At 70.7% G+C, this 114,364-nt stretch carries 99 protein-coding genes (2 of these 99 cut by a window edge); 44 read left to right on the top strand and 55 right to left on the bottom strand.

Annotated features, from left to right (window positions below):
- On the top strand, nt 1–513 hold the 3' portion of the coding sequence (locus INQ48_31505) for a tripartite tricarboxylate transporter substrate binding protein (GenBank protein QRF62089.1). 477 nt of this gene lie to the left of the window's left edge; the window shows 513 of its 990 coding nt (coding positions 478–990); its start codon lies off the left edge, out of view; it ends in the stop codon at nt 511–513.
- A gap of 53 nt (nt 514–566) precedes the next feature.
- On the opposite strand, the gene INQ48_31510 is transcribed toward INQ48_31505, so the two are convergent.
- From INQ48_31510 to INQ48_31525, 4 genes are all read right to left on the bottom strand, one after another.
- A complete protein-coding gene (locus INQ48_31510) occupies nt 567–1,928 on the bottom strand; it encodes a hypothetical protein (protein ID QRF62090.1) in 1,362 nt (453 codons plus the stop codon).
- A 111-nt stretch (nt 1,929–2,039) separates the two neighbouring features.
- Nucleotides 2,040–3,812 carry a hybrid sensor histidine kinase/response regulator gene (locus INQ48_31515; GenBank protein QRF63032.1) on the bottom strand — a complete coding sequence of 591 codons (1,773 nt, stop codon included), beginning with the start codon at nt 3,810–3,812 and terminating at the stop codon, nt 2,040–2,042.
- A 47-nt stretch (nt 3,813–3,859) separates the two neighbouring features.
- Entirely contained in the window at nt 3,860–4,543 is a 684-nt protein-coding gene (locus tag INQ48_31520) for a response regulator transcription factor (protein ID QRF62091.1), read from the bottom strand.
- Nucleotides 4,544–4,834: 291 nt separating this feature from the next.
- Entirely contained in the window at nt 4,835–5,155 is a 321-nt protein-coding gene (locus INQ48_31525) for a hypothetical protein (GenBank protein QRF62092.1), read from the bottom strand.
- A gap of 173 nt (nt 5,156–5,328) precedes the next feature.
- On the opposite strand from INQ48_31525, the gene INQ48_31530 reads away from it, so the two are divergent.
- Together INQ48_31530 and INQ48_31535 are read left to right on the top strand one after the other, a co-directional pair.
- On the top strand, nt 5,329–5,577 hold the full coding sequence (locus INQ48_31530) for a hypothetical protein (protein QRF62093.1): 249 nt from the start codon (nt 5,329–5,331) through the stop codon (nt 5,575–5,577).
- 270 nt (nt 5,578–5,847) lie between these two features.
- Nucleotides 5,848–6,135, top strand: a complete 288-nt coding sequence (locus INQ48_31535) for a hypothetical protein (protein QRF62094.1) — start codon at nt 5,848–5,850, stop codon at nt 6,133–6,135.
- Nucleotides 6,136–6,155: 20 nt separating this feature from the next.
- On the opposite strand, the gene INQ48_31540 is transcribed toward INQ48_31535, so the two are convergent.
- Genes INQ48_31540 through INQ48_31565 form a run of 6 tightly spaced genes read right to left on the bottom strand, consistent with a single transcriptional unit; the run spans nt 6,156 to nt 12,417 of the window.
- Nucleotides 6,156–7,043 carry a VOC family protein gene (locus INQ48_31540; protein QRF62095.1) on the bottom strand — a complete coding sequence of 296 codons (888 nt, stop codon included), beginning with the start codon at nt 7,041–7,043 and terminating at the stop codon, nt 6,156–6,158.
- A 34-nt stretch (nt 7,044–7,077) separates the two neighbouring features.
- Entirely contained in the window at nt 7,078–7,923 is an 846-nt protein-coding gene (locus INQ48_31545) for an ABC transporter ATP-binding protein (GenBank protein QRF62096.1), read from the bottom strand.
- A complete protein-coding gene (locus INQ48_31550; protein QRF62097.1) occupies nt 7,920–8,768 on the bottom strand; it encodes an ABC transporter ATP-binding protein in 849 nt (282 codons plus the stop codon). The genes INQ48_31545 and INQ48_31550 overlap by 4 nt, the downstream gene beginning before the upstream one ends.
- The gene (locus tag INQ48_31555; protein ID QRF62098.1) at nt 8,752–9,330 is read right to left on the bottom strand and encodes an OsmC family protein; all 579 of its coding nucleotides are present in this window, start codon (nt 9,328–9,330) and stop codon (nt 8,752–8,754) included. Before INQ48_31555 ends, INQ48_31550 begins: the two co-directional genes overlap by 17 nt.
- Before the next feature lie 17 nt (nt 9,331–9,347).
- Entirely contained in the window at nt 9,348–11,177 is a 1,830-nt protein-coding gene (locus tag INQ48_31560) for an ABC transporter permease (protein QRF62099.1), read from the bottom strand.
- Nucleotides 11,178–11,226: 49 nt separating this feature from the next.
- Nucleotides 11,227–12,417: an ABC transporter substrate-binding protein gene (locus INQ48_31565; GenBank protein QRF62100.1), complete on the bottom strand. Its 1,191-nt coding sequence runs from the start codon at nt 12,415–12,417 to the stop codon at nt 11,227–11,229.
- 226 nt (nt 12,418–12,643) lie between these two features.
- Between INQ48_31565 and INQ48_31570 the strand changes: the two genes are divergently transcribed.
- Nucleotides 12,644–13,663 carry an ABC transporter substrate-binding protein gene (locus INQ48_31570; GenBank protein QRF62101.1) on the top strand — a complete coding sequence of 340 codons (1,020 nt, stop codon included), beginning with the start codon at nt 12,644–12,646 and terminating at the stop codon, nt 13,661–13,663.
- Between the two features lie 4 nt (nt 13,664–13,667).
- On the opposite strand, the gene INQ48_31575 is transcribed toward INQ48_31570, so the two are convergent.
- Nucleotides 13,668–14,327, bottom strand: coding sequence for a nucleotidyl transferase AbiEii/AbiGii toxin family protein (locus tag INQ48_31575; protein ID QRF62102.1), 660 nt, complete (start codon nt 14,325–14,327; stop codon nt 13,668–13,670).
- Complete coding sequence (locus tag INQ48_31580; GenBank protein ID QRF62103.1) at nt 14,324–14,815, bottom strand: helix-turn-helix domain-containing protein; 492 nt, start codon at nt 14,813–14,815, stop codon at nt 14,324–14,326. The genes INQ48_31575 and INQ48_31580 overlap by 4 nt, the downstream gene beginning before the upstream one ends.
- A gap of 210 nt (nt 14,816–15,025) precedes the next feature.
- On the opposite strand from INQ48_31580, the gene INQ48_31585 reads away from it, so the two are divergent.
- From INQ48_31585 to INQ48_31635, 11 genes are all read left to right on the top strand, one after another.
- Nucleotides 15,026–15,313: a DUF1778 domain-containing protein gene (locus tag INQ48_31585; GenBank protein QRF62104.1), complete on the top strand. Its 288-nt coding sequence runs from the start codon at nt 15,026–15,028 to the stop codon at nt 15,311–15,313.
- Nucleotides 15,310–15,810, top strand: coding sequence for a GNAT family N-acetyltransferase (locus INQ48_31590; protein ID QRF62105.1), 501 nt, complete (start codon nt 15,310–15,312; stop codon nt 15,808–15,810). The genes INQ48_31585 and INQ48_31590 overlap by 4 nt, the downstream gene beginning before the upstream one ends.
- Nucleotides 15,811–15,984: 174 nt before the next feature.
- Nucleotides 15,985–16,896, top strand: a complete 912-nt coding sequence (locus tag INQ48_31595) for a TauD/TfdA family dioxygenase (protein ID QRF62106.1) — start codon at nt 15,985–15,987, stop codon at nt 16,894–16,896.
- A gap of 76 nt (nt 16,897–16,972) precedes the next feature.
- Nucleotides 16,973–18,355: an LLM class flavin-dependent oxidoreductase gene (locus tag INQ48_31600; protein ID QRF62107.1), complete on the top strand. Its 1,383-nt coding sequence runs from the start codon at nt 16,973–16,975 to the stop codon at nt 18,353–18,355.
- A complete protein-coding gene (locus INQ48_31605; GenBank protein ID QRF62108.1) occupies nt 18,352–19,560 on the top strand; it encodes an SfnB family sulfur acquisition oxidoreductase in 1,209 nt (402 codons plus the stop codon). The genes INQ48_31600 and INQ48_31605 overlap by 4 nt, the downstream gene beginning before the upstream one ends.
- Before the next feature lie 30 nt (nt 19,561–19,590).
- A complete protein-coding gene (locus INQ48_31610; protein ID QRF62109.1) occupies nt 19,591–21,201 on the top strand; it encodes an ABC transporter substrate-binding protein in 1,611 nt (536 codons plus the stop codon).
- Complete coding sequence (locus INQ48_31615) at nt 21,198–22,217, top strand: ABC transporter permease (protein QRF62110.1); 1,020 nt, start codon at nt 21,198–21,200, stop codon at nt 22,215–22,217. The genes INQ48_31610 and INQ48_31615 overlap by 4 nt, the downstream gene beginning before the upstream one ends.
- Entirely contained in the window at nt 22,214–23,086 is an 873-nt protein-coding gene (locus tag INQ48_31620) for an ABC transporter permease (protein ID QRF62111.1), read from the top strand. The genes INQ48_31615 and INQ48_31620 overlap by 4 nt, the downstream gene beginning before the upstream one ends.
- On the top strand, nt 23,083–24,126 hold the full coding sequence (locus tag INQ48_31625; GenBank protein QRF62112.1) for an ABC transporter ATP-binding protein: 1,044 nt from the start codon (nt 23,083–23,085) through the stop codon (nt 24,124–24,126). Before INQ48_31620 ends, INQ48_31625 begins: the two co-directional genes overlap by 4 nt.
- Nucleotides 24,123–24,962 (top strand): NADPH-dependent oxidoreductase, encoded by an 840-nt coding sequence (locus INQ48_31630; protein ID QRF62113.1) that lies wholly within the window; start codon nt 24,123–24,125, stop codon nt 24,960–24,962. The genes INQ48_31625 and INQ48_31630 overlap by 4 nt, the downstream gene beginning before the upstream one ends.
- A gap of 4 nt (nt 24,963–24,966) precedes the next feature.
- Entirely contained in the window at nt 24,967–25,791 is an 825-nt protein-coding gene (locus tag INQ48_31635; protein QRF62114.1) for an ABC transporter ATP-binding protein, read from the top strand.
- A 99-nt stretch (nt 25,792–25,890) separates the two neighbouring features.
- On the opposite strand, the gene INQ48_31640 is transcribed toward INQ48_31635, so the two are convergent.
- From INQ48_31640 to INQ48_31665, 6 genes are all read right to left on the bottom strand, one after another.
- Entirely contained in the window at nt 25,891–27,423 is a 1,533-nt protein-coding gene (locus tag INQ48_31640) for an ABC transporter substrate-binding protein (GenBank protein QRF63033.1), read from the bottom strand.
- Between the two features lie 145 nt (nt 27,424–27,568).
- Entirely contained in the window at nt 27,569–28,375 is an 807-nt protein-coding gene (locus tag INQ48_31645) for a MetQ/NlpA family ABC transporter substrate-binding protein (GenBank protein ID QRF62115.1), read from the bottom strand.
- Between the two features lie 169 nt (nt 28,376–28,544).
- Nucleotides 28,545–29,510 (bottom strand): aliphatic sulfonate ABC transporter substrate-binding protein, encoded by a 966-nt coding sequence (locus INQ48_31650; GenBank protein QRF62116.1) that lies wholly within the window; start codon nt 29,508–29,510, stop codon nt 28,545–28,547.
- A 33-nt stretch (nt 29,511–29,543) separates the two neighbouring features.
- Nucleotides 29,544–30,782, bottom strand: a complete 1,239-nt coding sequence (locus INQ48_31655) for an SfnB family sulfur acquisition oxidoreductase (protein ID QRF62117.1) — start codon at nt 30,780–30,782, stop codon at nt 29,544–29,546.
- A complete protein-coding gene (locus INQ48_31660) occupies nt 30,779–31,813 on the bottom strand; it encodes an aldo/keto reductase (GenBank protein QRF62118.1) in 1,035 nt (344 codons plus the stop codon). Before INQ48_31660 ends, INQ48_31655 begins: the two co-directional genes overlap by 4 nt.
- 52 nt (nt 31,814–31,865) lie before the next feature.
- Nucleotides 31,866–33,050, bottom strand: coding sequence for an LLM class flavin-dependent oxidoreductase (locus INQ48_31665; GenBank protein ID QRF62119.1), 1,185 nt, complete (start codon nt 33,048–33,050; stop codon nt 31,866–31,868).
- Nucleotides 33,051–33,247: 197 nt separating this feature from the next.
- Here INQ48_31665 and arr point away from each other — a divergent pair, with 197 nt between their 5' ends.
- Entirely contained in the window at nt 33,248–33,658 is a 411-nt protein-coding gene (arr, locus tag INQ48_31670; protein QRF62120.1) for an NAD(+)--rifampin ADP-ribosyltransferase, read from the top strand.
- Nucleotides 33,659–33,672: 14 nt separating this feature from the next.
- On the opposite strand, the gene INQ48_31675 is transcribed toward arr, so the two are convergent.
- The gene (locus tag INQ48_31675) at nt 33,673–34,908 is read right to left on the bottom strand and encodes an acyl-CoA dehydrogenase family protein (GenBank protein ID QRF62121.1); all 1,236 of its coding nucleotides are present in this window, start codon (nt 34,906–34,908) and stop codon (nt 33,673–33,675) included.
- A 220-nt stretch (nt 34,909–35,128) separates the two neighbouring features.
- Between INQ48_31675 and INQ48_31680 the strand changes: the two genes are divergently transcribed.
- The 17 genes from INQ48_31680 to INQ48_31760 all read left to right on the top strand — a co-directional run bounded on the left by INQ48_31680 (nt 35,129) and on the right by INQ48_31760 (nt 58,113).
- Complete coding sequence (locus INQ48_31680) at nt 35,129–36,733, top strand: ABC transporter substrate-binding protein (GenBank protein ID QRF62122.1); 1,605 nt, start codon at nt 35,129–35,131, stop codon at nt 36,731–36,733.
- 30 nt (nt 36,734–36,763) lie between these two features.
- Nucleotides 36,764–38,317: an amidase gene (locus INQ48_31685; protein ID QRF62123.1), complete on the top strand. Its 1,554-nt coding sequence runs from the start codon at nt 36,764–36,766 to the stop codon at nt 38,315–38,317.
- Nucleotides 38,314–39,948, top strand: coding sequence for an ABC transporter substrate-binding protein (locus INQ48_31690; GenBank protein QRF62124.1), 1,635 nt, complete (start codon nt 38,314–38,316; stop codon nt 39,946–39,948). The genes INQ48_31685 and INQ48_31690 overlap by 4 nt, the downstream gene beginning before the upstream one ends.
- Nucleotides 39,949–39,965: 17 nt before the next feature.
- Entirely contained in the window at nt 39,966–41,582 is a 1,617-nt protein-coding gene (locus INQ48_31695) for an ABC transporter substrate-binding protein (protein QRF63034.1), read from the top strand.
- Nucleotides 41,583–41,606: 24 nt separating this feature from the next.
- The gene (locus tag INQ48_31700; protein QRF62125.1) at nt 41,607–42,683 is read left to right on the top strand and encodes an ABC transporter substrate-binding protein; all 1,077 of its coding nucleotides are present in this window, start codon (nt 41,607–41,609) and stop codon (nt 42,681–42,683) included.
- Nucleotides 42,680–43,588, top strand: coding sequence for an SDR family NAD(P)-dependent oxidoreductase (locus INQ48_31705; protein ID QRF62126.1), 909 nt, complete (start codon nt 42,680–42,682; stop codon nt 43,586–43,588). The genes INQ48_31700 and INQ48_31705 overlap by 4 nt, the downstream gene beginning before the upstream one ends.
- Before the next feature lie 84 nt (nt 43,589–43,672).
- Complete coding sequence (locus INQ48_31710; protein QRF62127.1) at nt 43,673–45,388, top strand: sulfurtransferase; 1,716 nt, start codon at nt 43,673–43,675, stop codon at nt 45,386–45,388.
- Nucleotides 45,389–45,458: 70 nt separating this feature from the next.
- Nucleotides 45,459–46,313: a transporter substrate-binding domain-containing protein gene (locus INQ48_31715; GenBank protein ID QRF62128.1), complete on the top strand. Its 855-nt coding sequence runs from the start codon at nt 45,459–45,461 to the stop codon at nt 46,311–46,313.
- A gap of 151 nt (nt 46,314–46,464) precedes the next feature.
- Entirely contained in the window at nt 46,465–47,211 is a 747-nt protein-coding gene (locus INQ48_31720) for an amino acid ABC transporter permease (protein ID QRF62129.1), read from the top strand.
- Nucleotides 47,201–48,037 (top strand): amino acid ABC transporter permease, encoded by an 837-nt coding sequence (locus INQ48_31725; GenBank protein QRF62130.1) that lies wholly within the window; start codon nt 47,201–47,203, stop codon nt 48,035–48,037. Before INQ48_31720 ends, INQ48_31725 begins: the two co-directional genes overlap by 11 nt.
- The gene (locus INQ48_31730) at nt 48,024–48,893 is read left to right on the top strand and encodes an amino acid ABC transporter ATP-binding protein (GenBank protein QRF62131.1); all 870 of its coding nucleotides are present in this window, start codon (nt 48,024–48,026) and stop codon (nt 48,891–48,893) included. The genes INQ48_31725 and INQ48_31730 overlap by 14 nt, the downstream gene beginning before the upstream one ends.
- 16 nt (nt 48,894–48,909) lie before the next feature.
- Nucleotides 48,910–49,545, top strand: a complete 636-nt coding sequence (locus tag INQ48_31735) for a cysteine dioxygenase family protein (protein QRF62132.1) — start codon at nt 48,910–48,912, stop codon at nt 49,543–49,545.
- On the top strand, nt 49,542–50,816 hold the full coding sequence (gene metC, locus INQ48_31740) for a cystathionine beta-lyase (GenBank protein QRF62133.1): 1,275 nt from the start codon (nt 49,542–49,544) through the stop codon (nt 50,814–50,816). Before INQ48_31735 ends, metC begins: the two co-directional genes overlap by 4 nt.
- 47 nt (nt 50,817–50,863) lie before the next feature.
- Nucleotides 50,864–53,023, top strand: a complete 2,160-nt coding sequence (locus INQ48_31745) for a hydantoinase/oxoprolinase family protein (GenBank protein ID QRF62134.1) — start codon at nt 50,864–50,866, stop codon at nt 53,021–53,023.
- A complete protein-coding gene (locus INQ48_31750; GenBank protein QRF62135.1) occupies nt 53,020–54,747 on the top strand; it encodes a hydantoinase B/oxoprolinase family protein in 1,728 nt (575 codons plus the stop codon). The genes INQ48_31745 and INQ48_31750 overlap by 4 nt, the downstream gene beginning before the upstream one ends.
- Nucleotides 54,744–56,462, top strand: a complete 1,719-nt coding sequence (locus tag INQ48_31755; protein QRF62136.1) for a hydantoinase B/oxoprolinase family protein — start codon at nt 54,744–54,746, stop codon at nt 56,460–56,462. The genes INQ48_31750 and INQ48_31755 overlap by 4 nt, the downstream gene beginning before the upstream one ends.
- A gap of 43 nt (nt 56,463–56,505) precedes the next feature.
- On the top strand, nt 56,506–58,113 hold the full coding sequence (locus INQ48_31760; GenBank protein QRF62137.1) for an ABC transporter substrate-binding protein: 1,608 nt from the start codon (nt 56,506–56,508) through the stop codon (nt 58,111–58,113).
- 800 nt (nt 58,114–58,913) lie between these two features.
- Here the strand turns inward: INQ48_31760 and INQ48_31765 are convergent.
- The 6 genes from INQ48_31765 to INQ48_31790 all read right to left on the bottom strand — a co-directional run bounded on the left by INQ48_31765 (nt 58,914) and on the right by INQ48_31790 (nt 65,407).
- A complete protein-coding gene (locus INQ48_31765) occupies nt 58,914–59,291 on the bottom strand; it encodes a transcriptional regulator (GenBank protein QRF62138.1) in 378 nt (125 codons plus the stop codon).
- 11 nt (nt 59,292–59,302) lie between these two features.
- On the bottom strand, nt 59,303–59,386 hold the full coding sequence (locus INQ48_31770) for a type II toxin-antitoxin system HigB family toxin (GenBank protein ID QRF63035.1): 84 nt from the start codon (nt 59,384–59,386) through the stop codon (nt 59,303–59,305).
- A gap of 36 nt (nt 59,387–59,422) precedes the next feature.
- On the bottom strand, nt 59,423–61,153 hold the full coding sequence (locus INQ48_31775) for an ABC transporter ATP-binding protein (GenBank protein QRF62139.1): 1,731 nt from the start codon (nt 61,151–61,153) through the stop codon (nt 59,423–59,425).
- A gap of 1 nt (nt 61,154) precedes the next feature.
- Nucleotides 61,155–61,976 (bottom strand): ABC transporter permease, encoded by an 822-nt coding sequence (locus INQ48_31780; protein QRF63036.1) that lies wholly within the window; start codon nt 61,974–61,976, stop codon nt 61,155–61,157.
- 198 nt (nt 61,977–62,174) lie between these two features.
- Nucleotides 62,175–63,158 (bottom strand): ABC transporter permease, encoded by a 984-nt coding sequence (locus INQ48_31785; GenBank protein ID QRF62140.1) that lies wholly within the window; start codon nt 63,156–63,158, stop codon nt 62,175–62,177.
- Nucleotides 63,155–65,407: a sulfurtransferase gene (locus tag INQ48_31790; GenBank protein QRF62141.1), complete on the bottom strand. Its 2,253-nt coding sequence runs from the start codon at nt 65,405–65,407 to the stop codon at nt 63,155–63,157. Before INQ48_31790 ends, INQ48_31785 begins: the two co-directional genes overlap by 4 nt.
- Before the next feature lie 179 nt (nt 65,408–65,586).
- Here INQ48_31790 and INQ48_31795 point away from each other — a divergent pair, with 179 nt between their 5' ends.
- Nucleotides 65,587–66,606 (top strand): tripartite tricarboxylate transporter substrate binding protein, encoded by a 1,020-nt coding sequence (locus INQ48_31795; protein ID QRF62142.1) that lies wholly within the window; start codon nt 65,587–65,589, stop codon nt 66,604–66,606.
- Between the two features lie 152 nt (nt 66,607–66,758).
- Here INQ48_31795 and INQ48_31800 read toward each other — a convergent pair whose 3' ends face one another.
- Nucleotides 66,759–68,237 (bottom strand): NAD(P)/FAD-dependent oxidoreductase, encoded by a 1,479-nt coding sequence (locus INQ48_31800; GenBank protein ID QRF62143.1) that lies wholly within the window; start codon nt 68,235–68,237, stop codon nt 66,759–66,761.
- A 286-nt stretch (nt 68,238–68,523) separates the two neighbouring features.
- On the opposite strand from INQ48_31800, the gene INQ48_31805 reads away from it, so the two are divergent.
- On the top strand, nt 68,524–69,465 hold the full coding sequence (locus INQ48_31805) for a CysB family HTH-type transcriptional regulator (GenBank protein ID QRF62144.1): 942 nt from the start codon (nt 68,524–68,526) through the stop codon (nt 69,463–69,465).
- A 3-nt stretch (nt 69,466–69,468) separates the two neighbouring features.
- Here INQ48_31805 and INQ48_31810 read toward each other — a convergent pair whose 3' ends face one another.
- Genes INQ48_31810 through INQ48_31820 form a run of 3 tightly spaced genes read right to left on the bottom strand, consistent with a single transcriptional unit; the run spans nt 69,469 to nt 71,803 of the window.
- A complete protein-coding gene (locus INQ48_31810; GenBank protein ID QRF62145.1) occupies nt 69,469–70,071 on the bottom strand; it encodes an alkylhydroperoxidase domain protein in 603 nt (200 codons plus the stop codon).
- Between the two features lie 5 nt (nt 70,072–70,076).
- Nucleotides 70,077–70,709 carry a CMD domain protein gene (locus INQ48_31815; protein ID QRF62146.1) on the bottom strand — a complete coding sequence of 211 codons (633 nt, stop codon included), beginning with the start codon at nt 70,707–70,709 and terminating at the stop codon, nt 70,077–70,079.
- Nucleotides 70,706–71,803 (bottom strand): putative FMN-dependent luciferase-like monooxygenase, encoded by a 1,098-nt coding sequence (locus INQ48_31820; protein ID QRF62147.1) that lies wholly within the window; start codon nt 71,801–71,803, stop codon nt 70,706–70,708. Before INQ48_31820 ends, INQ48_31815 begins: the two co-directional genes overlap by 4 nt.
- 207 nt (nt 71,804–72,010) lie before the next feature.
- On the opposite strand from INQ48_31820, the gene INQ48_31825 reads away from it, so the two are divergent.
- Nucleotides 72,011–73,366, top strand: a complete 1,356-nt coding sequence (locus tag INQ48_31825) for an LLM class flavin-dependent oxidoreductase (protein QRF62148.1) — start codon at nt 72,011–72,013, stop codon at nt 73,364–73,366.
- Nucleotides 73,367–73,384: 18 nt separating this feature from the next.
- Here the strand turns inward: INQ48_31825 and INQ48_31830 are convergent, their stop codons facing one another.
- The gene (locus INQ48_31830) at nt 73,385–74,008 is read right to left on the bottom strand and encodes an FMN-binding negative transcriptional regulator (GenBank protein QRF62149.1); all 624 of its coding nucleotides are present in this window, start codon (nt 74,006–74,008) and stop codon (nt 73,385–73,387) included.
- A gap of 84 nt (nt 74,009–74,092) precedes the next feature.
- On the opposite strand from INQ48_31830, the gene INQ48_31835 reads away from it, so the two are divergent.
- Nucleotides 74,093–75,547, top strand: a complete 1,455-nt coding sequence (locus INQ48_31835; protein QRF62150.1) for a PLP-dependent aminotransferase family protein — start codon at nt 74,093–74,095, stop codon at nt 75,545–75,547.
- On the opposite strand, the gene INQ48_31840 is transcribed toward INQ48_31835, so the two are convergent.
- The 6 genes from INQ48_31840 to INQ48_31865 form a co-directional block, all read right to left on the bottom strand.
- A complete protein-coding gene (locus INQ48_31840) occupies nt 75,538–76,398 on the bottom strand; it encodes an isocitrate lyase/PEP mutase family protein (protein QRF62151.1) in 861 nt (286 codons plus the stop codon). The genes INQ48_31835 and INQ48_31840 overlap by 10 nt on opposite strands.
- Before the next feature lie 16 nt (nt 76,399–76,414).
- The gene (gene prpF / locus INQ48_31845) at nt 76,415–77,608 is read right to left on the bottom strand and encodes a 2-methylaconitate cis-trans isomerase PrpF (protein ID QRF62152.1); all 1,194 of its coding nucleotides are present in this window, start codon (nt 77,606–77,608) and stop codon (nt 76,415–76,417) included.
- 13 nt (nt 77,609–77,621) lie between these two features.
- Nucleotides 77,622–80,246, bottom strand: coding sequence for a Fe/S-dependent 2-methylisocitrate dehydratase AcnD (acnD, locus tag INQ48_31850; protein QRF62153.1), 2,625 nt, complete (start codon nt 80,244–80,246; stop codon nt 77,622–77,624).
- 56 nt (nt 80,247–80,302) lie between these two features.
- Nucleotides 80,303–81,283: a tripartite tricarboxylate transporter substrate binding protein gene (locus INQ48_31855; protein QRF62154.1), complete on the bottom strand. Its 981-nt coding sequence runs from the start codon at nt 81,281–81,283 to the stop codon at nt 80,303–80,305.
- Nucleotides 81,284–81,403: 120 nt separating this feature from the next.
- A complete protein-coding gene (gene prpC, locus INQ48_31860) occupies nt 81,404–82,561 on the bottom strand; it encodes a 2-methylcitrate synthase (GenBank protein QRF62155.1) in 1,158 nt (385 codons plus the stop codon).
- Nucleotides 82,562–82,575: 14 nt separating this feature from the next.
- Nucleotides 82,576–82,971, bottom strand: a complete 396-nt coding sequence (locus INQ48_31865) for an acyl-CoA thioesterase (protein QRF62156.1) — start codon at nt 82,969–82,971, stop codon at nt 82,576–82,578.
- Between the two features lie 123 nt (nt 82,972–83,094).
- On the opposite strand from INQ48_31865, the gene INQ48_31870 reads away from it, so the two are divergent.
- Complete coding sequence (locus INQ48_31870) at nt 83,095–84,534, top strand: DUF2083 domain-containing protein (GenBank protein QRF62157.1); 1,440 nt, start codon at nt 83,095–83,097, stop codon at nt 84,532–84,534.
- A gap of 457 nt (nt 84,535–84,991) precedes the next feature.
- Entirely contained in the window at nt 84,992–89,425 is a 4,434-nt protein-coding gene (locus tag INQ48_31875) for a hypothetical protein (GenBank protein ID QRF63037.1), read from the top strand.
- An 84-nt stretch (nt 89,426–89,509) separates the two neighbouring features.
- On the opposite strand, the gene INQ48_31880 is transcribed toward INQ48_31875, so the two are convergent.
- Nucleotides 89,510–90,163 carry a TetR family transcriptional regulator gene (locus INQ48_31880; protein ID QRF62158.1) on the bottom strand — a complete coding sequence of 218 codons (654 nt, stop codon included), beginning with the start codon at nt 90,161–90,163 and terminating at the stop codon, nt 89,510–89,512.
- A 136-nt stretch (nt 90,164–90,299) separates the two neighbouring features.
- On the opposite strand from INQ48_31880, the gene fahA reads away from it, so the two are divergent.
- Genes fahA through INQ48_31895 form a run of 3 tightly spaced genes read left to right on the top strand, consistent with a single transcriptional unit; the run spans nt 90,300 to nt 93,173 of the window.
- The gene (fahA, locus tag INQ48_31885) at nt 90,300–91,613 is read left to right on the top strand and encodes a fumarylacetoacetase (protein QRF62159.1); all 1,314 of its coding nucleotides are present in this window, start codon (nt 90,300–90,302) and stop codon (nt 91,611–91,613) included.
- Nucleotides 91,614–91,658: 45 nt separating this feature from the next.
- Nucleotides 91,659–92,618, top strand: coding sequence for a tripartite tricarboxylate transporter substrate binding protein (locus tag INQ48_31890; protein ID QRF62160.1), 960 nt, complete (start codon nt 91,659–91,661; stop codon nt 92,616–92,618).
- 6 nt (nt 92,619–92,624) lie between these two features.
- A complete protein-coding gene (locus tag INQ48_31895; protein ID QRF62161.1) occupies nt 92,625–93,173 on the top strand; it encodes a cupin domain-containing protein in 549 nt (182 codons plus the stop codon).
- A gap of 12 nt (nt 93,174–93,185) precedes the next feature.
- On the opposite strand, the gene INQ48_31900 is transcribed toward INQ48_31895, so the two are convergent.
- From INQ48_31900 to INQ48_31985, 18 genes are all read right to left on the bottom strand, one after another.
- Nucleotides 93,186–94,232: a LacI family DNA-binding transcriptional regulator gene (locus INQ48_31900; protein QRF62162.1), complete on the bottom strand. Its 1,047-nt coding sequence runs from the start codon at nt 94,230–94,232 to the stop codon at nt 93,186–93,188.
- A gap of 46 nt (nt 94,233–94,278) precedes the next feature.
- Complete coding sequence (locus INQ48_31905) at nt 94,279–95,475, bottom strand: fumarylacetoacetate hydrolase family protein (GenBank protein ID QRF62163.1); 1,197 nt, start codon at nt 95,473–95,475, stop codon at nt 94,279–94,281.
- Nucleotide 95,476: 1 nt separating this feature from the next.
- Nucleotides 95,477–96,244 carry an enoyl-CoA hydratase/isomerase family protein gene (locus INQ48_31910; GenBank protein ID QRF62164.1) on the bottom strand — a complete coding sequence of 256 codons (768 nt, stop codon included), beginning with the start codon at nt 96,242–96,244 and terminating at the stop codon, nt 95,477–95,479.
- Between the two features lie 32 nt (nt 96,245–96,276).
- Nucleotides 96,277–97,419 carry a carbohydrate ABC transporter substrate-binding protein gene (locus tag INQ48_31915; protein ID QRF62165.1) on the bottom strand — a complete coding sequence of 381 codons (1,143 nt, stop codon included), beginning with the start codon at nt 97,417–97,419 and terminating at the stop codon, nt 96,277–96,279.
- Complete coding sequence (locus tag INQ48_31920; protein ID QRF62166.1) at nt 97,416–98,621, bottom strand: CoA transferase; 1,206 nt, start codon at nt 98,619–98,621, stop codon at nt 97,416–97,418. The genes INQ48_31915 and INQ48_31920 overlap by 4 nt, the downstream gene beginning before the upstream one ends.
- Nucleotides 98,622–98,653: 32 nt before the next feature.
- Nucleotides 98,654–99,835 (bottom strand): ATP-binding cassette domain-containing protein, encoded by a 1,182-nt coding sequence (locus tag INQ48_31925; protein QRF62167.1) that lies wholly within the window; start codon nt 99,833–99,835, stop codon nt 98,654–98,656.
- Nucleotides 99,836–99,864: 29 nt separating this feature from the next.
- Nucleotides 99,865–100,683, bottom strand: coding sequence for a carbohydrate ABC transporter permease (locus tag INQ48_31930; protein ID QRF63038.1), 819 nt, complete (start codon nt 100,681–100,683; stop codon nt 99,865–99,867).
- A gap of 11 nt (nt 100,684–100,694) precedes the next feature.
- The gene (locus INQ48_31935; protein QRF62168.1) at nt 100,695–101,645 is read right to left on the bottom strand and encodes a sugar ABC transporter permease; all 951 of its coding nucleotides are present in this window, start codon (nt 101,643–101,645) and stop codon (nt 100,695–100,697) included.
- 22 nt (nt 101,646–101,667) lie between these two features.
- Nucleotides 101,668–102,924 (bottom strand): sugar ABC transporter substrate-binding protein, encoded by a 1,257-nt coding sequence (locus INQ48_31940; protein QRF62169.1) that lies wholly within the window; start codon nt 102,922–102,924, stop codon nt 101,668–101,670.
- 204 nt (nt 102,925–103,128) lie between these two features.
- Nucleotides 103,129–103,884, bottom strand: a complete 756-nt coding sequence (locus tag INQ48_31945; protein QRF63039.1) for an SDR family oxidoreductase — start codon at nt 103,882–103,884, stop codon at nt 103,129–103,131.
- Nucleotides 103,885–103,932: 48 nt separating this feature from the next.
- Nucleotides 103,933–104,994 carry a LacI family DNA-binding transcriptional regulator gene (locus INQ48_31950; GenBank protein ID QRF62170.1) on the bottom strand — a complete coding sequence of 354 codons (1,062 nt, stop codon included), beginning with the start codon at nt 104,992–104,994 and terminating at the stop codon, nt 103,933–103,935.
- A 72-nt stretch (nt 104,995–105,066) separates the two neighbouring features.
- Nucleotides 105,067–106,239 (bottom strand): aldose 1-epimerase family protein, encoded by a 1,173-nt coding sequence (locus tag INQ48_31955; protein QRF62171.1) that lies wholly within the window; start codon nt 106,237–106,239, stop codon nt 105,067–105,069.
- Nucleotides 106,236–107,147 carry a sugar phosphate isomerase/epimerase gene (locus tag INQ48_31960; protein QRF62172.1) on the bottom strand — a complete coding sequence of 304 codons (912 nt, stop codon included), beginning with the start codon at nt 107,145–107,147 and terminating at the stop codon, nt 106,236–106,238. Before INQ48_31960 ends, INQ48_31955 begins: the two co-directional genes overlap by 4 nt.
- 49 nt (nt 107,148–107,196) lie before the next feature.
- Complete coding sequence (locus tag INQ48_31965) at nt 107,197–108,324, bottom strand: Gfo/Idh/MocA family oxidoreductase (protein QRF62173.1); 1,128 nt, start codon at nt 108,322–108,324, stop codon at nt 107,197–107,199.
- A gap of 136 nt (nt 108,325–108,460) precedes the next feature.
- Entirely contained in the window at nt 108,461–109,105 is a 645-nt protein-coding gene (locus INQ48_31970; GenBank protein QRF62174.1) for a glutathione S-transferase family protein, read from the bottom strand.
- A 9-nt stretch (nt 109,106–109,114) separates the two neighbouring features.
- Entirely contained in the window at nt 109,115–110,929 is a 1,815-nt protein-coding gene (locus tag INQ48_31975; GenBank protein QRF62175.1) for a 2Fe-2S iron-sulfur cluster binding domain-containing protein, read from the bottom strand.
- Nucleotides 110,922–111,608 carry a Rieske (2Fe-2S) protein gene (locus tag INQ48_31980; GenBank protein ID QRF62176.1) on the bottom strand — a complete coding sequence of 229 codons (687 nt, stop codon included), beginning with the start codon at nt 111,606–111,608 and terminating at the stop codon, nt 110,922–110,924. The genes INQ48_31975 and INQ48_31980 overlap by 8 nt, the downstream gene beginning before the upstream one ends.
- Before the next feature lie 9 nt (nt 111,609–111,617).
- Complete coding sequence (locus tag INQ48_31985) at nt 111,618–112,691, bottom strand: BMP family ABC transporter substrate-binding protein (protein ID QRF62177.1); 1,074 nt, start codon at nt 112,689–112,691, stop codon at nt 111,618–111,620.
- Between the two features lie 92 nt (nt 112,692–112,783).
- On the opposite strand from INQ48_31985, the gene INQ48_31990 reads away from it, so the two are divergent.
- Nucleotides 112,784–113,467 (top strand): GntR family transcriptional regulator, encoded by a 684-nt coding sequence (locus INQ48_31990; protein ID QRF62178.1) that lies wholly within the window; start codon nt 112,784–112,786, stop codon nt 113,465–113,467.
- A 599-nt stretch (nt 113,468–114,066) separates the two neighbouring features.
- On the top strand, nt 114,067–114,364 hold the 5' portion of the coding sequence (locus tag INQ48_31995; protein QRF62179.1) for a hypothetical protein. Its footprint extends 59 nt past the window's final position; 298 of the gene's 357 nt are visible here — the first part of the coding sequence; it begins with the start codon at nt 114,067–114,069; the stop codon falls past the right edge of the window.

Consider the following 114,364-nt stretch of genomic DNA (forward strand, 5'->3'; position numbering starts at 1 on the left):
GGCACGCCGGGCGCGCTCACCACCTTGCACCTGACGATGGAAGCGATCGCGATCCAGGCCGGCGTGGAGTTCAATCACGTGCCCTACAAGGGCAACTCCGAATCGCTGCAGGCGGTGCTCGGCGGCCATGTGATGTCGGTGGCCGACACGCCGGGCTGGGGCCCGTACGTCGACCAGGGCAAGCTGCGGCTGCTGTCGACCTGGGGCGAGACTCGTTCGAAGAAATACCCGAACGCGCCCACGCTCAAGGAGTCGGGCATCGACATGGTGCAGGCCTCGCCCTTCGGCCTGGTGCTGCCCAAGGGCGCGAACCCGAAGGTGGTCGCGATCCTGCACGACGCCTTCAAGAAGGCGATGGAGATGCCCAACTACCAGGAGTCGCTCGCCAAGTTCGACATGGAGACCTTCTACATGGACAGCGCGGCCTACAAGCAGTACGCGGTGCGCACCATGAAGACCGAGAAGGCCGTGATCGACAAGCTGGGGCTGGGCACGGCGGGCGCCGCCAAGTAGGCGACCGCCACGCCGCGCACCGGCGATGGCGCCGGAGAACGCCTCCTGCGCCCTCAGGGCGCCAGCGTGAGCTTGAGGATCTGGTTGCCGTGGTTCGCGCCCACGTAGACGGTGCCGTCGGCGGCCACCGCCACGCCGATCGGGAAGTTGAAGGCGATCGGCACGCCGCTGCCGTCCTGCAGGGTGCTGATCTCGCCCGCGGGCGTGACCACGCGCGCCACGCCGTCCCAGGCATGGGTCAGGAACACGTTGTCGTGCGCATCCACCGCCACGCCGTACGAATAGCCGAGCTTGGCCGGCGTTGCCGCCGTTCCGTCGACCACGCCCGCGCCCGCGTTGCCGTTGGCGCAATCGCCCAGCAGCGTGCTCACGGTGGCGCTGGCCACGTCGATCTTGCGCAGGCAGGGGCTGTCGGTGTCGGTGTCGTAGAGCGTCTTGCCGTCGCGACTGAGCGCGAGGCCCTGCGGCCTCGCCAGTTGCGCGGCCGTGCCGACGCCGTCGAGATAGGCCTGCGTGCCGTCGCCCGCGAGCGTGCTCGTGGTGCCGTCGGCGGCGACCTTGCGCACGCGCTTGTTCTCCGTGTCCGCCACGAAGAGGTTGCCCGCGCCGTCGAGCGCGATGCCGACGGGATTGCTGAACATCACGGGGGCCGGACTGTCGGCGAATCCGCTGCTGCCGCCGCCGACCCAGGTGCTGGCGGTGGTGGCGCCGGGCGCGATCTTGCTGATGCGATGCTGGTCGCTCACGTAGAGCGTGCCGTCGGCCGCCAGTGCCAGGCCCGCCGGCGCATTCATCGTCGCGCCCGGCGTCACCTCGGCACCGCTGCCGCTGGCGGTGTCGATCCGGTAGACCGAGCCATTGCCGCCCATGGCCACGTAGAGCTTCGCGCCGCTCGCATCGAGCGCGAGCTGGTAGGGGCTGCTGTAGCTCACGCCCGTCGTCGCCAGCACGGTGGCGACCCAGGGCTTGACCGTCAACGTGGCGGCCCGGCTGGTCACGCTGCCGCTGGCGCCCGTCACCCGCACGCGCAGTTGCTGGCCGCTGTCGGCCAACTGGCTGGCGGCCGTGCTGAAGCTGTCGGCGGTGGCACCGGCCACATCGCTCCAGTGCGCGCCGCCGTCGGTGCTGCGCTGCCATTGGTAGGCCGTGGCATGCGCGGCCTGCACCTTCAGCGTGGCGGGAACGCCCTGGCCCACGGTGGTGTTCGATGGCTGCGTCGTGATCGAGGCCGCGGCCGGAGCGGGTGCCGGCGGGGGTGTCTGCGCGGCAGGCGCGGGTGCGGGTGCGGGAGCGACCGGGAAGCCGGCGAAGCCGCCGCCACCGCCGCCACCTCCGCAGGCCGCCAGCACGAGGTTCATGGTCAGCAGCGCGACCGGGGTGCGCACGGCACGGCAAACGGCAAGACGGGTGTTCATGAGAGGCCTTCCTTCTTTCAAGCGAGTGGATGAGAAGGCCTCCACGGTAGGGATCGCGACCCCTGCGATCTAGTGTCGAAGGTCATCGACCTTCGGCACGAAAAAAGACGTTCAGCCGTGCGCGCGATCGGTGGTCGGTTCGTGCCGCGCGGGTGCCGCAAGGGCCTGCAGCAGCCTGTCGGCGGCCACCGGCTTGAGCAGCACCTGCAGGCCGGCGTCGTGCATCTGCCGTTGCCGCCGCGGCGCGGTCTCGCCGGTGATCAGCAGCACGCGCAGGCCGGGGCCGAAGCGCGCGCGCAGCCGCTGCGCCGCGGCCAGTCCGTCGGCGCCATCGGCCAGCCGCACGTCGCACAGCAGCACGTCGACCGGCGAGCCGCCCTGCGCGGCCTGCGCCAGCACGGCCTCGGCTTCGGCCTCGCTGGCCACCGCGTCGATGGCCACGCGATGGGCCTGCAGCAGCCCGGTCACGGCCTGGCGGATCGGCGCTTCGTCGTCGATCAACAGCACGCGCCGCGGCAGCAGCAACACGGCATCCGCGCGTGCGATGGCGGGCGCGACACCCGAGGCCGACACCGCCGGCAACACCATGCGGAAGCGGCTGCCGCGCCCCGGTCGCGAATGCACCTGCAGCGGATGCGCCAGCAGGCGCGAGAGCCGCTGCACGATCGACAGGCCGATGCCCAGCCCCTGCGCGCGATCGCGCCCCGGATTACCGACCTGGTAGAACTCGTCGAAGATGCGGCCCAGGTGCTCGGGCGCGATGCCGATGCCGGTGTCGCGCACGTCGATCCACACCAGCGGCCCGCGCGCGCGCGCGGCCACCACCACGCCGCCGCGCGGTGTGTACTTGAGCGCGTTGTCCACCAGATTGGAGAGCAGCCGCTGCAACAGCTGCGGGTCGCTCAGCACCCAGCACGGCGTGGCGCGCAATCGCAGCTGCAGGTCCTTGCCGGCCGCCCGCGCCGCGAACACGTTGTTGAGCGCGAGGAACAGCGGATTGAGCTCGACCGGCCGTATCCGCGGCGCCACCTCGCCGGCATCGAGCCGCGAGATGTCGAGCAGCGTGTCGAGCGAATCGCCGAGCGTTCCGACCGCATCCATCAGCCGCACCGCGTGGTCCCATTCCTCGCTGCCCTGCAGCTTCTTCTCGATCACGGCGCCGAACAGCGCGATCGCATGCAGCGGCTGGCGCAGGTCGTGGCTCGCCGCGGCGAGAAAGCGCGTCTTCTCCTCGCTGGCGCGCTGGGTCGCGGCAATCTGGTGGCTCAGCTGCTCGGCCAGCGCCTCCTTCTCGAAGCGCATGGTCAGCGAGGCCGTCAGCAGCCGGTGGTGCTGCAGCGCGAAGGTGATCATCACGCACATGTAGAGCAGGCAGCCGGTGGCCAGGAACAGGTGCACGGTGTCGCCGCGCCAGGCCAGCGCAAGGGTCAGGCTCGCCATGCTGGGCACGATGAAGCGCGGGATGTTGCGCTTGAGCACCGCCAGCGACAGCGCACCGCCGGCGCAGCCGCCCATCATCATGACGATGACCATCACCCAGAGCCCGAGATTGCGCCCCGGCGGCACGCACAGCCAAGGCGCGAGGCCCCAGACGCAGGAGCGCAGCAGCACGTTGCGCGCATTGAAGCGCGCCCAGTACTCTGGATGCTCGGCCGCGTCGGGACTGCGCCGGTAGCGCCTGTAGGCGCGTCGCAGCGTCAACGCCAGGTGCAGCGCCATCCACAACAGTACCTGCCAGCGCCAGGTGGCCACGAACAGGCCGATGCCCAGCGCCTGCGCCGTGAGCAGGTCCGCGAGATAGGCGGCCGGCGCGTTCGCATGCACCGCCGCCACCTGTTCGCGCAACACCCGCCGGGCCAGTTCTGGTGGAGGCGCTTCGGTCATCGCGACCATGCGGGCATCTCCATCGAAGGCCGCATGGCGCGAAGAGCTTATCGAAGGCTGCTGATGAGCTGGGCCCGCGAGCGCATGCCGAACAGCAGCAGCAAGGTGGACACATGGTTCTTGACCGTGCCCTCGGTCAGGTGCGACAGCTGCGCGATCTCCTTGTTCGACTTGCCCGCCAGCAGCCAGTCGAGGATCTCGACCTGGCGCGCATTGAGCTGCGGCTGCGATTCGGCGCGCGCCGTCGTCGTGGGCGCGCTGCTCGAGGTCGTCGACGGCCGGGCCGGCAGGCCGATCAGGTCGTTGTCCCTCACGTAGCGCAGCACCTCGCCCAGGTGGCCGGTCTTGGGCAGGAAGGCCTGCGCCCCGAGCGCCATCGCGCCGTGCATCAGCGCATGGCTGTCCTTGCCCGAGAGCACGATCACGGGCGAGGAAGGGAAGGCACGCCGGAAGCGCACCAGCGTGTCCAGCCCCTGCGAATCGGGCAGGTCGAGATCGAGCAGCACCAGAGGGTGCGAGGCCGCATGAAGCGCATAGAGGTGCAGGGCATCGGCGAGGCAGCGCGCCTCGTACACCGGCACGCTGCCCGTCTCAGCCAGCAGCAGCGCGCGCAGACCCAGGCGTACCAGCTCATGGTCGTCGACCACCAGGATGCCGCGCGCCGGAAGCGGCATCGAGGCTTCGACGAGCAAGGGCGCGGCATGCGGCGACAGGGGTGCGGCGTGGGCCATGGGCGGGCATCTTAGTGCCGCCTCTAGCGAAAAACGAAATGACGAAAGTCATGAAGACCGCTGCCGCGCGGCCAACGATCGGCGCTGTCGGCAAGAGACTCGCCCTTTGGAATATTGCGCGATGCTCGCTGGTGTCGTCGCCAGTCTTGCCGTACGTCGAAAAGGAGCGACCGAATCGAGGATCCCGGCACTCCGCGGGCTCATTCGCCACGCGAACGCGATCATCTACGCAAGAAGAGATAGCGCTTCTGGACAGCTCGGCGCACGAGTGCCGCGCAATGCGGCCCGCGCTCAGATCGCGATCGAAGGCAGCGCCTGCGCCTGCGCGGCGCGTGGTGCCACCACGATGCGCTGGGGCCGTTCCACGCGCGGCAACGGCTCTGGCAAGGCCTCTTCGGACATGGCCACGGCAGCAGTCGCGCCGAGCACGCCCCACACCGCGGCGAAGCGCACGTCGGCTTCCTTGCGCAGGCGCGCGATCTGCTCGATCTCCTGGGGCGCGACCTTCGTACGGCCGCCGCGCGTTCGCTGGTGCAGCACGTGAATGGCCGCCTGGGCCGCGTCCTCGGCGCCCACCCATGCCGCAAAGGCGGCGTCCCGGTTGTCTTGCATGCTTGTTCCCCAGCGAAGAAATTGGCGCAGTCATCCACGCCTTGATACACCGTATCGATCGGACCGTGCGTCTTCTGTAGGCCATTGCCGACTCGCCCTGCCGGTGGAGGACTGCCCGCCGTCCGCGCCGGGGGCCGATCATTCCCCCGACCAAGACCTCGAGGAAAAAAACCATGTCCCAGCTCAGCGTCGATCTCTACCAAAGCGTCACCGATCCCGAGAAATTCATGGCCGTGCCGTCCGGCACCGACCCCGCCGAGCTGACCGGGCCGATGGTGTTCGACCGCGACTACGGGCAGGTGGTGCGCTACCGCGAGGGCTTCGAGTTCGACCCGACGCAGGACTACGCGGGCGCCAACGCCGCCAAGATCGCCGCCGACATCCTCACGGTGCGGTGGGCGCTCTATCGCCGCGACGCCTGAGACCCCGCGAGCGGCTCAGGACGTTCCGATCCGGCGCGCCTGCGCCTCGATCACGAGGCGATCGATGCGCTCGTCGGGCCGTCGGCCGTGGATGGCCAGGATTCATGACGTGACGCGAGGCCGCGCGTGGCGGCCCGGTTTGTTGCGGACCCGGGCATTGACGCCGCTGCCGATGACGCACGCATGACACCCCCGCGCCGGCGTATGTAGTGCCGGCGTCACCTTCGCTGCGCACGATGGCGTCTTTCTCCACCTCACTGAAAGCACCGCATGTCCACCGACGCCAAGCTCATCGCCGCCGCCGAACTCGCCGACCACTACATCGAGATCATCCTGTCGGAAGAACCGGCCCTGCTGGTCGAGAAGATCGCCGACCAGGGCGCGAAGGACATCGCCAAGTCGGCCAAGGCACTGGCCGAGTTCCGCCTGCAGCTGGCGAAGGCGCTGGCCGAGCAGCCGATCCCCGAGTACTTCGAGGAATCGGAAGAGGAAGAAGAAGAGGAGTCGGAGGAAGAGTCGGTCGAGGACGGCGAAGAAGCCAAGGACGCCGACAAGTAAGCGGCCCTCCCCCGCGCCGCTCAGCCGCCCACGAGGCTGTCGAGCGCCGATGCGCGCCGTGCGACGCCTTCGCGCGCGGCCGGCGCGAATTCGATCAGCGCGCCATGCGTTTTCGCGAGGTCCGGCGCCTCGGGCGACGGCGTGGCCGCGGTGTGCAGCACCAGCGCGTACGGCCCCTCGCCGCGCGCGCTGAGCCGCTGCTCCACCGCGCGGCCGATCGGCGTGGCGGCATCGGTCCTGGCGCTCGCGCGCGGCGACGAGAACACCAGCGCGCTGCCGCCGAGCGCGATCACGGCCAGTCGAACGCCGCTGCCCGGCAGCGCCACGGCTTCGCCGATATGCACCGCCACCTCGCCATGCCCGTCGCCGAGCAGCGCGCGGTAGCGCTCGAGCGTGGCATCGAGATCGTGCACCGCGAGCGCGAGGCTCGCGACGCCGAGCGCGCCATTGGGATGCGTGCGCGCATCGCCTTCGGGCACGCGCAACGCGCGCGGCGTGAGGTCGCCGCACAGAAAAGGCAGGTCGGCCGTCGCGGGCCGCGCGGTCTGCCAGCGCAGGCGTTCGCCGTCGGGGCGCAGGCGGCCGCCGTCGAGCGGTCCGTCGAGCGCGAGCCCGCGCGCCTTGGCTTCCTCGACGGTGATCGCGGTGCTGCGCGGCAGCAGCGCGAAGTCGACGATGCCTTCGCCGTGGCGCTGCAGCAGCTGCCACCAGCGCTCCTCGGGCGAGGGCGCGCGCCAGGCGATCAGCTCGAAGTAGCTGCCGTCCTGGAACACCACCAGCGCGTTGTGCGTGGTGCGGCCCGGATGGTCGCCGCCGCGCAGCACCTGGAAGCCGAGCGCCGTGTAGTCGGCGATGGCGCTCTCGAGGTCATGCACCGCGATGACGATGTGGTCGAGTTTCAATGACATGGTCGTGTGTTCTCCCGTGGGGGGCGTGTGAAGTTCAGGAGGCGGTGCGCGCTGCGCCGTCGCCGCCCAGGTAGGCATCGCGGATGCGCGGGTCGTCGAGCAGCGCGGCGGCCGGGCCCGAGAGCACGATGCGCCCGGTCTGCAGCACGTAGCCGTGGTGCGCGATCTGCAGCGCGAGGCTGGCGTTCTGCTCGACCATGAAGACCGAGACGCCCTGGGCATTGATGCGCGCGATGAGCTCGAGCACCTTGTCCACGTACAGCGGCGACAGACCCATGGTCGGCTCGTCCATGCAGATGAGCTGCGGGCGGCCCATGAGCGCGCGCGCCATCGCCACCATCTGCTGCTCGCCGCCCGAGAGCGTGCCGGCCTGGAAGTCGATGCGCTCGGCCACGCGCGGGAACAGCTCGAGCATGCGCTCGAGGTCCTCGGCCACCGCGCGGCGGTCGTTGCGCGCATAGGCGCCCATCAGCAGGTTCTCGCGCACGGTCATCGCCGGGAACAGCCGGCGCGCCTCGGGCACCGAGCCGATGCCCTTGCGGATGATCTGCGGCGTGCTCAGGCCCAGCGTCGAGACGCCGTCGAACAGCACCTCGCCCGAACGCGGCTTGAGCAGCCCCAGCACGATCTTCATGGTGGTCGACTTGCCGCTGGCATTGCCGCCGAGCAGGCTCACGATCTGGCCCTTGCGCACCTCGATGTCGAGGTCGAAATGGGCCTGCACCGGGCCGTAGAAGCTGTTGACCTTGCGCAGCTGCAGCAGCGGATGGACGGCGGTGCGGACCGCGGGACCAGCGGCCGGCGCGGCATGGTCCTCGTCGCGGCCGTCTCCCCACAAGGGCGACGGCGGCAGTCCCGTGCGGGCGACGGTGGCGATCATGCGGGCACCGCCTCGGGCTTTGTCTGCCCCACCTGCCGGTGGCCGAGGTAGGCCTCGATCACCGCGGGGTCGTTGCGCACGTCGTCGGGCCGGCCCTCGGCGATCTTGCGGCCGTCGTCGAGCACGGCCACGCGGTCCGACAGCTGCATCACGAGGTCGAGCTTGTGCTCGATCAGGAGGATGGTCTGGCCGCGCGCCTTCAAGCCGCGGATGATCTCGAGCATCTCGGCGGTCTCGCTCTCGTTCATGCCGGCCGTGGGCTCGTCGAGCAGCAGCAGACGAGGCTTGAGCGCGAGCGCGCGCGCGATCTCCACGCGGCGGCGGTTGGCGTACGAGAGGCTGTAGGCCGGGTGGTCGATGCGCGGCGCCAGCCGTTCGCCGAACAGCGCGATGATCTCGAGCGCTTCCTGGCGCAGCGTCGCCTCCTCGCGCCGCACGGCGGCGGGCTGCACCAGCGCCAGCGCCAGCTCGGCCAGCGCGCCCAGGCCCGGCACGCCGCCCACGCGCGGCTTCACGGCGCGCAGCCGGGTGTGCGCGCCGACCAGCACGTTGTCGAGCACCGAGAGGTTGGCGAACACGCGCCCATGCTGGAAGGTGCGCGCCAGGCCGCGCGCGGCGAGCTGCTGCGCGGGCAGGCCCGTGATGTCCTGCCCCTCGAACAGCACCTGCCCTTGGTCGGGCCGGTCCAGGCCGGTCACGAGGTTGAAGAGCGTGGTCTTGCCGGCCCCGTTGGGCCCGATCACGCTGAACAGTTCGCCCTCGGCCACGTGCAGGTCGACCGCGTTCACGGCCGTGAGGCCGCCGAAGCGGCGCACCAGGCCGCGGATCTCAAGCAGCGATGGCATCGCCCGCTTCCTGCGGCGCGGTGGCGGCCTGCGCCTTCGAGTTCACGAGCTTGACCTCGGCGCGGATGGTCTGCGGGTTGCGCAGGAGGTTGAGGATCGGGCAGTTGCGCTCCACTGCCTCGAACAGCGCATCGATCTCGGCTTGGCTCGCGGGCGAATCGATGTGCACCGTGTAGCCGATCTGGTGCGGCCAGATCGGCGTGCTCTCGTGGCCCGGCTTGCCGCCGCGCGGATCGATGATGCCGGTGACCTCGACCTCGAGGCTCTCCAGCGGCACCTGCCGCTCGGCCGCCTGGATCAGGAAGATGTACGTGACGCAGGTGCCCAGCACGCCGAGCTGCAGCTCGGGCGAGCTCGGGCCGAGGTCGTAGCCGGCGAAGTTCGGCGGGCTGTCGCTGATGACCTGGTGGTCGCGGATGCGCAGCCGGCGCACGCCGCTGCGGCCCTCGGCCTTGACGCTGGCCTTCAGTTGCAGCGGCTGCGCGCTGCCCGCGTCGACGGCGGCATTGCGCGCCAGCACGGCGGCGCGCTTCTCGGCGAGGTAGTCGTTGAGGTGGCTCATGGTGTGTGGTTCCTTCTTCAGACGGTGCCCAGCAGGCCTTGCGGGCGGAAACGGATCAGCAGCAGCAGCGCGACGCCGTAGATCAGCATGCGGTACTCGGCGGTGACGCGGAACAGTTCGGGCAGGCTCACGAGCGCGACCGCGCCGAGCAACGCGCCGCTGATGTTCCCGAGCCCACCGAGGATCACCATGGTGAGCGCCAGGATCGATATCTGCGAGCCGAAGGTCTCGTGGTTGATGTACGAGTACATGTGGGCCGTGAAGGCGCCGCTCACGCCGGCCGCGAAGCCGCCGAAGCCGAAGGCCAGCGCCTTGTAGCGGTCGGGGCTCACGCCGTAGGCGCGCGCGGCCACCTCGTCCTCGCGCACCGCGCGGAAGGTGCGGCCCAGGTGCGAGTTCAGCAGCCGCCACTGCAGCAGCGCGAGCAGCACCATGGCACCGAACGAGGCCCAGTAGATCGCGCCGTTCGACGAGGCATCGCGCCCGAACAGCGACAGCGGTGGAATGCCCGAGACGCCGATCGGCCCGCGCGTGAGGCTCTCCCAGTTGAGGATGGTGAGCGCCACGATCTCGCCGATGCCCAGCGTGGCGATCGACACGTAGTGGCCGCGCAGACGGAAGGCCGGGAAGATCAGCGCGGTGCCGATCAGCGAGGTGAGGATGCCCGCCAGCACGATGCCCGTGCCCACCGGCAGGTGCAGGTCGAGCACCAGCAGCGAGGAGGCATAGGCGCCGATGGCCAGCAGCCCCGCATGGCCGAGCGATATCTGGCCGACGGTGCCCGCCACCAGCGTGAGGCTCAGCGCCAGCGCCGCATAGAGCCAGGCGTTGGTGAGCGTCTGCAGCAGATAGGGCGAGGGATCGAAAAGCGGCAGCAGCACCGCGGCAGCGAACAGCGCCACGAGCAATCGGCGCGGCACGTGCCAGGGTTTGCTCGGTGCGATGAAGGTGCCGGTCAGCGGCTCGGGCGGCAGCGCGCGCTTGCGGCCGAACAGGCCGTTGGGCTTCCACACCAGGATCGCCAGCAGCAGCGCGAAGGCGAACAGGTTGCGGTAGGGCGTGCCCAGCAGCGCCACGCCATAGCTCTCGATCAGCCCCAGCAACAGGCTGCCGACGATGGCACCCGGCACGTTGCCCACGCCACCGACCACGGTGGCGACCACGCCCTTGAGCGTGGCCTGGAAGCTCATCGCGGGGCTGATGTTGTTGTAGTACATGCCCACCAGCAGGCCCGACAGCCCGCCGAGCGCGGCCGCGATCGCGAACACGGTCTGGTTCACGCGGTCCACGTCCACGCCCATCTGCTGCGCCGCATCGCGGTCCTGCGCGGTGGCGCGCACCGCCCAGCCCAGCCTGGTGAAGCGCAGGAAGCCGAACAGCACGGCCGCGCTCGCGAGGCCGATGCCCGCGATCAGCAGGTCGAGCGCACCGATGGTGCCGCTGCCGACCTGCAGCCGCCAGTCGGGCAAGGCCGTGGGCAGCGCGCGCGGGTCGGGGCTGAAGACCAGCTGCACCAGGATGTCGAGCACGAAGCTGATGCCGATGGTGGCCAAAAGCGGCGCGATGCGTGCCGCGCCCTGCAGCGGGCGCAGGCCCACGCGCTCGATCAGCATGCCGAGCGCGCCCGAGCCCAGCACCACCAGCGCGATCGTCACCGGCAGCGGCGTGTGCAGGTAGGTGATGGAGGCCCAGCCGATGTAGGCGCCGACGGTGTAGACCGAGCCGTGCGCGAAGTTGATCAGGTGCGAGACGCCGAAGATCAGCGCCAGCCCGACCGCCAGCAACGCATAGATGTTGCCGATGATCAGGCCGTTGACCGTGTAGTCGAAGAAGGAGCCGAAGTTCATCGAAGGACCGCCCTCTCCTCACGGAAAGGCGCGCTGTGCGCGAGCACGCTCATTTGGTCGAGGCCAGCGCCGCCTTCTCGTCGAGCTGCGCCCACTTGCCGTCCTTCACCACCAGGTTCACGCTCTTCACGCCGATCACGCGGCGCGTCTGCGGATCGAAGCTGGCCTTGCCGAAGATCACGCTGGGCACGTCCTTGATCTTGTAGAAGGCGTCGCGCACCGCCTTGCGGTCGGCATTGGGGCCGGCCTGGCGCAGCGCGGCGGCCGCGTACACCACGGCGTCGTAGGCATAGGCGTTGAAGGCGTCGGGTTCCTTGTCGTACTTGGCGCGGAAGCTCTTCACGAAGTCGCGCACCTCGGCGCGCGGCTCCTCGGGGAAGAAGGCGGTGTTGGTGTGGATGCCGTTGACCGCGGCGCCGCCGAGCTCGATGAACTTGGGCGAATAGACCGAGCCCACGGCCGCGATCGGCTGCTTCAGGCCCACGCTGCGCACCTGGCCCGCGATGAGCGCGCCGTCGGGGTAGTAGGAGATCAGCACCAGGCCGTCGGGGTTGGCGTCGCGCACGCGCACGAGCGTGGAGCGGAAGTCCTTCTCGTCGGGCTGGTAGCCCTCGGCGATGGCGAGCTGCGCGCCGCGTTCCTGCGCGGCCTTCACCAGCACGTCCTTGCTGGTGCGGCCCCAGTCGGTGTTGAGATAGAGCACCGCGATGCGCTTGAAGCCCAGTGTCTTGACCGCGAGATCGGCCAGCAGCGGCTGCGCGTCGGCCTGGCTGATCGACGGGCTCCAGATGTAGTCGCCGCCCTTGGTGAAGTCGGGGTGCGAGTTGGTGAAACCCAGTTGCACCAGGCCCGCGCGCTGGTAGATCGGCGAGGCCGCCATCGAGGCCGGGCTCGAGAAGTCGCCGAGCTCGATCAGCACGCGCTTGTCGTTCACGAGCTTCTGCGCGATCGCGACCGACTGGCGCGGATCGCTCTGGCTGTCCTCGAAGTTGTAGGCCAGCGGCCGGCCATGGATGCCGCCCTGCGCATTGATGTGCTCGAGCGCGAGGTCGAAGCCCGCCTTCCACTGCGCGCCGTACTGTGCGTTCTGGCCGGTCAGCGGGCCGCTGACGCCGAACCAGACGGGCTCGCCGCTGGCCGGCGCGGCCAGGACGGGTGCGGACAGAGCGAAGGCGGCGCCGGCCAGCGACAGCGCGGCGATCCGGTGCAGGAAGCGTTGGCGGGAGATCGGTGTTGGCATGGTGTTGGGGTCCCGGGGCATGAAGATCAGGCCGGCCATTCTTCGCGTTGCCCGGGGCCGCTGGAACGAAAAAAAGCGCTGCGCGATATGCGTTTTCCGAGCAAGCCATGTCGCGCTCTTCGCGCTCTTGCAGGCCGGACATATGCATGACTGAAAACATTCGTTGGATAGGCATCGGCCGCGCTCGGACACTCGCCGCTTCGAATATTCCGGTGGAGAAGCCCTGATGACCGACTCTCTTTCCTTGCGCCTGCCGCCTTCGCGCCGCAGCGTCCTTCAAGCCGGCGCCGCCGCCGCCGTCGTGGGCTCCGCGGCCCTGCTCGGCGCCTCGGCCTGGTCGCAACCGCGCAAGCTGACCTTTGCCTGGAGCCAGGCCGGCTTCTGCCTCGCGCCCGTGCCGGTCGCGCTCGAGCGCGGCTTCTTCGAGAAGAACGGGCTCGACGTCGAGCTGCTGAACTGGGCCGGATCGTCAGACCAGATGCTCGAGGCACTGGCCACCGGCAAGGCCGACGTCGGCGTGGGCCTGATCCACCGCTGGGTCAAGCCGCTGGAAGCCGGCTTCGACGTGAAGGTGGTCGGCAGCGTGCACGGCGGCTGCCTGCGGCTGGTGGGCGCCAAGGCCGCCGGCGTGACCACCGAGCTCGCGAGCCTCAAGGGCAAGACCATCGGCGTGTCGGACCAGAACAGCCCGGCGCGGCAGTTCTATGCGATCCATCTCGCCAAGAAGGGCATCGACATCGAGAAGGACGTCGACTGGCGCGTCTATCCGGCCGACCTGCTCGACATCGCCGTGAAGAAGGGCGAGATCCAGGCCATTGCCGACGGCGACCCGAACGTCTACCTGATCGAGAAGCGCAACCCCGGCGTCTTCACCGAGATCGCCAACAGCGCCAAGGGCGAGTACGCCGAGCGCCTGTGCTGCATCGTCGGTGCGCGCGGCGAGTTCGCGCGCAACGACAAGCCGCGCGCCGCCGCCACCGTGCGCGCGCTGGCGCAGGCCTCCGACTACGTGGCCGAGAACCCGAACGAGTCGGCCCGCATCTACGCCAAGTACGCGCCCAAGGTGGCGGTGGAGGACCTGCAGAAGCTGTTCACCGAGCTGACCTACAAGCACCATCCGGCGGGCAAGGCGCTGCGCAACGAGGTGGAGGCATTTGCGACGGACTTCCGGAATGCGGGGATCCTGAAGAAGAGCACGGACGTGGTTCGGTTCGCGAACCACGTGTCGCTGGACGTGCTGGCTTGAGGGGCTACAGGGCGGTCAGGAATTCTTCGGCCGTGGTCGCACAGTGCTCGAAGCCCGGCGCGTAGTCCAGCGTCGCGATGGCATCGAACGCGGCGCGCAAGCCGGCATGCGGTTGCCGGATCTGGCCGAGAAAGGCATCCCGGTGGCGCAGCAGGAACGGCGTTGCCGGCAGAAGCTCTCGAGGCTCGCGTTCGATCACGAGCGCGAGGTCGAACAGGTCGCGCGCCGTGACCCGGTCGCCGCGGTGGTACATCTTCTTGGCGATGATCTCGGCGGCCGTCTCCACCTTCACCGGTCGGCCGCCGATGTTCCAGATCTCCCAGGCCTTGTCCGGCAGCAGGTTGGGAGCGGCCACGAAGTCGACCTCGCCCTCCTCGAACTGCAACTTGACGAAGGCGCCCGGCTGCTCGGTGTAGTCCTGCGTCAAGTCCGCCGCCGTGTCGCTCAACCGAGGCGTGACATAGCCGAGGTATTGCGGATCGGGCACGAAGATATCGATGTCCTTGCTCAGCCGATGGCGGTAGCGGAACATCAGCACAGTCCCGCCGCCGAGGGTCCAGAACGGATCGGCGATGCCGCCGTGGCGGCCGATGTCGTCGAGCAGCGTCAGCGCCCGCGGGAACAACGCCTCCCAGGGGCCGGTGGGCAATGGCCTCTGCTTCATGCCCACAGCGCCCGCCGATGCACGGACAACGATTCGGCGAGCTTCGCGACGTTGCGCCAGACCTGCCGTGGCGGCAGGTGCGCGCGCGAGGCGGTTTCCTCAACGGCCATCACAACGACGGGAACGGGCGCTTCATCGAGCAGATGGGTCAAGTGCGCGGTGAATGGCGGCGGCACGTCGCCGCTCGCCAGGACCTTCTCCAGGGCTTCGGGACCGAGTTCGCGCGCGTAGCTGACGCTGGCCGTCTTGGCCGCCATCCACAGGCCTCGCTTCTTGCGCCGTGCCAGCGTATCCGGCGCGGGGCTGTCCAGCCCCAGCACCGCCATCACCTGGCCCACGCGGTTGACGCCCAGGTCGCTCAGCGCACCGTTCTCCAGGCCGACCAGGGTTTGACGCGACAGGCCGCTCAGGTGCGCCAGCTGAGACTGGGACAGGCCCAGCTCGGTGCGCCTGGCGCGTACCGCGCGGCCGATGTCGATCAGGTTCATGGCGAGACTCGGGATCCGGATGATGTCAAAAATATTAGACATTTTATTCGCCTCGAGGACAGCCAACAAGAGCCACGCGAGCGCCGGTCGGATTCTTCGCATACCGCTGAATGTCACACCGTGCGCATGGGGGGCGTGAGGACCAAAGAGAAAATCACTCTTGACAATGTACGGTTTATCGCCGTACATTTTTCGAAGGAGATTCTTGCCATGCCCACCAGCCCACCCCGAACCGAACGCGTCGAAGCCCGCATTGCGCCGGAGGTGCTGGAGATCGTCCGCCGCGCGGCCGAGATCGAAGGCCGCAGCGTCAGCGACTTCCTCGTCGGCGCCGCGCAGGAAGCGGCGCGCCGCACCATCGAGCAGATGCAGATCATCCGCCTGTCAATGGAGGAACAGCAGCGCTTCGCCGCCCTCCTGCTGACGCCGCCCGATCTGCCTCCCGCGATGGCACGCGCCGCCAAGGCCCACAGGAAACTGATCGCCCCTTCGCAGTGACCGGGCGATTCCGCATCGAGGTGCTCGGGGCCGAGCACGACCGTGCCGGCTTTGCATGCGGCAGCGATCCGCTCGATCGGTATGTGCGAGAGCAGGCGACGCAGGACCAGCGCCGCCGCACGAGCGTGTGCTACGTCGCCGTCGATGAGCAGTCGGGTGCCATCGCCGGGTACTACACGCTCGCCGCCAGCAGCGTCCCCCTCACGGACCTCGACGCGCCGATGGCCAGGAAGCTGCCGCGCTATCCCTCGGTCCCGGTGGCGCGGGTCGGCCGTCTTGCGGTGGGCCTGGCTTTCCAGGGACGGCAACTCGGCGCCGCGCTGCTCTGGGATGCGGGGCAGCGCGCGATGCAATCGGGCATGGGTGTCTTTGCGCTGGTCGTCGATGCCAAGGACGAGGTCGCGGCCCGGTTCTACAGGCATCACGGATTCATTCCCTTCAGCAGCAACCCGCTGAGCTTCGTTCTTCCCATCGCCACGCTCGCCAAGAAAAGCTGATTGCGCGGGCCGAAGCTTTGCGATGTATTCCGGCCTCCTCCGAGGGTGAGCGCGGTCACCCTTCCCTCTCTTTTTCGCATATCCACATGCGCAAAGAGCGCATGCAACCCATGCGAACTTTCCTAGCATCGGGCGCAGCATCCATTCCACCCAGCGCGCCCGCGCTCCCACGCCATGTCCTCCGTGCTTGCCGCCGAACGGCCGACCGTTGCCGAACCTTCTTCCGTTGTCCCGTTCAGGATCGCCGCGATCGACGCGTCGCTCGGCGCCGAGGTCACCGGCCTCGATGCCACGCGTCCGGTGCCGGCCGCGCAGGTGCGTGCGCTCAAGGAGGCGCTGCTCGAGCGGCATGTGCTGGTGCTCAAGCAGCAGCGGCTCGACGACGCGCAGTTCGAGCGCCTGGCCAGCTACTTCGGCGCCGTGTTCCGTCCGCCGTCGAACGTGCCGGTGCTGGGCTCCGATCCCTATGGCGGCAACACGCCCGACATCGTGCGGGTGTCGAACGTCGATGGCGGCGTGCTCGGCCATGACGAGCTCGCGGCGCATGCCGACCACCACTGGACGCCGGTGCCGTCGTCGGGCTCGCTGCTCTATGGCATCGAGGTGCCCTCGGAGGGCGGCGACACCACCTGGTACAACCTCGCGGCCGCCTGGGACGAGCTCGATGCCGGCACCCAGCGCGAGATCGAGCAGCTGCGGCTCATCACCTACAACCCCTTCCTGCGCAAGCTCAAGCCGCTCACCACCGGCTTTCCGCTCTACCGCACGCCCGACATCACGCCGCTCGAACCCTTCGAGGTGCATCCGCTGGTGCGCACCCATCCCGACAGCGGCCGCCGCGTGCTCTACCTGGGCGCGCGCACCGAGGTCGAGATCGTCGGCGTCGATCCGCAGTACGGCGCCGCGCTGATCGCGCGCCTGCGCCAGCACCTGCTGCAACCACGCTTCGCCTACACGCACCGCTGGAGCGTGGGCGACATCGTCTACTGGGACAACCAGGCCACGCTGCATGCGCGCAGCGCCTTCGACAACGGCGAGCGCCGCGTGCTCAAGCGCATCAGCCTCTCGGGCAGCCGCCCGTACTGACACCGCCGCCGGCGCTTCCCACCCGCAGCGCGATGCGCGCCACCGCCCCGCGCGGCGGCGTGCGCGCGAGCCAGCCATGCCCCTCCCCCGCTGTCCCATCCTGCTGAACGCGTTCGACATGAACACGCCCAGCCACCTGACCCACGGCCTGTGGCGGCATCCGCGCGACCGCGCCACCGACTACAAGCGGCTGCCCTACTGGCTCGACCTCGCGCGCACGCTCGAGCGCGGGCTGTTCGACGGCCTGTTCCTCGCCGACGTGACCGGCGTCTACGACGTCTGGGGCGGCAGCCCCGAGGCCGCGCTGCGCCACGGCATCCAGGTGCCGATCAACGACCCGGCCGTGCTCGTGAGCGCGATGGCCAGCGTCACGCGCCACCTGGGCTTCGGCATCACGGCCTCCATCGCGGCCGAGGCGCCGCATGCCTTCGCGCGCCGCATGTCCACGCTCGACCACCTGAGCGAGGGCCGCATCGGCTGGAACATCGTGACCGGCTTCCTCGACAGCTCGGCGCGCGCGCAGGGCGCGGCCGCCGCCACCGGCCACGACCGGCGCTACGACCTGGCCGACGAGTTCATGACGCTGGTCTACCGGCTCTGGGAAGAGAGCTGGGACGACGACGCGGTGATCGCCGACCGCGAGCGCGGCATCTATGCCGACCCCGCGCGCGTGCGCGCCATCCGCCATGCGGGCGAAGGCTGGCGTCTCGATGCGGTGCATCCCTGCGAGCCTTCGCCGCAGCGCACGCCGCTGCTGTTCCAGGCCGGCGCCTCGGCGCGCGGCACGGCCTTCGCGGCGCGTCATGCCGAGGTGGTGTTCGTGCCCAACCAGGGCCTGGCCGCCACCGCGGCCGTGGTGCGCAAGCTGCGCGCGGCGCTCGCCGAGGCCGGGCGCGATGCCGACGCGGTGCGTTTCGTGACCACGCTGCTGGTCGTGACCGCTCCGACCGAGGCCGAGGCCCGCGCGCGCTACGAGGAGTACCGCCGCTATGCGCAGCCCGAGGCCGGCCTGGTGCAGTTCAGCAGCGCGATCGGCCACGACCTCTCGCGCCATGGCCTCGACGACGCCATCGGCGGCGGCAGCGCCGATGCGATCCAGAGCTCGGTCGCCTCGCTCAAGGGGCCCGGCGGCGCGCCGCTGACCCCGCGCGCGCTGCTCGCGCAAATGCCGCTGGGCGCGCGCCATGCGCCCGTGGTCGGTACGCCCGCACAGATCGCCGACACCATCGAGGCCTGGGTCACCGAGGCCGGCATCGACGGCTTCAACCTCGTGCGCACCGTGAGCCCCGAGGGCCTCGAGCATTTCGTCGACCTCGTGGTGCCCGAGCTGCAGCGCCGCGGCCTGCACAAGCGCGCCTATGCCGAAGGCAGCTGGCGCGAAAAGATCTTCGGCCCGGGCCGCGCCCGGCTGCCGTCCTCCCACACCGGGGTGCGGCGGCGCACCTCCGCATCGCCATGACAGCTCCCTCCTCCGTCTCCACCGGCCCGGTCCACGTCGTGCGCGACGATGCGGAGGCCCTCGCCATCGCGCGCCGCCTCGCGGCCGACTTCGCCACCGGCGCTTCCGAACGCGACCGGCAGCGCCGCCTGCCCTTCGAGGAGGTCGAGCGCTTCTCGGCCAGCGGCCTGTGGGGCATCACGGTGCCACGCGCCTTCGGCGGCGCCGCGGTCTCGCATGCCACACTGGCCGAGGTCACGGCGCTGATCTCCGAAGCCGATCCCGCGCTCGGCCAGATCCCGCAGAACCACTACTGCCTGGTCGATGCGGTGCGGCTGATCGGCGATGCGCAGCAGCAGAAGTTCTTCTTCCGCGAAGCGATCGAGGGCCGGCGCTTCGGCAACGCGGTGTCGGAAAGCGGCACCGCCAACGCCAAGGTCGTGACCGCGCGGCTGCGCGCCACGCCCGAGGGCCTGCGGCTCGACGGCCGCAAGTTCTACTGCACCGGCGCGCTGTTCGCGCACTGGGTGCCGGTCGCGGCCAAGGACGAGCAGGACAAGCAGGTGCTGGTCTATGTCGCGCGCGAGGCGCCGGGCCTCGAGGTCGTCGACGACTGGAGCGGCTTCGGCCAGCGCACCACCGCGAGCGGCACCGTCACGGCCGACAACGTGGCGGTCGGCGCGCTGCAGGTGCTGCCGCGCGCGCAACTGTTCGAGCCGCCGACCATCCACGGCCCGTTCGCGCAGGTGCTGCACGCCGCCATCGACCTCGGCATCGGCCGCGCCGCCATGGCCGACCTGCACCACTGGTTGCGCGAGCGCGCGCGGCCCTGGCCCGACAGCGGCGTGGCGCGCGCGGCCGACGATCCGCTCACGCTCGCGCGCGTCGGCCGCCTGGTGATCCAGCAGCATGCGGCCGAGGCGCTGCTCGAACGCTCGGGCCGCGCGCTCGACCGTGCGCGCGACGAGCCCGGTGCCGAACACGTGACCGAGGCCTCGATCGCGGTCGCCGAAGCCAAGGTGCTGAGCACCGAGTTCGCGCTCGAGGCCGCCACCGCGCTGATCGAGCTCGCGGGCACCCAGTCCACGCTGGCCGAGCACAACCTCGACCGCCACTGGCGCAATGCGCGCACCCACACCGTGCACGACCCGGTGCGCTGGAAGCCGCATGCGGTCGGCAACCACTGGCTCAACGGTGCCAGCCCGCAACGCCACGCCTCGATCTGATCCTTCCTCGTCTTTCCGAAAGCCATCACCATGGACCGTCGCCGTTTCATCCAACAAGGCAGCGCCGCCTTCTCGCTCGGCACCGTCGCCGGCACCAGCCTGCCGCTGTCGGCCTGGGCCCAGGCGCGCAAGGACACGCTGCGCGTGCTCTCCGAAGGCGCGCCCAATTCGCAGGACCCGCACGGCGAGGGCGTGAGCCGCGAATCGCTGGGCCTGTTCTTCAATGTCTACGACCGGCTCGTCAACTTCGACCGCGCCCAACTCTCGCCGGGCGTCTTCAAGTACGACTACGGACGCTTCCGCGGCGAGCTGGCCGAGCGCTTCGAAACCAGCGCCGACGGCCGCACGCTGACCTTCTTCCTGCGCCGCGACGCCACCTTCCACGATGGCAAGCCGGTGACGGCCGCCGACGTGAAGTGGTCGCTCGACCGCGCGGTCTCGCTGCCGGCCAGCAAGCGGCAGCTCGCGACCGGCTCGCTCGAGAATCCCTCGCAGTTCACCGTGGTGGATGCGCACACCTTCCGCATCGCGCTGCCGCGCGCCGACCGCTACACGCTGCCGAACCTCGCGCTGAGCTTCGCCTCGGTCCTCAACAGCGAGCTCGCGAAGTCGCATGCCACCGCGGCCGATCCCTGGGCCACCGAGTGGGTCAAGGCGCACGAGGCCGGCGGCGGCGCCTTCCGCATCGAGAGCTTCACGCCGGGCCAGCAGGTGGTCTACACCCGCTTCGACGGCTGGAAGGGCGGCAGCGCGCCGCAGCTGCGCCGCGCCGTGTTCCAGGTCGTGCCCTCGGCCTCCAACCGCGTCGCCGCCTTGCTCAAGGGCGATGCCGACGTGGCGCTGCAGCTGCCGCCCAAGGACCTCGATGCGCTGACCGACACCACGCGCGCCAAGGTCGTGTCGGTGCCGGTCACGACCAGCTTCCGCTTCGTCGCCTTCAACACCCAGGCCAAGCCCTTCGACGACGTGCGCGTGCGCCAGGCCATCGCCTACGCCCTGCCCTACACCACCCTGCTGCGCGGCGCCAACCTGGGCCGCGGCGAGGCGCTGTATGGCGCCCGGCCCGGCAAGCCCGCGAGCAGCCGCTTTCCGCAGCCCTATCCCTACGACACCCAGTTGCTCAAGGCGAAGGAGCTGCTGGCGCAGGCCGGCTATCCGCAGGGCTTCAAGATCAGCTTCAGCTACAACGTCGGCGACGCCACGCTGGCCGAGCCCGCGGCGCTGCTGATCCAGGAGGCGCTGGCGAAGATCGGCATCGCGCTGAGCATCGAGAAAGTGCCGAGCGCCCAGTGGGGCACGCTGCAGACCGAGAAGAAGCTGCCCTTCTTCATCGACAGCTCCTCGGCCTGGTTCAACGACCCCGACTACTTCTTCCGCATCTTCTTCCAGGGCGACTGGCGCTGGAACTTCGGTTCGTTCAAGAACGACGAACTCGCCAAGCTGCTCGAGCAGGCGCGCTGGGAGACCGACCGCGCGAAATACGACCTCGCGATCCAGCGCGCGATCGAGATCGCCTTCGAGCAGGTGCCGCTGGTGCCGCTGTGGCTGCCCACCTTCGAGGCGGCGCTGCAGCCCGACCTGCAGGGCTTCACCTACTACATCCATGGCCAGGTGGACTTCCGGCCGCTGACGCGTTCATGAGCTTTGCCCGGCGCGTCGTCTCGCGGCTCGCGGCCACCGTGCCGGTGCTCGCGGGCACGGCCGTCTTCACCTTCGTGCTCACGCACGTGCTGCCGGGCGACCCCGCGGCCTTCCTCGCCTCGGGGCCGAACGCCGGGCCCGAGGAGATCGCGCAGATCCGCGCACGCATGGGCCTGGACCTGCCGCTGCCCACGCAGCTGTGGCACTACCTGCAGGCGCTGGCGCACGGCGACTGGGGCCAGTCGCACACGACGGGGCAGCCGGTGCTGACCGACCTGTGGCAGCGCCTGCCGGCCTCGCTCGAGCTCACACTCGCGGCCTTCGTGCTCACGCTGCTGGTGGCGCTGCCGCTGGGCACGGCAGCCGCGCTGCGCCCGCGCTCGCTCTGGGACCGCGCCTGCACCGTGCTCACCGTGGGCGGCAGCTGCGTGCCGAGCTTCGTGATCGCGCTGCTGCTGGTCTACGTCTTCTATTTCCTGCTCGGCTGGGCGCCCGAACCCACCGGCCGCATCGACGCGATGATCGAGCCGCCACCGGTGCGCAGCGGCTTCATGCTGCTCGATGCCGCGCTCGCGCTGCGCTGGGATGCCTTCGCTTCCGCGGCCGGGCGGCTGCTGCTGCCGAGCGTGGCGATGGCGGCCTTCTCGCTGGCGCCGGTGGCGCGGCTCACGCGCGCGTCGCTGCTGGGCGTGCTGCGCAGCGACCCCGTGCGCACCGCGCGCGCGCTCGGCCTGCCGCCACGCGCCGTGCTGGCCGGCGCGCTGCACCTGGCGCTGCTGCCGGTGGTCACCAGTGCCGGCATGGTGTTCTCGTACATGCTGAGCGCCAACGTGGTGATCGAGAAGGTGTTCGCCTGGCCCGGCATCGGCAGCTATGCGCTCGATGCGCTGATGGCGGCCGACCATGCGCCGCTGCAGGGCTTCGTGCTGCTGGTCGCGCTGATGTTCGTGCTGGTCAATTTCGCGATCGACCTGCTGCACGAGCGCATCGATCCGCGCGTGGGGAGCGTGGCATGAGCGCGGTGCCGGGCAAGTTCGAAGCGGATGCGCGGCCGCGCTGGCGCCCGCGCGGCAACGAGGCGCTGGGCCTGCTGCTGTTCGCGCTGCTGCTGTTCGCCGCCATCGCAGGCCCCGCGCTCGCGCCCTTCGATCCGCTGGCCACCGACGTGCCCGCGCGGCTGCAGCCGCCGAGCGCGCTGCACTGGTTCGGCACCGACGCGCTGGGCCGCGACCTGTTCTCGCGCGTGCTGGTGGCCACGCGGCTCGATCTCTCGATGGCCGCGGGCGCGGTGCTGCTGTCATTGGCGGCGGGCAGCGCCATCGGTGCGCTGTGCGGCTTCGTCGGCGGCCGGCTCGACCGCTGGGTCGGCCGGCTGGTCGACGTGCTGATGGCCTTCCCGCTGTTCGTGGTGGCGATGGCGCTGGTCGCGGCCTGGGGCAACACGGTGATCAACATCGTCTATGCGACGGCGCTGATCAACCTGCCCTTCTACATCCGGCTCGCGCGCAGCGAGGTCGGCGTGCGGCGCGGCGCCGGCTACGTGCTGGCCGCGCGGCTCGGCGGCCAGGGCCCGGCGCGGCTGCTGTTCGGCGTGCTGCTGCCGCACGTGCTGCCCATGCTCGCGGTGCAGGGCTCGATCAACCTGGGCTGGGCGCTGCTCAACGGCGCGGGCCTGTCCTTCATCGGCCTCGGCGTGAAGCCGCCGACGCCCGAATGGGGCGTGCTGGTGAGCGAGGGCGCGCCCTACATCATCACCGGCCAGTGGTGGCTCGCGGGCTTCCCGGGCCTGGCGCTGTTCATGGCCGTGGGCTGCTTCACGCTGCTGGGCGACGCGCTGCGCGACCGGCTCGATCCGCGCGGCGCCGCCGACCGGAGCGGCCCATGAGCGCGCCGCTGCTCGAGGTCGATGCGCTGAGCCTGCGCTTCCACGGCGCGCAGGGCGCGGTCCATGTGCTCGACCGCGTGAGCCTCGAGCTCGCGGCCGGCGAAACCCTGGGCCTGGTCGGCGAGAGCGGATCGGGCAAGTCGGTGACCGCGCTGGCGCTCGCGGGCCTGCTCGATGCGCAGGCCGACGCGGCCGCGCGGCGGCTGCGCTTCCAGGGCCTCGACCTGCTCGACAGCGGCGGCCGCCCGGCGCGCGCGGCCTGGGATGCGCTGCGCGGCCGGCGCATCGGCTTCGTGTTCCAGAGTCCGCGCCGCGCGCTGCATCCGCTGCGCACCATCGGCGACCAGCTGCAGCAGGTGCTGCGGCTGCACCGCGGCCTGTCGGCGCGCGCCGCGCGCCAGGCCGCGCTCGAATGGATCGAGCGCGTGGGCCTGCCCGAGCCCGAGCGCCGGCTGCGCGCCTATGCGCACCAGCTCTCGGGCGGCCAGTGCCAGCGCGCGATGATCGCGCTGGCCTTGGCCGGCGAGCCCGAGCTGCTGATCGCCGACGAGCCGACCACCGGCCTCGACGTGGTCACGCAGGCGCGCGTGCTCGACCTGCTGGCCGGCCTCGCGCGCGAGCGCGGGCTGGCGACCCTGCTGATCACCCACGACCTCGCGCTGGCCGCGCAGCGCTGCGACCGCATCGCCGTGATGCATGCGGGCCAGGTGGTCGAGACCCTGCCCTCGCGCCACCTGCGCGAAGGCGCGGCCCATCCCTACACGCGCCAGTTGCTGCGCGCCACACCGCAATCGGCCAACACGCTCGATGCGTTGCGCGGCGTCGATGGACGCCTGCCCGATCTCGCGCGCGCCGACCTGCCGGCCTGCCGTTTCGCCGAGCGCTGCCCGCAGGCCGAGGCGCGCTGCCGGATGCAGCCACCGGTCGCGCAGCGGCAAGGCACCGCGCACCGCGTGCATTGCTGGCTGCCGCTGGCGCCGGCCGCGGGGTCCGGCGCCGAACATCCCGTCGACCAGACAACCGAAGCAATCGCCGCATGACACAGCCCACGTCCGACACCCTGACCTCGCTCTTTCGCAGCCGCTACGGCGGCGAATCGCCGCGGTCCGCGCCGCCCTCGGCCAACCCCGTGCTCGAAACCCTGCTGGCCCACCGCTCGGTGCGCGCCTTCGATGCCGAGCGCGCGCTGCCGCCGGGCACGCTCGAATGGCTGATCGCCGCGGCGCAGTCGGCGCCCAGTTCGTCGAACCTGCAGACCTGGAGCGTGGTGGCCGTGGAAGACCCCGAAAGCAAGGCGCGCATCGCCGAGTACGCGGGCCGGCAGGCCCAGGTGCGCGAGGCGCCGCTGCTGCTGGTGTGGCTGGCCGACGTCGCGCGCCTGCGCACGCTGGCCGACGACGCTGCGGTGCCGATCGAGGGCGCCGACTTCCTCGACACCTCGCTGATGGCCGTGATCGATGCCGCGATGGCCGCGCAGAACGCCGTGACCGCGGCCGAATCGCTGGGGCTGGGCACCGTCTACCTCGGCGCGATCCGCAACCGGCCCGAGGAGGTGGCGGCCGAACTGGGCCTGCCGCCCGGCGTGTTCGCCGTCGTCGGCCTGTGCATCGGCTGGCCCGATCCGGCGCGGCCGGCGGCCGTCAAGCCGCGGCTGCCGCAGCGTGCGGTGCTCTCGCACGAACGCCATGCGGCCAGCGATACGGTCGGCCATGTGAAGCACTACGACGCGACCATGCAGTCCTTCTATGCCTCACAGGGCATGCCGGCGGTGCGCTGGAGCGACCATTCGCTGGCACGGCTGCGCGATCCCGCGCAACTGCGCGGCCGCCACCGGCTGGTGGAGGCGCTGGCCGCGCAGCGCATCGGCCTGCGCTGATCCCATGAGCGAGTCGCAAGCGCTGCTGCGCGTCGAAGACCTGCACGCACGCCATGCGCTGCCCGCGGTGCCGGCCTGGGGCGGCCTGGTGCATCGCCGCCGCTGGCTGCCGGCGGTGGATGGCGTGAGCTTCGCGCTGGCGCGCGGCGAGGCGCTGGGCCTCATCGGCGAATCGGGCTGCGGCAAGTCGACCCTGGCATCCGTGCTCGCGCGGCTGGCCGATCCGCTGTCGGGCCGGCTGCTGTTCGACGGCATCGATCTGGCCAGCGTGCGTGCCAGCCAGGCGGCCGAGGCGCCCTGGCGCCATCGCATCCAGATGGTGTTCCAGGACCCTTACGAGAGCCTGGACCCGCGCCGCAGCGCCTTCGACGCGATCGCCGATCCGCTGCGCCGGCTCGCGGCGCTCGACGGCGCCGCGCTGCGCGAACGGGTGCTGCGGACCGCGCGACGCGTGCAGCTCGGCGACGAGCTGCTGGCGCGCCGGCCGCACCAGCTCTCGGGTGGCCAGGCCGCGCGCGTGGGCATCGCGCGCGCGCTGGCGCCCGCGCCCGAGCTGCTGATCCTCGACGAGCCCACCGCGGCGCTCGACGTCTCGGTGCAGGCCGGCCTGCTCGCGCTGCTGTCGGGGCTGCGCCGCGAACTCGGCCTCGCGATCCTGTTCATCTCGCACGACCTCGGCGTGGTGCGGCTGCTGTGCGAGCGCGTGCTGGTGATGCGCGCGGGGCGCATCGTCGACGAAGGTGCGCCGCAGGCGCTGTTCGAGCGCCCGCGGCATCCCTACACCGCCGAGCTTGCCGCGGCGGTGCCGCGCTTTCCGGCGACCGCCTGAGCCTCAAAAGCCGTTCGGGCTGAGCTTGTCGAAGCCTCGCGCGGTGCTTCGGCCCTTCGACAGGCTCAGGACAGGCCAAGCTCGGCATGAACGGTCTCCTCAGGGCTGGAAGTACAGATCCGCGAAGCTCCCCCGAATGTGCTCGCCCGTCGGCCCGTAGTCACGCACCTTCTTTGCCAGCACCGTGATCGCCGGATTCGCACCCAGCTCGATCGAAGGCACGTCGCGGTGCACGATCTGCTGGAAGTCGACGAACAGCTGGCGCCGCTTGGTCTCGTCCACTTCCACCGCCGCCGCTTCCAGCAGCCGGTCGACCTCGGGATTGACGTAGTGCGCCGCATTCGAGAACGGCAGCCCGACCTTGAAGTTCTTCGACCAGAACACGCGCTGCACGCCCACCGTGGGATCGAACAGGTTGGTGAGGCTCTCGAGCGTGATGTCGAAGGCGCGCTCGGTGTAGGCCTTGGTCACGTAGGTCGCGAAGTCGTAGCTCTCGACCGCGGCGTCGATGCCGATGCGACCCAGCGACTGGCGCACGAAATCGGCCGCGCGCCGTTCCTGGAACGGGTTGTAGAGCACGCGCAGCTTGAGCCGCGTGCCGCCCGCGCCGCGCTTGAAGCCGGCCGCGTCGAGCGCCGCCTCGGCCGCCTTCGGGTCGTAGGGATAGGGCTGGATGCTCGCATCGTGGTAGCGCGAGATCCCCTTGCCGATCGGCGAGGCCGAGGGCGTGCCCAGGCCGTACCAGACCGTCTTGGCGAAGGCATTCACGTCGATCGCCTGCGCGATCGCGCGCCGCACCTCCACCTTCTGCAGCGCCGGCGTGTCGAGGTTGAAGTAGATCTGCTGGTGGCTGCCGAGGTACGGCGAGATGCGCGTGTCGATCTCCACGCCGGGCAGCTTGCGAAAGCGCTCCACATCCGACAGCGGGATGCCGCCGGTGCCGTTGGCCAGGTCGGCCGCGCCCGACTCGAGCGCCGCGGCGCGCGCGGCGGCATCGAGCACGAAGCGCACCACCACCCGGTCGAGGTAGGGCTTGGGCTTGTCCCAGTAGTTCGGGTTGCGCTCGAGGATGATGTGGCTGCCCTGCACCCACTCCTTGAACACGAAGGGGCCGGTGCCGATCGGCTGGCTGTTGTACTTGCTCGCCGCGATGTCCGTGCCTTCGTACAGGTGCTTGGGCACGATCGGCGATTCGGTCGCCGCCAGGGCCGTCAGCAGGAAGGGCGCGGGCTTGCTCAACACCACCACGGCCGTGTGGGGATCGGGCGTGCGCACTTCCACCACGTTGGCGAAGGTGCCGCGGCCGCGCGGATGCACCTGCTTGAGCGTGAGGATCGAGAAGGCCACGTCGGCCGACGTGAAGTCCTTGCCGTCGTGCCACTTCACGCCCTTGCGCAAGGTGAAGGTGTATTGCAGGCCGTCCGCGCTCAGCGACCAGGCCGTGGCCAGCAGCGGCTTGGGCTTGAGGTCGTAGTCGTAGGTCAAGAGGCCTTCGACGATCTTCGGGCCGATCTCGGCGTTGCCGCCGGCCGTGGTCGTCAGCGGCACGATGGAAGCCGGCACGGGATTGACCAGCCAGTTCAGCGTGCCGCCCTGCCGGGGCTGGGCCCAGGCGGCGGGCGCGGCCAGCAGCGCGAGCGCCGAGAGCGCGGCGGCGCCGGCGGCCAGCACGCGGCGGCGCGGCGCGCCGATGTTCTTGTTGCGGGAGGGAGATGTCATGTTCGGGTGCGGGTGCGGGTGCGTGTGCGTGTGCGTGTGCGTCGCCGGTGAAGTTCGCTCAGAACGCCGGAATGACCGCGCCCTTGTACTTGTCCTGGATGAACTTGCGCACCTCGGGCGTGTGCAGCGTTTTCACCAGCTTGGCAATGGCCGGCGACTGCAGGTTGTCCTTGCGCGCCGCGATGAAGTTCGCGTAGGGCGAGTTGCGGCCGTCCTCGATGAACAGCGCGTCACGGCCCGGATCGAGCTTGGCCTCGAGCGCGTAGTTGGTGTTGATCAGCGCGAGGTCCACGTCGGGCAGCGCGCGCGGCAGCTGCGCCGATTCGATCTCGCGGATCACCAGCTTCTTCGGATTCGAGACGATGTCGCGCGCCGTCGACTTGATGTTGCTGGGGTCCTTGAGCTTGAGCAGGCCCTGCTTGGCCAGCAGCGCCAGCGCGCGGCCCGAGTTCGACGGATCGTTGGGGATCGCCACCACCGCGCCCTCGCGCAGGTCGGCCGCCTTCTTGATCTTCTGCGAATAGGCGCCGAAGGGCTCGATGTGCACGTCGCTGTTCGGCACCTCGACGATGTCGGTCTTGCGGTCCTTGTTGAAGGACTCGAGGTAGGGCCGGTTCTGGAAGAAGTTCGCGTCGAGCTGCTTGTCGCCGACCGCGAGGTTGGGCTGCACGTAATCGCTGAACACCTTGACCTCGAGGTCCACGCCCTGCGCCTTGAGCTGCGGGCGGATGAACTCGAGGATCTCGGCATGCGGCACCGGCGAGGCCGCCACGCGCAGCGTCTCCTGCGCCTGCGCGGACATCGCGCCCAGACCGGCCACCGACAGCACCATCACCGAGAAGGCGCGCTGAAACGAAAACGTCATGGTTGGAATTCCCTCATCGTCAGAAATGAAAAACGCCGGATCGCCCTGTCCTCGCAGGAACGTCCGGCGCTGCGCAGGTTAGCGGCGCGATGCCGCCCTCCCAAGCGATGAATCGGCGCTTGCTTATGTGAATTGCGAGCAAGCCGCGGCGGCTTGCATCGCGGCGTGACTAGCCGCGATCCGCGTCGTCCCAGACCGCCTCGCGCACCGCGACCGCCTTGGGCAGCACGCCGAGCTTGAACAGCCTGTCGGCCGTGCGCTGCTGCGAAGCGAGGATCGCGTTCGACAGCGGCACCACGTCGAAGCCCGCATTGGCGTTGACCTCGGTCACCACATCCAGCTGCATGCCGGTGGCGGCCGCGACCGACTTCGCGACCTCGGCGGGATTGGCCCTGGCCCAGCGGCCGGCCTCGGTCGAACCCTCGATCAGCGCCTTCACATGGGCGGGCCAGGCCTTGGCGAAGCCGGTGTTGGCGAGCAGGAACGAGGCGCTGTCCTCGAGCACGTCGCCCTGCCAGGCGATCACGCGGGTCCTGTTGCGGCGGCGCGCGATGGTGAAGTACGGGTCCCAGATGGCCCAGGCATCGATGTCGCCGCCATCGAAGGCGAAGGCCGCGTCGGCCGCGCCCAGGCCGATGCTGGTCACGGCCTTGATGTCCAGGCCCTGGCGCTCGAGCGCGGCCGCCACCAGGTTGTGCGAACTCGATCCCTTGGCATAGCCGATGCGGCGGCCCCGCAGGTCGGCGATGCTTCGGATCGGCGAATCCTCCTTCACGAGGATGCCTTCGGAGCGCGGCGTCGAAGGCTGCGCCGCCACATAGGCCACGCGCCCGCCCGAGGCCTGCAGGAAGATGCAGCCCACGTTGCCAGCATTGCCGAAGGCGACGTCGCCGGTGTCCATGGCCTGCAGCAGGTTGAGACCCGAGGTGAACTCGGCCCATTCGATGCGGATGCCCAGCGGCTCGAAGCGCTTCTCGAACACCTTGAGCTGCCGCGCCACCAGCGGAATGCCGGTCTTCTGGTAGCCCAGCGTCAGGGTCGATCCCTTGAGGCCGGTGGCGGCGCTCCAGGCGGAAGGGGCGGCGGCCAGCGAGGCGGCGCCCGCTGCGAGGGTGAATTGGCGGCGGGTCAGCATGGCGTGGGTCGATTCAGCGAAAGGGGGCCAGGGTCACAGCGCACCCGCGCTCTCGGGCAGGATGCCGTTGAGCAGGTGATCGCCGACCACGGTGAACTTGTGGCGCACCGGGTCGTGCAGCGTGTGCACGCGCGCGTTGCGCCAGTGGCGGTCGAAGGCATGCGGCGCCTGCGCCGCGCGCGTGCCGCAGAGTTCGAACAGCTTGCTCGAGGCATGCAGCGCGATCTCCGAGGTCAGCACCTTGGCCTCGGCCACCGCGAGCGAGGCCGCGGCGCGGCGTTCGCGGTCGGGCCGGGCGATGGCCTCGTCGAGCGCGAGGCCCGCGCGCTGCGTCATCGCCTCGGCCGCATGCAGGCGGATCTGAATCTCGCCGACCTGCGCGATCACCAGCGCATCGACGATCGCGCGCGGCGCGCCGGCCGGCTGCGCGATCGATGCATGCTCGCGCAAAAAGCGCACCGTGTCGTCGAGCGCGGCCTGAGCGATGCCGAGATCGATGCCCACGTGGCTGATCTGCGAGACCGCGCCCATCGGCTGTTCGCTGTAGGCGCGGTGGATCGGCAGCACGCAGAGATCGGGCAGCAGCACGTCGTCGAGGTGCACGCGGCCGCTCGCGGTGGTGCGCTGGCCGAAGCTCTGCCAGTCGTCCTCGATGCTCAGGCCCGGCGTGCCCGCCGGAATGATCGCCACCGTCTTCTCGCCGGCCGCGTTCAGGCCGATGGCCGACACATAGTGCGCGAACAGCGCGCCGGTGGCGTAGATCTTCTCGCCGCGCAGCAGCCAGCCTCGCGGCGTGCGCTCGATCCGCAACGGCTGCACGGCGCCATCGCGCGGCGCATCGACGTTGGCATTGCCGAAGCGGCAGCCGCGCAGGATCTCGCCGAGGAAGAAGGTCTTCTGCGCCTCGCTGCCGATGGTCGAGAGCCAGAACACGGCGCTGTTGTGGTTCTGCTGGACCTGGCCGATCGAGGCATCGGCCGCCGACAGGATCGCGAACACCCGCGCCACGGTGGCGTACGACACGGCCGCTCCACCATGCGCGCGCGGCAGGTTCATGGCCCACAGGCCGGCGCCCGAGACCTGGTCGAGCTCGCGCTCGGGCAACAGGCGTTGGCTGTCGCGTGCGGCCGCGCCTTCGGCCAGTGATTTGGCCACGCGCCGCGCGGCTTCGAGCACCTCGGCGTCGGAGCGCAGCCGCTGCGCCGGCTCGACGCGGCGCGCGGTCCGCGGCAATTCCGCCTGGGCCTCGATCGATGCGGCCAGCGCGCTCATGGCGCCGCGCGATGCCGCGGCTTGCGGCCGAAGAACGGGTGGCTGGGATCGTTGAAGCCCGGGCGCGACGAATGGCCGGTGGTCACGAGGCCATCGACCAGCGCCTCGTCCGCGTCGGTGAAGCGGTACTGCAGCGCGGGCACGTAGTCCTCCCACTGCTCGAGCGTGCGCGGCCCGGCGATGGCCGAGGTCACGAGCCGGTTGTTGAGCACCCAGGCCAGCGCGAACTGGCCCGGCGTGATGCCGCGCCCCTCCACGTGTTCCTTCACGCGCTGCGCGATCTCCAGCGATTCGGGGCGCCATTCGGTCTGCAGGATGCGCTTGTCGTCGCGGCCGGCGCGCGTGCCGGGCGGCGGCGCCTCGCCGGGCCGGTACTTGGCCGTGAGCACGCCGCGCGCGAGCGGGCTGTACGACACCACGCCCAGGCCGTAGTACTCGGCCGCGGGCAGGTGTTCGGCCTCGATCTGGCGGTTCGCGAGGTTGTAGAGCGGCTGCGTCGCCACCGGCCGGTCTACATTGAGCGCATCGGCGGTACGCGCGAACTCGGCGATCTTCCAGGCGCTGTGGTTCGACAGGCCCCAGCTGCGCAGCTTGCCCGCGCGAATCAGGTCGCCGAGCGCACGCACGGTTTCTTCCACCGGCGTCTGGCGGTCCTCGCGGTGCAGGTACAGCAGATCGATGTGGTCGGTGCCCAGGCGCTTCAGGCTGGCCTCGACCGAGCGCACGATGCCGTGGCGGCCGGTGCTGCGGTTGTTCGGTCCTTCGATGTCGGGATCTGCATTGGCGAACTTGGTCGCCAGCACCCAGTGCTGCCGGTGCGGCGCGACCAGCTCGCCGACCACCGTCTCCGACTGGCCCTGGTTGTAGGCATTGGCGGTGTCGATGAAGTTCACGCCCTGCTCGCGCGCGCGGTCGGCGATGCGTTGCGAGGTCGCGCGGTCGGTCTGGCCGCCGAACATCATGGTGCCGAGGGTCAGCGGCGAGACGAGGATGCCGCTGCGGCCGAGCGGCCGGTAGTCGATGGTGCTCATGGGAGAAGGAAGAAGAGAGGTGGGAAGAGACGGCGCGCGTGACGCGCCGGAATCAGAAGCGCAGCCCGGCCTGCTTCATCAGCGGCAGGATGCGGTCGCCGAAGAATTCGAGATCGGGCTTGAAGTCGTAGAAGCTCAATTGCAGGCCGTCGACACCCGCGCGCTTGAGCTGCACGAACTGCTCGACCACCTGCTCGGGCGTGCCGATCACTTCGATGTTGCCGCCGATGGCGCGCCGCTTGGCGGCGTCGTTGCCGACCCGTCCGCGCCAGGCATGGGCGTCGCTGTCGAAGCGGTTGAAACTGGCCTGCGGATCGACGTCGGCATGCGCCACGATCGCATCGTGGTAAGCCCAGGTCTCCTTCTCGGTCGCGCGGCTGATGACCATGGGATTGAGCAGCGTGCGCACCTCGCGGCCCACGTTGCGCGCGGCCTGCTTCACGCGCGCCGTGTGCGCCGGCAGCGCCTCGATCGCGCTCGGAAAGCTCGAACCGGCCGGGCTCGTGATGAAGACGATGTCGGAATAGCGCGCCGCGAACTCGATGCCGGCGTCGGAGCCGGTCGCGTTCACCAGCACGGGCCGTCCGAAGCGCGGCTTGGGCGACACGAAGGCACCGTCGAGCTTCCACGGTGACTCGCCCTTGAACGACCAGTTCTCGGTGTCGGCCCACAGCCGCTGCACCGCCTCGAGGAACTCGGCCGCGAGCTCGTAGCGCCGGTCGTGCTCGATGCGCTGCGAGCCGAACATCTCGTGCTCGACCGCGCGATGCCCGGTCACCACGTTGATGCCCCAGCGCCCGCCCGAGATGTGGTCGAGCGTGGCCGCGTACTTGGCCAGGTGCAACGGATGCAGCGGCCCGTAGAGCACGTGGATGGTCGAGATCAGCAGGATGCGCTGCGTCACCGCGGTGAGCGCGGCCGTCGTCATGAAGGAATCGAGCGCGTTGCCGTTGAAGACCCCGCCGTAGCCGCCCTTGGGCAGCCATTGCGAGAGCGCGAACACCAGGTCGAAACCGAGCCGTTCGGCCTGCAGCACCAGGTCGCGGTTGTAGTCGAAGCGCCAGTCGGTGGTGCGCGGCAAGGTCGACGCGCTCCAGCCGCCGGCCTGGATCGGCAGGAACAGGCCCAGCAGCACCGGCTGCTCGAAGGCGCGGGAGATCGGGCTGGCGGCGAATTCGGTCGGTGCGACGAAGCGCTCCCATCCGGCGATGGCACCGGGTCGGTGTGACAGGGACATTGGAGGATTGCTTTCTGCTGGCGCGGATTCTGGCCAGCAGGGGCGGGAATGGCACGCCCGTAATTCGCATATCGACATGCGGGGAGGCGCAATGGCGAAGGTGACGACGTTGGAGGACCACGAGAAAGCGTAGGAGCGTGGGCACGGAACTCCGCTAACCTCCTTCGGCTCGACTTTTCCCGGAGGTACATCCGCACATGTCAGCCACCCCCACCCCACCGCCCTACTACCACGGCACCAAGGCCGACCTGAGCATCGGCGACCTGATCGAGGCCGGCTACAGCTCCAACTATGGCCAGCGCAGGAAGGCCGTGTATGTCTACCTGAGCGCCACGCTCGAGGCCGCGACCTGGGGCGCCGAGCTGGCCGTCGGCGAGGGCCGCGGCCGGATCTACGTGGTGGAACCGACCGGGCCGATCGAGGACGACCCCAACCTGACCGACAAGAAATTCCCCGGCAACCCGACCAGGTCCTACCGCACGCGGCAGCCGCTGCGGATCACGGGCGAGGTGACGGATTGGCAGGGCCATGCGCCCGAGCAGCTGCAGGCCATGCGCGAGCGCCTGGAGGAGCTCAGGCGCGCGGGCGTCGAGGCGATCGAGGACTGAACGCCCACACCTTGTCAGAACACCTTGCCCTCTTCGAGGTGCGTGGTCGTGCCGTTGAGATGGTGGTCGCCGATCACGCGTGCCTTCTGCTGCAGCGGGTTGTGATTGAAGATGGTGCGCAGGTTGCGCCAGTGACGGTCGAAGTTGTGGCGGCGCGAGGTGGCGGATGCGCCGCCGGCCTCGAAGAGCCGCTCGGCCGCCTGCAGCGCGATGCGGCTCACCGCGAGCTGGGTCTTCGCGGTGGCGAGCGCGCCTTCGAGCACGAGCTGGCGCGTGCGTTCGCTCTCCTGGTCCGTTGCGGCATCGTGCCGCAGCGCCTGCGCCGAGCGATCGAGGCGCCGCGCGTTGTCCGCGACCAGCGCATCGACCGCATGCGTGGCGGTCGCGAGGTCGCCGACCACCCATTGCGTGAAGTGGTCCTGCGCCGCGCTGTCGGCCGGGCTGTGCGCGGCCGGCCGTGCATGGTGGCGCACGTAGTCGAGCGCATCGGCAAAGATGTTGCGCACGATGCCCGCGGCCACTGCGACCAGGTAGAGCTGGCGCAGTGACGATGCATGGCGGCGCTGCAGGGTCTTGGGGCTGCCGTACACGAGCTCGTCGGCATGCACCTCGAGGCCCTCGAACTCCAGGCTGCCGCTCGCGGTCAGGCGCTGGCCCATGCCGTCCCAGTCGTCCTTCACGTGCAGGCCTTCGCGCTGGGTGGGCACGACGATGGCGACGTCGCGGCCCTCGGGATCGCGCACCGCGATGCTCGCGTAGTCCGAGAAGGCGGTGCCGGTGGCGTAGTACTTGCGGCCGTTGAGCACCAGACGATCGCCGTCGCGCTCGAGCGCGGTGGTCACGGTGCCCGACTTGGGCGTGCCGAGCTCGGTGAAGGCGCCGCCGAACAGCGCACCCTCGCGCACACGCGCCAGCTGCAGCTCGCTGTTCGCATCGGGTGGCGCGGTGGTCCAGAGCTCGATCGCGTTGTAGTGGATGCGCAGCGCATGCGCGACGTTCGAGTCGGCCGCCGCGAGTGTCGCGACCACCTCGATCAGGTCCTCGACCGAGCCGCCGGGACCGCCGCGCTCGGGCGGCACGCGCAGCGCGCCGAGGCCCGAGGCGCGGAACAGCGCGAAGGCCTCGAAGGGCAGCACGCGGTCGCGCTCGCGCTGCGAGGCGTCTCGTGCGATGGCGGCTGCCAGCGCGGGCAGGCGATCGAGCAGGGTCTGGAGGTCGAGCGCCAGCGCGGCGCGGTCGGGTGCGTTCATCGGTGAGGGTGCGGGCAGCGAGCGGTCGAGGATGAACGCAGTATGGGCGCGCGGCATGGCCGTTTCCCGCATAAGAAAACTCGCATTCCTGCAATGGCGAACGGGCACGGATCGCGTGGAGCACGGCGCATTTCCAAACGCGAAAAGATGCTAAGCGCGCGCTTGGATTTCGCGGGGATATCCCAGACCATCGGCGGCCCAACCGCTAACCAGTCAGAGAATGAAATTCGATCGATGGGCACTGCGCGTCGCCCTCGCCGCGGCAGTGGCCGCCGCGCTCCCGGGCGCCTTCGCGCAGGGCACCGCACCCTCCCCCCAACCCATCGACGGCGGCACGCTGACGCTCGCGGTGTCGCAGGAGCCGACCTCGCTGGTGTCCTTCCTCGACACCAAGACCGACAACCGCAACATCAGTGCGAAGATCACCGAGGGCCTGCTGCGCTACGACGCGCAGTTCCGCGCGCAGCCGCTGCTCGCCACGTCGTGGCAGGTCAGCGCCGATGGCCTGAAGTACACCTTCAAGCTTCGCCCCGGCGTGAAGTGGCACGACGGCCGCGACTTCGGCGCGGAGGACGTGCGCTATTCGATCCTCACGCAGAAGAAGCAGGGACCGCGCGGGCGCATCACGCTCGCGAACGTGGAACGCGTCGACGCGCCCGATCCGCTGACCGCGGTGATCGTGCTGTCGAAGCCCGCGCCCTTTCTGCTGAAGTCGCTGTCTTCGGCCGAACTGCCGATCGTGCCCTCGCACCGCTACGCCGACGGCGAGCCGCTGGGCAATCCCAACGTCACGGCGCCCGTGGGCACCGGTCCCTTCGTGTTCGACCAGTGGGTGCGCGGCAGCCACCTGGTGCTCAGGAAGAATCCGAACTACTGGCGCAAGGGCTATCCGCACCTCGACCGCGTGATCGTGAAGTTCGTGCGCGATCCGGCCGCGATCTCGACCGCGGTCGAGACCGGCGAGGTCGACGCGGCGCTCGGCGTGGGCCTGGCCGACCTCGAACGGCTCGAGAAGAACCCGAAGCTCAAGGTCGACGCCACCTACGACGCCTTCCTCAACAACGCCTCGTTCCTCGAGTTCAACCTCGAGAACCCGGTGCTCGCGAACCCGAAGGTGCGGCATGCGATCGCGCAGGCGATCGACCGCCACTTCATCCGCGACACCATCTACTACAAGCGCGTGGAGGTGGTGAACTCGCCGATTCCGCGCGTGCTGGCCGACTACTACGACGACAGCACCTTCCGCTATCCCTTCGACGTGACCGCGGCCAACCGCCTGCTCGACGAGGCCGGCCAGCCTCGCGGCGCGGGCGGCACGCGCTTCTCGCTGCGGCTGAGCTACATCCCGGGCGCGGAATTCAAGCGCACCAGCGACTACCTGCGCGCGGCCTTCTCGCGCATCGGCGTCAAGGTCGAGATCGTCGACGGCGACCTGCCCACCTTCCTCAAGCGCGTCTACAGCACGCGCGACTTCGACATCAACCTCAACGGCCTGGGCCGGCTGTTCGACCCGACGGTGGGCGTGCAGCGCATCTACTGGGGCGACGGAGTGCGCAATCCGCTGATCTGGATCAATGCCTCGCACTACGACAACCCGCAGGTCGACGAGCTGTTCCGCCAGGCCGCGGTCGAGCTCGACGGCGCGAAGCGCGCCACCCAGTTCCGCCAGATCCAGCAGATCGTGGGCCGCGAGCTGCCGGTGGTGCCGCTGGTCACGGTGCATTCGGCGCTGCAGGTCTACAGCACCCGCGTGCACGCACTCAACAACAGCATCGACCTCACGGCCGGCGACTTCGCCGATGCCTGGATCGAACCCCGCAAGTAAGACAGAAAAGACAGAGACGGACGGAACGCCATGAGCCTCCAGGACATCACGAACGACCAACTGCACGCGCTGAGCTTCGCGAGCGCCGGCGAACAGGCCCGCGCGCTGGCAGAGGGCCGGGTCAGCGCGGTGGCGCTGCTCGAGCACCTGCTCGCGCGCATCGACCGCTTCGACGGCACGCTCAACGCGGTGCCCGTGCGCGACGACGAGCGCGCACGCGCCGCGGCACGCGAGGCCGACGCGGCGCTCGCACGCGGCGAGCGCCGGCCGCTGCTGGGCGTGCCGGTCACGGTGAAGGAATCCTTCGACGTGGCGGGCCTGGTCACGAGCAGCGGCAATCCGGCCTTCGCCGACAACGTCGCGCGCGAGGACTCGCTCGCGGTGGCCGCGCTGCGCGAAGCCGGCGCGGTGATCGTCGGCAAGAGCAACGTGCCGCTGGGCCTGGCCGACCTGCAGAGCTACAACGCGGTCTACGGCATCAGCAACAACCCCTGGGACCCGGCGCGCACGCCGGGCGGATCCTCGGGCGGCTCGGCCGCGGCGCTGGCCGCGGGCTACGTGGCGCTGGAGATCGGCACCGACATCGGCGGCTCGATCCGCATTCCCGCGCATTTCAACGGCGTGTACGGCCACAAGCCGACCGCGGGCCTGGTGGCGCTGCGCGGCACCGGCGTGCCCTCGGGCCGCCATGCCGAGCGCGACCTGGTGGTGGCCGGGCCGCTCGCGCGCACGGCGTCCGATCTCGAGCTCGCGCTCGGCCTGCTGATCAACCGCGATCCGCTGCTGGCCAAGGGCTGGAAGGCGAGCCTGCCACCGGCGCGCCATGCGCGGCTGTCCGAATTCCGCGTGCTGGTGATCGACCAGTGGCCCGGCAACGAGCGCAGCGTGCACGAGCGCCAGGTGAGCGAGCGCGTGGTCGACCGGCTTCGCACGCAAGGCGTGCAGGTGAGCCGGCCCGCCGACCTGCCGCCGGGGCTGCTGCCCGACCTGGTGCGCTCGCACCGCGTCTATCGCAGCCTGCTGGGCTCGTCGCTGGCCGCGCCGCCCGCGCTCAGCGAGGCCGCGCAGCAGCGGCTCGAGGCACTCTCGCCCGAGGACGACAGCGCCGACGCAGCCTGGCTGCGCGCCTCCACGCTGCGCCACAGCCAGTGGCTGCAGGACCACGAGGCGCGCGTGGCGCTGCGCCACCAGTGGGAAGGCTTCTTCGCGCAGTTCGACGTGGTGGTGACGCCGGTGGCGCCGCTGCCGGCCTTCCGCCACAACCACAGCGAGCCCAAGGATGCGCGCACCTATCCCGTGGCCTTCGAGGACGGCACGCGCGAGGTGCGCTTCCTCGACCTGTTCGCCTGGGCCGGGCTGCCGGTGCTGCCGGGTCTGCCGGCCACCAGCTTCCCGATCGGGCTCGACGACGAGGGCCTGCCGGTGAGCGCGCAGGCGGTCGGCGCCTACCTCGAGGACCGCACCACCATCGCCTTCGCGCGGCTGCTCGAGGAGGCCTATGGCGGCTTCATCGCGCCGCCGGGCTACGAGGACAGCGTGGCCGCGCCCGCGACGCCTGCAGCCCCGACCGCGCCCGCCGCATGACGCCCACGCCTCCGATCAGCCGCCGGCATTTCCACCGGCGGCTCGCGGGGCTGCCGCTCGCGCTGGCCGCGGTGCCGGCGGCCGCGGCCAATGCCGCGCCCCATACCGAGCCCGATGCCGCACCGCGCCACAAGCCCGGCAGCGTCGTCACGCTGCTCACCGCGCTCGAGCCGCCCACGCTGGTGGGACTGGTCAACTCCGCGGCCGGCACCTTCCTGGTGTCGCCGAAGGCGGTCGAGGGTCTGCTGAGCTACGACTTCGATCTGCGCCCGCGTCCGCAGCTCGCCGTGGCCTGGGAGGTGCAGCCCGATGGCCTGCAATACACCTTCAGGCTGCGCCGCGGCGTGAAGTGGCACGACGGCCGCTCCTTCACCTCGGCCGACGTGGCCTTCTCGATCCTCGCGCTCAAGCAGTCGCATCCGCGCGGTCGCGCCACCTTCGCGAGCGTGAGCGAGGTGCGCACGCCCGATGCGCACACGGCGGTGCTGGTGCTCAGCAAGCCCGCGCCCTTCCTGCTGACCGCGCTGGCGGCCGCCGAGTCGCCGATCGTGCCGCGCCATGTCTACGAGGGCCGCGACCTCGCGAGCCATCCGGCCAACAACGCACCGATCGGCACCGGACCGTTCGTGTTCAAGGAGTGGCAGCGCGGCAGCCACATCATCTACGAGCGCAATCCCGACTACTGGGATGCCGGCAAGCCCTACGTCGACCGGCTGGTGGTGCGCTTCGTGCCCGACCCCGCGGCGGCCGCGGCCGCGCTCGAGAGCGGCACGGTCGACCTGGCCGGCGCGACACCGGTGCCGATCCCCGACCTCGATCGGCTCAAGGCGCTGCCGCACCTGAGCCTGGACACGCGCGGCAACGAGTACTTCAACAACTCGACCACGCGCATCGAGTTCAACCTCGACAACCCCTACTTCCGCCACGCCAAGGTGCGCCAGGCGGTGGCGCATGCGATCGACCGCGAGGTGATCCTCAAGACCGTGTGGTACGGCTACGGCCTGGCCGCGCCGGGCCCGATCTCGCCGGTGCTGCGCGCCTTCTACGAGCCCGCGGCCGGCGTACCGGGTTTCGACCGCAAGCGCGCCGAGGCGCTGCTCGACGAGGCCGGCTTCGCGCGCGGCGCCGACGGCGTGCGCTTTCGCGTCAGCCACGACGTGTTCGACGGGGGCGGCAACCGCGTGGGCCAGTACATCCGCCAGGCGCTCGCGCGCGTGGGCATCGACGTGACGGTGCGCACGCAGGAGTTCGGCGCCTACATCAAGCGCGTCTACACCGACCGCGACTTCGACTTCAACAACCAGGGCATGAGCCAGATGTTCGACCCCGCGGTCGGCATCCAGCGCTTCTACTGGTCGAAGAACTTCCGCCCGGGCGTGCCCTTCTCGAACGGCGCGCACTACGACAACCCCGAGGTCGACCGGCTGCTCGAGGCCGCGGCGGTGGAGAACGATGCCGCGAAGCGGCGCGCGCTCTATGCCGAGTTCCAGCGCGTGATCGCGCGCGAGCTGCCGACCATCGGCCTGGTGGCGGTGGCCCAGGTCACGGTGGCCAATCGCCGCATCGGCGGCCACACGGTCGGCGCCGAGGGCCTGTCGGGCAACTTCGCCGATCTTCACCTCAAGGGATGAGCATGCAGGACTGGAACATGGAGCGCCGCGCCTGGCTGCAGGCCGGCGCGGGACTCGGGCTCGCGGGCCTGGCCTCGCCGTTCGCGGCGGTGTCCGCGCTCGCGCAGGGCCGCGACGCGGGCACGCCGGTGCGCGGCGGCACGCTGACCGTGCTGATCGATCCCGAGCCGCCCACGCTCACCACCATCGCGCATTCGGCCGGCGCCTCGGTGCTGATCTCGGCCAAGACCACCGAGGGCCTGCTGAGCTACGGCTTCGACCTCTCGCCGCAGCCGCAGCTCGCGACCGCCTGGAGCGTGAGCGCCGACGGGCTGCAGTACAGCTTCACCCTGCGCCGCGGCGTGAAGTGGCACGACGGCCGGCCCTTCACATCGGCCGACGTCGCGCATTCGATCGGCCTGCTCAAGCAATACCACCCGCGCGGTCGCGCCACCTTCTCGAGCGTGTCGGAGGTGCGCACGCCCGATGCGCACACCGCGATCCTGGTGCTGTCGAAGCCGGTGCCCTACCTGATCACCGCGCTGTCGGCGGCCGAGTCGCCGATCGTGCCGAAGCACCTCTACGAGAACGGCAAGGCCGATGCCAACCCGGCCAACAACGCGCCCGTGGGCACCGGCCCCTTCGTCTTCAAGGAATGGGTGCGCGGCAGCCACGTGAGCTACGAGCGCAACCCCGACTACTGGGACAACCCCAGGCCCTACGTCGACCGGCTGATCGTGCGCTTCATCCCCGACGCCGCCGCGCGCGCGGCCGCGATCGAGAAGGGCGAGGTGCACCTGAGCCCGGGCACGCCGGTGCCGCTGGGCGACGTGGAGCGGCTGCGCGCCAGGCCGAACCTGGTGTTCGAGCCGAACGGCTACCAGTACATCAACAACGTCTCGCGCGTGGAGTTCAACCTCGAGAGCCCCGCGCTGCAGGACCTGCGCGTGCGCCAGGCGATCGCGCACGCGATCAACCGGCAGGTGGTGCAGAAGACCGTGTGGTACGGCCAGGGCCGGTTGATCCCGGGGCCGGTGCATCCGGCGCTCGCGAAGTTCTACGTGCCCGACCTGCCGGTGCTGCCGCACGATCCGAAGCAGGCCGAGGCCTTGCTCGACGCGGCGGGCCTCGCGCGCGGCAAGGCCGGCCCCAACCTGCGGCTCAAGCTCGCGCTGACGCCCATTCCCAACGAGGGCGGCCAGCGCACCGCCGAGTACCTGAAGCAGAGCCTGGGGCGCATCGGCATCGAGGTCACGATCAACGCGACCGACTTCGCGACCTACGTGCGCCGCATCTATGCCGACCGCGCCTTCGACCTGCACGTGAGCGTGATGAGCAACACCTTCGACCCCACCGTGGGCATCCAGCGCCTGTACTGGTCGAAGAACTTCAAGAAGGGCCTGCCGTTCTCCAACGGCTCGGGCTACAACAACCCCGAGGTCGACCGGCTGCTCGAGGCGGCCGCCATCGAGACCGACGAGGCGCGCCGGCGCCAGGCCTTCGCCGAGTTCCAGCGCCACATCGTGCGCGACCTGCCCGACATCACGCTGCTCGCACTCGACAACTACACCATCGCCGACCGCCGCGTGCGCGGCCACACGGTCAGCGCCGACGGCATCGCCGGCAACCTGGCCGGTGCGTGGATCGGCACCTGATCGACAGTGAAAGGAACCCTCTCCATGACCACCGACACCACCGACCGCCCCGACGTGCTCTGGTACACGCGCTGCCCCGTGCCCTCGCCGCTGGGCATCGCCGCGCGCCAGGGCTGGCTGGCCCAGACCTTCGCCGAGGAAGGCATCGCGATCGAATCGATCATCGACTCGAAGGACCGCAGCATCCGCGAGAGCCACTTCGACCACCACCTGGCCTGGTCCTTCCGCCAGGGCGGCAACATCCCGCCGATCTGGGCCCGCGCCAACGGCCGCGCGACGCGGCTGGTGGCGATCACCTGGACCGACGAGTTCCAGGCCATCGTGACCCTGCCGGGGCGCGGCATCGCATCGATCGAGCAGCTCGCGGGCCGGCGCTTCGCGGTGCCGCGCCGCGTCAACGACCTGATCGACTTCCATCGCGCCACCGCGCTCAAGGGCGTGGTGTCGGCGCTGTCGCTGGCCGGCCTCACGACCGAGGACCTCACGCTGGTGCAGCTGCCGATCGAGGAGTCGGTGATCCTCGCGCAGGGCGAGCCCAGCCTGTTCGGGCTGCGCCGGCGCCATCCCTACTTCCGCGAGGTCGAGGCGCTGGTACGCGGCGAGGTCGACGCGATCTTCGTCAAGGGAGCGGAAGGGCTGGTGGTCGCGAACCTGATCGGCGCCCAGGTGGTGTCCGAGTTCGGCAGCCATCCCGATCCGAAGATCCGCATCAACAACGGCACGCCGCGCGTGCTGACGGTGGACGCGGCGCTGTCCGAGCGGCGGCCCGACCTGGTGCTGCGCCTGCTCGAGGTGGTCGAGCGCGCGGGCCGCTGGGCCGAGGACCATCCCGACGAGACGGTGCGCTTCGTGGCACGCGAGATCGCCACCAGCGAGGAAGCGGTGCTGGCCTCGAACGGGCCCGAGGTGCACCGGCACCTGGGCATCGGGCTCGACGCGCCGCTGGTCGAGGCGATCGGGCATTTCAAGGACTTCCTGCTGCAGTGGGGCTTCCTGCCGGGCGACTTCGACCTCGGCGAGTGGGTCGATGCCGAGCCCTTGCGCGCGTTGCGTGCCGGCAAGGCGGCCGCGCCCGAAGCCGCGGTGCTCGCCGCCGCATGAGCGCCGCCAACGCCAACCCGGCGCCGCGCATCCTCGTGACCGGTGCCACCGGCCGACTCGGCCGCCTGCTGGTGCCGCGGCTGCGCGAGCGCGGCGCGGTGGTGCGCGCCTTCACGCGGCAGGTGGCGAATGCCGCGGCGCTGGCCGACCAGAGCCGGCACGAGCGCGCGCCCTTCGAGGTGGCGGTGGGCGACCTCGAGGACCGGGCCTCGCTGCGGCGCGCCTTCGAGGGCGTCTCGCACCTGTTCCTGCTGTCGCCGATCGTGCCCGAGCTGGCCGCGCAGCAGATTGCGGCCATCGAGGCCGCGGCCGAGGCCGGCGTGCGCCGCATCGTCAAGCTCTCGGGCTCGCACTGGACCATCGAGCCGCCGGGCCGTTCGCTGTCGGGCGACGCGCATGCGCGCATCGAGGCCGCGCTGGCCGCCTCGGGCATCGCGCACCGCGTGCTGCGCCCCAATGCCTGGACGCAGGTGGTGCTGACGCGGCTGGCGGCCGAGCTGGCCGCGGGCGATGTGCTGCATGCGCCGCCGGGCCTGCCGCGCGTGGCCTACATCGATGCGCGCGACATCGCCGACGTGGCGGTCGAGGCGCTGCTGAACGATGCGGACGACGCGCCGCCCGGCCCCTGGGTGCTGACCGGCGCGCGCGCCGTCGACCATGGCGAGCTCGCGCGCATCGCCGCCGGCCTCAGCGGCCGGCCGGTGGTGGCCGAGCCGCTGTCGCCGCAGGAACTCGCGGCGCGTCAGGCCCAGGCGCCCTCGCCCTACATCGCGCAGGTGCATGCGCAGTTCGCCGCTTTGATCGGTGCCGGCGAGGCGGCCACCGTCACCGACACGGTGGAACGCGTGCTGGGCCGGCCGCCACGGCGCATCGAGGACTTCGTGGCCGAATCGCTCGCGGCCTGAACCGCATTTGCTTATGCGGAAGGCTTCGTAGCCGCGCGCGACGGCGGCCGCTAAGGTGCCGCCGGTTTTCACCGTCCCCATCCCATGTCCTCACTCGCCGATCTCGCGGCGCCCGCCACCGGCGCGGCGCCCTCCTCTTCCCCCTCCTCTTCCCCCTCCTCCTCCCCCGAACGCGTGCCCGCCATCGATGCGGCCACCCTGCAGCGCTGGTTGCAGGACGGCGACGAGCTCGCGCTGCTCGACATCCGCGAGCACGGCCAGTACGGCGAGGGCCATCCCTTCTTCGCGGTGCATGCGGCCTACAGCCGGCTCGAGCCCGAGGTGGCGCGGCTGGTGCCGCGCCGCGCGACCCGCGCAGTGCTGTTCGACGACGGCATCGACGGCGATGCGCTGGCCCGGCGCGCGGCCGTGCGGCTGGCCGCGCTCGGCTGGTCCGGCGTCTCGGTGCTGGCCGGCGGCGCGCCGGCCTGGGAAGGCGCGGGCCGCACGCTGTTCAAGGGCGTGAACCTGCCTTCGAAGACCTTCGGCGAGGTCGCCGAGCATGCCTTCGAGGTGCCGCACATCGACGCGCCCACGCTGGCGCGCTGGCAGCGCGAGGCCGAGCCCTTCGTGCTGCTCGACGGCCGCACGCTCGAGGAACACCGCAAGATGACGCTGCCCGGCGCCATTCCCGTGCCCAACGGCGAACTGGCGCTGCGCTGGCGCACCCAGGTGAGCGACGAGCGCACGCCGATCGTGGTGCACTGCGCGGGCCGCACCCGCAGCATCGTCGGCGCGCAGATCCTGCGCGACCTCGGCGTGCCCAACCCGGTGTTCGCGCTCGAGAACGGCACCCAGGGCTGGGCGCTGGCCGGCCTCGAGCTCGAACGCGGCAGCCGCCGCGCGCTGCCGGCCGCGCCCGATGCGGCGCAGCGCGAAGCCGCGCGCGCGAGTGCCGAGGCCGCCGCGCGGCGCTTCGGCGTACCGGTGCTGTCGCGTGCCGCGGCACAGGCCTGGCTCGACGACGCCAACCGCACCGCCTTCGTGTTCGACGTGCGCACGGCCGAGGAATTCGCGGCCGGCAGCCTGCCCGGCGCGCGCCATGCGCCGGGCGGCCAGCTGCTGCAGGCCACCGACCTGCAGATCGGCGTGCGCCATGCGCGCGTGCTGGTGCTCGACGACGATGGCGTGCGCGCGCCGGTCATCGCGCTGTGGCTGCGCCGGCTGGGCCTCGAGGCCGCGCTGGTCGAAGACGGCCTCGCGAGCGGGCTGCGCGTGCCCGAGGGCGCGCCGCCGGCGCTGGGCCCGGTGCCCGCTTCGGCTTCGGCCGGGCAGCTGGCCGCACTGCCCGAAGGCACGGCGCTGCTCGACCTGCGCCCGTCGCCGGCCTACCGCCAGGCCCACGTGCACGGCGCGCGCTGGTCGATCCGCCCGCGCCTGCTGGCCGATGCGCGCACCGCCACCGGTGGCGACACGCTCCGCCCGCTGCTGCTGATCGCGCCCGACGCGCTGGTGGCACGGCTCGCCGCCGCCGACCTGCGCGATGCCGGCTGGCCCGCGCCCACCTGGACCACGCACGAGGCGCTCGCGGCCGCGGGCCACGGCGTCGAGGCCACGCCCGCGTCGCCCGGCGATGCCGAGGCCATCGACTACCTGTTCTTCGTGCACGACCGGCACGACGGCAACCTCGACGCGGCGCGCCGCTACCTCGACTGGGAGCTGGGCCTGATCGCGCAATGCGCGAGCGACGAGCTGGCCGTGTTCCGGCCGCATGGCGAAGCGACCCGAGGCTTGCACGGAAAAGCGCATATCGATAGTTGAAGGCCTTCGTTGCGACGGCAGGCGCGGCCTCGGAAGATCGCCGCCTGCCCTGCTTCGCCCCTTTCATTCGATGACTTCCCGTCCGCGTTCGCGTTTCTCCCCCTCTTCCTCCCGATTCGCCGCCGCGGCGCTCGCCACCCTGCTCGGCCTGGCCGGCGCGGCCCATGCCGACGCCACGCTCGACCGCATCAAGCAGCGCGGCAAGGTCGCGATCGGCGTGGTGGTCAACGGCGGGCCCTTCGGCTCGATCGACCCGGCCACGCAGCAGCTCGTGGGCTGGAACCCCGACCTCGCGCGCGACCTCGCCAAGCAGCTCGGCGCCGAGGTCGAGCTGGTGCAGGTGCAGCCGGCCAACCGGGTGCAGTTCCTGCAATCGGGCAAGGTCGACCTGCTGATCGCCTCGATGGAATACAACGCCGACCGCGGCGAAATCCTCGGCTATGCGCCGACGCCCTTCTACCGCGTGGGCGGCACGGCCGCCGTGCTCAAGACCAGCGGCATCGCCAAGTGGGAGGACCTGCGCGGCAAGACCGTGTGCGCCTCGCAGGGCAGCAGCTTCGTGAAGCCGCTGCAGGAACAGTACGGCGCCCAGGTGCGCGGCTTCAAGACCGCGCAGGAATCGCTGCTGGCGCTGCGCGGCGGCAACTGCGTGGCGGCCGTGCACGACGCCACGCTGATCCAGCCGCTGCTGCGCAGCAATCCCGAATGGGCCGCCTACGCGGCACCGATCCGCGACGAGATCCTGCCCGCGCCCTCGGTGGTCTGGGCCCGCAAGGGCGAGGCCGACACCATCGCCGCCGTCGACAAGGTGGTGAAGCAGTGGCATCGCAGCGGCTGGCTGATCGAGACCGAGAAGCGCAACGGCATCGAGCCGCCGCAGCCGCTGCTGCCCGAGCTGCAGGCCAAGCTGCGCGCCGCGCCCTGAACCCACGGCCACGGCCCCATTCGGCCCGGCCGCATCGCAACCTTCCGTTCGCCGTGAGCGGCGCCCCTGAACCGGCGCCGCGCCCCGCCCTTTCCGTTCGCGCCATGAAGCCTCGCCCCTCCACCGACACGCCATCGTCGGCGCGCCAGCCATGAACGACGCCGGACTGCTCGCGCAGGCCGTGGCCGCGCTCAAGACCCTGGGTCTCAACTACGCCTTCGTGCTCGACGCGGGCGAGCGCCAGGCCTTTCTGCGCGGGCTGCTCGTCACCTTCGAGCTCTGCGTGCTGACCGTGCCCTGCAGCCTCGCGGCCGGCGTGGCGATCGCGGCCGCGCTGACCTCGCCGCGGCGCTGGGTCGCGCTGCCGGCGCGCGCCTTCGTGGAAGTCACGCGCAACACGCCGACGCTGGTGCAGCTCTATTGCGCCTTCCTCGTGCTCAACATGCTGATCACGCAGCAGCTCCAGGGCCTCGGCGGCAATCCGCTGACGCCCTTCGTCTGGGTGGTGATCGTGGTGGCGCTGCACAAGGGCGTGTTCCATGCCGAGGCGCTGCGCGCGGGCATCGAGGCGGTGCCGCGCGTCACGCTCGAGGCCGCGCGCTCGCTGGGCTTCTCGCAGCGCCAGCTGCTGTGGCGCGTCGAGCTGCCGCTGGCGCTGCGCTTCGCGCTGCCCTCGCTGGTCAACAACCTGGTCGACCTGGTGAAGATGACCGCGGTGGCCTCGGCCATCGCCGTGGGCGACGTGACCTACGAGTCGATCATGATCTGGACGCAGCGCGACAACGTGCTCGAGCTGCTGCTGTTGATCCTGCTGTACTTCGGCCTGCTGACCTGGCTCGTGAGCCTGGCCGGGCGCTGGCTCGAGGCGCGCTGGCGGATGCCCGGCTATGGCCAGTGAGATCGCCGCGGCACCGGCCGCTCCCCCGCTCGGCGCCGAAGCCGGCACCAGCCTCGTCGCGCACCTCGATCCGCGCCGCCATCCCTGGCTCGCCGCGCTGGCCGCCGTGCTGCTGCTGATCGCGGCCTGGAGCGCCACCGGCACCACGCCCGTCGCGCTGCGCCACCTGTGGCAATGGTCGCCCACGCTGCTGCTGGGCTTGCTCACCAACGTCCAGATCAGCGTGCTCGCGATGGCGATCGGCACCGCCGTGGGGCTGCTGGTGGGCGCGCTGTCGTTCTCGCCGTTCGCGCCGGTGCGCGGCGTCACGCGCTGGTACGTGCAGTTCTTCCGCAACGCGCCGGTGCTGGTGCTGATCTATTTCACTACCTACGTGTTTCCGTTCGAGCTGCGGCTGGTGGCCTGGACCGTGCCCTTCCCCGACTGGCTCAAGGTGGTGCTGGGCCTCGCGCTGCCCACCAGCGCGGTGGTGGCCGAGATCTTCCGCGGCGCGATCCAGTCGATCCCGAGCGCGCAATGGGAGGCCGCGCAGTCGCTGGCCTTCCGGCGCGGCGAGATCTTCCGGCTGATCGTGCTGCCGCAGTGCCTGCGCCGCATGCTGCCGCCGTGGATGAACCTCTACGCGAGCATCACGATGAGCACGGCGCTGTCCTCGCTGGTCGGCGCGCACGACGTGGTCGACGCGGCCCAGGTCGCGAGCAACACGGTGGCGCGCACCGACTTCACGGTGCTGGTCTATTTCACGCTGCTCGCCGTGTTCTTCGCCTACTGCTACCCGATCGCCCGCGCCACGCGCGCGCTGGAACGCCGCCATGCCCGCCACTGAGACCGCCACCCCCCGCTTCAACACGCCCCTGGTCGCCCTGCGCGACGTGGAGCTCGCCTTCGGCGCCAACGCGGTGCTGCGCGGCATCTCGCTCGAGGTGCAGCGCGGCCAGGCGGTGTCGATCATCGGGCCCTCGGGCTCGGGCAAGTCGACCATCCTGCGCTGCATCACCGGGCTGCTGCGACCGCAGCGCGGCGAGATCCGCGTCGGCGACACGCGCGTGGACGCGCTGCGCGCCGAGGCCGAGTTCATCGCGCTGCGCAAGCGCGTGGGCTTCGTGTTCCAGCAGTACAACCTGTTCCCGCACCTCACGGTGCTCGAGAACCTGGTGATCGCGCCCACGCGCGTGGCCGGCCGCGAGCGCGCCGCCGCCGAGCGCGAGGCGCGCGAGCTGCTCGACAAGGTGCGGCTCTCGCACAAGGCCGCGGCCTATCCGGGCGAACTCTCGGGCGGCCAGCAGCAGCGCGTGGCGATCGCGCGCGCGCTCGCGATGCGGCCCGAGCTGATGCTGTTCGACGAGGTGACCTCGGCGCTCGACCCCGAGACCGTGGGCGAGGTGCTGACCGTGATCCGCGACCTGGTGCGCGAGGGCCTGACCTGCGTGCTGGTGACGCACGAGATGCGCTTCGCCGAGGAGATCAGCGACACCGTGTATTTCACCGAGGCCGGCGTGATCGTCGAGCACGGCCCGCCCGCGCGCATCTTCCGCGCGCCCGCGAGCGATCGCACACGCGCGTTCCTGCATCGCGCGCTCGGCGACGGCGCGCGCGACCCGTCGGACGACAGCGTGCCCGCGCGCCGCCCCGCCCCCTTCCCCGAAACGCCGCCCTTCGACCGGCTGCGCTTCGCCCTCTGACCCACCGAGGCTCCCCATGACCACATCCCAGAACGACACGACCGCCATCGCGGCACAGCGCCGCATCGCCGTCGACCAGGCCCTGGCCGACATCCGCGCCATCGCCGCCGCCCAGCCACTCGACCGCGCGGTGCTCGCGCGCATCACGGCGCGGCTCGAGAAGCTCGCGGCCCACGCCGCCCTGTTCACGCGCGAGGACTTCCCGCCGCCGGCCGCCAGCGAAGGCGTGGGCGCCTCCACGCGCTACCGGCTCAACCCCGGGGATGGCGACGACGACGTGGCGCTCTACCTGAATTCGATCAATCCCGGCAAGACCTCGATCCCGCACAACCACACGACCTGGGCCACCATCGTGGCGGTCGAGGGCCAGGAGGAGAACCGCGTCTACCGGCGCACCGACGACGGCAGCGATCCCGCGCAGGCGCGGCTCGAACTCGAGCGCGAGGTCACGGTGCAGCCCGGCACCTCGATCGCCTTCCTGCCAGAGGACCTGCACAGCATCCACGTGATCGGCGACCGGCCGACGCTGCATTTCCATCTCTATGGCCAGCCGCTCGAGACGCTGTCGCGCCGCATCGGCGTGAACCTCGAGACCGGCGCGATCGTCAACTACAACGCGACGCAGTTGCAGCCGAGCAAGGCGGTCGCATGAGCGCTGTCAACGGCTTGAACGACGCGACGCGGCTGCTGCACGCGGGCGCGCCGCAACTGCGCGCCGGCTCGGGCCCGGTCAACGTGCCCGTGGTGCGCACGAGCACCGTGCGCTTCGAGAACACCGCGGCGCATGCCGATCATCACCACCGCCGCGCCGCGGGCGAGCGCGTGGCCTCCTACGGCCGCCATGGCCTCGACACGCACCGCGCGCTCGAGGACGCGGTGACCGCGCTCGAAGGCGGGCACCGCGCCTTCCTCACGCCTTCGGGCCTGTCGGCGATCACCCTGGTGCTGCTCGCGCTGCTGTCGCCCGGCGACCATGCGCTGGTGGCCGACGGCGTGTATGCGCCGCTGCGGCGCGTCGACAGCACGCTGCTCAAGCGGCTGAACATCACGGTCGAGTACTTCTCGCCCGCGCACGACGACCTCGCGAGCCTGCTGCGGCCCAACACGCGGCTGCTGTACCTCGAGTCGCCGACCTCGCTGCTCTACGAGGTGCTCGACCTGCCCGCGCTCAGCAAGATCGCGCGCGAGCGCGGCGTGACCGTGGCCACCGACAACACCTGGAGCGGCGGCTGGTTCTACAAGCCGCTCGCGCTCGGCGCCAACATCTCGATCCAGGCCGCCACCAAGTACATCTCGGGCCATTCCGACCTGATGCAGGGCATCGTGGTGGTCGACAGCCCCGCGCTGGCTGCGAAGCTGCTGAGCGCGCACGAGGCGCTGGGTCTGACCATCGGCGCCGACGACGCCTACCTGGCGCTGCGCGGCCTGCGCACGCTGCCGGTGCGGCTGGCGCAGCACCAGCGCAATGCCACCGAGGTCGCGCGCTTCCTGCAGCAACAGGCGCAGGTCGGCCGCGTGTACTACCCGGCGCTGCCCGAGGACCCGGGCCATGCGCTGTGGCGGCGCGACTTCAGCGGCGCGAGCGGCCTGGTGTCCTTCGCGTTCCGCGATGCCACCGCCGCCGAGGCCGATGCCTTCGTCGATGCGCTCACGCTGTTCGGCATCGGCGCCTCGTGGGGCGGCTACGAGAGCCTGGCGCTCGCGGCCCAGCCCGAGCGGCTGCGCGAACACCGCCAATGGCAGGGCAACGCGCCGGTGGTGCGGCTGCATGTCGGCCTCGAGGATCCGGGCGACCTGGTGGCCGACCTGGCGCGGGCCTTCGCGAAGGCGACGCCGACCGCAACCGCTCCCGCACCCGCACCCGCGCCGGCCCCCGCCGCGGCGCCGTTCCGTGAATTGAGCGCAGGCGCGCACCTGCTCTGAGTCTTCCCTTCCTCTCCCGTTCTTCCCGCTTCTCCCGTACCGTCGCCATGTCCTCGCACTCCTCCTCCCCCACCGTCCCCGTCATCGACCCGCGCGTGCGCGTGGCGGTCGACGTCGGCGGCACCTTCACCGACATCGTGCTGCTGCGCGGCGAGCGCAAGCACACCGTGAAAGTGCTCACCACGCCGGCCGCGCCCGAACAGGCCGTGTTCGACGGCGTGGCGGAAGTGCTGCAGCAGGCCGGCGCGGCCTGGGCCGACGTCGACCTGCTGATCCTCGGCACCACGCTGGCCACCAATGCGCTGATCGAGCGCAAGGGCGCGCCCACGGCGCTGCTGACCACGCACGGCTTCCGCGACCTGGTCGAGATCGGACTGGAGGACCGCTTCGCGCAGTACGACGTGTTCCTCGACAAGCCGGCGCCGCTGGTGCCGCGCCACTGGCGCCATGGCGTGGTCGAGCGCACCGACGCGGCCGGCCGCGTGGTCACGCCGCTCGACGAGGCCCAGGTGGCCGTGCTCGCGCGCCAGCTCGTGGCCGACGGCATCGAGAGCGTGGCCGTGTGCTTCCTGCACGGCTATGCGAACCCCGTCCATGAGCGCCGCGTGCGCGAACTGCTGCGCGAACATGCGCCGCAGCTGTGGGTGTCGCTGGCTTCCGATGTCTGCCCCGAGATCCGCGAGTACGAGCGGCTCTCGACCGTCAGCGCCAATGCCTACGTGCAGCCGCAGGTGGCCGGCTACCTGCGCCGGCTGCGGGAAGGCGCGCGCGAACGCGGCCTGAAGGCCGAGCCCTTCCTCATGACCTCGGGCGGCGCCATCACCACGCTGCAGGCCGGCATCGACGAGCCGGTGCGGCTGGTCGAATCGGGCCCCGCGGGCGGCGCGGTGCTGGCGCGCCAGGTGGCCGAGCAGATCGGCGCCACGCGCGCGCTCTCGTTCGACATGGGCGGCACCACGGCCAAGATCTGCTTCATCGACGACTACCAGCCGCAGCTGAGCCGCAGCTTCGAATTCGGCCGCGTGCACCGCCACCTCAAGGGCTCGGGCCTGCCGATCCGCATCCCGGTGATCGAGATGGTGGAGATTGGCGCGGGTGGCGGCTCGATCGCGCGCGTCAACCACCTGGGCGTGGTGCAGGTCGGCCCCGACAGCGCGGGCTCCTCGCCCGGTCCGGCCGCCTACGGCCTGGGCGGCGAGCAGCCGACCGTGACCGACGCGCATGCCGCGCTCGGCGCGATCGACCCGGCGCGCTTCGCGGTCGGCAAGGTACGGCTCGATCCGCAGCGCGCGCGCGCCGCGCTGCTGCAGGGCGTGGCCGCGCAGACCGGGCTCGAGGTCGAGGCGGCCGCGCAGGCGGTGGTCGAGATCGTGACCGAGAACATGGCCAACGCGGCGCGCGTGCATGCCTCGGAACTCGGGAAGGTGGCCGAGGAGAGCACGCTGATCGCCTTCGGCGGCGCGGCGCCGCTGCATGCGGCGCTGCTGGCGCGCAAGCTCGGCATCGCGCGGCTGGTGATCCCGAACTCGGCCGGCGTGGGCTCGGCGCTGGGCTTCCTCTGGGCGCCGGTGGCCTACCAGACGGTGCGCAGCCTGCACCAGCGGCTCGACCGCATCGACCATGCGGCCGTGGGCCGGCTGCTCGACGAGCTCACCGCCACCGCCGACGACGTGGTGCTGCGCGCCGCGCCCGGCGCGCCGCTGGTGCGCCAGCGCGTGGTGTTCATGCGCTATGCGGGCCAGGGCCACGAGATCCCGGTCGAGCTGCCCGAGGGCGCGTTCGACGCGGCCGCCAGCGCCGCGCTGCACCAGCGCTTCGAGGCGCGCTATGCCGCGCTCTACGGCCGCAGCCTGCCGCACATCGCGGCCGAGGCCGTGAGCTGGTCGGTCGCGGTGGAAGCCGGCGGCCGCGCCGCGCCCGAGGCCGACGGCCTCGTGGCCGACGAAGGCCGCGCCACGGCCTCGGCCACGCGCGAGCTCTACGACGCCGAGACCGGCCGCTGGCAGGCGGTGCCGGTGTACGAGCGCGCCGCGCTGCGGCCCGGCCTGTGGATCGAGGGCCCGGCGCTGGTCGTCGAGGACGAGACGACCACGCAGCTGATCGCGGGCTTCGAGGCGCGCGTGAGCCGGCTCGGCGCGCTGGTGCTCGACGACACCACGGCCGTGCGGCACGAGGAGGAAGCGCGGGCAGCGGCGGTGGCGGCATGAGTGCTGCCAGCACCGCCAGCACCGCCAATGGGCGCCAGGCGCTGCGCCAGCAGCTCGTGTGGAGCCGCCTGCTCGCCGTGGTCGAGGAGCAGGCGCAGGCGCTGATCCGTACCGCCTTCGGCACGCCGACGCGCGAGGCCGGCGACCTGTCGGCCGGCGTGTTCCTGCCCGACGGCCGCATGGTGGCGCAGGCCGTGACCGGCACGCCGGGCCACGTCAACTCGATGGCCGACTCGGTGCTGCATTTCCTGAGCGCCTTTCCGGCCCCCACCATGCGCGACGGCGACGTGTTCGTCACCAACGATCCGTGGAAGGGCACGGGCCACCTGTTCGACGTGGTGATGGTCACGCCGGTGTTCCACGGCGGCCGGCTGGTGGCGCTGTTCGCCTCGACCGTGCACGTGGTCGATATCGGCGGCGTGAATGCCGGCCCCGACGCGCTCGAGATCTACCACGAGGGCCTGTTCCTGCCGCCGCTGCGCTTCGCGAGCGACGGCGTGCTCGACGAGTCGGTGCTGGCCATCGTGCGCGCCAACGTGCGCGAGCCCGAGCAGGTCGAGGGCGACCTGCATGCGCTGGTGGCCTGCAACGCGGTGGGCGCGACGCGACTGCAGCGGCTGCTGCGCGAGTTCGGCCTGGACGACCTGCGGGCGCAGGGCGACTACGTGATCGAGCGCTCGGCCCAGGCCATGCGCGCCGCGCTGGCCGACTGGCCGCGCGGCACCTGGCGCAACCACATGACCGTGGACGGCTACGACACGCCGGTCGAGCTGCATGCGGCGGTCACGATCTCCGACGACGGCATCCTGGTCGACTTCGCGGGCACCTCGGGCACGGTGGCGCGTGGCATCAACGTGCCCAAGGCCTACACCGATGCCTACACCTCCTTCGGCATCCGCTGCCTGATCGGCGCGGACGTGCCGAACAACGCGGGCTCGCTGGCGCCGATCCGCGTGGTCGCGCCCGAGGGCTCGATCGTCAACGCGCTGCCGCCGGCGGCCGTTGCCACGCGCGCGGCCATCGGCCAGATGCTGCCCGACCTGGTGTTCGGCGCGCTGCGCCAGGCGCGGCCCGACCGCGTGCCGGCCGAGGGCGCCTCGTCGCTGTGGAACATCCGCCTGTACGGCGGCCAGCCGATCGAGGGCGGGCCCAACGACGCGCTGCGGCGCGCGCGCCGCTTCAACATCGTGAGCTTCAGCACCGGCGGCACCGGCGCGCGGCCCGGCAAGGACGGCCTCTCGGCCACCGCCTACCCGAGCGGCGTGCGCAACGTCTCGCTCGAGATCCTCGAGACCCAGGCGCCGCTGCTGTTCCGGCGCAAGGAGTACCGGCCCGATTCGGGCGGCGCGGGCACTTCGCGCGGCGGGCTGGGCCAGGTGATCGAGGTCGAGAACGCCGACGGCGACCCGATGGTGCTGTCGGCCACCTGGGACCGCGTGCGCTTTCCGGCGCGCGGCGCGCTCGGCGGCGGCGATGGCGCGCCGGGCACCGCACGGCTCAAGCATGCGGGCACGACGCTGCGCGGCAAGGGGCGCCAGCTCGTGCCCGCCGGCGAGGTGCTGGTGGTCGAGACGCCCGGCGGTGCCGGCCTCGGCGATCCCTCGGAGCGCGATCCGGCGCTGATCGCGCGCGACCTCGAAGCCGGGCTGATCAGCCATGCGGCGGCCGCTCCTCTTTCCTCCTCTTCTTCCTTCGCCCCCGAACTTTCGGACCACCACGCATGAGTTCCACACCCAAGCCCGCGGCCCCCGCCGGCCGCCAACTGATCCGCCACCAGCTCGCCTGGAACCGCCTGCTCTCGGTGGTCGAGGAGCAGGCCCAGACGCTGATCCGCACCGCCTTCGGCACCTCCACGCGCGAGGCCGGCGACCTCTCGGCCGGCGTGTTCCTGCCCGACGGCCGCATGATCGCGCAGGCCGTGACAGGCACGCCGGGCCACGTCAACTCGATGGCCGAGTCGGTCAAGCACTTCCTGCGCCGCTTTCCGATCGAGACCATGGAAGACGGCGACGTGTTCCTCACCAACGATCCGTGGAAGGGCACCGGCCACCTGTTCGACATGACCATGGTCACGCCGGTGTTCCATGGCGAGGGCGAGGCGCGGCGCGCGGTCGCGCTGTTCGCATCCACGCTGCACGTGGTCGACATCGGCGGCATCGGCTCGAGTCCCGACGGGCTGGAGATCTACCACGAGGGCCTGTTCCTGCCGATCCTGCGCTTCGTGCGCCGCGGCACGGTCGACCCGGCGGTGCACGCCATCATCCGCGCCAACGTACGCGATCCCGAGCAGGTCGAGGGCGACCTGTTCGCGCTGGTGGCCTGCAACGAGGTCGGCGGCCGGCGGCTGCGCACCCTGCTGCGCGAGTTCGGCCTGGCCGACCTCGAGGCGCTCGGCGACTTCGTCATCGCGCGCTCGGCGCAGGCCATGCGCGAGGCGCTGGCCGAATGGCCGCGCGGCACCTGGCATCACACGCTGGTGGCCGACGGCTACGACGCGCCGATCACGCTGCAGGTGGCCGTGACCATCGGCGACGACGGCATCGACGTGGACTTCGCCGGCACCTCGGGCACGGTGGCGCGCGGCATCAACGTGCCCAAGGCCTACACCGACGCCTACACCTCCTTCGGCATCCGCTGCCTGGTGGGCGCCGACGTGCCCAACAACGCGGGCTCGCTGGCGCCGATCCGCGTCGCCGCGCCCGAGGGCTGCATCCTGCATGCACTGCATCCCGCGGCCGTGACCGCGCGCCACGTCATCGGCCAGCTGCTGCCCGACGCCGTGTTCGGCGCGCTGCGCCAGGCCCGGCCCGACCGGGTGCCGGCCGAGGGCTCGTCGTCGCTGTGGAACCTGCAGCTCGTGGGCGGCGAGGTGCTGGCCGGCACCGCGCCGGCCGATGCCGAGGCGGTGCGCCGCGGTCCGCGCTTCAACGTGATCAGCTTCAGCACCGGCGGCACCGGCGCGCGGCCCGGCAAGGACGGCCTCTCGGTCACCGCCTACCCGAGCGGCGTGCGCAACGTCTCGCTCGAGATCCTCGAGACCCAGGCGCCGCTGCTGTTCGAGCGCAAGGAGTTCCGCGTCGACTCGGGCGGTGCCGGCACGGTGCGCGGCGGCCTGGGCCAGGTGATCGAGGTGCGCCATGCACAGCCCGACGCGGCCTTCCTGATCGCCGCCGCCTTCGACCGTGTCGATCATCCGGCGCGCGGCGCGCTCGGCGGCAGCGACGGCGCGCCGGGCCGGCTGCGGCTGGCCTCGGGCCGGGCGCTGCGCGCCAAGGGGCGCCAGCTCATTCCGGCCGGCGACAAGCTGGTGGTCGAGACGCCAGGCGGCGGTGGCCTCGGCGATGCCGCACAGCGTGCCGAAGCCGCCATCGCGCGCGACCTGCGCGAAGGGCTGGTGACGGCCGCGCCGGTTCCCGCGACCGATGCCGCCGTTGCCTGATTTCTTTCCTCTTTTTCTTCTTTCCGTTCTCGCTCCTCCCACCATGTCTTCCCTGCTCCGCCCCCCGCACCTCCGCCGCGCCACCGTCGCGCTGCTGCTCGCCGCCGGCCTCGCCGCTGCCACGCAGGCCGCGCCGCCCAATCACAGCGGCACCCTGACCCTGCTGTCGACCAGCGAGCCCACCGCGCTCGTCACCATCGGCAATGTCGCCACGCCGATCCTCAGCGTCAGTGCCAAGGTCACCGAGGGCCTGCTCAAGTACGACTACGACGTCAATCCGCAGCCGCAGCTGGCGACCAAGTGGGTCATCAGCCCCGACGGCCTGACCTACACCTTCACGCTGCGCCAGGGCGTGAAGTGGCACGACGGCAAGGACTTCACCTCGGCCGACGTCGCCTACTCGATCGAGCTACTGAAGAAGATCCATCCGCGCGGCCGCAACACTTTTGCCAACCTCACGGCCATCGACACGCCCGACAAGTACACCGCGATCCTGCGGCTGTCGAAGCCCGCGCCCTACCTGATCCGCGCGCTGGTCGCGACCGAGACGCCGATCGTGCCCAAGCACGTCTACGAGGGCACCGACCCGGCGAACAACCCGAACAACAACGCGCCGATCGGCACCGGCCCGTTCAGGTTCAAGGAGTGGGTGCGCGGCAGCCACATCGTGTACGAGCGCAATCCCGAGTACTGGGACAAGCCCAAGCCCTTCATCGACCAGCTGATCGTGCGCTTCGTGACCGACCCGGCGGCAGCCGCCGTGGCCTTCGAGACCGGCACCGTCGACCTCGGCTATCGCACGCCGGTGCCGCTGGCCGATCTCGAGCGGCTCAAGAAGGTGCCCGCGCTGCGCTTCGAGACCAAGGGCAACAGCTACTCGTCGAACGTGACCCGGCTCGAGTTCAACCTCGACAACGAGTACTTCAAGAACGAGAAGGTGCGCCAGGCCGTGGCCCATGCCGTCGACCGCGGCGTGATCGTGAAGGTGGTGAACTACGGCTACGGCCAGGTCAGCTATTCGCCGATCGCGCCCGGCCTCAAGGCCTTCCACGATCCCGCGCCCTCGCCCTATGCCTTCGACCTCAAGAAGGCCAACGCCCTGCTCGACGAGGCCGGCTATCCGCGCAAGGCCGGCGGCGTGCGCTTCAGCGTGCCGCTGGACTTCAACCCGATCGGCGCCGACGGTCCGCGCCTGGCCGACTACCTGCGCTCGACCCTGGCGCGCATCGGCATCGCGGTGACTGTTCGGGCACAGGACCCGAGCGCCTTCATCAAGCGCATCTATACGGACCGAGATTTCGCGTTCACGCACAACGGGGCGAGCAATTTGTTCGATCCGACCGTGGGGGTGCAGCGGTTGTACTGGTCGAAAAACTTCATCAAGGGGGTGCCGTTCTCGAATGGCACGCACTATCAGAGTCCTGTGGTGGACAAGCTGCTCGAGGATGCGGCGGTGGAGAACGATCCTGCGCGGCGGTTGAAGCTGTTCAAGGAGTTTCAGGAGACGGTGGCGCGGGATGTGCCGGATTTGAATCTCTATCAGCCTGTGTTCATCACTATTGCTAATCAGCGGGTGCATGACCATTCGTTGACTGCGGATGGGGTGGAGTCGAATTTGGCTGATGTTTATGTGGATGAGGCTAAGAAGTAGGCTTCTGTTCTTTTTGGAGTTTTGTTCTTTTGGTTGGGCTGTCGGCCGGGTCCCGCCCCGGCGGGCGGCTCACTTTCTTTGTCTCGCCAAAGAAAGTAAGCAAAGAAAGGCGACCCCACTGTCTGCGACCCTCCGCTTCGCTACGGGCAACCTGCGGTGCTCGCGTTTCGCGGGGTCTCGCAGAACTCGCTTCGCTCAAACAGCTGCGAGCCCTGATCCGCGAAACGCTGCGCTCCTCGGCGCAGCCAGAGGGGGGCGTTCGGGCCTTTGCTTCGCTCGGCCTTGCAATGCGGTTCGGGCCATCGCTTCGCTCGGCTTCTTATTCCCTCTCCCTCTGGGAGAGGGTTAGGGTGAGGGCGCCGGGCCTCACCGAGGGTCTGACGGTATCCACCGCCCAGAGCCCTCACCCCAGCCCTCTCCCAGAGGGAGAGGGGGCAATACCAATGCCGAGCGAAGCGATGGCCTGTTAGGTACCCACGGCCGAGCGCAGCGAAGGCCCGTTGGGTATGCCAGGCCGAGCGAAGCAAAGGCCCGACCGCTCCCCTCTGGCTGTGCCGAGGAGCGCAGGAGAAAGCGGGATAAGGGCCGCAGCTGTTTGAGCGCAGCGAGTTCTGCGGACCCCCGCTTTCCCCGAGCACCGCAGGTTGCCCGCAGCGAAGCGGAGGGACACAGACAGCGGGGTCGCCTTCTTTTGCTTACTTTTCTTGGCGAGACAAGAAAAGTGAGTCGCCCGCCGGGGCGAGTCCCGGCCTACAGCCTCACCAAAGAGAAAAAACCGAAAAACCGGCCCCCCGCGCACATCAATCCGCCAATGCTTCTTCCTCGGCTAACCCAATCAACACATCGGCCGGAATCCCCATCCCCTTGTTCAAGCGCCGGATCATGTGCAGCGTCAACGGGCGCTTGCGCGCCAGCACTTCGTACACACGATTCAGCGGTCCGATAAAGGGAACGAGATCCTTCACGCCCATGCCCGACTGATCCATGCGGAACTTGATCGCCTCGATGGGGTCGGGGGGATCGATCGGGTGATGCTTCGCCTCGTAGGCCTGAACCAGCGTCACGAGCACATCGAGGCGGTCGCCTTCGGGCGTGTCCCGCTTGGCCATCATCAGGCCTTCAATCGCCGCGAGCGCGGCGCGGTAGCTGCTTTCGTTCTTGACGGGTTGAATTTCCATGACGGGCTTCTTCAAATGGTCTTCGCGTCGATCTGGTCGTACTGCGCGTGCGTGCCGATGAACCGGGTGTAGATCGTTGCATAGTCGTAGTCGATCCAGACGAAGAGCCCGGAACTTTTTCTGGAGCAGCCTCAAGCCGCCTTCCGCTGCTCCGCCCCCGGCACAGCAGCAATCAAGCTCCGCGTATACGCATGCTGCGGCCGATCCCAAATATCCTGAACCCCCCCCGTCTCCACGATCTTCCCCTTGTTCATCACCATCACCCGATCCGCGATGTACCGCACCACCGACAGATCGTGCGAGATGAACAGGTAGGACAGCCCGAAGTCCTCCTTCAGCTCCACCAGCAGGTTCAGGATCTGCGCCTGCACCGACACGTCGAGCGCCGACACCGGCTCGTCGAGCACCACCAGCGACGGCCGCAGCACGAGCGCGCGCGCGATGCCGATGCGCTGGCGCTGCCCGCCCGAGAACTCGTTGGGAAAGCGCCGCGCCGCATCGGCCGGCAGGCCCACGCGCTCGAGGATGGCGGCGATGCGGTTGCGCCGCTCGGCGCGGTCGTCCACGCCGTGCACCTTGAGCACCGACTCGAGGATGTCGAATACGCTGCGCCGCGGGTTCAGCGACGCATACGGGTCCTGGAACACCATCTGCACGCGCCGCCGCCAGGGCTTGAGCGCTTTCTCGGACAACGAAGCGATGTCGGTGCCGTCGAACACGATGCGCCCGCCCGCCGGATCCACCAGCCGCAACAGCGTGCGCGAGAGCGTGGACTTGCCGCAGCCCGATTCGCCGACCAGGCCCACGGTCTCGCCCGCGCGGATGTCGAAGGACACACCGTCGACCGCATGCAGCACGCCGCCGCCGCGCGTCGGGTAGTCGGTGCGCAGGTCCTGCACCGACAGCAGCGGTTCGCCCGCCGCGGCGCGCACGGGCAAGGCACGCACCTTCGTGTTCGGCTGCGGCACGTGCAGCGCGAAGTCGCGCACGCCGGTCGCGGGATCGAGCCGGGTCTGGATCTCGGGCAGGCGCGCATCCGCGTAATGCAGCGCGCTGCCGGCATGCAGCGAGGCGCCGAGCAGGCCGCGGGTGTAGGCATGCGACGGGGCGGCAAAGAGCTTCGAGGTCGGTGCCTCCTCGACCTTCTCGCCGCCGTACATCACGGCCACGCGGTCGGCCCACTGGGCCACCAGGCCCAGGTCGTGGGTGATCAGCAGCAGCGCCATGTCGAGCTCGCGGCGCAGGCCGTCGAGCAGCTCGAGGATCTGCGCCTGGATGGTCACGTCGAGCGCGGTGGTCGGCTCGTCGGCCACCAGCAGGCGCGGCTTGCAGGCCACGGCCATCGCGATCATCACGCGCTGGCGCTGGCCGCCCGAGAGGTTGTGCGGATGGTCGTCGATGCGCCGCTGCGGCTCGGGAATTCGCACCAGGTCGAGCAGCTCGATGGCACGCCGGCGCGCCGCGGCGGCCGAGAGCTTCTCGTGGCGGCGGAGCGTCTCCTCGATCTGCGCGCCGATGGTGTGCACCGGGTTCAGCGAGGTCATCGGCTCCTGGAAGATCATCGCGATCTCGCGCCCGCGCACCTCGCGCAGCGCGGCCGGCGACAGCGCGAGGATGTCGCGCCCGTCGAAATGGATGCTGCCGCGCAGCGCGGTGCCGGGCGCGAGCAGGCGCAGCAGCGCCAGCGCGGTGGTCGACTTGCCGCAGCCCGACTCGCCGACCAGCGCCAGCGTCTCGCCGCGCTGCAAGGTCAGGTCCAGCCCGCGCACGGCCTGGATCGGGCCGTTCGAGCCGTGGAAGAAGACATCGAGGCCGCGCACGTCCAGCAGCGGCGGCGCGATCGTCACGGGTTCGAGCGTCATCTCAACGGCACCTCAAACGCGGGTTGAAGGCATCGTTGAGGCCGTCGCCCACGAGGTTGAGCGCCAGCACGGTGAAGACGATGGCCGCCCCCGGCAGCGCCGTGAGGTACCAGGCGGTGCGCAACAACTCGCGGCCCTGGCCGATCATGCTGCCCCACGACACCGCATTGGGGTCGCCCATGCCGAGGAAGGACAGCGCCGACTCGATCAGGATCGCGCTGGCCACCAGCACCGAGGTGGTGACGATGACCGGCGGCAGCGCGTTCGGCAGCATTTCCTGGAAGATGATGCGCGCATGGCCGAAGCCCTGGCTGCGCGCGGCGAGCACGAACTCGGTCTCGCGCAGCGCGCGGAACTCGGCGCGCACCAGCCGCGCGATCACGGGCCAGGAGGCCAGGCCGATCGCGAACACGATCACCGGCACCGAGGGCTGGCCGATCGCCACCACCACGATCACGAACAGGAACGAGGGCATGGTCTGGAACAGCTCGGTGATGCGCACCAGCACGTCGTCGACCCGGCCGCCGAAGTAGCCCGCGGTGGCGCCCACGAGGATGCCGATGGCGAGGCTCAGCACGGCCGCGACCACGCCCACCGCGAGCGAGATGCGCGCGCCGTGCGCAATGCCGGCGGCCACATCGCGCCCGAGCGAGTCGCTGCCCAGCGGATAGGCCGCGTCCTGGCCGGGCCACAGCAGCGGCTGCGCGACCATGTCGAGCGGATCGCCCGGATAGAGCAGCGGCGCGAGCAGGGCCAGCACCAGCATCGCCAGCAGCAGCACCACGCCAGCCACGGCGGAGGGGTTGCGCACGAAGGCGCGCAGCGCGGCGCGGCGCGCCGAGACCGGGCGTGCGTCGACGGCGGCGACAACGACGGAAGCGGCAGGCGTCGGCGGCGCGGGCGGTTCCGCGCGGCGTGGCGCCGTTGCCGGCGCGGGCGCTTGCGCGAGGTTGGAATCGAGCAGGAAGGGAGTGGACATCGGTGAAAACGAGAAGAGCGTGAAGCGGTGCGCGCGCGGAACTCAGCGCACCTGGATGCGCGGGTCGAGCAGCGCGTGCAGCAGGTCGACCAGCATGTTGGCCACGATCACCAGCAGCGAGGACATCAGCAGCACGCCGAGCAGCACCGTGTAGTCGCGCCCGGCCACCGAGTCGAAGGCCAGCCGGCCGAGGCCGGGCCAGCTGAAGACGGTCTCGACCACCACCGCGCCGCCGAGCAGGGTGCCCAGGTGCATGCCGGCCACGGTGGTGACCGGGATCAGCGCGTTGCGCAGAACGTGGCGCATCGTGACGGTCCACGGATGCAGGCCCTTGGCCTCGGCGGTGCGCACGAAGTCCTGACGCGACACCTCGAGCATGGCCGCGCGCGTGAGCCGCGAGAAGATGGCGATGTAGAAGCCCGCGAGCGCGAGCGCCGGCAGCACCAGATGGCGCGCCACGTCGACCGCGTGCTTCAGGCCGGTGTAGCCCGCGCCGATGGTCTCGCTGCCGCCGGTGGGCAGCCAGCCCAGGTGCACCGAGAACAGCACGATCGCCATCAGCCCGAGCCAGAAGCCCGGCGTGGAGTACAGCAGCAGCGCCAGCACCGAGAGCGTGCGGTCCTGCCAGCGGCCCACGCGCGTGGCCATGATGGTGCCCAGCGCGATGCCGATGGCGAGCGCGAAGCCCAGCGCGGTGAGCATCAAGAGCAGCGTGTTGCCCAGCCGCGCGCCGATCAGCGCCACCACCGGCATGTTGTAGCGCGGCGAAACGCCGAGGCTGCCGTGCGAGAGGTTGTAGAGGTAGCTGCCGAGCTGCTGCAGCACCGGCAGGTCGAGGCCGAAGTGGGCGCGCAGTTGCGCCATGCTCTCGGCCGTGGCCGAGCCCGATTCGGCCGCCACCACGTCGGCGGCGTCGCCCGGGATCAGCTGCATCAGCACGAAGTTCAGCAGGATGACGCCGATCACGGTCGGCACGGCCTGCCAGGCCGTGCGCACCAGGGTTCGGCCGGCGCTTCGCAGGTTCATGGCGCCACCGCCGCGTCGGCCGTGGCGGGCGCGACCAGCCGGATGCCCACGTCGCCTTCGCGCTCGAGCTGGGCCACGAGGCCGATCTCCCAGTCGAGGTACTGCTGGAAGCCGGCATTGCGCGCCGCCAGGTCGGCATGCGCGTAGGGGCTGTACCAGTGGTCGTCGTCGCCGGTCAGCACGCCCTCGCCGCCCTGGCCGGTGGGCAGGCCGGCCGCGACCCAGGCCTGGGTGCCGCCCGCGAGCGCGAGCACCTCGCGCGCGCTGCCGTCGCGGGCCAGGCGCGCGATGAGCTCGGCCGCGACCGCGCCGGCCAGCACGCCGTCGGACGAGACCAGCACCACGCGCTGCGTGGCGGGCAGGCCGGCGATGAATTCCTCGAGCCGGTCGGGCACCGCGAAGCGCGCGCCCGCGACATGGCGGCGCTCGTAGGCGGCGCGGCGCTCGATGTCGAACACCGCGACGCTGCCGGCGTCCAGCGCCGATGCGAGTTCCCGCACCGCGATGCGCGGCGCGCGCGCATGCAGCGGCAGCAGCTTCACGGGCTCGGGGCCGAGCACCAGCACCGGCAGCGGCGCCGGCGCATGCACGAAGACCTCGTGGCCGCCGAGCTGCGCGAGCCAGGCCGCGGTGGTCAGCGCGCGCACGCCGTCCCAGTCGGCCAGCACGATGCGCGCGCGGCGCACGCCCACGTATTCGTCGGTGGCCTGCACCAGTTGGCCACCGGGCGCCCAGCGCCAGCCCTCGAGATGGCCGGCCTCGTACTCCTGGCGCGTGCGCACGTCGAAGCGGTAGAGCGAGCGTTCGCCGGCCTCGGCCTCGAGCCGTGCCAGGCCCGCGGCGTCGATGCGGCGCACGCCGGCGCGCCGGGCTACGTCCTCGGCCCGCGCACGCGCCTGCTCGAGGCCGGCGGCCTCGGGCTCGGGCAGCGGCGCGCTGCGGCCGTGCGACAGCGTGCGCCCGGCCAGCAGCCAGGCCATGGTTCCGTCCTTGAGCGAGACCACGGGGTTCGGGATGCCCGCGTCGATCAGCGTCTGCGCGCCGACGATGCTGCGCGTGCGGCCGGCACAGTTCACCACCACCAGCGTCTCGGGACGCGGCGCGAATTCATGGATGCGGTAGACCAGCTCGGCGCCCGGCAGGCTGTGGGCGAACGGCAGACTGAAGTCGGCGAACTCCTCGGGCGTGCGGCTGTCGACCACCACGATGTCGTCGCCGCGTTCCACGCGCTGGTGCAGCTCGTCGACCGAGATCCACGGCGTGTGCTTGCGGTGCTCGATGACCTCGCCGAAGGCCTTGCTCGGCACGTTGCTGCCGCTGAAGAGTTCATAGCCCGCCGCGGCCCAGCCCGCGGTGCCGCCGGCCAGCACCGACACGTTGCGCCAGCCCAGGCGCACCAGCTTGCCGGCGGCCTGGTGGGCCAGCGACTCGTCGGCGTCGGTCAGCACGATGCGGGTGTCGCGGCGCGGCACCAGGCGGTCGATCAAGAGCTCCAGCCGCCACAGCGGCGCCGAGGCGGCCAGCAGGATGTGGCTGCGCACGAAGACGCCGGTCTCGCGCACGTCGAGCAGCGCGATCTCCTCGCCATCGGACAGCGCGGCCTTGAGCGCCGCTGGCGCGATCGCCGGATGGCGGACGTTGCGCGGCGGCCCGAACTGCCGGTAGCTGCCGCCGGCCGTGCCTTCGAACACCACGCGATGCTCGAGCCGCTCGAGCGCGCGGCCGTAGAAGTGAAGGTGCCGGCCGTCGAGGCCGTCGACCAGCTCGATGGTGTGGACATCGGTCGGCGTCAGCACCACCGCGCTGCCCGCGGCCACGTCGACCACGCGCGTCTGCACGAGGTCGTCGCGCGCGGGATCGGCGGTCTTCTCGCGGCGATAGAGAACGTTGCGCTCGTTGCCTTCGACCCCCGCAATGATCGCCCAGGTGGTGTGGTCGTGCGGCGGCTGGGCCTTGCCGGCCAGGCCCGCCGAGAGATACAGCGCGAAACCGCCATCGGCGTCCTCGGCCAGCCGGTAGACCTGCGCGGGGCGCTCGGCATCGATCGGAAAATGGGCGGCAGGGAACAGGTCGGCGCGCCGGCCCAGCGCGATCAGTGCATCGGCCACGGGCTGCAGCCGGGCATGGCCCTCGCCGGGGCCGGCGGCCAGCAGGCTGCGCGCCTGCGCGAGAAAGGCGTCGATGGCGCGCGCGCGCTCGCTCGCGAGGTCGTTGCCCGAGGTTTCGACGGGGAGTTCGGAGAGGCTCATGGGGACTTTCGAGGGGAAGGCGGGGAAGCGGGAACACGGCCCGGGGCCGCGGTGTGGGCAGGGTATGCGGCGGACCGGGCCGGCCGAACGAAGTTTTTCTTCTACGCATATCCGGTTTGCTTCGTTGGACGCGCGCGCGCCCGCGCCTACGGTCGGCGCATCCTCGAACGAGACACCCCATGACCTCCCTGCCCTTCCCGACCCGCGGCGCCCGCCGCGCCCTGCTGCGCGCCACCTTGGCCGCGCCCGTCCTGCTCGCCGCCCTCACGGCGTCCGCCCGCGCCGCCACCGACGAGGCGGCCGGTTTTCCCTCGAAGCCGGTCCACATCGTGGTGCCCGTGGCCGCCGGCGGCAGCGCCGACAAGCTCACCCGCCTGATCGCCGAGCGCCTGACCGAGCGCTGGGGCCAGTCGGTGGTGGTCGAGAACCTCGGCGGCGCCAGCGGCACCATCGGCGCCGCGCGCGTGGCCAAGTCGCCGGCCGACGGCTACACGCTGCTGCAGCAGGGCGAAGGCCTGACGCTCAACGGCATCCTGTTCGACCGCCTGCCCTACGACGGCCAGAAGGCCTTCACGCCGGTGATCAAGGCGGTGGTCAACCCGCAGATCCTGGTGGTCAATCCGAAGACCGGCATCGGCGACTTCCGCGCCTACCTCGCGCGCGCCAAGGCGCGGCCGCACTCGATCAGCCTGGGCCTGCCGGGCAACGGCGGCATCGCCCACGTGGCGCACGAGATGATCGGCCAGGAGACAGGCGCGCAGGTCAACTACATCCCCTACTCGGGCGGCGGGCCGGCCACGCTCGACGTGCTCGCGGGCCATGTCGACGCCACGCTGATCACGCTGGCCGCCGTGACCGACCACGTGCGCGCCGGCAAGCTGCGCGCGCTCGCGGTCACCACCGACTACCGCTCGGGCGCTTTGCCCGAGGTGCCGACCATGGCCGAGGCCGGGCTGCCGGGCTTCGCGGTCGAGAGCTGGCAGGGCTATTTCGCGCCGGCCGGCACGCCGCCGGCCGTGGTCGCGAAGATCAACCGCGACATCCAGGCCGTGATCGCCGCGCCCGAGACGCGCGCCAAGCTCGAGGACATGGGCTTCAAGGTGACCGGCGGCTCGCCGGCCGACCTGGGGCGCACGCTGGCGGCGGAGCGGATCCGCTATGCGAAGACCATTCAGACGGCGGGGATCTCGCTGCGCTGAAATAAATAAAAAACGGACAGCCGGACGCAGAGGACGCGAAGGATTCGCGAAGAGCGCGAAAAAAGAAATTCGAAGTTTCTTCTTCTGGCTTCCTTTTGTGTCCTTCGCGGAACCTTCGCGTCCTCTGCGTCCGGAGCTCCGCTCCTGTTTTCTCAGGCCGCCTGCAGCCGCGCCTCGCCCTGCCACAGCGCGCCCGCATAGAACTCCGGCCCGAAGTCCGGCGGCACCTCGGCGCGCGTGCGTGCCTCGTGCAGCGGCAGGTCGGCCAGCAGCAGGTCCTCGCTGATGCGGCGCACGATGGCCGGCACGTAGCCGCGCATGCCTGGCACGTCGCCCAGCGGCAGGCCGGTGCTCGCGAAGCCTCCCGGGTTGTAGACGTGGATGTCGCGCAGCCACGGCGCCGTGCCCGCTGTCTTCTCGACCAGCTCGAGGCCCGCGCCCAGGTAGGGCGCGGCCGCGAGCTCGTCGTCGCGCTCGTGCGCGGGCGCCTCGAAGCGATCGCGCCAGCGCAGCACCAGGTCGGCGATGCCGGTCAGTTCGGGGCGTTCGCTCAACTCGTGGCTGTAGCCGGTGCCGGCGATCGCGAAGTCGAAGTGGAAATGCTCGTCGTGCACATGGGCCACGAGCTGGTTGCCGTTCTGCGTGACGCCGCGCCACGGCGCGCCCAGGTGCAGATGGAAGTTGGGAAAGGCCAGCACGCGCTGCACCGAGTCGGGCGGCGGCGTGGTGCCCAGGCGCCGGTAGCGCGCCGCATGGTGCCAGCGCGTGGCATCGGGCAGCGCGAAGTAGTTGTCGTACAGGCCCGGATAGCCACGCACGCGCGCCACCGGCGTGGCCGCGAGATGGTCGCGGCGCGCGAACAGGTGCACGGCGGCCGCGCCATGCTCGAGCGCCACCGCGGCCGCGTCGAAGGCCGAGGCCGCCGCGCCGATCACGGCCACGCGCTTGCCTTCAAGCGCCGCAAAATCGATCGCATGGCCGGTGTGGGCCGCGAGCCCGCTGGCCACCGCATTCGCGAGCAGCTCGGGCACGAAGGGCGCGCCGCTGCCGGCCACGCCGTTGGCGAAGATCAGCTTGCGCGCGGTCTCGATGCGCTCCTGGCCGTCGACCTCGAGCCGCACGCGGAAGTGCGGCACCGCGCCCTGCCCGGCCGCCTCGAAGCCGACCAGTCGCGTGCCGTAACGCACCCCGGTGGCGGTGATGTGGCGGAACCAGTCGAGGTAGGCGGCCCAGTCGGTGCGCGGAATGCGGTCGAGCGCCGCATAGGCCTCGAGGCCATGGCGCGATTCGTACCAGGCCTGGAAGCCCAGCGCACTCACCGAGCCCTCGGGGCCAACCAGGTTCTTGAGCGTGCGCAGCTTGTGCATGCGCGCGCGCGTGAGCCACACGCCCGCGCGCTGCGCATCGGGCGCGGCATCGATCACGCTGACTTCGGCGATGCCCGCGCGGCGCAGCGCGAACGAGAGCGCGGCACCGCTCTGGCCGCCGCCGACGACGAGCACGTCGTGGTCGATGCCATCGTGGCGCGGCACCCAGTTGGCGGGCGCGGGGCCGAGCAGGCGCAGGACCTCGTGGGCGAAGCGGTCGCGCGGGTCGTTCGGTGCGAGGGACGTGGAGGGGGCGTTGCTCATGAGGTGATCGACAGAAGTGGCGCGGCGGATGCCGCGAAAAAAAACGGGCCCCGAGGGGCCCGTTGAAACTGCGTCGCCGTAGCGACCAGGAGACACTCACCCTCGAAGGCAAGAGCCCTCATTCTTCAAGAGAGCGCGGCCTTCGCGAAGCACGTAATCCGCATACGTTGATCCGTTTTTGTTCTTTGCCGCGCGGCCCCGCCGCGCGATAGCCTGCATGCACTCCCACCGAGTGCGCGCCCGGAAGGCGCATGCCCCAGCCAGAGACAAGCCTCTTCCCGTCGCCATGAACTTCCAGCAACTGCGATCCGTGCGCGAGACCGTGCGCTGCGGCTTCAACCTCAGCGAAGCCGCGGTGGTGCTCGAGGCCTCGCAGTCCGGCGTGAGCCGGCAGATCCGCGACCTCGAGAACGAGCTCGGCATCCTGCTGTTCAAGCGCTCGGGCAAGCGGCTCACCGGCCTCACCTCGCCCGGCGACCACCTGCTGCCGATCATCGAGCGCGTGCTCGACGACAGCCTGAACCTGCGCCAGGCCGGCCAGGATTTCCTGGCGCGCGAAGAAGGCCTGCTGTCGATCGCGGCCACGCATTCGCAGGCGCGCTATGCGCTGCCGGCCGCGGTGCAGGAGTTCCGGCTGCGCTTTCCCGGCGTGCGACTGCACCTGCACCAGGGCACGCCGCGCCAGATCGCGCAGATGCTGCTCGACGGCGAGGTCGACGTGGGCATCGCCACCGAGTTGCCGCAGAACCATCCGCAGCTCGCGGCCATCTCCTGTCGCTGCTGGACGCACCTGGTGGTGGCACCCGCGGGCCATCCGCTGCTGACCGAGACGCCGCTCACCATCGAGAAGCTCGCGCGCCATCCGCTCATCACCTACGACAGCGGCCTCACGGGCCGCTCGCGCATCGACGAGGCCTTCGCGCGCCATGGCCTCTCGCCCGACATCGTGCTGGCCGCGATGGATGCGGACGTGATCAAGACCTATGTGGAACTGGGCGTGGGCGTGGGCATCGTCGCCGACCTGGCCTACGACGCGGTGCGCGACCGGCGCCTGCGCGCGCTGGAAGCCGGCCACCTGTTCGGCGAGAACCGCACCCAGCTCGCGGTGCGCCGCGGCGGGCACCTGCGCGGCTACATCCACGCCTTCATCGATGCCTTCGCGCCCGGCATGGCGCGCGAGGCGATCGCGCGCGCGAGCGCGGAGGCGCCGCCCGACGACGGCGGCTGAACGTCAGGGTTGTTGCGGCTCGCCCAGCGAGAGCATCAACCGGTTCGCCCAGTTGAAGAAGGCGGCGCCGTGGATCACGTCGGCGATCGCGAGGTCGTCCAGGCCCTGCGCGCGCAGCGCCTCGATGTGCTCGGTGCCGAAACTGGACGGCGTGGACGACAGCGCCACCGAAGCCGCGACGATCGCGTCCCAGCGCTCGCCGAGCGCGGCCGTCGTGCCCTCGTCGAGCAGCCGCTGCACGTCGTCCGCACGCTGCGAGAAATGCGTGGCGAAGCGCGCATGCACCGAGGCGCAGTAGATGCAGCCGTTGTGGCGCGAGGCCGCGGCCGCAGCCAGTTCGCGCTCGGCGCGCGGCAGGCCGGCCTCGGGGTTGTAGAAGATGTCCTTGTCGGTGCGCGTGCGCGCGCCGAGGATGTCGGGATCGCGCGCGAGCAGCCGGAAGTACGGCGACTTGGCGCGCGAGGCATCGACCAGGCCCGCGAAATGGCGCTCGGTGAGCTCGGCTTCGGGCAGCGGCTCGAGCCAGGGCAGCCATTCGAGCTGCGCCTGTGTGAAGCGCGTGGGGTGCGCGTTGTCCGGATAGCTCAGGGTCGATTCGGTGGCCATGGCGTTCAGTCGACGGAAGTGATGGGATGGCGCGCCAGCGTGCGCAGGCCCGCGACGACGCGGACCTGGAACGCGAGGAAGGCCACGAGCTGCGACAGGGTCACGATGCCGGTGGACGACCAGCCGGCATCGAGCAAGGCCTGCAGCGCGGTGGGGCTCGCATCGCGCGGATGGAACACCAGCAGTTGTGCGTGCACGAGCGCGGCCGACAGGCGCGGGCCCAGCGCCTCGCGGTTCGCATCGGCGACCGCATACGAGGGGCCGGCCGTGTCCTCGGCGCTCAGCGGGCCGGCGGGATAGCGGCCGTACGGGCCCTTCGCGGCGGCGCGTTTCGCTTCGTCCGCGATCGCGTCGGCCAGGCCCGCGCGTGCGCGCTGCGCGGCCAGGCGCTGCGCATAGAAGCGCGCGACCTCGGGCTGCTCGTGCAGCGCGGTCACGAAGGCCGCGACGGCGAAGCGGTCCGCGATGTCGAACGCTTCGGGCACGGGCGGCGTGGGCGCGAACAGCGCGAGGTAGCTCTGCTGGGCGTTGAGGCGTGCCTGTTCGCGCTCCGCACGCAAGCGGTCGAGCGGATCGCCGGGCGCGATGCCGACCAGCTGGTCGATCACGTCGGCAACGGGAGGGATGGTGGCGGTCATGAGGTCTGGAGGGAAGGAAGGTCGGTGGGTGCCGCAGCCGTGTCCCGCTGCCAGCCGAGCGCCGGCGCGACCTCGGTGGCGACGAGTTCGATCGAGCGCAGGATCGCCGCATGCGGCGGATCGACCGAGTGCACCTGGCACACGAGGTCGGTCACGCGCTTGAGCGTGCTGTCGGCGGCAAGCGATGCGATCACGTCCTCGGGCGTTCCCACGTGCACGTCGTAGGCCGCGATCAATTGTTCGAGCGTGGCCTCGGGGCCCGCGCGGTCCGCGAGGCCACCGCCGCCCGAGGCCGCGAAGCGCGCGGCCGAGCGGCGCAGGCCGATCTCGGCCAGGCGCAGCGCCTCGGCGCGCGTGTCGGCCACGAAGACGCTGCGCGATCCCACGATGCGCGGCGTGGCGCCGGCGGGCAGCGCGGCCAGGTAGGCATCGACGATCGGGTCCTGCAGCTCGGCCAGCGTCGCATCGGGTGCTTCGAGCGTGCGCGGCTGGGTGCGCGAGAGCATCAGGCCGTCGCCGGCCTGGCCCGCGCGCGTGCCGCCACTGACGGAGAAAGTCGCCTGCCAGATCCGGCCCAGCAATTGCGCGCCCGCGGGGTACAGCGTGTCGCCGCCCGCGAGCGGCCGGCCGGCCCAGGCCGCGCGCACGGCCGCGAGCTGCCGCGCGAACAGCGCCGGACGCTCGGCCGCATCGAGGCCGAAGGCGGCGAAGGCCTCGGGCGTGCCGCCCGTGCCCACGCCGAGCTCGAGCCGGCCGCCCGTGAGCAGGTCCAGCACGATGGCGTCCTCGGCCACGCGCAGTGCGTTCTCGAGCGGCAGGGTCACGATGCCGGTGCCCAGGCGGATGCGGCGCGTGCGCGCGGCCACGTGGGCGAGAAACACGAAGGGCGACGGCAGCCCGCCCTCGTGTTCGTGGAAGTGGTGCTGCGCGACCCAGGCCGAGTCGAAGCCGAAGGCCTCGGCATGCGCGATCTGCGCGGCCACCAGGCGATAGCGCTCGGCCGCGGGGGCGTCGTCGAGCAGCCGGCTGAAGAAGCCGAGGCGCTTGCGCACCGTCGGTCGTTGTGCGGAGGGTGCGTGCGAAGGCTCGGGCATGAAGCGGAAATTGTGGCGGCCTCGACGTGCGCCGGCTGCGAAGAAAAAGTCGCATGCATATGCGCAAACCGAGGCTGCGCAATCGAGCTTTCCTTTGCCAAATGCAGTGCGCGCCTAAGGAAGTGCGAATCCCTTCTTTCCGCGCGAGCGGGCACCGACTTAACCTGCCGCCGCACTTTCGCGCACACCCTCCGACCACGAGTTCCCATGGCCACTTCCTCCCGCCAGATCAAGCTGGGCGCCTTTCTCATGCAGACCGGCCACCACATCGCCGCCTGGCGCCATCCGCAGGCCCAGGCCGACGCGGGCAGCAACTTCCGCCACTACGTCGAGCTCGCGAAGCTGGCTGAGGCGGCGAAGTTCGATGCCGTCTTCCTGGCCGACTCGGTGGGCGTGCGCAGCAGCGAACTCGCCTCGCTCTCGCGCACCGCGCGCAGCGACCACTTCGAGCCGCTGACCCTGCTGTCGGCGCTGGCCGCGGTCACCGAACGCATCGGCCTGATCGCCACCGTGTCGACCAGCTTCAACGAGCCCTTCAACGTGGCGCGCAAGTTCGCCTCGCTCGACCAGATCAGCGGCGGGCGCTCGGGCTGGAACCTCGTGACCTCGAGCGGCACCGGCGAGGCGCAGAACTTCAACCGCGACGAGCACTTCGAGCATGCGCTGCGCTACGAGCGCGCGGCCGAGTTCCACGACGTCGTGACAGGCCTGTGGGACAGCTGGGAGGACGACAGCTTCGTGCGCGACAAGGACAGCGGCCAGTACTTCCACGCGGACAAGCTGCACGTGCTGCACCACAAGGGCAAGCATTTCTCGGTGCGCGGGCCGCTCAACGTCTCGCGTTCGCCGCAGGGCCGGCCGGTGGTGGTGCAGGCCGGCGCCTCGGAGGCCGGCCGCGACCTCGCGGCGCGCACGGCCGAGGTGATCTTCGTCGCGCACCAGACCTTCGACGAGGCGAAGAGCTTCTACCGCGACATCAAGGACCGCACCCAGGCCTACGACCGCGAGCCCGAGTCGATCAAGATCATGCCGGGCATCTTTCCGGTGGTCGGCCGCACGCAGGAGGAGGCCGAGGAGAAGTTCGCGCTGCTGCAGGACCTGGTGCACCCGGTGGTGGGCGTCTCGCTGCTGTCGAACGTGATCGGCGGCTTCGACTTCTCGGGCCTGCCGGTCGACGGCCCCGTGCCCGAGCTGCCCGAGACCAACGGCCCCAAGAGCCGGCAGCGCCTGCTGCTCGACCTCGCGCGGCGCGAGAACCTCAGCATCCGCGATCTCTACCTGCGCATCGCGGGCGCGCGCGGCCACCAGCAGGTGGTGGGCACGCCGCAGAGCATCGCCGACCAGCTGCAGCAGTGGTTCGAGGAAGGCGGCGCCGACGGCTTCAACATCATGTCGCCCTGGTTCCCGGGCGGCCTGCAGGACTTCATCGAGCTGGTGCTGCCCGAGCTGCGCCGGCGCGGCCTGGTGCGCACCGAGTACGAGGGGAGTACCTTGCGCGAGCACCTGGGGCTGCAGCGGCCGCGGCATGGGCAGCGCCGGGCCGCGGTGGGCGCCGCCGCATAGCTGCGCGCGACCGGCCGATCAGTCGATCGGGCGCATGCGCTCGGCGATCTCGGCATGGCCGCGCGCGGCCAGCGCCTCGGACGCACCCGCGCGGTCGCGCGTCTCCTTGTTCTGGCTCAGCTTCGACTTGCCGACCAGCGAGGTGAGCGCGATCTCGATGCCGACGATGTGGCCCAGCAGCCCGTCGATGAATTCGGGCGCCGAGTCGCCCATCTTCCAGGGCCTGGGCTCGGCCGCCTCGTGGCGGCGCGTGAGGCGCGCGACGATGCCGCGCACGAAGCGCTCGTCGTCGCGCACGGTGATCGTGCCGTGCGCATGCACCACCTCGTAGTTCCAGGTCGGCACCTGCCGGTGCAGCTCGTGCTTGCTCGGATACCAGCTCGGCGAGATGTAGGCCTGCGCGGCGCGGAAGACCACCATGACCTCGGTGCCGGTCGGGCAGCGCTGCCAGGCGTCGTTGGCGCGCGCGACGTGGGCCGAGAGCAGGCCGTGGGTGCCGACCTCGGGATCGAACTCGAAGGGCAGGTGATCGGCGTCCAGCCCCGCGGGGCCGTGCGTGACCAGCATGCCGAGCGGATGCTCGCGGATGACGCGCTGCAGCGCGGCGGGATCGGTGACGGCGAAATGCGCGGGGATGTACATCGGGCGTGGCTCTGAAAGCGTGTGGGGTGCCTCACTGTCGCTTCGAACCGGCACAATGCGAAGAACCAGTTTAGACCTTTTTGCATGGACCAGTTGTCGCCTCCTCCGGGCCAGGGCGCGGGCCGCCGCATCTACGCGCTGCTGCGCGACCAGATCGCCGACGGCACCCTGCCCGCCGGCGCGCCCGCCCCGTCGACCCGGGCCCTGGCGGCCGAGCTCGGTGTCTCGCGCACCACGGTGACCGCGGTCTACGAGCAGCTCGCCGCCGAGGGCTACCTGCTCACGTCGGCGGGACGCGCGGCGCGCGTGGCGAGCCCGTCGTCTGCCGCCGTGGCACGGCCTGCGGCCGCCTCCCGCCGCGCCCGGCCCGCGCCCACGCTGTCGGCCTACGGCCGCCGCATCGCCGCGATGGCGCCGCCAGCGACCGCACCGAGCGAGCCGGCGCGCATCGACTTCCTCTATGGCGCGGTCGCCTCGCGCGACTTCCCCGCGCTGGCCTGGCGGCGCGCCTACCAGGCCGAGCTGCTGCGCCAGCAGCGCAGCCTGAGCTACGCCCCGCCCGAGGGCGACGAAGGATTGAGGCGCGCGCTGCAGGGCTATCTGCGGCGCGCGCGCGGGCTGGTCTGCGACGCGGAACAGATCGTCGTGGTGCAGGGCTCGCAGCAGGGCATCGACCTGTGCGCGCGGCTGCTGCTCGATCCCGCCGACGCCTTCGTGTTCGAGAACCCCGGCTACCTGATGGCGCGGCGCTGCTTCGAGGCCACGGGAGCGGCGCTGCTGCCGGTGCCCGTCGATGCGCAGGGCCTGGACACGGCCGCGCTGCCGCGCGACGGCCGCGCGCGCCTGGCCTACGTCACGCCCTCGCACCAGTTCCCGCTCGGCGGCGTGCTCGCCATCGGCCGGCGCCTCGAGCTGCTGCAATGGGCGCGGCAGCAGCGCGCCTGGATCGTGGAAGACGACTACGACGGCGAGTTCCGCTATGGCCAGCGCCCGATCGACGCGCTGCGCGCGGTCGATGCCGACGGGCGCGTGCTCTATGTGGGCACCTTCTCGAAGGCGCTGTCGCCGCAGATGCGGCTCGGCTACCTGGTGCTGCCGCCCGAGCTGGTGCCGGTGTTCCGCCAGGCCAAGCGCATGGCCGACCGCCATGCGCCGCTGCTCGAGCAGCGGGTGCTGGCGGCCCTGATCGACAGCGGCGCCTACGAGCGTCACGTGCGGCGCGTGCGGCGCGAGAACGAACGCCGCCGCACGGCGCTGCTCGAGGCCATCGCGCGCCATCTGCCGGCCGAGGCGCAGGTCGCGGGCACGGCGGCCGGGCTGCACGTGGTGCTGTGGCTGCCCTGGCTGCGGCCGCGCGACGAAGCCGCGCTGGTCGCCGCCGCGCGGCTGCGTGGCGTGGGTGTGTATCCGGTGTCGCCGCTCTACGCGGGCAAGGCCACCGGCAACCGTTGCGGCGGCCTGATCCTCGGCTATGCGAGCCTCACGGTCGAGCAGATCGACCAGGGCGTGCGGCTGCTGGCCGCGGTGCTTCAGGTGTAGCGCTGCTCCAGCGCGTCCCACTCGGGCTTGCCCACGAGCCGCTGGCGCTCGGCGAAGGGCGTGACCAGGCCGCTGGATTCGCGCACTTCCTTCTCGTCGCGCAGCACCGTCAGCGCCTTCTGCATGCCGGCCACCGCACCCTGCAGCGCGGCATTGGCATAGAGCACGATGCCGTAGCCGAGCTCGCTGAGTTCGGTCGCGTTGAAGATCGGCGTCTTGCCGCCGATCACCATGTTCATGAGCTGCGGCCGGTCCAACCGCTTCGGCAGCGCGCGAACCTCCTCGGCGCTGGTCACGGCCTCGACGAACAGGATGTCGGCGCCGGCCTCGGCGAAGCGCTGCGCGCGCTCGACCGCGGCCTCGAAGCCATGGATCGCGGCCGCGTCGGTGCGCGCCATGATCAGCAGGTCGGGATCGCGGCGCGCATCGACGGCCGCCTTGATCTTGCTCACGGCCTCCTCGGTGGAGATCACCTCCTTGCCCGAGAAATGACCGCAGCGCTTGGGCGCGACCTGGTCCTCGAACTGGATGCAGTCGGCGCCCGCGCGCTCGAGCGTGCGCACGGTGTGGCGCACGTTGAGCGCGTTGCCGAAGCCGGTGTCGGCATCGACGATCAGCGGCACCGACACGGCATCGCGGATGCGCGCCGTGTGGTCGGCGATCTCCGACAGGCCCATGAAGCCCTGGTCGGGCATGCCGAACCACATGTTGGTGACGCCGGCGCCGGTGACGTAGATGGCCTGGAAACCGAGGTCTTCCACGACACGGGCGGAGAGCGCGTTGAAGGCGCCCGGAACGATCAGGCCGCGGCGGGCCTCGGCGAGGGATTTGAGTTGCTTGCGGGTGGACATGAGGATGATCCGTTTTTCAGAAACTGTCGCCGGGCACGCGCACCCAGCCTTCCATCAATACGCGGGCGCTGCGGCTCATCAGGGCCTTGGTCACGGCCCACTGGCCGTCGACCGCGCGCGCCTCGGCGCCGACGCGCAAGGTGCCCGAGGGATGGCCGAAGCGCACCGCCTGGCGTTCGCCGCCGCCGGCCGCGAGGTTCACCAGCGTGCCGGGGATCGCGGCCGCGGTGCCGATCGCGACCGCGGCCGTGCCCATCATGGCGTGGTGCAGCTTGCCCATCGACAGGGCACGCACCAGCAGGTCGACGTCGGCGGCGCGCACCGGCTTGCCGCTGGACGCGACGTAGTCCTTCGGCGGCGCGACGAATGCGACCTTGGGCGTGTGCTGGCGCTTCGCGGCCTCGGCGATGTCCTGGATCAGGCCCATCTTCACGGCGCCGTGCGCGCGTATGGTCTCGAACATCGCGAGCGCCTCGGGGTCGCCGTTGATCGCGTCCTGCAGCTCGGTGCCGCCGTAGCCGATGTCGGCGGCGTTGACGAAGATGGTGGGGATGCCCGCGTTGATCAGCGTGGCCTTGAAGGTGCCGACGCCGGGCACCTCGAGGTCGTCGACGAGCTTGCCCGTGGGGAACATCGCGCCGCCGCCATCGCCCTCCCCTTCGTCGGCCGGGTCGATGAACTCCAGCGGCACCTCGGCCGCCGCGAAGGTCACGCCATCGAGCTCGAAGTCGCCGGTCTCCTGCACCTGGCCGAGCGAGATCGGCACATGGGCCACGATGGTCTTGCCGATGTTGGCCTGCCAGATGCGCACGGTGCACACGCCGTCGGGCGGCACGCGGGCCGGGTCGACCAGGCCCTGCGCGATCGCGAACGGGCCCACGGCGGCCGACAGGTTGCCGCAGTTGCCCGACCAGTCGACAAAAGCGCTGTCGATGGACACCTGGCCGAACAGGTAATCGACGTCGTGGTCGGGCCGCGTCGAGCGCGCGAGGATCACGGTCTTCGAGGTCGACGAGGTGGCGCCGCCCATGCCGTCGATCTGCTTGGCATAGGGGTCGGGGCTGCCGATCACGCGCAGCAGCAGCGCGTCGCGCGCCGGGCCCGGCTGTTGCGCGGCCGGCGGCAGGTCCTGCAGGCGGAAGAACACGCCCTTGCTGGTGCCGCCGCGCATGTAGACGGCGGGAATCTTGATCTGGGGAATGGATGCCATGGCGATGGTTTTCTCAAGCGGCCGCGGTGTTCGCGGCCAGGAAGTCTTGCGCAAAACGCTGCAGCACGCCGCCGGCCTCGTAGATGGACACTTCCTCGGCAGTGTCGAGGCGGCAGGTGACCGGCACGCGCAGCACTTCGCCATTGCGGCGATGCACGATCAGCGCGAGGTCGGCGCGCGGGGCCGGTTCGCCGACCACGTCGTAGGTCTCGGTGCCGTCCAGCCCCAGCGTGAGCCGCGTGGTGCCGGGCTTGAACTCGAGCGGCAGCACGCCCATGCCGAGCAGGTTGGTGCGGTGGATGCGCTCGAAGCCCTCGGCCACCACCGTCTCGACGCCGGCCAGGCGCACGCCCTTGGCGGCCCAGTCGCGCGAGGAGCCCTGGCCATAGTCGGCACCGGCCACGATGATCAGCGGCTGGCGGCGGTTCAGGTAGGTCTCGATCGCCTCCCACATGCGCACCACGCGGCCCTCGGGCTCGATGCGCGCGAGCGAACCCTTCTGCTGCACGCCGTCGACCACCGCCATCTCGTTGACGAGCTGCGGGTTGGCGAAGGTGGCGCGCATCGCCGTCAGGTGGTCGCCGCGGTGCGTGGCGTAGGAATTGAAGTCCTCTTCCGGCAGGCCCATCTTCGCGAGGTACTCGCCGGCGGCGCTGTCGAGCAGGATCGCGTTCGACGGCGACAGGTGGTCGGTCGTGATGTTGTCGGGCAGGAGGGCCAGCGGCCGCATGCCGCGCAGGGTGCGCGGGTTGGCCGCGAGCGCGCCGACGCCCTCGCTGTCCCAGTAGGGCGGACGGCGGATGTAGGTGGACTGCGGGCGCCAGTCGTACTGCGGGCTGGCCTTCTCGCCGTGGTCGGCATGGATCGCGAACATCGGCTCGTAGACCTGGCGGAACATCTCGGGCCGCACCGAGGCGGCGACGATCGCGTCGATCTCCTCGTCGGCGGGCCAGAGGTCGGCCAGGCGGATCTCCTTGCCGTCGACCACGTCGAGGATGTCGCGCTCGATGTCGAAGCGCATGGTGCCCGCGATCGCATAGGCCACCACCAGCGGCGGCGAGGCCAGGAAGGCCTGCTTGGCGTAGGGATGGATGCGGCCGTCGAAGTTGCGGTTGCCCGAGAGCACGGCGGTGGCGTAGAGGTCGCGCTCGACGATCTCCTGCTGGATCTTCGGATCGAGCGCGCCCGACATGCCGTTGCAGGTGGTGCAGGCGAAGGCGACGATGCCGAAGCCCAGCTGCTCGAGTTCGGCGAGCAGGCCGGCGTCGCGCAGGTAGAGCTCGACGGCCTTCGAGCCCGGCGCCAGCGAGGACTTGACCCAGGGCTTGCGCACCAGGCCCAGCCGGTTGGCGTTGCGCGCCAGCAGGCCGGCGGCGATCACGTTGCGCGGGTTCGAGGTGTTGGTGCACGAGGTGATGGCCGCGATGATCACGGCGCCGTCGGGCATCAGGCCCGCGGCCTCCTGCTGGCGCGCCGCGTGCAGGCCGATGGCGATCTCGCGCTCGGCCAGCTGCGAGGTCGGCAGGCGGCGGTGCGGGTTCGACGGGCCCGCCATGTTGCGCACCACGCCGGAGAGGTCGAAGCGCAGCACGCGCTCGTAGGTGGCGGATGCCAGCGCGTCGGCCCAGAAGCCCGCGGTCTTCGCATAGGTCTCGACCAGCGCGACCTGCGCGTCCTCGCGGCCGGTGAGCCGCAGGTAGGCCAGCGTCTGTTCGTCGATGTGGAACAGCGCGGCGGTGGCGCCGTACTCGGGGCACATGTTGGAGATGGTCGCGCGGTCGCCGATGGTGAGGCTGCGCGCGCCCTCGCCATAAAACTCGAGGTAGGCGCCGACCACCTTTTCCTTGCGCAGGAACTCGGTCAGCGCCAGCACGATGTCGGTGGCGGTGATGCCCGGCTGGCGGCGGCCCGTGAGCGCCACGCCGACGATCTCGGGCAGCCGCATCCACGAGGCGCGGCCGAGCATCACGTTCTCGGCTTCGAGCCCGCCCACGCCGACCGCGATCACGCCCAGCGCGTCGACGTGCGGCGTGTGGCTGTCGGTGCCCACGCAGGTGTCGGGGAAGGCCAGGCCGTCCTGCACGTAGACCACGGGCGACATCTTCTCGAGGTTGATCTGATGCATGATCCCGTTGCCCGCGGGGATCACCTCCATGTTGGCGAAGGCGCGCTTCGTCCACTCGATGAAATGGAAGCGGTCCTCGTTGCGCCGGTCCTCGATCTCGCGGTTCTTCTCGAAGGCCCGCGGGTCGAAGCCGCCGCACTCCACGGCCAGCGAGTGGTCGACGATCAATTGCACCGGCACCACCGGATTCACCTGCGCCGGATCGCCGCCCTCGGCCGCGATCGCATCGCGCAGGCCCGCGAGGTCGACCAGCGCGGTCTGGCCCAGGATGTCGTGGCACACCACGCGCACCGGAAACCACGGGAAGTCGCGATCGCGCCGGCGTTCGGCGATCTGCAGCAGGCATTCGTCGAGGATCGCGGGATCGCAGCGGCGCACGAGGTTCTCGGCATGCACGCGCGCGGTGTAGGACAGCGTGTCCCAGGCGCCGGGGCGCAGCGCTTCGATGGCGGCGCGCGCGTCGATGTAGTCGAGCGCGGTGCCGGGGAGTTTTTTTCTGTGGCTTGAAGTCATCGTGGGGAAGCGGGCAGGAAAGCGATGCGGCACCGCTGCGAGGGGCCGCGCGGGGTTCATTCGGAGCGGATGTCGTTGTCCTTCACGACCTTGGCATAGCGCGGGATCTCGGTGCCGATCAGCGCGCCGAACTGCTCGGCGCTGCCGCCGGCCGGCGACACGCCGGTGGGATCGAGCTTCGCGACCAGTTCGGGCGCCTTGAGGCCGGCGTCGAGCGCGCCGTTGAGCTTGGCGAGCACCGACGGCGGCACGCCCCGGGGCGCGATCAGGCCGTGCCAGGCCACCACGTCGTACGCAGGCAGGCCGCCGCTCTCGGCGATCGAGGGGATGTCGGGATAGGCCTGCAGCCGCTTGGCCGTGGTGACGGCGAAGGCGCGCAGCCGGCCCGACTGCACGTGCGGCATCAGCGCCTCGGTGCCCGCGATCAGCATGTCGACGTTGCCCGCCACCAGGTCGGTGACGGCCGGCCCGGTGCCGCGGTACGGCACGTGCGTGGCCTTGACCTTCGCCATGCCGAACAGGTACTCGCTCACGATGTGCAGGTGGCTGCCGTTGCCGGCCGAGGCGAAGGTGAGCTTGCCGGGGTTCTGGCGCGCGAAGGCCAGCAGTTCCTGCAGGTTCTTCGCGGGCACCTTCGACGGGTTGACGCACAGCACGTAGGCGCCCTTGGAGAGCTGGATCACCGGCGTCATCTCGGCCACCGGATCGAAGCGCAGCTTGTAGAGCGAGGGATTGACGGTGTAGCTGCCCGCGATCAGCAGCAGCGTGTAGCCATCGGGCGGCGTGTGCAGCGCGTACTCGGTGCCGATGGTGCCGCCGGCGCCGGGCCGGTTGTCCACCACCACCGACTGGCCCAGCTGCTGGGTCAGCACGTTGGCCGCCACGCGCGCGATGAAGTCGGAGCCACCGCCCGGTGCGAAGGGGCAGACGATGCGCAAAGGCTTGTTCGGGAAGGCCTCCTGGGCACGGAGGGTGGCGGCGGGCAGGGTCAGGCCCGCCAGGGCGGCGGCCGAGAAGGCGCGGCGATTCAGCGTCATGGTCTTGTCTCCAGTGTTGTCGTTCGATGTGGGAGCGCGCCGCCCCGCGGGGCGGCACCGCGGAGTGTGCTCCGAGCGACATCGACCTGGAAGGACTTCACCGCGCCCCTGCCTCCGGCCTCAGGCGCGCGCCTCGATCGGCACGAACGCCAGGTCCTCGGGACCGGTGTAGTTCGCGCTCGGGCGGATGATCTTGTTGTCCACGCGCTGCTCGATGACGTGCGCGGCCCAGCCGCTGGTGCGCGCGATCACGAACAGCGGCGTGAACATGGCGGTCGGCACGCCCATCATGTGGTAGCTCACGGCGCTGAACCAGTCGAGGTTGGGGAACATCTTCTTGACCTCCCACATCACCGACTCGAGCCGCTCGGCGATGTCGTACATCTTGGTCGAGCCGGCCTCCTCCGACAGCCGCCGGGCCACGCCCTTGATCACCACGTTGCGCGGGTCGCTCACGGTGTAGACCGGGTGGCCGAAGCCGATCACCACTTCCCTGGCCTCCACGCGGCGGCGGATGTCGGCCTCGGCCTCGGCCGGGCTGTCGTAGCGCTTCTGGATCTCGAACGCGACCTCGTTGGCGCCGCCGTGCTTGGGGCCGCGCAGCGCGCCGATCGCGCCGGCGATGGCCGAGTGCATGTCGCTGCCGGTGCCCGCGATCACGCGCGCGGTGAAGGTGCTGGCGTTGAACTCGTGCTCGGCGTAGAGATTGAGCGAGGTGTGCATCGCGCGCACCCAGGCCTCGGAAGGCTTCCGGCCATGCAGCAGGTGCAGGAAGTGGCCGCCGATCGAATCGTCGTCGGTCTCCACGTCGATGCGCTTGCCCTGCGTGCTCCAGTGGTACCAGTACAGCAGCATCGAGCCCAGCGAGGCCATCAGGCGGTCGGCGATGTCGCGCGCGCCCGGCAGGTTGTGGTCGTCCTTCTCGGGCAGCACGCAGCCCAGCGCCGAGACGCCGGTGCGCATCACGTCCATCGGATGGGCGCCGGCCGGCAGGCTCTCGAGCGCTTCCTTCACGCTCGCGGGCAGGCCGCGCAACGCCTTGAGCCGCGCCTTGTAGGCCTTGAGCTCGGCGCGCGTGGGCAGCTTGCCGTGCACCAGCAGGTGGGCGATCTCCTCGAACTCGCAGACCTCGGCGATGTCGAGGATGTCGTAGCCGCGGTAGTGCAGGTCGTTGCCGGTGCGGCCCACGGTGCACAGCGCGGTGTTGCCCGCGGTCACGCCCGAGAGGGCAACGGATTTCTTCGGGCGGAAGCCCGCGGGTGCGGTGGTTTCGGTCATGGGCTTGGTTGCGTTCATGCGGTTTGTTCGTCGAGGTAGGCGCGATCGATGGCGGCGGGACGACCGGCGGCGTCGACCGCCACCATCTCGAACACGCCCTTGAGGACTTCTTCGGCCGGCGCGCCCGGCACGTCGGCCAGGCCGGTCACGCACACGGTCATCGAGCTGCGGCCGATGCGGCTGACCCAGCCGCGCAGCAGCAGCTGGTGGCCCACCGGCACCGGCGCGAGGAAGTCGACGCCGGTCACGCCGGCCATCACCACCTCGCGCTGCGCCAGGCCGCGCGCGGCCAGGAAGGCCGCCTTGCTCATCAGTTGCAGGCCCTGCCCCGCGAACAGCGTGCCGCGGTGGTTGGCATGCACCGGCAGCACCAGTTCGCGCAGTTCGGTCGTTCCGGCGGGTGTTGTCATGCTTCGCAATCTACGCAGAGAATGCGGTTTGCAGAAGGACTGAAAAGGCAAATTCTTGCGAACCCCAATCCTCCAATTTGCGAATTTTGCGAATTCCCCCGCATTCGCAGCGAAGGCGAAACGATGAAGAAGACATTCATGGGCGTGCGCCTGCGCAGCCTGCGCGCGGAGCGCGGCCTGTCGCAGGTGGCGCTGGCCAATGCCCTGGAGCTGTCGCCCAGCTACCTCAACCAGCTCGAGCAGAACCAGCGGCCGCTGACGGTGGCGGTGCTGCTCAAGATCAGCCGCGCGCTCGGCGTCGACATCCAGCAGTTCTCAGAGGACGAGGAGGCGCGGCTGGTCGCCGGCATGCGCGAGGCGCTGGCCGACGCCGCCGAGCCGGTGGCGCTGCCCGAGCTGCAGGAGGTGGCGGCGCAGATGCCCGCGCTGGGCCGCGCGCTGCTGGCGCTGCACCGCCGCAACATCGAGGCGATGGAACAGCTCGAGACCATGGCGCTGCGCCTGGGCGACGAGCGCTCGGGCCTGGCCGCGCCGCGCGCCATGCCCTTCGAGGTGGTGCGCGACTTCTTCTTCGCGCACCAGAACCACTTCGACACCCTCGACCGCGCGGCCGAGGCGCTGGCGCGCGAGGCGCAGCAGGCGCAGGCCGCGCCGGGCGCGCGCGACCACGGCGGCCATCTCGCCGAATGGCTGGTCGAGCGGCTGCGCCAACGCCATGGCGTGCGCGTGCTGCTGACCGACGACACCGAGGTCAGCAAGCGCCGCTACGACGCCGCGCAGCGCAGCCTGCGGCTGTCACCCGCGCTCGAGCCGGGCCAGCAGGCGTTCCAGCTCGGCACCCAGCTCGCGCTGCTCGAGCTCGGCGCGGCGATCGACGCGCTGGTCGACGCGCCGCCCTTCACCGAGGACCCGGCCTCGCGCAAGCTGGCGCGCATCGGCCTGGCCAACTACTTCGCGGGCGCCCTGCTGCTGCCCTACGGCGCCTTCCTCGAGGCCGCGGAATCGCTGCGCTACGACATCGACCTGCTCGGCCAGCGCTTCGGCGTCGGCTTCGAGACCGTGTGCCACCGGCTCAGCACGCTGCAACGGGTGGGCGCGCCCGGCGTGCCCTTCTTCTTCGTGCGCGTGGACAAGGCCGGCAACATCTCCAAGCGCCAGTCGGCCACCCACTTCCACTTCAGCCGCACCGGCGGCACCTGCCCGCTGTGGAACGTGTACGAGGCCTTCGCGCAGCCCGAGCGCATCCTGCCGCAGCTCGCGCGCATGCCCGACGGGCGGCGCTACCTGTGGATCGCGCGCTCGGTCTCGCGCGGGCAGCGCGGCTATGGTTCGCCGCGCAAGACCTTCTCGATCGGGCTGGGCTGCGACATCCGCCATGCGCCGCGGCTGGTGTATGCCAAGGGGCTCGACCTGCAGGACCCCGAGGCCGCCACGCCGATCGGCATGGGATGCAAGGTCTGCGAGCGCGAGCGCTGCCCGCAGCGCGCCTTTCCGTTCATCGGCGAGGCGCTGGACGTGGACGAGAACCAGAGCCGGTTCGCGCCCTATGGGTTCGAGCGCTAGCTTTGTCCGACGGCTTTTCGGCGCCTTCGCCGGCATGACCCGCGCCCCCCAAACCCGCTCGACGTTCCGCGGAAAAAACGCCGCACGTTACGTAACGCGCGGCGAAATGCGGTGTTACGGATGTTCCCGCCGCGTGTTACCCCAAAAGAAAAAAGTCTTTTGAATCAACGAGATAAGGCGGTCGCCGTGCCGTAACAGCGGCCCGCCATGGCGGCGGCGCGGAGGCGGCACGCATGTTGCCCCTGTAGGCCATATCTTTGTCACAGAGGCCGCCATGACTACAACAGAATCATCGACTCCGACGCCCCTCGGCACCACCGCAAACGGTGGGGCACCCGTGGTGCTCGCTCAAGCCACCGCCTCGCCGATCGCCCCGATGGGCGCGACCGCGGCGGTGCCGCCCTCGGCGCCCGCCAGCATCGGATCGCTATCGAATGCGACGCCCGGCACGACCGTCGTGCGCGACGGCGTGAGCATCCCGGTGAACGGCAACCAGTCGCTGATCGCCGGCGACCGCGTGATCGTTCCCGATGGCGGCCAGGCCAATGTGCTGTTCCCCGGCTCGGCCACCAACAAGGCACCGCTGGCCGGCGTCTTCGCGGGCGGCACCGATGCCACCGTGACGTCGACCAAGCTCCCGGGCGGCCTCGAGCAGGTGAATGTCGACGTGGCCTCGGGCGACCTCGCGGTCACCCCGCCCGATGCCGACGCCGATGCGGCGGCGCTGGCCGTCACCAAGAAGCTCGCCACCGGCGGTGGCCTCGGCATCGGCGAGTTCGCGCTCGGCGCGCTGGGCGGCATCGCGCTGGCCGCGGCCCTGGGTGGCGGCGGCGGCGATTCGAGCGTTCCCTTCTTCATTCCCGGTGTCGGCGATTCCGACGCGGATGCCGACGCGGACGCGGATGCGGATGCCGATGCGGACGGTGATGCCGATGCAGACGCGGATGCCGATGCGGACGCCGATGCAGATGCCGACGCGGACGCGGATGCAGACGCCGATGCGGATGCCGACGCAGATGCGGACGCGGACGCGGATGCCGACGCTGACGCCGATGCGGACGCCGATGCCGACCACCTGCTGGATCCGGGCGACAGCGCCGTCGGCCATGTGGTCGATGCCGTGGACAACACCCTGGGCCTGGGCGGCGCGCTGCAGACCGTGAAGCCCATCGTCAACAGCGTCACCGACGTGGTCGACGACGTGCTCGCGCCGATCGCCGGCAACGAGTTCACGCCCAACGATCCCAACGAGTTCGATCCCGTGGACAACGCGGTCGACCATGTCACCACCAACCTCGGCGGCGTGCTGTCGCCCGTCGTCGACGGCCTGCTGGGCGGCGGCACCACCGGCGCGATCATCGACACGGTCAACGCCCAGGTCGATTACCTGACCGACGCCCTGAACAACATCCTCGAGAACGTGCTGGGCAGCGAAGGCCTGCTGGGCGGCGTGACCACCGGCCTGGGCGTCGATGGCCTGGTCGATGGCCTGCTGGGCGACGACGGCGTGGTCGGCCAGGTGCTCGACGGCCTGCTCGGCGAACACAGCCTGCTGGGCGGCCTGCTCGGCGAGGACGGTCTGGTCGGCGGCCTGCTGGGCGACGACGGCCTGCTCGGCGGCGTGATCGGCGAAGGCACCGCGGTCGGCAGCCTGCTCGACACCCTGCTCGGTGACGGTGGCCTGCTCGGCGGCCTGGGCGGCGAGGACGGCCTGCTCGGCGGCCTGCTGGGCCCGGCGCTCGGCGAAGACGGCCTGCTCGGTGGCCTGCTGGGCGACGACGGCGCCATCGGCGGCCTGCTCGGTGAAGACGGTCTCGTGGGCGGCCTGCTCGGCGACGACGGCCTGCTGGGCAACCTGCTCGGCAGCGAAGGCCTGAGCGGCGGCCTGCTCGGACCCGATGGTCTGGTCGGCAGCCTGCTGGGCCCGGATGGCGTGGTTGGCAACCTGCTGGCCGACGGCCCGCTCGGTGGCCTGCTCGGCGGTGAAGACGGCCTGCTCGGCGGCGTGCTCGGCGACGACGGCCTCGTGGGCGGTCTGCTCGGCGAGGACGGACTGCTGGGCGGCGTGCTCGGCGAAGACGGCATCCTCGGTGCCGGCGGTCCGCTGGGCGGCCTGCTGAGCGACGATGGTCTGCTCGGTGGTCTGCTGGGCGATGAGGGCCTGGTCGGCGGCCTGCTTGGTGACGACGGCCTGCTCGGCGGCGTGCTGGCCGACGACGGACTGCTCGGTGGCCTGATCGGCGGCGACGGCCTCGTGGGCGGTCTGCTCGGCGACGACGGCCTGGTCGGTGGCCTGCTGGGCGACGATGGCCTGGTGGGTGGCCTGCTCGGCGAAGGCGGCATCCTCGGCGGCGTGCTCGGCGAAGACGGTCTGGTCCCGAGCCTGCTCGGCGACGACGGCCTGGTCGGCGGCCTGCTGGGTGGCGACGGCCTCGTGGGCGGCCTGCTCGGCGAAGACGGACTGGTCGGTGGCTTGCTGGGCGGCCTGCTCGACGGCATCGGCGGTGGCGGCGGCGGCACGGGCGCGCAACTGCTCGACCCGACCGACAGCATCGTCGGCGGCCTGGTCGAAGGCCTCAACGACGGCCTGCTCGGCGAGCTCGGCCTGGGCGACGTGCTCGCTCCGGTGGTCGGCCTCACCGACAGCCTGACCGACACCGTGAGCGGCCTGCTGGCCCCGGTGTTCGGCGACAGCTTCACGGCGAACGACCCGAACGTGCTGGATCCGGTGGACGACCTCGTGGGTCAGGTCACCGACGGCGTTGGCGGCCTGCTGAGCCCGCTGACCGACCAGCTGCTCGGCGCCGGCACCACCGACGCGCTGCTGGGCGCGGTGGGCACGCAGGTCGACTTCCTGACCGATGGCGTGGCGAATCTGATCGGCGGCGATGGCCTGCTGGGTGGCGTGCTGGGCGATGACGGCCTGCTGGGCGGCGTGCTCGGCGGCGACGGTGGTCTGCTCGGCGGCGTGCTGGGTGACGACGGCCTGCTGGGCGGTCTGCTCGGTGGCGACGGTGGCCTCCTGGGTGGTGTGCTGGGCGACGATGGTCTGCTGGGCGGTCTGCTCGGTGGCGACGGTGGCCTCCTGGGTGGTGTGCTGGGCGACGATGGTCTGCTGGGCGGTCTGCTCGGTGGCGACGGTGGTCTGCTCGGCGGCGTGCTGGGTGACGACGGCCTGCTGGGCGGTCTGCTCGGCGGCGACGGTGGTCTTCTGGGTGGCGTGCTGGGTGACGACGGCCTGCTGGGCGGTCTGCTCGGCGGCGACGGTGGTCTTCTGGGTGGCGTGCTGGGTGACGACGGTCTGCTGGGCGGTGTGCTCGGTGGCGACGGTGGTCTGCTCGGCGGCGTGCTGGGTGATGACGGCCTGCTGGGCGGTCTGCTCGGCGGCGACGGTGGTCTGCTCGGCGGCGTGCTGGGTGACGACGGCCTGCTGGGTGGTCTGCTCGGCGGTGACGGTGGCCTGCTGGGTGGCGTGCTCGGCGACGACGGCCTGCTGGGCGGCGTGCTCGGCGGCGACGGCGGCCTCCTGGGTGGCGTGCTCGGCGATGACGGCCTGCTCGGCGGCATCCTCGGTGACGATGGCCTCCTGGGCGGCGTCCTCGGTGGCGAAGGCGGCCTGCTTGGCGGCGTCCTCGGCGACGACGGCCTTCTCGGCGGCCTGCTGGGTGGCCTGCTCGGTGGTGGTGCCGATGCCGGCGCCTCGGCCAGCCTGATGGTCGCGGCCGATGCGCCTGCCGATGGCGGCCTGTTCGGCGGTCTGTTGGGTGGCGAAGGCGGTCTGCTCGGCGGCCTCCTCGGCGACGACGGCCTGCTCGGCGGTGCGCTCGGCGGCAACGGCGGCTTCCTGTTCGGCAGCGGCGGCCTCCTGGGTGACGATGGCCTTCTGGGCGGCGTGCTCGGCGGCGGCGAAGGCGGCCTGCTCGGCAGCATCCTGGGCGACGACGGCCTGCTGGGCGGCGTGCTCGGTGGCGAAGGCGGCCTGCTCGGCGGCATCCTGGGTGACGACGGCCTCGTGGGCGGCGTGCTCGGTGGCGACGGCGGCCTGCTCGGCGGCATCCTGGGTGACGACGGCCTCGTGGGCGGCGTGCTCGGCGGCGAAGGCGGCCTGCTCGGCGGCATCCTGGGTGACGACGGCCTTCTGGGTGGCGTGCTCGGCGGCGAAGGTGGCCTGCTCGGCGGCATCCTGGGCGATGACGGCCTGCTGGGTGGCGTGCTCGGCGGTGACGGCGGTCTGCTCGGCGGCGTGCTGGGCGACGACGGCCTGCTGGGTGGCGTGCTCGGCGGTGACGGCGGTCTGCTCGGCGGCGTGCTGGGCGATGACGGCCTCCTGGGCGGCGTGCTCGGCGGTGACGGCGGTCTGCTCGGCGGCGTGCTGGGCGACGACGGCCTGCTGGGTGGCGTGCTCGGCGGCGGCGAAGGCGGCCTGGTCGGTGGGCTGCTCGGCAGCGACGGCCTCGTCGGTGGCCTGCTCGGCAACGATGGCCTGGTCGGCAACCTCCTGGGCAACGACGGCCTGGTGGGCGGCCTGCTCGGCAACGACGGCCTCGTCGGCAGCCTGCTCGGCGCGCTGGGTGGCGATGGCCCGGTGGCCAACATCCTGCAGCCGGTGACCGAGATCGCCAGCGGCCTGAGCGACACCCTCGCGCCGGTGGTGGACACGCTGACCAGCGCCGGTTCCGGTGCCCTGGCTCCGGTGACCGACATCCTGGCCGGCGCGACCGCGGCGGCGGCGCCGGTGGTCGAGACCGTGTCCAACGTGGTCGAGAACGTCGATCACTCGGTGGGCTCGGTGGTCACCGACGTGGTGACCCCGATCACCAGCCAGGTCGAACACACGGTGGGCAACGTGGTGACCCCGGTCGCCAACATCCTGCACGGCCTGCTGGGCTGATCGAACACCGCGGCTTGCGCCGCGGACTCGACGAAGAAGAGCGGGCCGGCGACGGCCCGCTTTTTTTCATGGTGCCGGCGCCGCTCAGCGCAGCGATCGGTCGTCCCTCACGGCCTCGAAGCCGCCCCGCAGGAACTTCGCGAGCCGCTCGATGATGTAGTGCGTGTCCGGGCTGTCGGGCCGCTCCTTGGCGAGGGTCCGGATGCGCCCCGTCGGCGAGATCGCGGCGACCATCGAGCCGACCGCGAACAGGTAGCACCACGCGAGCGTGTGGGGATCCATCTCGGGCAGCACGGTCGCGAGCACCCGGATCGTCTGCCGCGCGATCGGGTCCGCGTACTCGCGCGACGCCTGCCGCGCATGGGGCTGCGGGTCGTTGATGATCTGCCCGATCAGCTGCGCGTACTGGGGACCGCCGCGCGCCGTGTCCCGCGAGAACAGCACCGTCGGTTCGACGAAGGCACGCAGCACGTCCTCGAGCGAGGGCTTCGCCGCGCCGGACTCCGGATGCTCGAGCCGATCGAGCCGCGCGAGCCGCTCGTGATTGATCACCGAGATGCGCCGGCCGAGCACGGCGCCGAACAGGTCTTCCTTCGTCTTGTAGTGGTACTGCACCAGCGAGACCACGATCCCCGCGGCATCGGCGATCTGCCGCAGGGAGACGCCGTGGTAGCCCTTGGCGGCGAACAGTTCCTCCGCCGCGTTGAGGATCTTCTCGGGCGCGTCACTGCGGCTCATCGGCTCGTCTCCATGGTTTCGGGCATCCGTCCTACTTTATCCGACGCGGCGACGGGCCCTCCCAGTCCGCACAAGGGTTTGCCCCATGCGTGCCGCTCTTTATGAATTAGTACATTTGACCAATTCAGGAAGGACCATGCACGACATCAACGAAACACATCGCGCCGATCTGCGCAGCTGGGTGGCGCGATCGGCGCCCGGAGACACCGATTTTCCCCTGCAGAACCTGCCGTTCGGCTGCTTCTCGACGGCCGACGACGAGCGTCCCCGCCTGGGCGTGGCCATCGGGGAGCAGGTGCTCGATCTAAGACAACTGTCCAACACCGGCTTGATCGACGGACTCGGCACGAGGATGGCCGAGGCCTGCCGCGCGGACTCGCTCCTTGCCCTGATGGCCGCGCCCGCGGCCGATGCGTCGGCGCTCCGGCTTGCCCTGTCCAGGCTGCTGCGCGAAGGCGCGGCGGACACCGCGCGGACCGCGGCCTGCCTGGTGGCGGCATCGTCCGCGCGGATGCGGCTGCCGGTTCGGGTGCGGAATTTCTCCGACTTCTTCACCTCGATCCACCACGCGACGAACACGGGACGCATGAGCCGCCCACTCGAGCCGCTGCTGTCCAACTTCCATTCGCTGCCCGTTGCCTACCATGGCCGCGCATCGAGCCTGGCGATCAGCGGAACCCCGTTTCCCAGGCCGATGGGCCAGCAGGTCCCGCCGGGACAGGCGCTGCCCATCCACGCGCCATCGGGCAAGGTCGACTTGGAGTGCGAGATCGGCGCCTATGTCGGCCAAGGCAATGCACTGGGCCGCCCGCTCTCGATCGACGGCGCCGCGGACGCCCTCTTCGGCCTGAGCCTGCTCAACGACTGGTCCGCGCGCGACCTGCAGGCCTGGGAGTCACGGCCGCTGGGGCCGTTCCTCGCGAAGAGCACGCTGAGCACCCTGTCGCCCTGGGTCGTGAGCCTCGAGGCGCTGGCGCCGTTCCGCACGCCGGCAGCGCCGCGCGCCTGCGATGCGGGACCCGTGCTGCCCTATCTGCTGTCGGAGCACGACCAGCTGCGAGGCGGCCTCGACATCCGCATGCAGGTGCTGCTTTCGACGCGGCGGATGCGCGAAGACGGGCAGGCGCCGGTGCTCGTCTCCTCGCCATGCTTTCGCGACCAGTACTGGACGCTCGCGCAGATGCTGACCCACCAGACCAGCAATGGCTGCGTGGCGGAGACCGGCGACCTGATCGGATCGGGCACCGTGTCGGGCCCCCGTCCCGGCGAGCTGGGCTGCCTGCTCGAGATCACGCAGGGCGGAACGCAACCGCTGGCCCTGCCCAATGGCGAAAGCCGCCGCTACCTCGAGGACGGCGACGACGTCGTCCTGCGCGCGCGATGCGTGGCCGAAGGCGCGGTGCCGATCGGGTTCGGCGACTGCGCTGGCAGGGTGGTGACGCCGGGCTGAACGCCGGTGTCGCTCTTCGCGCTTCACTTCACGAGGTCATCACGCATGAAATCCGGACGTTCCACCGCCTTGCTGGCGCTCCTGTGCACCCTGCCGTGGGCCCCCGCCGGGGCCCAGTCGCCGAACTTCCCTTCGCGCGCGGTCGAGGTGATCGTGCCCTATGCCGCCGGCGGCGCCGTCGATGCCATGGCGCGGGCTTTCGCGGCCGAAGCGGCCCGGGACACCTCGCAGCCCTGGGTCGTGGGCACGCGCGAGGGCGCGGGCGGCGTCGTCGGCTTCGCCTACCTGTCGCGGGCGAACCCCGATGGCTACACCGTCGCCTTTTCTCCCGCCTCGCCGATGACCAACTCGCCCTTCCTCAACGCGAAGATGCCCTTCAGGAACAGCCAGGTCGAACCGGTCTGCCAGGTGTTCGAGAACGTCTTCGCCATCGCGGTGCCGAAGAACTCGCCCATCCGGTCCTTTGCCGAGCTGGCCGACGCAGCGCGCGCCAGGCCCGGTGGCCTGTCCTATGGCCACGCGGGCCTGGGCAGCGTGCCGCACCTGTCGATGGCCGCCGTCGAGCGCTCGCTCGGCCTTCGCTTCAATGCCGTGGCCTACCGGGGCGACGCTCCGCTGCTGAACGACGCGCTCGCGGGCACGGTGGATTTCAGCGCGGCCGCGATCGCTTCCCTGGCCGGGAAGAACCTGCGCGTGCTGGCCGTGCTCTCCGACCGACGGCATCCGGCCTATCCCGAGGTTCCGGCGATCCCGGAGCTGGGCGGGCCGGCCATCACGCCGGGGCTCAACGGCCTGTTCGTGCCGAGCGGCACGCCCGCGCCGGTGATCGCGCGGCTGGAGCGCCTGTGCGAGCAGGTCGCCGGCTCGGCCGGATTCGTCGGCAGCGCGAGGATGCTGTCCCAGGTGCCCCGCTACCTGGGCGCATCGGCCTTCAAGGCGCGCATCGAAGAAACCTACCGGGCCAATGCCGCCCTGGTTCCCGAACTGAAGATCGAGAAGAACTGAACCACCATGTCGCACGCTTCACCACCGATCCGCCGCATCGTCACGGGCTTCGACCCGCAGGGACGCTCCGTCATCGCCGCCGATGGCGCGTCGCCCGCGCAGAAGACCGTGCCGGAGCGCCCCGGCTACCGGATCACCAACCTCTGGCGCACGAAGCCGGGCGACGATTTCGGCGTTCCCGATTCGATCGCCGGCCACCAGGGCGTGCTGCCGCCGCGCGGCGGCACCGTGTTCCGGATCATCGAATGGCCGGCCGAGCCGCAGGACCCCGCGGAGCTGCGCCGCCTCATGGACGCCACGTTCCGCTCGATGTACCCCGATGCCCACCGCGACGTGCAGCAGGGACAGCATCCCGGCATGCACCAGACCGACACGGTCGACTACGCCCTGGTGCTCGAAGGCGAGGTCGTCGCCATCATGGAACAGGGCGAAACCGTGATGCGGCAGGGTGACGTGCTGATCCAGCGCGGCACCGCGCATTCCTGGGCCAACCGTTCGGGCAAGCCGGCCAAGGTGGCCTTCGTGCTGGTGGATGCGGCCCGCGACCCGCGCTAGCCGCCTCCGCGCTCAGGCGCTCCCGCGCTCGATCAGCTCGAAACCCAGGTCGCGCTTGCGCGCCGCCGGCGTCTCGCTGCGCAGCCGCTGCACCAGCATGCGCGCGGCCTCCTCGCCCATGCGCACGGTCGGCACCGCGATGGTCGTGAGGCCGGGGTTGAGCTCGCGCGCGATCTCGTAGTCGCCGAAGCCCATGATCGCGAGCTGCTTCGGCACCGCGATGCCCAGCCGCTGGCAGGCCAGCAGCGCGCCCGAGGCCAGCAGGTCGCTCGAGAACAGCAGCAGGTCGCTGTCGGGGAAACGTGCGCGCGCGGCCTCGAGCAGGGTGCTGCCGCTGCCCATGGTGTAGGGCAGGTTCTCCACCACCAGGCTGCGCGGCGCCTGGCCCGGGTAGTGGCGCGCCATGCCGGTGGTGTAGCCGTCCAGGCGCTCGCGCGCGCGGTCGTCGCCGGGGCGCGCGGCACCCACGAAGGTGGGATGGCGGTAGCCGCGGCGCTGCGCATAGGCCACGGCCGCGGCCAGCGCCTCCTGGTTCGAGAAGCCGACGAGCTGGTCGATGGGCTTGCGCGTCCAGGCCCAGCTCTCGACCACGGGAATGGCGGCGCGCGCGAGCATCTCGCGCACCGCGTCGGTGTGGCGCGTGCCGACGAGGAAGAAGGCGTCGGGGCGGCGGCCCAGCAGGCTGCGCACCACGGCCTCCTCGCGCTCGTGGCTGTAGTCGGTGTGGCCGATGATCACCTGGTAGCCGGCCTGCAGCAGCACGTTCGACAGGCCCTGCAGCGTCTCGGCGAAGACCGAGGCCGCGATCTGCGGAATCACGGCGGCCACCGTCATGCTGCGGTTCGATGCCAGGTGGCTGGCCGCGAGGTTCTGCACGTAGCGGGTGCTGCGGATCGCCGCCTCCACGCGCTCGCGCGTCTGCGGCGTGCAGCCCTCGGGGTCGCGCAGCACGCGCGACACGGTCTGTGCCGACACGCCCGCCACCTCGGCCACGTCGGCCATGGTGACGGAGTTGGTGCCGAAGCGGCGGCGGCCCTGTCTTTTTTCGGGTTCTGTCATGGGTGGCCCGGATTCTGCCGCCAAGCGCGCCCGGCCACCGCCGCGCTCAAAGCCGCCCGCGCGCGGCGAGGTTGCGCATCAGCGCGCCGATGCCGAAGGTCCACGGCGCAATGCGGTCGCTGCGGCCGACCCGGTTGAACAGCGTGCCCAGCCGCTCGGCGCGGATCGCCACGCGGTCGCCCTCGTGGTGGGTGAAGCCGGCGCCCGGCGCGTCGCGGTCCTGGATCGGCGCGAACATGGTGCCGCAGAACAGCAGGATGCCGTCGGGGTACTGGTGGTGCGCGCCCATGGCGTGACGCACCAGCTCGAGCGGATCGCGGCTGATCTGCGCCATCGAGCTCGAGCCCTCGAGCACGAAGCCGTCCTCGCCCTCCACGCGCAGCTCGACCACGGTGGCGCGCAGGTCGTCGATGCCGTAGTGGGCGTCGAACAGGCGGATGAACGGGCCGATGGCGCACGAGGCGTTGTTGTCCTTGGCCTTGCCCAGCAGCAGCGCGCTGCGGCCTTCGAAGTCGCGCAGGTTGACGTCGTTGCCGAGCGCGGCACCGACGGTCCGGCCGCGGCTGTCGACGGCCAGCACGACCTCGGGCTCGGGGTTGTTCCAGGTCGAGCCCGGATGCAGGCCCACCTGCACGCCGGTGCCCACCGAGGCCAGCGGCGCGGCCTTGGTGAAGACCTCGGCGTCGGGCCCGATGCCGACCTCGAGGTACTGCGACCAGAGGCCCTGCGCAAGCAGCACCTGCTTGAGCTGCATCGCCTCGGGCGAGCCCGGCACGATGCCCGAGAGGTCGTCGCCGACCACGGCCACCACCTGGCGGCGCACCGCCTCGGCGCGGCTCGCGTCGCCGCGCGCCTGTTCCTCGATCACGCGCTCGACCATGCTGGCCGCGAAGGTCACGCCGGCGGCCTTCACCACCTGCAGGTCGTTGGGCGCGAGCAGATGGCGCTGCGCGGGGTCGGGGCCGTGCGCGGCGGTGCTCGCGAGCCAGTCGGCCAGCGTGCCGAGCGGCACGCCCTCGGCATCGCGCACCGCGGCGGCCGCGTCCTCGCGCTCGAGCAGCGCCGAGACCGTGGGCGCGAGCGTGCCGATGTCGATCAGCTGGCCTGCGCGCACCGTCACCAGCGTCGGGCCGCCCAGCTCGCCGGTCCCGCCCGGAAGCCAGGCGCGGCCCACGAGCAGCGCTTTCTCCGCATCGATGGGCAGCGTGGCCGCGGCATCGACCATGTCGGGGATCGCCTGCATCTCAGCGCCCCTCGAACACGGCCGGACGGCGCGCCTTGAAGGCCGCGCGGCCTTCCTTCGCGTCCTCGGTCGCGAAGCACACGGTCTGCAGGTCGCGCTCGTACTGGATCGCGGTCTCCAGCGGCATCGCATAGGCGGCGCGCAGGTTGGCCTTGGCGGTCTCGACCGCGATCGGCGGGCGGCTCGCGATGGTGGCGGCAATGGCCTGCGCGCGCGCCAGCAGCTCGGCGGCCGGCACCAGTTCGCTCACCAGGCCCCACTGCAGCGCCTGCTGCGCGCTGACGGGATCGCCGCCCATCAGCATCAGCGCGGTGTTCGAGGCGCCGATGCTGTGCGCAAGCATGTACGACATGCCGCCGCCGCCGATCCAGCCGAGCTTGACCTCGGGCGCGCCGAAGCGTGCATGCTCGGCCGCGATGCGGATGTCGCAGGACATGGCGGTCTCGAGGCCGCCGCCGAGCGCATAGCCGTTGATGGCGCAGACCACGGGCTTGCGCAGCGCGCGGATCGCGTCGCAGTAGTCGGGCCGGTTGCGGAAGGTCCAGGGCGTGTCGTAGCCGTCGAGCTCGGCGATGTCGCTGCCGGCGCAGAAGGCCTTCTCGCCGGCGCCCGTGATGACGACGGCGCGCACGTCGGCGCGCGCGTTGCAGTCCTTCACGTGGGCGACCAGCGCATCGGCCATCTTGGGCGTGACGGCGTTGAGCTTCTCGGGGCGGTTGAGGATCAGAGTCGCGACTTGGTCGCGGACCTCGAAGAGGATGTGGTTCATGGCGGATGGGGACTGAAGAAGGGAAGGCGGGCTCAGACTTCGCTGCCCGCGGGTCGGTGGCTCTGGTAGAGCGTTTGCAGCCGCTCGAGCGCGGCCGGGGCCGCGAGCCGGTCGGCGAGCATCTCGCGCACCAGCGCCGAGGCCGCGGTCTGGAACGGGATGTAGCCCGGATGGCGCGGCCGCACGATCGCGGCCTCGAGCGTGGCCTCGGTCTGCGCGAAGAAGCCGTTCCAGGCGACGTTGACGCGCGCATGGCTCCACGCGCTGCGCGCGCTCGGCTGGCCGTCGGCGAAGGGAATGAAGTCCTCCTGCATCGCCGGGCTCATCAGCGCGACGAGGTGGGCACGCAGCGCATCGCTGACCGTCGCGCGCCGGCTCACCGCGAGGCCGGTGCCGCCGAGCGTCGAGCCGAGGCCGTGCGAACCCGCGGGCACGTCGGCGAAGTGCAGCGGCCGCGTGCCGGCGCCGGCCACCGCGTAGTTGACGTAGCCGTAGACCAGCGGGCAGTACACGGCCTGCGCATCGCGCGACATCGCATCGAGGATGCCGATCGGGTTGAGCCCGGCCCAGCCGCGGAAGGCCAGCGCATGCAGCTCCGACAGCAGTTCCCAGGCCGTGGTGGCACCTTGGCCCCTGAACAGCCGGCCGGGCTCGCTGCCCGTGGGCGCGTCGCCGTGCGCGGCCGCCATGCTGAACAGCGAAAGCGCCGCATGCGGGCCGGCCAGCGACAGGCACACCGGCTGGCGCGCGGCCAGCGCGAGCACCTCGGTCCAGCTGCTCGGCAGCGCGCCCTCGAGCCGATCGGTGCGCGCCACCGCCACCTGCGTGGCGGCATCGAGCGGCAGCGCCCAGTGCGCGCCGGCATAGCGGTAGCTGTCGAACGAACGGCCGATGCTCTGCGCGCGCCAGCGCGCGAGCTCGTCGGCCGTGAACAGCGATTCGAGCGGCTGCAGGCAGTCGCCGGCCACCGCGTCGCCGATGTGCGGATGGTCGAGCACGATCAGGTCGTAGCGCTCGGCCAGGTCCTCGATCGGATGCGACTCGAAGCCCTCGAGCGGCTGGCGCTCCCAGTGCAGGTCGAGGCCCTCGGCGCGCGCGCGTTCGGCCGCGCGCTCGAGCGCGACGTAGCCGCGCGGATGGTCCCAGGTCAGGCCCTTGATCGGCGCGCCGCTCACAGCGTCTCTTCCCCGATCACCTTGGCCGCGAGCAGGCCGTCGATGCGCTCGGTGCTCCAGCCCAGCTCGCCGAGGATCTCGCGCGTGTGCTGTCCCGCCAGCGGCGCGCCGCGGCGCACGCTCGAGGGCGTGCGCGTGAACTTGATCGGGAAGCCCGGCGTCTTCACCTTGCCCTCGGTCGGATGCTCGTACTCGACGAAGGTGCCGTTGTGGACGATCTGCGGATCGTTCATGACGTCGGCATAGCCGTACACCGGGCCGGCCCAGATGTCGGCCGCGCGGAACACCGCGAGCCATTCGGCGGTGGCGCGGTGGCGCAGCTTCTCGCGCGTGATCGAGAAGATCTCGTCGCGACGCGCGAAGGTGTCGCGCTCGTCGTCGAAGTCGGCCAGCACCGGCGCGCCGATGGCCTGCGCAAGCGCGGCCATCTTCGGGAAGGCCAGCGCGAGGAAGCCGTCCTGCGTGGCGAACACGCCGTAGGGCGCGCGGATGTAGACATGCGCATGGGGCTCGGCCGTGCGCTCCTGCGGCTTGCCGGCCACGCTGAACACCGACAGCTCCTGCATCTGCAGCGCGACGATGGCATCGAGCATGTTGACCTGCACCAGCTGGCCCTCGCCGCTGCGCACGCGGTGCAGCAGCGCGGCGATCACGGCCTCGAAGGCGGTCGAGGCCGTGATGGCGTCGACCAGGTACTGGCCCGCGGGCGACGGCGGCTCGCCGGCGCGGCCCGTGGACAGCATGGCGCCGCTCATCGCCTGCAGCAGCAGGTCCTGCCCGGGCCAGAGCTTGTAGGGGCCGTCCTCGCCGTAGCCCGACATCGAGACGTAGACCAGCCGCGGGTTGATCTTCGAGAGCGTGGCGTAGTCCACGCCCAGGCGTTCGGCCACGCCGGGGCGGTAGTTCTGCAGGAACACGTCGGAGCCGCGCACCAGTTCGTAGAGCGCATCGCGGCCCTCGTCGCTCTTGAGGTCGACCGCGAGGCTGCGCTTGTTGCGGTTGAGCGAGAGGAAGGAGACGTTGATGCGGTTGCCGCGCGCGCCGCCGGCCGAGACATGGCGCTGCCATTCGCCGGCGACCGGCTCGACCTTGATGACGTCGGCGCCCAGGTCGCCCAGGCGCTGGGCCGCGAAGGGGCCGGCCATGGCGATGGAGCAGTCGAGGACGCGGAAGCCCTCGAGGATGGCGGAGGATTTGTTCATGGAGTGTGTTGGCGATGAGGGGTGGGAAGAATTCAGTGCGTGCGCGGCGCGGCGGCGAGGTTGCGGCCCGTGGCAGCGTCGAACAGCACGGCCTGCGCGGCATCGAAGCCGACCGCGACCGGGTCGCCGTTCGCGAGGTCGGTGTAGCCCGGCACCGTGACCATCAGGTCGGCGTTCGCGGCGCCTTCCTCGTCGTGCAGCGTGCGGACGTCGGTGAGCGCGACCGCCACCAGCGACTCGGCGCCGACATGCTCGACCAGCGCGATGCGCCCGGCCAGGCCCTGGCCGCCGCGCGCCACCGTCAGCGCGTTCGGCCGCAGGCCGAGCACCACGGCGGCGCCGGGCGCGGCCAGGCCGCGCAGGTGCGCGGGCAGCGGCATCGTGGCCTCGCCGCCGAGCGCGAGCGCGCTGCCGTCGGCGTTCACCGTGGCCTGCAGCAGGTTCATCGGCGGCGTGCCGATGAAGCGCGCCACGTAGAGGTTGGCCGGCGCCTCGTAGATCTCGCGCGGGCTGCCGAACTGCTGCACCACGCCGTCCTTGAGCAGCGCGATGCGCGTGCCCATGGTCATCGCCTCGACCTGGTCGTGCGTGACGTAGACGAAGGTGCCGCCCACGCGCTGGTGCAGCTTCGAGATCTCGGCGCGCATGGTGGTGCGCAGCTTGGCGTCGAGGTTCGACAACGGCTCGTCCATCAGGAACACCTGCGGCTCGCGCACCATTGCTCGGCCGAGTGCCACGCGCTGGCGCTGGCCCCCCGAGAGCGTGCGCGGGAACTTGTCGAGCCAGTCGGTCAGCGCCAGCGTGCGCGCGGTGCGCTCCACCAGCTGCGAGACGGCCGGCGAGCGCTCGATGCGCCGCTTGGCCATGCCGCCGAGCAGCGGGATGTGGAACCACCAGCGGTGCTGCCGCATGATCAACGGGAACGCGATGTTGCGCCGCACCGTCATGTGCGGATAGAGCGCATAGGACTGGAACACGAAGGCGATGTCGCGTTCGGTCGGCGGCAGTTCGTCGACGCGGCGCTCGTTGATGTGGATCTCGCCGCCGCTGATGCTCTCGAGCCCGGCGAGCATGCGCAGCAGGGTCGACTTGCCGCAACCGGAGGGGCCGAGCAGCACGAGGAATTCGCCGTCGGGCACGTCGATCGACACGCCCTTGACGACATGCTTGTCGGCGAAGTTCTTGGTGATGTCCTGGAGCTTGATGGAAGCCATGGCTGTGTATTCGGTTCGATGGTTCGGGGTCAGCCCTTGACGCTGCCGGCGGTCATGCCGGAGACGACGTGGCGCTGCACGATCAGGTAGAAGATGACGGCCGGCAGCGTGTACATCACGCCCACCGCCATCACGGCATCGAGCGGCGTGCTGAGCTCGCCGATGAAGCCGGCCAGGCCGACGGAGGCCGTGTGCAGCCGCTCCTCGGTGATCAGCGTCTGCGCGAACACGTACTCGTTCCAGCCATGGAAGAAGGAGATCACCGCGGCCGCGGCCAGCGTGGGCGCGATCAGCGGCACCACCACGCCCAGCACGATGCCGATGCGCGAGCAGCCGTCCACCCGCGCGGCCTCCTCGACCTCGATCGGCACGCCGTCGATGGCGCCCTTGAGGATCCAGGTGATCACCGGCACGGTGAAGGCGGTGTTCGCGAGGATCAGGCCGCTCAGGGTGTTGAGCAGCTGCATCTGCGCGAAGATCGCGTACAGCGGCACCACCAGCATCGCCTCGGGCAGCATCTGGGTGGCGAACAGGCCGAAGCCGATCGCGCCCTTGCCGCCGAAGCGGAAGCGCGACAGCGCATAGGCCGGGAACACCGCCAGCGCGATGCTCAGCACCGTGGTGCCGATCGCGACGCAGGCGCTGTTGAAGAGCCAGCTCGCCACCGGCTTGATGGCGAACACGCTCGCGTACACCGGCAGTTGCCCCAGCGAGGGCAGCAGCTGCGGCCGGTCGGCGAACAGCGCCTCGGTGGGCGTGAGCGAGGTCACCAGCATCCAGTAGATGGGGAAGGCCGCGGCGCCCAGCAGCACCAGCACCGCGAGCATGCGCAGCGCCTGTCGGCTCATGGCGGCGTGCATCAGCGCTCTCCTTCGCGTTCGGCGCGCGCGGTGTAGCGGAAGTACACCAGCGTCACGGCCAGCGCGATCGCCACGCCCACCATGCCGACGGCCGCGGCCTGGCCCAGGTGGTGGTTGACGAAGGCGCGCCGGTAGAGGTCGATCACCAGCGTGTTGGTGGCGCCCACCGGCCCGCCCTGCGTGAGCAGCCAGATCAGGTCGAAGCGGCGCAGCGACCAGATGGTGGAGAACAGCGCCAGCAGCGCGACCGAGGGCCGGATGGTGGGCCACACCACCGCCTTGAACACGCTGAGCCGGTCGGCGCCGTCCATCACGGCGGCCTCGCGCAACTCGGACGGCACGCCCTGCAGCGCCGCCAGCAGCACCACCGAGGCGAACGGGAAGATCTGCCAGATGGTCGTGATCAGCACCGCGGGCATGGCGTGCTGCATGCTGTCGAGCCAGTTCTCGCTGCCCGCGGCGATGCCGAAGAAGCGCAGCGTGTGGCCGAACACGCCGTACTGGGCGTTGTAGATCCAGATGAAGATCAGCGCCACCGCGACCGGCGGCGCGGCCCACGGGATGGTGACGGCGGCGCGCGCGATGCCGCGGCCGCGGAACGGCGCGTCGAGCAGCAGCGCCGAGGCCAGGCCCAGCCCGATCGCCGAGGCCACGCAGGCCACGGTGTAGAGCAGCGTGGTGAAGATCACGCGATGGAAGTCGGGATCGTTCCAGAGGTCGGCGTAGTTCTGCAGCCCGACCCATTCGCCCTGCGAGGCCGCGAGCAGCGAGGTCGAGGTGAAGCTCAGCACCAGTTCGCGCAACAGCGGATAGCCCTGGAACACGAGCAGGTAGAGCGTGGCCGGCAGCACCAGCGCATAGGGCGCGAGCGGATGGCCGTCGAGGCGCGCGCGGCGGCGCGCACCCTCGCGGCGGGCCACCGCGGCGGCGGAGGACAGCGTGGCGTTCATCGTCACGGGATGCGGCGCGGGTTCAGCGCTTGAGCACGCGGCTCAGCACGGTCTGCTGCGCGTCGTTCATCGCCTTGGCGGGATCGACGCCACCCTGCAGCACCTTGATGACCTGCTCGATCACGATCTGCTGGATCTCGGGCGCCTTGACCTCGAGGCCCTGCGGCAGCGCGGGCACGCTGTTGGCGGTCTGCTGGTCGTAGACCGAGATCCAGGGCCACTTGGCGACCTCCTCGGCCGAGCGCGGCACGGCGATCGCGACGCTCGAGGCGCCGTGGATCAGCTGCAGCTCGCGCTGCGCCTCGGGCGTCAGCATCCATTGCAGGAAGGCACCGGCCGCGGCCTTGTTCTTGCTGTTGGCGTTGATGCTGATCGGCGCCAGGATCATGCCCTGCGCCTTGGTGGGGAACGGCGAGGGCGCGGCACCGAACTCGAAGCCCTTGGCCTGGGTCGCGAGGTTGGCGGCCACGCCGCCGTTGTCGACCTGCATCGCGATCTTGCCCTCGGCGAACATGCGCCGGTAGGTGGCGGCGTCGGCCCCCTTGGGGATCGCGCCGGCGTCGTAGACCTTCTTGTACGCCGCCACGCCCTCGATCACCTTGGCGCTGTTGATGGTCGGGTTGCCCTGCTCGTCGGACCAGCGGCCGCCGAAGCCGTAGACGTAGTTGCAGAGGTCATACCAGAAGCCGCCGCGCTCGGCCATGGTGGCGCGGTAGGCGTAGCCGTAGTTGCCGGCGGCGGTCGCGGCCTTGGCGGCGGCCAGGAACTCGTCGAAGTTCGCAGGCGGCGTGCCCTTGAGCAGCGCCTTGTTGTAGACCATCGCGTAGTTGCTGACCTCGAACACCACGCCGTAGCGCTTGCCGCCGATCTTCATGTACTTGTCGGGACCCGTGAGCGGGAAGGCGCCGTCGGCGATCACGTCGTCGATGGGCACGAGGCGCTTGGCATCGACCGCGGCATAGAACTCGGGCAGGTCGAAGCGCACGAGGTCGGGGCCGGCATTGCCGCCCATCTGCGTGAAGACGGTGCTCGCGAAGGACGAGAACGGGATCGTGACCGGCTGGATCTCGACCTTGTCCTGGCTCTGGTTGAACTTGCCGATCCAGGCGCGCATCTTCTCGCCGCGGCCGGGCTCGGCGAAGCTCGATGCGGCGAAGGTCACGACCTGCTTGCCGGCGGCCTGCGCCTGGGCGCTGCCCGCGGCGAACAGCTGCAGGGCCGGAACGATGGCGATCGCGGCGAGGGCCGCGCGGCGGCCGGTGAAAAGGCGTTGCTTCATGTGTGTCTGTCTCCGATGACGGCAGGCCCTGCCGTGGGATTCGAGGCGTCCGGCCGAAGCCGTCGCACTGCTGTTGGCGAGATTATTAGCGCTAACTGTTAGCGCTAACAAGTACGACTTTAGCGTTGCAGCCCGTGGCTGCGATCACGGGATTTCCCTAGCTGGTGGTCGAGATCTCGCGTGGAAAGGCGGGGGCTTCGGCGGCTACTGCATCACCCAGCCGCCGTCGACGTTGAGCGTCTGGCCGGTGACGAAGCCGCTGCCCTCGGCCGCGAAGAACAGCATCGCGTTCGCGATGTCCTCGGGCGCGCCGCGGCGCTTGACCGACTGGTGCTCGAGCACGAAGCGCTGGTAGCCCTCGGGGTCGGGATGGATCTTCTCGGCATCGGTCGGGAAGGCGCCCGGCGACACCGCGTTGACCGTGATGCCGTGCGGCCCGAGCTCGCGCGCCATCGCACGCGTCATGCCCAGCAGCGCCCCCTTGGAGGTGACGTAGGGCAGCAGCAGCGGCCAGCCGCCGTACATCGTGATGCTGACGACGTTGACGATGCGGCCGAAGCGCTGGCGCTTCATGTGCGGCAGCGCGGCCTGCACGCAGACCAGCGCCGCGTCGACGTTCACGCCCTGCACGCGGCGATGCTCCTCGATGCTGAACTCCTCGATGCTGCGCGAGGGATAGATGGCGGCGTTGTTGATCAACACGTCGATGCCGCCCTGGGCCTCGAACAGCGCGGCCAGCCGCGCCGCGAGCGCGCCGAGATCGGCGAGGTCGCCGGGCACGAAGCGCAGCCGCGCACGCACCTCGGCGCCCTCGCCCTCCCCGGCCGCGATCAGCCGCTCGCCCTTGGCCGGATCGATGTCCAGCGCCAGCACCTGCGCGCCCGCGCGCGCGAAGGCCCAGCAGATGCTGGTGCCGAGTCCGCCGGCGGCGCCGGTCACCAGTACCTTCTTGCCTGTCATGTCCATGGTCGTGTCGTGTCTTTTGAAGTCGTGTGAGGAAAGAAGGGATCAGGGCAGGTTCTCGCGCACCGCGATGCCGGCGCGCACCGGCTCCACGCCCGCGAGCGCATCGCGGCCCGCGCGCAGGTTGGCGAAGATGCGCACGCAGTTCATCACCTCGGTCTGCGGGTTCTGGTTGATGGCCGCGTCGAGCGTGCCGTCGATCAGCATGGCGCGGGTGTCGGGCGTGATCTCGTGGCCGATGAAGACCACCTTGCGGTCGAGGCCCGCCTCCTTGAGCGCGCGGCCGATGCCTTCGGAGGCGCCGCCGATGTTGTAGAGCGCCACCAGGTCGGCATGCTGGCGCAGCAGGGTGCGCGCCTGGCGGTAGTTCTGCGCCACGTCGTCGTGGCCTTCGCGCAGGCCCACCACGCGCAGCCCGGGGAACTGCTCGGCCAGCACCTGCAGGAAGCCGACCTCGCGCTCCTCGTGGCCGCGGTAGCTGAGGCTGCCCGCGATCAGGCCGACCTTGCCCGACTTGCGGTCGAGCATGCGGCCCATGAGATAGCCCGCGGTGCGGCCGGCCGCGTGGTTGTCGATGCCCACATAGGCGGCGCGTCGCGAGCCCGGCAGGTCCGACAGCAGCGTGAGCAGGTGCACGCCCTGGTCGGCCAGCGTGGCGACGGCCTCGCGCACCGCCGGATGCTCGAGCGGCACGAAGGCGATGCCGTCGCATTGCCGGCCATGGCGCAGCAGCCGCGCGGCCAGCACCTCGGCATCGAAGCCCTCGATCTCGACGCGGCGGCAGCGCACGTTGAAGGGCTCGAGCTGCTTCTCGACGATGCCGACGTAGTCGCCGAGCATGCGGATGAACTGGTTGGTGCCGGCCGGCAGCAGGAAGATCAGCTCCATCGGCCGGGGACGCAGCACCTGGTGCAGGCTCTCGTCGGGCAGGTAGCCCAGCTGGGCAGCCGCGCGCACCACGCGTTGCACCGTGGCCGAGCGCACGCCCTTGCGCGCATGCAGCGCGCGGTCGGCCGTGGCCTTCGAAACGCCAGCCACGCGCGCGACGTCGGCCAGGCGCGAGCGGCCGGGGGCCTCGGCGGAGGGCGTCGATGTCTTCGTCTTCATGTCGCCGAGTATTCCGCGCAACGAGACGCCCTGCCGCGATGTCCGCACCGGCTCGCCCATCTTCTTCTCGCCTCAGTCCCAGCGGCCGGTGATGGCCGGGTACTCGTCGGCGGGCTGCGCGCAGATGGCGCGCACGCGCTCCTCGAAGGCCGCGATCTCGCCGCGCCCGTCGAGCACCGAGAAGCGCGTGGTGTAGCGGCGCTCGTCGCCGTGCTCGAGCCAGATCAGCTCGCCGCGCTCGCGTGCGAAGGGCTTGCCCAGCACGTGGTTGGTGCTCGGCTCGATGCCCATCGCGTACTGGCCGCGCTGGTAGTTCTGCCACTGGAACTGGCACGGGAATTCGTCGCGGTTGACCTCGACCGCGAGACCGATGCCACGGCCGCCGTCGAAGCCCTCGTTGACCAGCGCGACCGGGATGCGCCCTTGCGCATCGGCCGCCATCGCATGCTCGTAGACCTGCTCGTGGAAGTCCGACTGCGGCCCGGGCTGGGTGCGGTAGCCCACCGATTGCTTGCGCAATGCATCGGCATGCGCGGCCCAGGGCGTGTGGCTGATCGGCGCGATGTAGCGGCTGCCCTCGTCGAGCACCGGATGGCCGGCGTTGATGTGATAGCAGAACATGTGCGGCGTGCGATAGAAGCCGTGGTTGACCACGCGGTCGTGCAGCGTGAAGCCATGTTCGCCCACGCGCGCCTCGATGCGCCGCACCAGGTGCAGGTCCTCGCCGAACACGGCCGACTGCTGCACCACGCCCTCGCACCAGAGGATGCAATCGTCGCCCTCCCAGCGCTCGCCGTAGCCGGTGAGCCGCGCGGGAATGTTCGCGATGCGGCCGTGCAGGCCGCTGTCGACGGTCTTGCGCGGCGTGTAGTGGTAGTGGCCGGCCGGGTCGCTGTCCATGAACAGCGTGTGGTCGAGGCCGCAGGTCACGAGCAGGCCCGAGAAGGAGCGCAGCCAGCCGAGGCCGCCCTCGTCGGCGTTCTCGTGCAGCCCCGGATGCCGGAAGCCCGTGGGCGATTGCCAGCCGATGGCCGCGCCGCGGTATTCGCAGGCGCCCACGTCCATCGCGCGGTCGACCAGCACCTGGAACGCGAAGCCGGTGCCGGTGCGGAACTCGAGGCAGCGGATGCCGCGTTCCACGCCGTCGCCCAGCGTCACCAGCCGCACGCCCGCGAACTGCGCGAGCGTGCCCGCGTGTTCGCGCAACTCGCGCCGGGTCCAGTGGCGGCCGTGGAGCTGGATCACGCGCCGGCCTCCAGCAGCTTGTCGTCGAGGAAGCGCTTGGCGCGCGGCACGTCCGATTCGTCGAGGTGCTCGATGATGATCGGGATGTTGGGATGGTGCTGCGCGAGCCGCTTGAGGTAGAGGTCGTAGTTCAGCGCGCCCAGGCCCGGCGCCGGCAGCTCGATCTCGCCCACGCCGCGGAACTGGTGCGCTTCGGAGGCGTCGATGTCGGCGAACTTCTCGCTCTTGTCGTCGCCCGCGGCGCGCTTCACGTCCTTGGCATGCGCGATGCGGACCTTGTCGCCGAGCGCGTCGAACATCTGGTTGAGCACCTGGTCCATGCGGTCGATGTTGTGGGTCTCGAAGTAGTTGGTCGGGTCCATCAGCAGGCCCAGGCCCGGATGGTTGACGTCGGCGAACAGGCGCAGCGTCTCCTCGACCGAACCGATGATGTTGTTGACGTAGGTCTCGACCAGGAACACCGCGCCGTGGTCGTGCGCCTCCTGCGCGAGCTCGCGCACCACCTTCACGCAGTCGGCGTAGGCGCGCTCGCTCTTGTTGTCGGGATGCGATGACCAGTCGCTGTCGGGGTTGACGGTGCCGGTCTCGCTGATCACGTAGGGCGTGCCGCAGTCGCGCGCATGGCGCAAGGTGGCCTTGAGGTAGTCGTTGCGGCGCTCGCGCTCGCCAGCGTCGGGGTGAACGATGTTCGTGTACGCCGACACGCAGCTGATCGGCAGGTCGTGGCGGCGGAAGGTGTCCCGCACGCGGTGGCACTTCTCGCGCGTGATGGCCTCGGGCGTGGAGAAGTCGATGTCCTTGAACGCGAGGTCGAGCTGCACGGTGTTGAAGCCCTGCGCCTTGATGCGGCGCGCGGACTCCTCGAGGGCATAGGGGAAGTAGCCGCTGAAGATGCCGACTTGGATCATGGGTTGTCTCCGATGGTTTGTGGGTGGGGATGCGGGGAAAGCGCGCGGCTCAGACGCCGAACTCGGCCAGCGGCACCGCGCGCCGCTCTTCGAGCGAGCGGTAGCCGGCCTCGACCAGCGCCATGGTCTTCACGTTGTCGGCGACGTCGAGCAGCGGCGCCTCGCCCTGGGCGAGCGCCCATTGCAGCTGTTCCATCACGCCCGCGAAGGCCTGCGGGAACCAGCGGGTGGACCAGCTCGGTGCGATCCATTCGCCGCCCGTGCCGTGGCGCGAGCTGTAGCGCAGCGTGCTCGGGCTGCCTTCGGGATAGTCGGGCCAGCCGATCGTGCCTTCGGCCACGCCCTCGGTGCCCTCGACGCGCCACTTGATGAAGATGCCGGCGTCGAAGCCCTCGCCGTGCGGGCCGGTCCAGACGTCCTCCATGCTGAGCGCCATCACGCCGCTGCGAAAGCGCAGGGTCGAGCAGACGATGCCGTCGCTGTGTTCGAAGCCGGTGCGCGGATCGGGCCGCGCGGCGGTGTAGATGTCCTCGGGTTCGCCGAACAGGAAGCGCAGCACGTCGAGGTGATGCACGCTCATGTTGGCCAGCGTGAGACGGCCGTAGCCGCGCAGGAACTCCTGCCAGTGCGGGATGGCGCGCATCTCGATGGTGGCGAGCACCGGCGTGCCCAGCTCGCCGCGGTCGAGCAATTGCTTGAGCACGCGCATCGACTGGTCGAAGCGCATGTTCTGGTTCACCGACAGCGGCTTGCCGGCCGCGCGCGCCTCCTCGGCCAGCGCGCGCGCCGTGTCGAGATCGAGCGCCAGCGGCTTCTGCGCGAGCACCGCCTTCACATGCGGCTGCGCGAGCGCGAGGCGGATCAGCTCGGGCTGGCGGTCGGGCGGGAAGGCGATGTCGACGATCTGCACCTGCGGGTCGCGGATCAGCGCCTCGGGCGTGTCGTGCACCGTGGGGATGTCCCAGCGCTGCGCCACATCGGCCGCCTTGGAACGGGTGCGCGAGGCGATCGCCACCACGGGGAAGCCGGCCTCGCGGTAGGCCGCGAGCTGCACGTCCGCCATGATGAAGCCGGCGCCGATGGCACCGATGCGGAAGTCGCGGCAGCGGATCGGCGCGTCGGGCTCGAAGCCGCGCGCATCGGCGGCCGGCGCGGCGGTCGCGCTCGTTGGGGTCATGGCTTGTCTCCTGTCCTGGGTCGAATCGAGGCAGTGCTTTGCTGCCTCGCGACCGAGGTTAAGGGACGCGGCGACCCGGACCAATCGACCGGGATGAGGTTTTTTGAGGTGCCTCAGCGAGGCCTGCGGCGACGCATCAGGTGGCTTCGGCGTCGATGCCGAGCGCAAAGATGCCCGGCATGCCGACGAAGCCCGGGATCGATTTGACGCGTGCGATCCAGCGCCCGAGCGCGGGATAGCGCGTCAACGCGATGCCGCCCTCGGGCGCGAGCGCGATGTAGGGGAAGCAGGCGATGTCGGCGAGCGTGGGCGTGGCGCCGACCAGCCAGCCCTCGCCCGCGGCTTCGCGGTCGCCCAGGTGGTCCTCGATGTGCGCGAACAGCCTGTGCGCGGCCGCGCGGCAGGCGGGCGCATCGAGGTCGTAGCCGAAGGCATCGTGCAGGCGCGCGGCCGAGGCGCTGCGCGTGATGTCCTCGGCCACGGTGAGCCACAGCATGACCTGGGCGCGACGCTTCGGATCGGCGGGGAACCAGGTGCCGGCGCCGTCGTGGCGGCTCGCGAGGTAGACGAGGATCGCCTGCGCGTCGCGCAGCACGAAGCCGTCGTCGTCGATCACGGGCAACTGGCCGAAGGGATTGAGCGCGAGGAATTCGGCCTGCTTGTGTTCGCGTCCGGGATGGAAGTTGACCGGCACGCGCTCGTAGGCGATGCGTAACAGCGCCATGAAGAGCCGCAGCTTGTAGCAGTTGCCGGACAGCTGTTCGTTGTAGAGCTTGATCATCGCCAGCCCTCAGAGATCGAGCACCAGCGTCGCGGAGCGCGAACGCGAGACGCAGGGCAGCATCTGCATGTCGGACGCCTTCTCGCCCGCGCTCAGGTACTGGTCGCGGTGATCGGGCTGGCCGTCGACGACGGTGCACAGGCAGGTGCCGCAGACGCCCTGCTCGCAGCTGGTGTCGAGGTGGATGTCGATGGCGCGCAGGGCCTCGACGATGGTGGTGTCGCTCGCGACCTGCACGCGGCGGCCGCTGCGCGCGAGTTCGACCGTGAAGGCGGGGCCGGTGGCCTGAACGGGCGTGGCGCGTCGGAAGTATTCGAAGTGCACGCGCTCGGCCGGCCATTCGAGTTCCGCCGCGACGCGCTCGATGCACTGCATCAGCGGCGCGGGACCGCAAGCGAAGGCATGCGCATCGCCACCGGCTTGCAGTGCCTGCCGTATCCGGTCTTCGGTCTGTTGCGGCGGCAGGCCCAGGTGCAGATGCAGGTTCGCGCCCAACAATGCTTCGAGCTCGGCACGGTACGCCGCATGCTCGGCCGAGCGGCAGAAGTAGTGGAGGGCTGGCTGCTTTCCCCTTGCCACGAGATCGCGCGCCATCGCGAGGATCGGCGTGATGCCGATGCCGCCCGCGATCAGCACCGCGCGGTCGATGCGCGGGTCGAGCCGGAAGTTGTTCTTGGGCAATCCGATCTCGAGCTGCATGCCGGCCTGCACCGCATCGTGCAGCGCGATGGAGCCGCCGCGCGAATCGGCCTCGCGCTTGACGGCGATGGTGTAGCCCTCGTCGTCCTGGCCGCAGACCGAGTACTGGCGAATCTGGCCGTTCGGCAGGTGCACGTCGAGGTGCGAGCCCGCAGTGGCGCTCGGCAGCGGGCCGCGGCGTGGCGAGCGCAGCTTGAACTCGACGATGTCCCGCGCCACGGTTCGCCTGGCCGAGACATCCACCGTGAGCCGCGGCCGAGGCTCGGTGCTTTGCGCCTCGATGCCCCAGCGCAACTGGATGTCGCGCAGCCAGCGGCGAAAGGTGCTCGAGGCCGCATCGGCACGCGAAGGCACCTCGATGCGCGGATCGAGCGGCAGCTTCTTGGGGACGTGGTTCTCGAGGATCGGCTTGTCCTGCCCGAGGATGTGCTGCTGGAAGGCCATGATTTCACCGCTCGAGCTTTGGGCATCGAACAGGCTGATCGCGAAGTGCGCGATGCAGCGCTCTTCGTCGGTGGGCTGGATGAACAGGAAGATGATGTCGGCGAGCTCGGCCGAACGGCCCGCCGGGTGCTTGTAGAGCATCGGCGAGAACGGGTTGACGACACGGTAGACGTAGTCGACGTCCGCCCCGCCCTTCGCGTCCGCCGAGGCCAGCGGCTGGATGAACTTGCAGTCGCGCGCCCAGAGCTCCCGGCGGGCGTCGAGCTCGACCTCGTAGCCGCGCACTTCGGTCGCTTCTTCCGATCCGAGGATGTGGGCATGGACGAAGGGGAAGTGCGCCATGTCGAGGAAGTTCTCGACCACCCGCAGCGGACCGCTGTGGATGCCGAAGCCGCCCATGTAGAGGAAGCGGCGCGCGGGGTTCGCGAAGGCCGCCAGTTCGAACAGCGGCTTGGGCTCGTCGCCGAGGCACAGCAGGATGAAGCCGCAGTGGTCGGTGGCGTGGCAAGGCCTCGTGGGTTCGGCCTCGAACCAGGCCTCGAGCGTGCCGTCGGGCTGGCGGCGCACGTGCAGGTCGTGGCCCAGCAGGCGCGTGCGCCGGCTGGTGCCGGGCGCGAGGCCCAGGCTGTCGCCGATGGTGAGCCAGTCGGCCGCGATCGCGGGGTCGATGGTGTCAGGCATGTTCGGTCTCCCTCGGTGCGCGGGCCTCGGCCGTCCATCGGGCGATGTGCATCTTGGTGCTTGCGATGGCCCGTTGCTTGTCGAGGCTCGACGAGCCGCGCGCCACGAGCAGGTGGACGATCGAGGTGCCGGGCAACAGCGGCTGGATCAGCAGGGCCGATGCGCCGTCCTGCCAGACGCAGGCGCTCTGGCCTCGCAACCAACCCGCGCCTTCGAGCCGCGGCACGAGGGTGCCGGCATCGAGATCGACCGTGAAGCTGCGCGACGGCACGAGGCCCTCGCCGAGGCGCGGCGGATAGCCCGCCGGCATGCGCGCGAGGCTGGCCCAGACGATGCCGTCGCTCTCGCGGCTCGGGTAGGTGCGCGCGCAGGCGGCCGGCGGGCTCGCGTCCTTCGGCGACGAGGGCACCGACACGCAGTGGCCGTCGCGGCCGTAGCGCCAGCCGTGGTAGCGGCAGACCAGCGTTTCCCCGACGACGAAGCCGAGGCTGAGCCGCACGCCGCGGTGCGGGCAGCGGTTCTCCCACGCCTCCATCGCGCCCGAGGCCGAGCGCCAGAGGGCCAGTTCATGGCCGAGCAGCGTGGACTGCAGCACCTGTCCCGGCAGCAGGTTGCGCGAGAACTCCACGGGAAACCAGTCGGCGGAGCTTGCCGCCGCCGTGTCTGCGGTCTGGTTCATGGCCGGGCCTCAGCGCGGGATCGCGCCCTGGATGCCCTCGACGAACCAGTTCATGCCGGCGATGTCTGCCTCGGGCAGCGCCGCACCCGGGGCCGCGCGCTGCTTGCCCGTGTTGTCCTTGAGCGGGCCGGCGAAGACCTTGAGCTTGCCGGCCACGATGTCGGCACGCGCCTGCTTCGCCATCTGGACCACGTCGGCCGGCACGCCGGGGTTCCAGTCCGCGAGGCTCACCCCGCTGTTGGCCAGGGTCGCGGCATAGGCCGTGCCCTTGAACCTGCCGTCGAGCGTGTCCTGCACGGCCTGGCGCAGGTAGGGCGTCCAGTCGTGCGTGAGCGAGGTCAGCAGCTTCTGCGGCGCCGATTTGCGGTGGTCGGAGAACATGCCGATCGACCAGACGCCCTTGGCCTCGGCCGCCTGCAGCACGGCCGGGTTGTCCTGGAAGCCGGAGCCGATGACGTCGGCGCCCTGCTGCATCAAGGTGTTGGCGGCGTCGCGTTCGCTGCCGGGGTTGAACCACTCGTTGACCCAGACCACCGACACTTTGGCGGCGGGATTGCTCTTCTGCGCGCCGAGCGCAAAGGCATTGATGGTCGAGACCACGTCGGGGATCGGCAGCGCGCCCACGTAGCCGAGCTTGTTCGACTTCGTGACCTTGCCCGCCACCAGGCCGGCCACATAGGCGGCCTCGTACCAGCGCGCGTTGTAGGTGCCAAAGTTGGCGGCCTGCCTGAAGCCACTGGCGTGGACGAAGTTGACCTTGGGGTTCTCGACGGCCGCCTTCAGGCCGTCGTTCATGTAGCCGAAGCTGCCGAGCACCATCAGCCCGGCCCCGTTGCCGACCAGCTCGCGGATCACGCGCGCGCCGTCGGGGCCGGCCTTCACGTCCTGCACCACTTGGGTCTTGATGCGGTTGCCGAACTCCTTCTCGAGCTGCTTGCGCGCGCTTTCGTGCACGGCCACCCAGCCGACGTCGGACACGGGGCTTTGGTAGACGAAGCCGATCTGCAGCGGCTCGGCCGCGAACGCGGGTGCGCCGCAGAAGAAGGCGGCGAGGGCCGCGGTAGCCGGTCGAAAGGGGGTCATGGGGTGTGGTCCTCGAGAGTGGGGATGGTGTCGGATTCCGGTTCGGTACTCTATATCGGTATACCGATTCAGTCTAATTACAATCCTGGACCATGTCTACCAAGAACCAAGAGATCAGCGACAGCATCCGGGAAGCGGTCGCCGCCCACCGCCTGCTGCCGGGCACTCAGCTGCGCGAAGTGAGCCTGGGCAAGCTCTACGGCGTGAGCCGCACGGTGGTGCGCCAGGCGCTGCAGAGCCTCGCGCGCGAGGGGCTGGTGGACCTCACGCCCGGCAAGATCGCCTCGGTGGCCAAGCCCACGCCGAAGGAAGCGCGCGACACCTTCGATCTGCGTTGGGCGATCGAGCGCCACTCGCTCGAGAAACTGTCGCAGGCCCACACCAAGAAGGACCTGGCGGCGCTGCGCGCGCACGTCAAGCAGGAGCGCGCGGCGCGCGTGGGCAATGACCTGGAGGAAGTGCGCCGGCTCGGCGCGGGATTCCACGTGCTGATCGCGCGGCTCGCGGGCAACGACCTGCTGGCGCAGACGCTCGACCAACTGGTCGGGCGGATCGCGCTGATCCTGCTGCTCTACCAGCACGAGTACGACAAGCACACCGAGTGCCTGCAGGACGAGCATGCGCAACTCATCGCCCTGATCGAGAGCGGATCGACCGAGGAGGCGCTGGCTCTGCTGCGCAGCCACCTCCACACCGTGGAAGTCAGCCTGGGTGCCGATGCGCCCGACGACGAGGAAGCGGACCCGCACCTGAGCCGGGCCCTGCGCCGGCGCTGAACCGGCCGGCGGGACAAAGAAAAGCGCCCGGCACGAGGCCGGGCGCGAAGCCTAAGTTGCTGTCACACACTAGGCGCCCAGCCGAGGGAGGAACGGCCGGACACAAGGATGTTCAAGCCTGAAACAGTCGTCTCACGTCAGACGACACCGACATTTCTATGGGAGGGCGGGGTTTTCGGCATCCCATGTGAAGAATTCTGAGCAATTCTTCACGATTCTTGCAATGGCCTACACGCGCTGCCTCCCAAAGGCTGACGCGGCTCTTACGGCCGGGCGTCCAACATGGTGTCGCTGTCACGCACCAGGGTGCCAAGAAGAGCAAGAAAAACCTCCCTCTGGGCCCGCAAGGGATGCACCCGCTTCGGCGGGTGTTTTTTTGGGCGCTCCATTCTTCCAAGCCGGCGGCCCTGCTTGTCGAACCTCGAGCCAAGTCCAGTCCCACCCCATGTTTCGACCGCCGGCGTTACGGGCGTTACGTTCCCTCGGGAACAAACGGAACGTGACACGGAACAAAAATGTGTCAAAAAGTGAGGAAAACTGCACAGCCTTGAAGGCAGGCTTCCCTGGCGGCTCTTGTGCCTCCGCCGGGCCTGCCTAGCATGCAGTTAATGATTTTTAACAATTTCATCGCCGAGATCTTTCCGGGTGTGGAGACCGCCCAGATCCGCGTCCATTGGCGCTGGGATGTGCGCCACCACGAGGACGACGAGCATCACGACGGCGGGATGTGGGTGCCGGCCACGGCCGCGGCGCGGCGCGAGGCCCGCATCGTGTGCGAGGTGCAGAACGCGGTCTATGGCGTGGGCTCCCACTGGATCGAGGAGCGCGACCGCCCGGCCTTCGCGCTGCCGCGGCCGCACCTGCGCCGCGCCTTCTCCGCGCGCGAGCTGATGATGT

This window comes from Variovorax paradoxus (assembly GCA_016806145.1).
Lineage (GTDB): Bacteria > Pseudomonadota > Gammaproteobacteria > Burkholderiales > Burkholderiaceae_C > Variovorax.

Bases quoted from the DNA above. Each gene is read 5' to 3' on its own strand.
- INQ48_31585 (QRF62104.1), top strand. From the start codon at position 15,026: ATGCCCACCAGCCCACCCCGAACCGAACGCGTCGAAGCCCGCATTGCG.
- INQ48_31905 (QRF62163.1), bottom strand. From the start codon at position 95,475: ATGCAGGCGATCCCCGACATGGTCGATGCCGCGGCCACGCTGCCCATC.
- INQ48_31840 (QRF62151.1), bottom strand. From the start codon at position 76,398: ATGTCCACCCGCAAGCAACTCAAATCCCTCGCCGAGGCCCGCCGCGGC.
- INQ48_31935 (QRF62168.1), bottom strand. From the start codon at position 101,645: ATGAACGCCACGCTGTCCTCCGCCGCCGCGGTGGCCCGCCGCGAGGGT.
- INQ48_31645 (QRF62115.1), bottom strand. From the start codon at position 28,375: ATGACGTTTTCGTTTCAGCGCGCCTTCTCGGTGATGGTGCTGTCGGTG.
- INQ48_31910 (QRF62164.1), bottom strand. From the start codon at position 96,244: ATGAACCACATCCTCTTCGAGGTCCGCGACCAAGTCGCGACTCTGATC.
- INQ48_31930 (QRF63038.1), bottom strand. From the start codon at position 100,683: ATGAGCCGACAGGCGCTGCGCATGCTCGCGGTGCTGGTGCTGCTGGGC.
- prpF (QRF62152.1), bottom strand. From the start codon at position 77,608: ATGGCATCCATTCCCCAGATCAAGATTCCCGCCGTCTACATGCGCGGC.
- INQ48_31540 (QRF62095.1), bottom strand. From the start codon at position 7,043: ATGTCATTGAAACTCGACCACATCGTCATCGCGGTGCATGACCTCGAG.
- INQ48_31760 (QRF62137.1), top strand. From the start codon at position 56,506: ATGTCTTCCCTGCTCCGCCCCCCGCACCTCCGCCGCGCCACCGTCGCG.
- INQ48_31720 (QRF62129.1), top strand. From the start codon at position 46,465: ATGAACGACGCCGGACTGCTCGCGCAGGCCGTGGCCGCGCTCAAGACC.
- INQ48_31605 (QRF62108.1), top strand. From the start codon at position 18,352: ATGACAGCTCCCTCCTCCGTCTCCACCGGCCCGGTCCACGTCGTGCGC.
- INQ48_31545 (QRF62096.1), bottom strand. From the start codon at position 7,923: ATGATCGCCACCGTCGCCCGCACGGGACTGCCGCCGTCGCCCTTGTGG.
- INQ48_31530 (QRF62093.1), top strand. From the start codon at position 5,329: ATGTCCCAGCTCAGCGTCGATCTCTACCAAAGCGTCACCGATCCCGAG.
- INQ48_31815 (QRF62146.1), bottom strand. From the start codon at position 70,709: ATGACCGCCACCATCCCTCCCGTTGCCGACGTGATCGACCAGCTGGTC.
- INQ48_31730 (QRF62131.1), top strand. From the start codon at position 48,024: ATGCCCGCCACTGAGACCGCCACCCCCCGCTTCAACACGCCCCTGGTC.
- INQ48_31620 (QRF62111.1), top strand. From the start codon at position 22,214: ATGAGCGCGGTGCCGGGCAAGTTCGAAGCGGATGCGCGGCCGCGCTGG.
- INQ48_31895 (QRF62161.1), top strand. From the start codon at position 92,625: ATGTCGCACGCTTCACCACCGATCCGCCGCATCGTCACGGGCTTCGAC.
- INQ48_31890 (QRF62160.1), top strand. From the start codon at position 91,659: ATGAAATCCGGACGTTCCACCGCCTTGCTGGCGCTCCTGTGCACCCTG.
- fahA (QRF62159.1), top strand. From the start codon at position 90,300: ATGCACGACATCAACGAAACACATCGCGCCGATCTGCGCAGCTGGGTG.
- INQ48_31985 (QRF62177.1), bottom strand. From the start codon at position 112,691: ATGACCCCCTTTCGACCGGCTACCGCGGCCCTCGCCGCCTTCTTCTGC.
- INQ48_31625 (QRF62112.1), top strand. From the start codon at position 23,083: ATGAGCGCGCCGCTGCTCGAGGTCGATGCGCTGAGCCTGCGCTTCCAC.
- INQ48_31520 (QRF62091.1), bottom strand. From the start codon at position 4,543: ATGGCCCACGCCGCACCCCTGTCGCCGCATGCCGCGCCCTTGCTCGTC.
- arr (QRF62120.1), top strand. From the start codon at position 33,248: ATGTCAGCCACCCCCACCCCACCGCCCTACTACCACGGCACCAAGGCC.
- prpC (QRF62155.1), bottom strand. From the start codon at position 82,561: ATGACCGAAACCACCGCACCCGCGGGCTTCCGCCCGAAGAAATCCGTT.
- INQ48_31665 (QRF62119.1), bottom strand. From the start codon at position 33,050: ATGTCCCTGTCACACCGACCCGGTGCCATCGCCGGATGGGAGCGCTTC.
- INQ48_31945 (QRF63039.1), bottom strand. From the start codon at position 103,884: ATGACAGGCAAGAAGGTACTGGTGACCGGCGCCGCCGGCGGACTCGGC.
- INQ48_31870 (QRF62157.1), top strand. From the start codon at position 83,095: ATGAAGAAGACATTCATGGGCGTGCGCCTGCGCAGCCTGCGCGCGGAG.
- INQ48_31635 (QRF62114.1), top strand. From the start codon at position 24,967: ATGAGCGAGTCGCAAGCGCTGCTGCGCGTCGAAGACCTGCACGCACGC.
- INQ48_31795 (QRF62142.1), top strand. From the start codon at position 65,587: ATGACCTCCCTGCCCTTCCCGACCCGCGGCGCCCGCCGCGCCCTGCTG.
- INQ48_31610 (QRF62109.1), top strand. From the start codon at position 19,591: ATGGACCGTCGCCGTTTCATCCAACAAGGCAGCGCCGCCTTCTCGCTC.
- INQ48_31655 (QRF62117.1), bottom strand. From the start codon at position 30,782: ATGAGCGCGCTGGCCGCATCGATCGAGGCCCAGGCGGAATTGCCGCGG.
- INQ48_31775 (QRF62139.1), bottom strand. From the start codon at position 61,153: ATGACGCTCGAACCCGTGACGATCGCGCCGCCGCTGCTGGACGTGCGC.
- INQ48_31660 (QRF62118.1), bottom strand. From the start codon at position 31,813: ATGAGCACCATCGACTACCGGCCGCTCGGCCGCAGCGGCATCCTCGTC.
- INQ48_31990 (QRF62178.1), top strand. From the start codon at position 112,784: ATGTCTACCAAGAACCAAGAGATCAGCGACAGCATCCGGGAAGCGGTC.
- INQ48_31550 (QRF62097.1), bottom strand. From the start codon at position 8,768: ATGCCATCGCTGCTTGAGATCCGCGGCCTGGTGCGCCGCTTCGGCGGC.
- INQ48_31535 (QRF62094.1), top strand. From the start codon at position 5,848: ATGTCCACCGACGCCAAGCTCATCGCCGCCGCCGAACTCGCCGACCAC.
- INQ48_31745 (QRF62134.1), top strand. From the start codon at position 50,864: ATGTCCTCGCACTCCTCCTCCCCCACCGTCCCCGTCATCGACCCGCGC.
- metC (QRF62133.1), top strand. From the start codon at position 49,542: ATGAGCGCTGTCAACGGCTTGAACGACGCGACGCGGCTGCTGCACGCG.
- INQ48_31830 (QRF62149.1), bottom strand. From the start codon at position 74,008: ATGTACATCCCCGCGCATTTCGCCGTCACCGATCCCGCCGCGCTGCAG.
- INQ48_31555 (QRF62098.1), bottom strand. From the start codon at position 9,330: ATGAGCCACCTCAACGACTACCTCGCCGAGAAGCGCGCCGCCGTGCTG.
- INQ48_31630 (QRF62113.1), top strand. From the start codon at position 24,123: ATGACACAGCCCACGTCCGACACCCTGACCTCGCTCTTTCGCAGCCGC.
- INQ48_31900 (QRF62162.1), bottom strand. From the start codon at position 94,232: ATGACAGAACCCGAAAAAAGACAGGGCCGCCGCCGCTTCGGCACCAAC.
- INQ48_31710 (QRF62127.1), top strand. From the start codon at position 43,673: ATGTCCTCACTCGCCGATCTCGCGGCGCCCGCCACCGGCGCGGCGCCC.
- INQ48_31825 (QRF62148.1), top strand. From the start codon at position 72,011: ATGGCCACTTCCTCCCGCCAGATCAAGCTGGGCGCCTTTCTCATGCAG.
- INQ48_31865 (QRF62156.1), bottom strand. From the start codon at position 82,971: ATGACAACACCCGCCGGAACGACCGAACTGCGCGAACTGGTGCTGCCG.
- INQ48_31790 (QRF62141.1), bottom strand. From the start codon at position 65,407: ATGAGCCTCTCCGAACTCCCCGTCGAAACCTCGGGCAACGACCTCGCG.
- INQ48_31680 (QRF62122.1), top strand. From the start codon at position 35,129: ATGAAATTCGATCGATGGGCACTGCGCGTCGCCCTCGCCGCGGCAGTG.
- INQ48_31800 (QRF62143.1), bottom strand. From the start codon at position 68,237: ATGAGCAACGCCCCCTCCACGTCCCTCGCACCGAACGACCCGCGCGAC.
- INQ48_31525 (QRF62092.1), bottom strand. From the start codon at position 5,155: ATGCAAGACAACCGGGACGCCGCCTTTGCGGCATGGGTGGGCGCCGAG.
- INQ48_31705 (QRF62126.1), top strand. From the start codon at position 42,680: ATGAGCGCCGCCAACGCCAACCCGGCGCCGCGCATCCTCGTGACCGGT.
- INQ48_31960 (QRF62172.1), bottom strand. From the start codon at position 107,147: ATGATCCAAGTCGGCATCTTCAGCGGCTACTTCCCCTATGCCCTCGAG.
- INQ48_31920 (QRF62166.1), bottom strand. From the start codon at position 98,621: ATGAACAAATCCTCCGCCATCCTCGAGGGCTTCCGCGTCCTCGACTGC.
- INQ48_31695 (QRF63034.1), top strand. From the start codon at position 39,966: ATGGAGCGCCGCGCCTGGCTGCAGGCCGGCGCGGGACTCGGGCTCGCG.
- INQ48_31685 (QRF62123.1), top strand. From the start codon at position 36,764: ATGAGCCTCCAGGACATCACGAACGACCAACTGCACGCGCTGAGCTTC.
- INQ48_31515 (QRF63032.1), bottom strand. From the start codon at position 3,812: ATGACCGAAGCGCCTCCACCAGAACTGGCCCGGCGGGTGTTGCGCGAA.
- INQ48_31925 (QRF62167.1), bottom strand. From the start codon at position 99,835: ATGGCTTCCATCAAGCTCCAGGACATCACCAAGAACTTCGCCGACAAG.
- INQ48_31565 (QRF62100.1), bottom strand. From the start codon at position 12,417: ATGCCAACACCGATCTCCCGCCAACGCTTCCTGCACCGGATCGCCGCG.
- INQ48_31820 (QRF62147.1), bottom strand. From the start codon at position 71,803: ATGCCCGAGCCTTCGCACGCACCCTCCGCACAACGACCGACGGTGCGC.
- INQ48_31975 (QRF62175.1), bottom strand. From the start codon at position 110,929: ATGCCTGACACCATCGACCCCGCGATCGCGGCCGACTGGCTCACCATC.
- INQ48_31940 (QRF62169.1), bottom strand. From the start codon at position 102,924: ATGAAGCAACGCCTTTTCACCGGCCGCCGCGCGGCCCTCGCCGCGATC.
- INQ48_31855 (QRF62154.1), bottom strand. From the start codon at position 81,283: ATGACGCTGAATCGCCGCGCCTTCTCGGCCGCCGCCCTGGCGGGCCTG.
- INQ48_31600 (QRF62107.1), top strand. From the start codon at position 16,973: ATGCCCCTCCCCCGCTGTCCCATCCTGCTGAACGCGTTCGACATGAAC.
- INQ48_31675 (QRF62121.1), bottom strand. From the start codon at position 34,908: ATGAACGCACCCGACCGCGCCGCGCTGGCGCTCGACCTCCAGACCCTG.
- INQ48_31725 (QRF62130.1), top strand. From the start codon at position 47,201: ATGGCCAGTGAGATCGCCGCGGCACCGGCCGCTCCCCCGCTCGGCGCC.
- INQ48_31965 (QRF62173.1), bottom strand. From the start codon at position 108,324: ATGACCCCAACGAGCGCGACCGCCGCGCCGGCCGCCGATGCGCGCGGC.
- INQ48_31880 (QRF62158.1), bottom strand. From the start codon at position 90,163: ATGAGCCGCAGTGACGCGCCCGAGAAGATCCTCAACGCGGCGGAGGAA.
- INQ48_31560 (QRF62099.1), bottom strand. From the start codon at position 11,177: ATGAACTTCGGCTCCTTCTTCGACTACACGGTCAACGGCCTGATCATC.
- INQ48_31970 (QRF62174.1), bottom strand. From the start codon at position 109,105: ATGATCAAGCTCTACAACGAACAGCTGTCCGGCAACTGCTACAAGCTG.
- INQ48_31570 (QRF62101.1), top strand. From the start codon at position 12,644: ATGACCGACTCTCTTTCCTTGCGCCTGCCGCCTTCGCGCCGCAGCGTC.
- INQ48_31575 (QRF62102.1), bottom strand. From the start codon at position 14,327: ATGAAGCAGAGGCCATTGCCCACCGGCCCCTGGGAGGCGTTGTTCCCG.
- acnD (QRF62153.1), bottom strand. From the start codon at position 80,246: ATGACTTCAAGCCACAGAAAAAAACTCCCCGGCACCGCGCTCGACTAC.
- INQ48_31805 (QRF62144.1), top strand. From the start codon at position 68,524: ATGAACTTCCAGCAACTGCGATCCGTGCGCGAGACCGTGCGCTGCGGC.
- INQ48_31690 (QRF62124.1), top strand. From the start codon at position 38,314: ATGACGCCCACGCCTCCGATCAGCCGCCGGCATTTCCACCGGCGGCTC.
- INQ48_31755 (QRF62136.1), top strand. From the start codon at position 54,744: ATGAGTTCCACACCCAAGCCCGCGGCCCCCGCCGGCCGCCAACTGATC.
- INQ48_31650 (QRF62116.1), bottom strand. From the start codon at position 29,510: ATGCTGACCCGCCGCCAATTCACCCTCGCAGCGGGCGCCGCCTCGCTG.
- INQ48_31980 (QRF62176.1), bottom strand. From the start codon at position 111,608: ATGAACCAGACCGCAGACACGGCGGCGGCAAGCTCCGCCGACTGGTTT.
- INQ48_31510 (QRF62090.1), bottom strand. From the start codon at position 1,928: ATGAACACCCGTCTTGCCGTTTGCCGTGCCGTGCGCACCCCGGTCGCG.
- INQ48_31785 (QRF62140.1), bottom strand. From the start codon at position 63,158: ATGAACCTGCGAAGCGCCGGCCGAACCCTGGTGCGCACGGCCTGGCAG.
- INQ48_31750 (QRF62135.1), top strand. From the start codon at position 53,020: ATGAGTGCTGCCAGCACCGCCAGCACCGCCAATGGGCGCCAGGCGCTG.
- INQ48_31810 (QRF62145.1), bottom strand. From the start codon at position 70,071: ATGGCCACCGAATCGACCCTGAGCTATCCGGACAACGCGCACCCCACG.
- INQ48_31950 (QRF62170.1), bottom strand. From the start codon at position 104,994: ATGAAGACGAAGACATCGACGCCCTCCGCCGAGGCCCCCGGCCGCTCG.
- INQ48_31765 (QRF62138.1), bottom strand. From the start codon at position 59,291: ATGGAAATTCAACCCGTCAAGAACGAAAGCAGCTACCGCGCCGCGCTC.
- INQ48_31735 (QRF62132.1), top strand. From the start codon at position 48,910: ATGACCACATCCCAGAACGACACGACCGCCATCGCGGCACAGCGCCGC.
- INQ48_31835 (QRF62150.1), top strand. From the start codon at position 74,093: ATGGACCAGTTGTCGCCTCCTCCGGGCCAGGGCGCGGGCCGCCGCATC.
- INQ48_31700 (QRF62125.1), top strand. From the start codon at position 41,607: ATGACCACCGACACCACCGACCGCCCCGACGTGCTCTGGTACACGCGC.
- INQ48_31580 (QRF62103.1), bottom strand. From the start codon at position 14,815: ATGAACCTGATCGACATCGGCCGCGCGGTACGCGCCAGGCGCACCGAG.
- INQ48_31595 (QRF62106.1), top strand. From the start codon at position 15,985: ATGTCCTCCGTGCTTGCCGCCGAACGGCCGACCGTTGCCGAACCTTCT.
- INQ48_31715 (QRF62128.1), top strand. From the start codon at position 45,459: ATGACTTCCCGTCCGCGTTCGCGTTTCTCCCCCTCTTCCTCCCGATTC.
- INQ48_31615 (QRF62110.1), top strand. From the start codon at position 21,198: ATGAGCTTTGCCCGGCGCGTCGTCTCGCGGCTCGCGGCCACCGTGCCG.